Annotated in this window: 109 protein-coding genes, 4 tRNA genes and 2 pseudogenes (1 of these 115 cut by a window edge); 90 read left to right on the top strand and 25 right to left on the bottom strand. The window is 62.5% G+C overall.

Going from position 1 to position 113,644, the window contains the following annotated elements; genetic code table 11:
* On the top strand, positions 1 to 328 hold the 3' portion of the coding sequence (locus AC1Q6C_RS17090) for a polyprenyl synthetase family protein (RefSeq protein ID WP_037129929.1). Its footprint begins 722 nt before the window's first position; only the last 328 of its 1,050 coding nucleotides appear in the window; its start codon lies beyond the left edge, outside the window; it ends in the stop codon at positions 326 to 328.
* A gap of 153 nt (positions 329 to 481) precedes the next feature.
* Positions 482 to 1,345 (top strand): zinc metalloprotease HtpX, encoded by an 864-nt coding sequence (htpX, locus tag AC1Q6C_RS17085; RefSeq protein ID WP_230359892.1) that lies wholly within the window; start codon positions 482 to 484, stop codon positions 1,343 to 1,345.
* A gap of 71 nt (positions 1,346 to 1,416) precedes the next feature.
* Here htpX and AC1Q6C_RS17080 read toward each other — a convergent pair whose 3' ends face one another.
* On the bottom strand, positions 1,417 to 1,908 hold the full coding sequence (locus AC1Q6C_RS17080) for a YajQ family cyclic di-GMP-binding protein (protein WP_003941854.1): 492 nt from the start codon (positions 1,906 to 1,908) through the stop codon (positions 1,417 to 1,419).
* 224 nt (positions 1,909 to 2,132) lie between these two features.
* On the opposite strand from AC1Q6C_RS17080, the gene AC1Q6C_RS17075 reads away from it, so the two are divergent.
* From AC1Q6C_RS17075 to AC1Q6C_RS16945, 27 genes are all read left to right on the top strand, one after another.
* Positions 2,133 to 2,215, top strand: a tRNA-Tyr gene (locus AC1Q6C_RS17075).
* A 341-nt stretch (positions 2,216 to 2,556) separates the two neighbouring features.
* Positions 2,557 to 2,629, top strand: a tRNA-Thr gene (locus AC1Q6C_RS17070).
* A 45-nt stretch (positions 2,630 to 2,674) separates the two neighbouring features.
* A tRNA-Met gene (locus AC1Q6C_RS17065) sits at positions 2,675 to 2,747 on the top strand.
* 61 nt (positions 2,748 to 2,808) lie between these two features.
* Positions 2,809 to 2,976: a 50S ribosomal protein L33 gene (gene rpmG, locus AC1Q6C_RS17060; protein WP_003941903.1), complete on the top strand. Its 168-nt coding sequence runs from the start codon at positions 2,809 to 2,811 to the stop codon at positions 2,974 to 2,976.
* Between the two features lie 86 nt (positions 2,977 to 3,062).
* Positions 3,063 to 3,617: a (3R)-hydroxyacyl-ACP dehydratase subunit HadA gene (gene hadA / locus AC1Q6C_RS17055; RefSeq protein WP_019744315.1), complete on the top strand. Its 555-nt coding sequence runs from the start codon at positions 3,063 to 3,065 to the stop codon at positions 3,615 to 3,617.
* Positions 3,604 to 4,029: a (3R)-hydroxyacyl-ACP dehydratase subunit HadB gene (gene hadB, locus AC1Q6C_RS17050; RefSeq protein WP_047268906.1), complete on the top strand. Its 426-nt coding sequence runs from the start codon at positions 3,604 to 3,606 to the stop codon at positions 4,027 to 4,029. Before hadA ends, hadB begins: the two co-directional genes overlap by 14 nt.
* A 173-nt stretch (positions 4,030 to 4,202) precedes the next feature.
* Positions 4,203 to 4,275 (top strand) — tRNA-Trp (locus AC1Q6C_RS17045).
* A 31-nt stretch (positions 4,276 to 4,306) separates the two neighbouring features.
* Positions 4,307 to 4,810: a preprotein translocase subunit SecE gene (gene secE, locus AC1Q6C_RS17040; RefSeq protein ID WP_064113968.1), complete on the top strand. Its 504-nt coding sequence runs from the start codon at positions 4,307 to 4,309 to the stop codon at positions 4,808 to 4,810.
* An 84-nt stretch (positions 4,811 to 4,894) separates the two neighbouring features.
* Positions 4,895 to 5,731, top strand: a complete 837-nt coding sequence (nusG, locus tag AC1Q6C_RS17035) for a transcription termination/antitermination protein NusG (RefSeq protein WP_003942049.1) — start codon at positions 4,895 to 4,897, stop codon at positions 5,729 to 5,731.
* Positions 5,732 to 5,797: 66 nt separating this feature from the next.
* Positions 5,798 to 6,232 carry a 50S ribosomal protein L11 gene (gene rplK / locus AC1Q6C_RS17030; RefSeq protein WP_003941896.1) on the top strand — a complete coding sequence of 145 codons (435 nt, stop codon included), beginning with the start codon at positions 5,798 to 5,800 and terminating at the stop codon, positions 6,230 to 6,232.
* A gap of 109 nt (positions 6,233 to 6,341) precedes the next feature.
* Complete coding sequence (gene rplA / locus AC1Q6C_RS17025) at positions 6,342 to 7,061, top strand: 50S ribosomal protein L1 (protein WP_003941982.1); 720 nt, start codon at positions 6,342 to 6,344, stop codon at positions 7,059 to 7,061.
* A gap of 134 nt (positions 7,062 to 7,195) precedes the next feature.
* Complete coding sequence (locus tag AC1Q6C_RS17020; RefSeq protein ID WP_230359640.1) at positions 7,196 to 7,888, top strand: hypothetical protein; 693 nt, start codon at positions 7,196 to 7,198, stop codon at positions 7,886 to 7,888.
* Positions 7,889 to 8,307: 419 nt separating this feature from the next.
* Entirely contained in the window at positions 8,308 to 8,892 is a 585-nt protein-coding gene (gene rplJ / locus AC1Q6C_RS17015; protein ID WP_003942074.1) for a 50S ribosomal protein L10, read from the top strand.
* Between the two features lie 78 nt (positions 8,893 to 8,970).
* Positions 8,971 to 9,357 carry a 50S ribosomal protein L7/L12 gene (gene rplL, locus AC1Q6C_RS17010; protein ID WP_003941857.1) on the top strand — a complete coding sequence of 129 codons (387 nt, stop codon included), beginning with the start codon at positions 8,971 to 8,973 and terminating at the stop codon, positions 9,355 to 9,357.
* 259 nt (positions 9,358 to 9,616) lie between these two features.
* Entirely contained in the window at positions 9,617 to 10,738 is a 1,122-nt protein-coding gene (locus AC1Q6C_RS17005) for an ABC transporter ATP-binding protein (RefSeq protein ID WP_007728450.1), read from the top strand.
* A 9-nt stretch (positions 10,739 to 10,747) separates the two neighbouring features.
* Positions 10,748 to 11,542 (top strand): MlaE family ABC transporter permease, encoded by a 795-nt coding sequence (locus AC1Q6C_RS17000; RefSeq protein WP_003942038.1) that lies wholly within the window; start codon positions 10,748 to 10,750, stop codon positions 11,540 to 11,542.
* A gap of 5 nt (positions 11,543 to 11,547) precedes the next feature.
* Positions 11,548 to 12,408, top strand: coding sequence for an MlaE family ABC transporter permease (locus AC1Q6C_RS16995; RefSeq protein WP_003941894.1), 861 nt, complete (start codon positions 11,548 to 11,550; stop codon positions 12,406 to 12,408).
* A complete protein-coding gene (locus tag AC1Q6C_RS16990; protein ID WP_003942007.1) occupies positions 12,405 to 13,766 on the top strand; it encodes an MCE family protein in 1,362 nt (453 codons plus the stop codon). Before AC1Q6C_RS16995 ends, AC1Q6C_RS16990 begins: the two co-directional genes overlap by 4 nt.
* Positions 13,763 to 14,842: an MCE family protein gene (locus tag AC1Q6C_RS16985; RefSeq protein ID WP_003941932.1), complete on the top strand. Its 1,080-nt coding sequence runs from the start codon at positions 13,763 to 13,765 to the stop codon at positions 14,840 to 14,842. Before AC1Q6C_RS16990 ends, AC1Q6C_RS16985 begins: the two co-directional genes overlap by 4 nt.
* A complete protein-coding gene (locus tag AC1Q6C_RS16980; RefSeq protein WP_230359642.1) occupies positions 14,839 to 15,834 on the top strand; it encodes an MCE family protein in 996 nt (331 codons plus the stop codon). The genes AC1Q6C_RS16985 and AC1Q6C_RS16980 overlap by 4 nt, the downstream gene beginning before the upstream one ends.
* Positions 15,834 to 17,087, top strand: coding sequence for an MCE family protein (locus AC1Q6C_RS16975; protein WP_230359643.1), 1,254 nt, complete (start codon positions 15,834 to 15,836; stop codon positions 17,085 to 17,087). The genes AC1Q6C_RS16980 and AC1Q6C_RS16975 overlap by 1 nt, the downstream gene beginning before the upstream one ends.
* Positions 17,084 to 18,361 (top strand): MCE family protein, encoded by a 1,278-nt coding sequence (locus AC1Q6C_RS16970; protein ID WP_003941859.1) that lies wholly within the window; start codon positions 17,084 to 17,086, stop codon positions 18,359 to 18,361. The genes AC1Q6C_RS16975 and AC1Q6C_RS16970 overlap by 4 nt, the downstream gene beginning before the upstream one ends.
* On the top strand, positions 18,358 to 19,605 hold the full coding sequence (locus AC1Q6C_RS16965; protein ID WP_007728444.1) for an MCE family protein: 1,248 nt from the start codon (positions 18,358 to 18,360) through the stop codon (positions 19,603 to 19,605). The genes AC1Q6C_RS16970 and AC1Q6C_RS16965 overlap by 4 nt, the downstream gene beginning before the upstream one ends.
* A 99-nt stretch (positions 19,606 to 19,704) precedes the next feature.
* A complete protein-coding gene (locus AC1Q6C_RS16960) occupies positions 19,705 to 20,433 on the top strand; it encodes a hypothetical protein (RefSeq protein ID WP_007728440.1) in 729 nt (242 codons plus the stop codon).
* A gap of 45 nt (positions 20,434 to 20,478) precedes the next feature.
* The gene (locus tag AC1Q6C_RS16955; protein ID WP_065352141.1) at positions 20,479 to 21,342 is read left to right on the top strand and encodes an energy transducer TonB; all 864 of its coding nucleotides are present in this window, start codon (positions 20,479 to 20,481) and stop codon (positions 21,340 to 21,342) included.
* A gap of 483 nt (positions 21,343 to 21,825) precedes the next feature.
* Positions 21,826 to 25,332, top strand: coding sequence for a DNA-directed RNA polymerase subunit beta (rpoB, locus tag AC1Q6C_RS16950; RefSeq protein WP_003942068.1), 3,507 nt, complete (start codon positions 21,826 to 21,828; stop codon positions 25,330 to 25,332).
* 117 nt (positions 25,333 to 25,449) lie between these two features.
* Positions 25,450 to 29,406 carry a DNA-directed RNA polymerase subunit beta' gene (locus tag AC1Q6C_RS16945; RefSeq protein WP_003941914.1) on the top strand — a complete coding sequence of 1,319 codons (3,957 nt, stop codon included), beginning with the start codon at positions 25,450 to 25,452 and terminating at the stop codon, positions 29,404 to 29,406.
* Positions 29,407 to 29,477: 71 nt separating this feature from the next.
* On the opposite strand, the gene AC1Q6C_RS16940 is transcribed toward AC1Q6C_RS16945, so the two are convergent.
* Positions 29,478 to 29,864: a glyoxalase superfamily protein gene (locus AC1Q6C_RS16940; protein WP_003942070.1), complete on the bottom strand. Its 387-nt coding sequence runs from the start codon at positions 29,862 to 29,864 to the stop codon at positions 29,478 to 29,480.
* A gap of 88 nt (positions 29,865 to 29,952) precedes the next feature.
* On the opposite strand from AC1Q6C_RS16940, the pseudogene AC1Q6C_RS16935 reads away from it, so the two are divergent.
* Positions 29,953 to 30,959 (top strand): annotated as a pseudogene (locus AC1Q6C_RS16935) (MsnO8 family LLM class oxidoreductase).
* 13 nt (positions 30,960 to 30,972) lie between these two features.
* Here AC1Q6C_RS16935 and AC1Q6C_RS16930 read toward each other — a convergent pair.
* Positions 30,973 to 31,470, bottom strand: a complete 498-nt coding sequence (locus tag AC1Q6C_RS16930) for a SixA phosphatase family protein (RefSeq protein WP_007728426.1) — start codon at positions 31,468 to 31,470, stop codon at positions 30,973 to 30,975.
* A 73-nt stretch (positions 31,471 to 31,543) separates the two neighbouring features.
* On the opposite strand from AC1Q6C_RS16930, the gene AC1Q6C_RS16925 reads away from it, so the two are divergent.
* Positions 31,544 to 31,744: a hypothetical protein gene (locus tag AC1Q6C_RS16925; RefSeq protein WP_003941897.1), complete on the top strand. Its 201-nt coding sequence runs from the start codon at positions 31,544 to 31,546 to the stop codon at positions 31,742 to 31,744.
* On the opposite strand, the gene AC1Q6C_RS16920 is transcribed toward AC1Q6C_RS16925, so the two are convergent.
* Positions 31,741 to 32,499: an acyl-[acyl-carrier-protein] thioesterase gene (locus AC1Q6C_RS16920; protein WP_007728423.1), complete on the bottom strand. Its 759-nt coding sequence runs from the start codon at positions 32,497 to 32,499 to the stop codon at positions 31,741 to 31,743. The genes AC1Q6C_RS16925 and AC1Q6C_RS16920 overlap by 4 nt on opposite strands.
* Before the next feature lie 44 nt (positions 32,500 to 32,543).
* On the bottom strand, positions 32,544 to 33,533 hold the full coding sequence (locus AC1Q6C_RS16915) for an NAD(P)-dependent alcohol dehydrogenase (protein WP_007728421.1): 990 nt from the start codon (positions 33,531 to 33,533) through the stop codon (positions 32,544 to 32,546).
* Positions 33,534 to 33,598: 65 nt separating this feature from the next.
* Here AC1Q6C_RS16915 and AC1Q6C_RS16910 point away from each other — a divergent pair, with 65 nt between their 5' ends.
* The 7 genes from AC1Q6C_RS16910 to AC1Q6C_RS16880 all read left to right on the top strand — a co-directional run bounded on the left by AC1Q6C_RS16910 (position 33,599) and on the right by AC1Q6C_RS16880 (position 40,098).
* Complete coding sequence (locus AC1Q6C_RS16910) at positions 33,599 to 34,255, top strand: TetR/AcrR family transcriptional regulator (protein WP_003941871.1); 657 nt, start codon at positions 33,599 to 33,601, stop codon at positions 34,253 to 34,255.
* A gap of 79 nt (positions 34,256 to 34,334) precedes the next feature.
* Positions 34,335 to 35,300 carry an NADPH:quinone oxidoreductase family protein gene (locus AC1Q6C_RS16905; protein WP_003941986.1) on the top strand — a complete coding sequence of 322 codons (966 nt, stop codon included), beginning with the start codon at positions 34,335 to 34,337 and terminating at the stop codon, positions 35,298 to 35,300.
* Between the two features lie 89 nt (positions 35,301 to 35,389).
* Entirely contained in the window at positions 35,390 to 35,860 is a 471-nt protein-coding gene (locus AC1Q6C_RS16900; protein ID WP_003941890.1) for a MarR family winged helix-turn-helix transcriptional regulator, read from the top strand.
* A complete protein-coding gene (locus AC1Q6C_RS16895; RefSeq protein ID WP_003942006.1) occupies positions 35,857 to 37,389 on the top strand; it encodes a DHA2 family efflux MFS transporter permease subunit in 1,533 nt (510 codons plus the stop codon). The genes AC1Q6C_RS16900 and AC1Q6C_RS16895 overlap by 4 nt, the downstream gene beginning before the upstream one ends.
* A 147-nt stretch (positions 37,390 to 37,536) precedes the next feature.
* The gene (locus tag AC1Q6C_RS16890; protein WP_230359646.1) at positions 37,537 to 38,631 is read left to right on the top strand and encodes an LLM class flavin-dependent oxidoreductase; all 1,095 of its coding nucleotides are present in this window, start codon (positions 37,537 to 37,539) and stop codon (positions 38,629 to 38,631) included.
* On the top strand, positions 38,618 to 39,091 hold the full coding sequence (locus AC1Q6C_RS16885) for a MarR family winged helix-turn-helix transcriptional regulator (protein ID WP_328512031.1): 474 nt from the start codon (positions 38,618 to 38,620) through the stop codon (positions 39,089 to 39,091). The genes AC1Q6C_RS16890 and AC1Q6C_RS16885 overlap by 14 nt, the downstream gene beginning before the upstream one ends.
* Before the next feature lie 20 nt (positions 39,092 to 39,111).
* Positions 39,112 to 40,098, top strand: a complete 987-nt coding sequence (locus tag AC1Q6C_RS16880; RefSeq protein ID WP_047268946.1) for a pirin family protein — start codon at positions 39,112 to 39,114, stop codon at positions 40,096 to 40,098.
* A 40-nt stretch (positions 40,099 to 40,138) separates the two neighbouring features.
* Here the strand turns inward: AC1Q6C_RS16880 and AC1Q6C_RS16875 are convergent, their stop codons facing one another.
* Genes AC1Q6C_RS16875 through AC1Q6C_RS16865 form a run of 3 tightly spaced genes read right to left on the bottom strand, consistent with a single transcriptional unit; the run spans position 40,139 to position 42,368 of the window.
* Entirely contained in the window at positions 40,139 to 40,666 is a 528-nt protein-coding gene (locus AC1Q6C_RS16875) for a gamma carbonic anhydrase family protein (RefSeq protein ID WP_003941993.1), read from the bottom strand.
* 44 nt (positions 40,667 to 40,710) lie between these two features.
* Entirely contained in the window at positions 40,711 to 41,571 is an 861-nt protein-coding gene (locus tag AC1Q6C_RS16870; protein ID WP_058227497.1) for an EamA family transporter, read from the bottom strand.
* Complete coding sequence (locus AC1Q6C_RS16865) at positions 41,568 to 42,368, bottom strand: crotonase/enoyl-CoA hydratase family protein (protein WP_003942035.1); 801 nt, start codon at positions 42,366 to 42,368, stop codon at positions 41,568 to 41,570. The genes AC1Q6C_RS16870 and AC1Q6C_RS16865 overlap by 4 nt, the downstream gene beginning before the upstream one ends.
* A 109-nt stretch (positions 42,369 to 42,477) precedes the next feature.
* Here AC1Q6C_RS16865 and AC1Q6C_RS16860 point away from each other — a divergent pair, with 109 nt between their 5' ends.
* The 14 genes from AC1Q6C_RS16860 (at position 42,478) to tuf (ending at position 58,429) form a co-directional block, all read left to right on the top strand.
* Positions 42,478 to 43,299: a TIGR03084 family metal-binding protein gene (locus AC1Q6C_RS16860; protein WP_230359648.1), complete on the top strand. Its 822-nt coding sequence runs from the start codon at positions 42,478 to 42,480 to the stop codon at positions 43,297 to 43,299.
* Entirely contained in the window at positions 43,296 to 45,017 is a 1,722-nt protein-coding gene (locus AC1Q6C_RS16855) for an acyclic terpene utilization AtuA family protein (protein ID WP_230359649.1), read from the top strand. Before AC1Q6C_RS16860 ends, AC1Q6C_RS16855 begins: the two co-directional genes overlap by 4 nt.
* Entirely contained in the window at positions 45,014 to 46,162 is a 1,149-nt protein-coding gene (locus AC1Q6C_RS16850; protein WP_007728404.1) for an acyl-CoA dehydrogenase family protein, read from the top strand. The genes AC1Q6C_RS16855 and AC1Q6C_RS16850 overlap by 4 nt, the downstream gene beginning before the upstream one ends.
* On the top strand, positions 46,159 to 47,757 hold the full coding sequence (locus AC1Q6C_RS16845; protein WP_042921023.1) for an acyl-CoA carboxylase subunit beta: 1,599 nt from the start codon (positions 46,159 to 46,161) through the stop codon (positions 47,755 to 47,757). Before AC1Q6C_RS16850 ends, AC1Q6C_RS16845 begins: the two co-directional genes overlap by 4 nt.
* Before the next feature lie 8 nt (positions 47,758 to 47,765).
* A complete protein-coding gene (locus AC1Q6C_RS16840) occupies positions 47,766 to 49,751 on the top strand; it encodes an acetyl/propionyl/methylcrotonyl-CoA carboxylase subunit alpha (RefSeq protein WP_125050499.1) in 1,986 nt (661 codons plus the stop codon).
* On the top strand, positions 49,751 to 50,911 hold the full coding sequence (locus AC1Q6C_RS16835; RefSeq protein ID WP_003942033.1) for an acyl-CoA dehydrogenase family protein: 1,161 nt from the start codon (positions 49,751 to 49,753) through the stop codon (positions 50,909 to 50,911). Before AC1Q6C_RS16840 ends, AC1Q6C_RS16835 begins: the two co-directional genes overlap by 1 nt.
* 13 nt (positions 50,912 to 50,924) lie before the next feature.
* Positions 50,925 to 51,710 (top strand): enoyl-CoA hydratase family protein, encoded by a 786-nt coding sequence (locus AC1Q6C_RS16830; protein WP_230359650.1) that lies wholly within the window; start codon positions 50,925 to 50,927, stop codon positions 51,708 to 51,710.
* A gap of 60 nt (positions 51,711 to 51,770) precedes the next feature.
* The gene (locus AC1Q6C_RS16825) at positions 51,771 to 52,382 is read left to right on the top strand and encodes a TetR/AcrR family transcriptional regulator (protein ID WP_003942008.1); all 612 of its coding nucleotides are present in this window, start codon (positions 51,771 to 51,773) and stop codon (positions 52,380 to 52,382) included.
* Positions 52,383 to 52,465: 83 nt separating this feature from the next.
* Positions 52,466 to 53,014, top strand: a complete 549-nt coding sequence (locus tag AC1Q6C_RS16820) for a DUF3558 domain-containing protein (RefSeq protein ID WP_003941874.1) — start codon at positions 52,466 to 52,468, stop codon at positions 53,012 to 53,014.
* Positions 53,011 to 53,556 (top strand): DUF3558 domain-containing protein, encoded by a 546-nt coding sequence (locus tag AC1Q6C_RS16815; RefSeq protein WP_042453122.1) that lies wholly within the window; start codon positions 53,011 to 53,013, stop codon positions 53,554 to 53,556. Before AC1Q6C_RS16820 ends, AC1Q6C_RS16815 begins: the two co-directional genes overlap by 4 nt.
* Before the next feature lie 409 nt (positions 53,557 to 53,965).
* On the top strand, positions 53,966 to 54,340 hold the full coding sequence (gene rpsL, locus AC1Q6C_RS16810) for a 30S ribosomal protein S12 (protein WP_003941908.1): 375 nt from the start codon (positions 53,966 to 53,968) through the stop codon (positions 54,338 to 54,340).
* Positions 54,340 to 54,810: a 30S ribosomal protein S7 gene (gene rpsG, locus AC1Q6C_RS16805; protein ID WP_003941856.1), complete on the top strand. Its 471-nt coding sequence runs from the start codon at positions 54,340 to 54,342 to the stop codon at positions 54,808 to 54,810. The genes rpsL and rpsG overlap by 1 nt, the downstream gene beginning before the upstream one ends.
* A gap of 200 nt (positions 54,811 to 55,010) precedes the next feature.
* Positions 55,011 to 57,113, top strand: a complete 2,103-nt coding sequence (fusA, locus tag AC1Q6C_RS16800; protein WP_007728394.1) for an elongation factor G — start codon at positions 55,011 to 55,013, stop codon at positions 57,111 to 57,113.
* A gap of 125 nt (positions 57,114 to 57,238) precedes the next feature.
* Positions 57,239 to 58,429, top strand: a complete 1,191-nt coding sequence (gene tuf, locus AC1Q6C_RS16795) for an elongation factor Tu (protein ID WP_003941926.1) — start codon at positions 57,239 to 57,241, stop codon at positions 58,427 to 58,429.
* Between the two features lie 136 nt (positions 58,430 to 58,565).
* Here tuf and AC1Q6C_RS16790 read toward each other — a convergent pair whose 3' ends face one another.
* The 5 genes from AC1Q6C_RS16790 to AC1Q6C_RS16770 are packed head-to-tail and all read right to left on the bottom strand — an operon-like array spanning position 58,566 to position 61,109.
* Positions 58,566 to 59,129 carry a hypothetical protein gene (locus AC1Q6C_RS16790; protein ID WP_042921019.1) on the bottom strand — a complete coding sequence of 188 codons (564 nt, stop codon included), beginning with the start codon at positions 59,127 to 59,129 and terminating at the stop codon, positions 58,566 to 58,568.
* On the bottom strand, positions 59,126 to 60,100 hold the full coding sequence (locus AC1Q6C_RS16785) for an Asp23/Gls24 family envelope stress response protein (RefSeq protein WP_007728390.1): 975 nt from the start codon (positions 60,098 to 60,100) through the stop codon (positions 59,126 to 59,128). The genes AC1Q6C_RS16790 and AC1Q6C_RS16785 overlap by 4 nt, the downstream gene beginning before the upstream one ends.
* Entirely contained in the window at positions 60,087 to 60,266 is a 180-nt protein-coding gene (locus AC1Q6C_RS16780; RefSeq protein ID WP_003942043.1) for a hypothetical protein, read from the bottom strand. Before AC1Q6C_RS16780 ends, AC1Q6C_RS16785 begins: the two co-directional genes overlap by 14 nt.
* Position 60,267: 1 nt before the next feature.
* Positions 60,268 to 60,645 (bottom strand): hypothetical protein, encoded by a 378-nt coding sequence (locus tag AC1Q6C_RS16775; RefSeq protein WP_003941945.1) that lies wholly within the window; start codon positions 60,643 to 60,645, stop codon positions 60,268 to 60,270.
* Entirely contained in the window at positions 60,642 to 61,109 is a 468-nt protein-coding gene (locus AC1Q6C_RS16770; protein WP_003941912.1) for an Asp23/Gls24 family envelope stress response protein, read from the bottom strand. Before AC1Q6C_RS16770 ends, AC1Q6C_RS16775 begins: the two co-directional genes overlap by 4 nt.
* A gap of 184 nt (positions 61,110 to 61,293) precedes the next feature.
* On the opposite strand from AC1Q6C_RS16770, the gene AC1Q6C_RS16765 reads away from it, so the two are divergent.
* Together AC1Q6C_RS16765 and AC1Q6C_RS16760 are read left to right on the top strand one after the other, a co-directional pair.
* Positions 61,294 to 62,472: an NAD(P)/FAD-dependent oxidoreductase gene (locus tag AC1Q6C_RS16765; protein WP_080726736.1), complete on the top strand. Its 1,179-nt coding sequence runs from the start codon at positions 61,294 to 61,296 to the stop codon at positions 62,470 to 62,472.
* A 42-nt stretch (positions 62,473 to 62,514) separates the two neighbouring features.
* Positions 62,515 to 63,279 (top strand): glutamate racemase, encoded by a 765-nt coding sequence (locus tag AC1Q6C_RS16760; protein WP_042921015.1) that lies wholly within the window; start codon positions 62,515 to 62,517, stop codon positions 63,277 to 63,279.
* Positions 63,280 to 63,350: 71 nt separating this feature from the next.
* Here AC1Q6C_RS16760 and AC1Q6C_RS16755 read toward each other — a convergent pair whose 3' ends face one another.
* On the bottom strand, positions 63,351 to 63,719 hold the full coding sequence (locus AC1Q6C_RS16755) for an SPW repeat domain-containing protein (protein ID WP_116057009.1): 369 nt from the start codon (positions 63,717 to 63,719) through the stop codon (positions 63,351 to 63,353).
* A gap of 361 nt (positions 63,720 to 64,080) precedes the next feature.
* Here AC1Q6C_RS16755 and AC1Q6C_RS16750 point away from each other — a divergent pair, with 361 nt between their 5' ends.
* Both AC1Q6C_RS16750 and AC1Q6C_RS16745 read left to right on the top strand, forming a co-directional pair.
* Positions 64,081 to 64,818 (top strand): DNA alkylation repair protein, encoded by a 738-nt coding sequence (locus AC1Q6C_RS16750; RefSeq protein ID WP_230359651.1) that lies wholly within the window; start codon positions 64,081 to 64,083, stop codon positions 64,816 to 64,818.
* Positions 64,819 to 64,856: 38 nt separating this feature from the next.
* Positions 64,857 to 66,173, top strand: coding sequence for a glycosyltransferase 87 family protein (locus tag AC1Q6C_RS16745; RefSeq protein ID WP_230359652.1), 1,317 nt, complete (start codon positions 64,857 to 64,859; stop codon positions 66,171 to 66,173).
* Here the strand turns inward: AC1Q6C_RS16745 and AC1Q6C_RS16740 are convergent.
* The gene (locus AC1Q6C_RS16740; RefSeq protein ID WP_003941851.1) at positions 66,145 to 67,200 is read right to left on the bottom strand and encodes a ferredoxin--NADP reductase; all 1,056 of its coding nucleotides are present in this window, start codon (positions 67,198 to 67,200) and stop codon (positions 66,145 to 66,147) included. The genes AC1Q6C_RS16745 and AC1Q6C_RS16740 overlap by 29 nt on opposite strands.
* Before the next feature lie 361 nt (positions 67,201 to 67,561).
* Here AC1Q6C_RS16740 and mdo point away from each other — a divergent pair, with 361 nt between their 5' ends.
* The 4 genes from mdo (at position 67,562) to AC1Q6C_RS16720 (ending at position 71,929) form a co-directional block, all read left to right on the top strand.
* Complete coding sequence (gene mdo, locus AC1Q6C_RS16735) at positions 67,562 to 68,836, top strand: NDMA-dependent methanol dehydrogenase (protein ID WP_003942095.1); 1,275 nt, start codon at positions 67,562 to 67,564, stop codon at positions 68,834 to 68,836.
* Between the two features lie 86 nt (positions 68,837 to 68,922).
* Positions 68,923 to 70,005 (top strand): MadB family AAA-type ATPase, encoded by a 1,083-nt coding sequence (locus AC1Q6C_RS16730; protein ID WP_063314739.1) that lies wholly within the window; start codon positions 68,923 to 68,925, stop codon positions 70,003 to 70,005.
* Positions 70,002 to 71,525 (top strand): MadC family VWA domain-containing protein, encoded by a 1,524-nt coding sequence (gene madC / locus AC1Q6C_RS16725; protein ID WP_054187806.1) that lies wholly within the window; start codon positions 70,002 to 70,004, stop codon positions 71,523 to 71,525. Before AC1Q6C_RS16730 ends, madC begins: the two co-directional genes overlap by 4 nt.
* A gap of 56 nt (positions 71,526 to 71,581) precedes the next feature.
* The gene (locus tag AC1Q6C_RS16720; RefSeq protein WP_054187805.1) at positions 71,582 to 71,929 is read left to right on the top strand and encodes a hypothetical protein; all 348 of its coding nucleotides are present in this window, start codon (positions 71,582 to 71,584) and stop codon (positions 71,927 to 71,929) included.
* Here the strand turns inward: AC1Q6C_RS16720 and AC1Q6C_RS16715 are convergent.
* Positions 71,918 to 72,337: an RNHCP domain-containing protein gene (locus AC1Q6C_RS16715; RefSeq protein ID WP_054187804.1), complete on the bottom strand. Its 420-nt coding sequence runs from the start codon at positions 72,335 to 72,337 to the stop codon at positions 71,918 to 71,920. The genes AC1Q6C_RS16720 and AC1Q6C_RS16715 overlap by 12 nt on opposite strands.
* A gap of 11 nt (positions 72,338 to 72,348) precedes the next feature.
* Positions 72,349 to 72,711: an RNHCP domain-containing protein gene (locus AC1Q6C_RS16710; RefSeq protein ID WP_003941922.1), complete on the bottom strand. Its 363-nt coding sequence runs from the start codon at positions 72,709 to 72,711 to the stop codon at positions 72,349 to 72,351.
* Between the two features lie 435 nt (positions 72,712 to 73,146).
* Here AC1Q6C_RS16710 and AC1Q6C_RS16705 point away from each other — a divergent pair, with 435 nt between their 5' ends.
* From AC1Q6C_RS16705 to AC1Q6C_RS16695, 3 genes are read left to right on the top strand one after another with little or no spacing between them, the layout of a single operon-like run.
* Positions 73,147 to 74,352: an iron-containing alcohol dehydrogenase gene (locus tag AC1Q6C_RS16705; RefSeq protein WP_003942060.1), complete on the top strand. Its 1,206-nt coding sequence runs from the start codon at positions 73,147 to 73,149 to the stop codon at positions 74,350 to 74,352.
* A gap of 43 nt (positions 74,353 to 74,395) precedes the next feature.
* Entirely contained in the window at positions 74,396 to 75,769 is a 1,374-nt protein-coding gene (locus tag AC1Q6C_RS16700; protein WP_003941844.1) for a MadS family sensor histidine kinase, read from the top strand.
* On the top strand, positions 75,766 to 76,449 hold the full coding sequence (locus tag AC1Q6C_RS16695; protein ID WP_003942005.1) for a MadR family response regulator transcription factor: 684 nt from the start codon (positions 75,766 to 75,768) through the stop codon (positions 76,447 to 76,449). The genes AC1Q6C_RS16700 and AC1Q6C_RS16695 overlap by 4 nt, the downstream gene beginning before the upstream one ends.
* Here AC1Q6C_RS16695 and AC1Q6C_RS16690 read toward each other — a convergent pair.
* Both AC1Q6C_RS16690 and AC1Q6C_RS16685 read right to left on the bottom strand, forming a co-directional pair.
* Positions 76,446 to 76,985 (bottom strand): RNA polymerase subunit sigma, encoded by a 540-nt coding sequence (locus AC1Q6C_RS16690; RefSeq protein WP_230359653.1) that lies wholly within the window; start codon positions 76,983 to 76,985, stop codon positions 76,446 to 76,448. The genes AC1Q6C_RS16695 and AC1Q6C_RS16690 overlap by 4 nt on opposite strands.
* 83 nt (positions 76,986 to 77,068) lie before the next feature.
* Positions 77,069 to 77,563, bottom strand: a complete 495-nt coding sequence (locus tag AC1Q6C_RS16685; protein WP_230359654.1) for a GbsR/MarR family transcriptional regulator — start codon at positions 77,561 to 77,563, stop codon at positions 77,069 to 77,071.
* A gap of 68 nt (positions 77,564 to 77,631) precedes the next feature.
* Here AC1Q6C_RS16685 and AC1Q6C_RS16680 point away from each other — a divergent pair, with 68 nt between their 5' ends.
* Positions 77,632 to 78,567: an ABC transporter ATP-binding protein gene (locus tag AC1Q6C_RS16680; RefSeq protein WP_003942009.1), complete on the top strand. Its 936-nt coding sequence runs from the start codon at positions 77,632 to 77,634 to the stop codon at positions 78,565 to 78,567.
* On the top strand, positions 78,564 to 80,234 hold the full coding sequence (locus AC1Q6C_RS16675) for an ABC transporter permease (protein WP_230359655.1): 1,671 nt from the start codon (positions 78,564 to 78,566) through the stop codon (positions 80,232 to 80,234). Before AC1Q6C_RS16680 ends, AC1Q6C_RS16675 begins: the two co-directional genes overlap by 4 nt.
* A 12-nt stretch (positions 80,235 to 80,246) precedes the next feature.
* Here the strand turns inward: AC1Q6C_RS16675 and AC1Q6C_RS16670 are convergent, their stop codons facing one another.
* Together AC1Q6C_RS16670 and AC1Q6C_RS16665 are read right to left on the bottom strand one after the other, a co-directional pair.
* Positions 80,247 to 81,035 (bottom strand): thioesterase family protein, encoded by a 789-nt coding sequence (locus AC1Q6C_RS16670; protein WP_042920993.1) that lies wholly within the window; start codon positions 81,033 to 81,035, stop codon positions 80,247 to 80,249.
* Between the two features lie 233 nt (positions 81,036 to 81,268).
* Positions 81,269 to 81,745 carry a MaoC/PaaZ C-terminal domain-containing protein gene (locus AC1Q6C_RS16665; protein ID WP_007728315.1) on the bottom strand — a complete coding sequence of 159 codons (477 nt, stop codon included), beginning with the start codon at positions 81,743 to 81,745 and terminating at the stop codon, positions 81,269 to 81,271.
* Between the two features lie 110 nt (positions 81,746 to 81,855).
* Between AC1Q6C_RS16665 and AC1Q6C_RS16660 the strand changes: the two genes are divergently transcribed.
* On the top strand, positions 81,856 to 82,281 hold the full coding sequence (locus tag AC1Q6C_RS16660; protein ID WP_042920992.1) for a DUF6314 family protein: 426 nt from the start codon (positions 81,856 to 81,858) through the stop codon (positions 82,279 to 82,281).
* A gap of 16 nt (positions 82,282 to 82,297) precedes the next feature.
* On the opposite strand, the gene AC1Q6C_RS16655 is transcribed toward AC1Q6C_RS16660, so the two are convergent.
* Positions 82,298 to 82,510, bottom strand: coding sequence for a TOBE domain-containing protein (locus AC1Q6C_RS16655; protein WP_003942061.1), 213 nt, complete (start codon positions 82,508 to 82,510; stop codon positions 82,298 to 82,300).
* Positions 82,511 to 82,651: 141 nt separating this feature from the next.
* On the opposite strand from AC1Q6C_RS16655, the gene AC1Q6C_RS16650 reads away from it, so the two are divergent.
* Positions 82,652 to 82,855, top strand: a complete 204-nt coding sequence (locus AC1Q6C_RS16650) for a DUF4287 domain-containing protein (RefSeq protein WP_007728313.1) — start codon at positions 82,652 to 82,654, stop codon at positions 82,853 to 82,855.
* A gap of 6 nt (positions 82,856 to 82,861) precedes the next feature.
* Here AC1Q6C_RS16650 and mftM read toward each other — a convergent pair whose 3' ends face one another.
* Entirely contained in the window at positions 82,862 to 83,695 is an 834-nt protein-coding gene (mftM, locus tag AC1Q6C_RS16645; RefSeq protein ID WP_125050506.1) for a mycofactocin oligosaccharide methyltransferase MftM, read from the bottom strand.
* A 29-nt stretch (positions 83,696 to 83,724) separates the two neighbouring features.
* On the bottom strand, positions 83,725 to 84,324 hold the full coding sequence (mftR, locus tag AC1Q6C_RS16640; RefSeq protein ID WP_007728311.1) for a mycofactocin system transcriptional regulator MftR: 600 nt from the start codon (positions 84,322 to 84,324) through the stop codon (positions 83,725 to 83,727).
* Between the two features lie 150 nt (positions 84,325 to 84,474).
* Here mftR and mftA point away from each other — a divergent pair, with 150 nt between their 5' ends.
* The 17 genes and pseudogenes from mftA (at position 84,475) to eutC (ending at position 104,082) form a co-directional block, all read left to right on the top strand.
* A complete protein-coding gene (mftA, locus tag AC1Q6C_RS16635; RefSeq protein WP_063836238.1) occupies positions 84,475 to 84,570 on the top strand; it encodes a mycofactocin precursor MftA in 96 nt (31 codons plus the stop codon).
* The gene (gene mftB / locus AC1Q6C_RS16630) at positions 84,555 to 84,842 is read left to right on the top strand and encodes a mycofactocin biosynthesis chaperone MftB (RefSeq protein WP_007728309.1); all 288 of its coding nucleotides are present in this window, start codon (positions 84,555 to 84,557) and stop codon (positions 84,840 to 84,842) included. Before mftA ends, mftB begins: the two co-directional genes overlap by 16 nt.
* A gap of 76 nt (positions 84,843 to 84,918) precedes the next feature.
* Positions 84,919 to 86,136 (top strand): mycofactocin radical SAM maturase, encoded by a 1,218-nt coding sequence (gene mftC / locus AC1Q6C_RS16625; protein ID WP_003942089.1) that lies wholly within the window; start codon positions 84,919 to 84,921, stop codon positions 86,134 to 86,136.
* Between the two features lie 55 nt (positions 86,137 to 86,191).
* Entirely contained in the window at positions 86,192 to 87,370 is a 1,179-nt protein-coding gene (gene mftD / locus AC1Q6C_RS16620; RefSeq protein ID WP_003942047.1) for a pre-mycofactocin synthase MftD, read from the top strand.
* A 26-nt stretch (positions 87,371 to 87,396) separates the two neighbouring features.
* Entirely contained in the window at positions 87,397 to 89,328 is a 1,932-nt protein-coding gene (locus AC1Q6C_RS16615) for a mycofactocin system FadH/OYE family oxidoreductase 1 (RefSeq protein ID WP_054187799.1), read from the top strand.
* Positions 89,325 to 90,152, top strand: coding sequence for a mycofactocin-coupled SDR family oxidoreductase (locus AC1Q6C_RS16610; RefSeq protein ID WP_003941966.1), 828 nt, complete (start codon positions 89,325 to 89,327; stop codon positions 90,150 to 90,152). Before AC1Q6C_RS16615 ends, AC1Q6C_RS16610 begins: the two co-directional genes overlap by 4 nt.
* On the top strand, positions 90,152 to 92,101 hold the full coding sequence (locus AC1Q6C_RS16605) for a mycofactocin system FadH/OYE family oxidoreductase 2 (protein ID WP_215515753.1): 1,950 nt from the start codon (positions 90,152 to 90,154) through the stop codon (positions 92,099 to 92,101). The genes AC1Q6C_RS16610 and AC1Q6C_RS16605 overlap by 1 nt, the downstream gene beginning before the upstream one ends.
* 52 nt (positions 92,102 to 92,153) lie before the next feature.
* Positions 92,154 to 92,630: pseudogene (locus AC1Q6C_RS16600) on the top strand (HNH endonuclease signature motif containing protein); the annotation flags it as partial.
* 219 nt (positions 92,631 to 92,849) lie between these two features.
* Positions 92,850 to 93,542: a mycofactocin biosynthesis peptidyl-dipeptidase MftE gene (mftE, locus tag AC1Q6C_RS16595; protein ID WP_042922382.1), complete on the top strand. Its 693-nt coding sequence runs from the start codon at positions 92,850 to 92,852 to the stop codon at positions 93,540 to 93,542.
* 97 nt (positions 93,543 to 93,639) lie between these two features.
* Entirely contained in the window at positions 93,640 to 95,037 is a 1,398-nt protein-coding gene (mftF, locus tag AC1Q6C_RS16590; protein WP_007730153.1) for a mycofactocin biosynthesis glycosyltransferase MftF, read from the top strand.
* Entirely contained in the window at positions 95,034 to 96,515 is a 1,482-nt protein-coding gene (gene mftG, locus AC1Q6C_RS16585; protein ID WP_050656077.1) for a mycofactocin dehydrogenase MftG, read from the top strand. Before mftF ends, mftG begins: the two co-directional genes overlap by 4 nt.
* 105 nt (positions 96,516 to 96,620) lie before the next feature.
* The gene (locus AC1Q6C_RS16580) at positions 96,621 to 97,934 is read left to right on the top strand and encodes a sigma-54-dependent transcriptional regulator family protein (protein WP_007730155.1); all 1,314 of its coding nucleotides are present in this window, start codon (positions 96,621 to 96,623) and stop codon (positions 97,932 to 97,934) included.
* 143 nt (positions 97,935 to 98,077) lie between these two features.
* Positions 98,078 to 99,601, top strand: coding sequence for an aldehyde dehydrogenase (adh, locus tag AC1Q6C_RS16575; RefSeq protein WP_007730158.1), 1,524 nt, complete (start codon positions 98,078 to 98,080; stop codon positions 99,599 to 99,601).
* Positions 99,602 to 99,692: 91 nt separating this feature from the next.
* The gene (locus tag AC1Q6C_RS16570; RefSeq protein WP_003942021.1) at positions 99,693 to 100,253 is read left to right on the top strand and encodes a DUF779 domain-containing protein; all 561 of its coding nucleotides are present in this window, start codon (positions 99,693 to 99,695) and stop codon (positions 100,251 to 100,253) included.
* A 165-nt stretch (positions 100,254 to 100,418) separates the two neighbouring features.
* Positions 100,419 to 101,891 (top strand): ethanolamine permease, encoded by a 1,473-nt coding sequence (gene eat / locus AC1Q6C_RS16565; RefSeq protein WP_003941913.1) that lies wholly within the window; start codon positions 100,419 to 100,421, stop codon positions 101,889 to 101,891.
* Positions 101,888 to 103,312, top strand: a complete 1,425-nt coding sequence (locus AC1Q6C_RS16560) for an ethanolamine ammonia-lyase subunit EutB (protein WP_019744243.1) — start codon at positions 101,888 to 101,890, stop codon at positions 103,310 to 103,312. The genes eat and AC1Q6C_RS16560 overlap by 4 nt, the downstream gene beginning before the upstream one ends.
* Positions 103,309 to 104,082, top strand: a complete 774-nt coding sequence (gene eutC / locus AC1Q6C_RS16555; RefSeq protein WP_054827682.1) for an ethanolamine ammonia-lyase subunit EutC — start codon at positions 103,309 to 103,311, stop codon at positions 104,080 to 104,082. The genes AC1Q6C_RS16560 and eutC overlap by 4 nt, the downstream gene beginning before the upstream one ends.
* Positions 104,083 to 104,107: 25 nt before the next feature.
* On the opposite strand, the gene AC1Q6C_RS16550 is transcribed toward eutC, so the two are convergent.
* A complete protein-coding gene (locus tag AC1Q6C_RS16550) occupies positions 104,108 to 104,983 on the bottom strand; it encodes a glycosyltransferase family 2 protein (protein ID WP_029536725.1) in 876 nt (291 codons plus the stop codon).
* A 184-nt stretch (positions 104,984 to 105,167) separates the two neighbouring features.
* On the opposite strand from AC1Q6C_RS16550, the gene AC1Q6C_RS16545 reads away from it, so the two are divergent.
* The 6 genes from AC1Q6C_RS16545 to AC1Q6C_RS16520 all read left to right on the top strand — a co-directional run bounded on the left by AC1Q6C_RS16545 (position 105,168) and on the right by AC1Q6C_RS16520 (position 113,598).
* Positions 105,168 to 105,707, top strand: coding sequence for a hypothetical protein (locus AC1Q6C_RS16545; RefSeq protein WP_075832704.1), 540 nt, complete (start codon positions 105,168 to 105,170; stop codon positions 105,705 to 105,707).
* A 331-nt stretch (positions 105,708 to 106,038) separates the two neighbouring features.
* Positions 106,039 to 107,316 (top strand): MFS transporter, encoded by a 1,278-nt coding sequence (locus AC1Q6C_RS16540; protein ID WP_230359894.1) that lies wholly within the window; start codon positions 106,039 to 106,041, stop codon positions 107,314 to 107,316.
* A gap of 207 nt (positions 107,317 to 107,523) precedes the next feature.
* Positions 107,524 to 109,161 (top strand): AMP-binding protein, encoded by a 1,638-nt coding sequence (locus tag AC1Q6C_RS16535; RefSeq protein ID WP_230359658.1) that lies wholly within the window; start codon positions 107,524 to 107,526, stop codon positions 109,159 to 109,161.
* A gap of 4 nt (positions 109,162 to 109,165) precedes the next feature.
* Entirely contained in the window at positions 109,166 to 110,833 is a 1,668-nt protein-coding gene (locus AC1Q6C_RS16530) for a sigma-54-dependent Fis family transcriptional regulator (protein ID WP_058038111.1), read from the top strand.
* Between the two features lie 108 nt (positions 110,834 to 110,941).
* Positions 110,942 to 112,438: an aldehyde dehydrogenase family protein gene (locus tag AC1Q6C_RS16525; RefSeq protein ID WP_230359659.1), complete on the top strand. Its 1,497-nt coding sequence runs from the start codon at positions 110,942 to 110,944 to the stop codon at positions 112,436 to 112,438.
* Positions 112,439 to 112,485: 47 nt separating this feature from the next.
* A complete protein-coding gene (locus tag AC1Q6C_RS16520; RefSeq protein WP_003942086.1) occupies positions 112,486 to 113,598 on the top strand; it encodes an NDMA-dependent alcohol dehydrogenase in 1,113 nt (370 codons plus the stop codon).
* Positions 113,599 to 113,644 lie beyond the last annotated feature (46 nt).

Genomic DNA, 113,644 nt, shown 5'->3' with positions numbered 1-113,644 from the left:
CATCTCGTCCGTCTCGGCGCAGTCCGGCAAGACGCCCGGCACCGACCTGCGCGAGGGAGTCCACACCCTGCCCGTCCTGTACGCCTTCCGCGAAGAAGGGGCCGACGCAGATCGCCTGCGGGAGCTTCTCGCGGGCCCGGTTACCGAAGATGCCCTGGTGGAAGAGGCCCTCGAACTGCTCGAGCGTTCGCCGGGCATGGTCAAGGCGAAGGCAAAGCTCGGCGAGTATGCCGTCGCGGCGAAAGCTCAGTTGGCTGAGCTCCCGCAGGGACCGGCCAACGAAGCGCTCGTGCGTCTCGTCGATTACACGATCGAACGAGTCGGCTGACACCTCGGCGAATCGGGGCTACCGGGTGGAAACCCCGACAGTCACTGGGTGGGAACCCTGATGACCCTGTCCTTCGTTGACTGAACAGAACCGGTGCATACACCGGGGAGTTCGGGTGAGCCTTCGGCTCCAGCGAGGCAAGAGGTGAGCGGTTTGCACGGCTACGCGAACGGTGCGAAGACATTCGGCTTGTTGGTGGCGATGTCGGCGCTGATCGTCTTCATCGGCTCGCTGTTTAACAGCCCGTTCCTTCTGTGGGGATCCGTTCTGTTTGCCGTCGGCATGAATGCCTACGTGTACTTCAACAGCGACAAGCTGGCGCTTCGATCGATGCGCGCCCAGCCCATCACCGAGGTCGAGGCACCGGCGATCTACCGGATCGTGCGCGAACTCGCCACGACGGCGCACCAACCGATGCCCAGGCTGTACGTCAGCCCCACGAACGCCCCGAACGCGTTTGCCACCGGTCGTAGCCCTCGGCATGCCGCGGTATGCGTGACCAGCGGCATCATGCAGATCCTGAACGAACGCGAACTGCGTGCCGTGCTCGGGCACGAACTCTCCCACGTTTACAACCGGGACATTTTGATCTCGTCCGTGGCCGGCGCGATGGCCAGCGTCATCTCTGGCCTGGCCAACTTCGCGATGTACGCGAGCATCTTCGGCGGCCGAGGGAACGGGCAGGGAAGCAATCCGATCGCGCTGCTGCTCGTCTCCCTGCTGGGACCGATCGCGGCAACCGTGGTCAAGCTGGCCGTTTCGCGCTCTCGCGAGTACCAGGCGGATCAGTCGGGAGCCGAGCTCACCGGTGACCCGCTGGCGTTGGCGTCGGCGCTGCGCAAGCTCGAGTCGGGCGTCGCAGCCGCGCCGTTGCCGCCTGAGCCCAAGCTCGCGGCGCAGTCCCACCTGATGATCGCCAACCCCTTCAGAGCGGGCGACAAGGTCAGCAAGCTGTTCTCGACGCATCCGCCCATGGCGGACCGGATCGAGCGTTTGGAGAAGATGGCGGGGATGTAGGGGCCTTCGGCCCCTGTGAGCCTTTCTGGTCGTCGGAACTACCAAAAAGGCGCACAGGGGCGCAGCCCCTACTACCGGTAGTTCACGAACTGCAGGGCGATCCCGAAGTCCTCACCCTTGAGCAGGGAGATGACGCCCTGGAGGTCGTCGCGCTTCTTGCTGCTCACACGAAGTTCCTCACCCTGGATCTGCGCCTTGACGCCCTTGGGGCCCTCGTCGCGAATCTTCTTGGTGATCTTCTTCGCGTTCTCGCTGCTGATGCCCTGGACCAAGGTTCCGGACAGCTTGTAGATCTTTCCGGACTGCGCCGGCTCGCCGGCATCGAATGCCTTCAGCGAGATGTCACGACGGATCAACTTCTCCTTGAACACGTCGAGGGCGGCCAGCAGTCGCTCCTCGGTGTCGGCGTTCAACGTGATCGTCTCTTCACCAGACCACTCGATCGACGCTCCCGTGTTTCGGAAGTCGAAACGCGTGGTCAACTCCTTGGCAGCCTGATGCAGGGCGTTGTCCACCTCTTGACGGTCAACCTTGCTCACCACGTCGAAGGACGAATCAGCCACTTCACACTCCCGCTTTCCGGTAGTTCACGAACATCGAGTTCCGCCCACCTTCCATACCGGTGGACACCTCGACGTTATCGGGTCGGCACCGCCCGTTACCACCCGGTTTGCAAAATGGGGGTGTGTTCGTTGTATTCTTCTCACCGCACCGAGGAAGCCGTTTTCGGCCGCCGCACGTCGCGATATACTTGCGAATGCGCCGGATCGAAGCCTGGTGCAAGCACGGCAGATTGCCCGAGCGGCCAATGGGAGCGGACTGTAAATCCGTCGGCTTATGCCTACGTAGGTTCGAATCCTACATCTGCCACACCAAGTCAGCCCCGATTCTCTTCGCGAGAGTCGGGGCTGACTTTTTTTGTGCGTGTACCGAGGTCGAGCGCGCGTTGGCGACGCAGGCGCCGGCTTCGGCTCAGGGGTGTCGGGGGTGTCGGGGGCTCAGGGGCCTCGGGATGGGCACCGGGGGATGGTTTCAGGGGGAGTGCAGGGTCGAGACTGGTTCCCGCAAAGCCCTCGCCAGCGGCCCCGATCGGTGCAACAATGGGCTCCGGCACCATTTTTGCCCCGATGACCAGCGGATTTGGTGCTGGCGCTCGTTCGTGTGTAATCTTTCGGAGGCTTCAAGAGAGCGGCAACGCGCTCCTGAGCCACGCCCCCTTAGCTCAGTCGGTAGAGCGTTTCCATGGTAAGGAAAAGGTCAACGGTTCGATTCCGTTAGGGGGCTCGCTGGATTGTGGTGCCGTGCTTTCCGCGCGACACTCGACACCGAGGCGGTGTAGCTCAGTTGGTAGAGCAAACGACTCATAATCGTTGCGTCGCCGGTTCAAGTCCGGTCACCGCTACACAATATGCATGATCCACCCTGATTGCTCGTAATCAGATACACCCGAAAGAAGGCATCCCGTGGCCTCCTCGACCGACGTTCGGCCCAAGATCACCTTGGCCTGCGAGGTATGCAAGCACCGCAACTACATCACCAAGAAGAATCGGCGCAACGACCCCGATCGCCTGGAGCTCAAGAAGTTCTGCCCCAACTGCGGAACCCACCAGTCGCATCGCGAGTCGAAGTAGTAAGTCCTTAACAGGACGACGATTTTCGCGGAAGACCCTCTCTGGGCCTGCGTCTTCGGGTCCTAGCTAGAAGAGAGTCTCACCGCGTGACAGATTTGCAAGAGAACCAGGCAGCGGCCGAGGTCCCTACGGACCCGGCCGCTCATGCCGTCCAGATGGTCGGTCACCACTATCGTGTCGAAGACTTCTACGAGGTCGGACGCGAGAAGGTGCGCGAGTTCGCTCGCGCCGTCCAGGACGCCCATCCCGCGCACTACGACGAGTCGGCAGCCAAGGGCCTCGGATACGACGGCCTGATCGCTCCCATCACGTTCGTCGCCATCGTGGGTGCCATTGCTCAGCGACGTCTGTTCGAAGAGATCGTCACAGGCTACGACTTGAGTCAGATTCTTCAGACCGATCAGCGCTTGGTGCTGCACAAGCCCATGCAGGTCGGTGACCGACTCTTCTGCGACGTCTTCCTGGATTCGTTCAGGCAGGCCGCAGGTAGCGACATCATCGTGACCAAGAACATCATCACCGATCAGAACGACGAAGCCGTCGTCACCACGTGGACGACGCTTGTTGCTCGAACGGGTGGGGAAGTGGACGAGAACATCGCCCACGCAGTCAAGGACGTGATGATGCATGTCGCTTCGTAAATTTTCCGACGTGAGTGTCGGCGAACTTCTCCCCGAGAAGTCTGTCACTCTGACGCGTGGAAACCTCGCCAACTACGCGGGTGTTTCGGGAGATCCCAATCCGATTCACTTCAGTGACGAGGTCGCACGACTTGCCGGCTTGCCGGACGTCGTCGCGCACGGCATGCTCTCCATGGGCATCGGTGCCGGCTACGTCACCGAATGGCTGGGAGATCCGGGCGCAGTGACCGAGTACAACGTACGGTTCACGAGCCCGGTGATCGTGGCAGCCGACAAGGCTGCCGAGATCGAGTTCACCGCCAAGGTGAAGTCGGTCGACGAAGAAAGCAAGACCGCAGTACTGGCAATTGTGGCCAAGTCCGAAGGTAAGAAGATCTTCGGTCGTGCCACTGCCACGGTCCGTCTAGCCTGATCGCAGGGCGGATTGTGTTTGTTCCGGGGCTTTGAAGTACACTGAGATTTCTGGGATTCCTCAGCGCTGCGCGCTGCCCTGAATGTTGCAAGACATTCACCTCGGGTAGCGCGTATGTTGTGTGATCGCAGAACGGTTGATTCAGGCAGGGTCTACCTGTCGAGGTCAACCAAAGGGGCGTAGCTCAACTGGCAGAGCAGCGGTCTCCAAAACCGCAGGTTGCAGGTTCAAGTCCTGTCGCCCCTGCCCCCGGATGCCAGCGACTGAGAGGAACGACGTGAGCGAGGAGCGCGCCAAGCGCGACGCCGACACTTCGGATGCGGAGACTTCACTGTCTGCCGATTCGACCGGTGTCGACGACACTGCAGCTGACGCGACTACGCGTTCCGATCTTTCGTTGGACAAGGACGGTGCCGAAAAGGCTCCCTCCGCATCCAGTGGGGTTTCCAACAAGCCGACCGGCAAGCGCGCTGCACGCGGCGCCTCGGTCAGCGCGTCCACCGTGAAGACTCCGGCCCGGACGGCATCCCGGACATCTTCGGCCAAGCCGACTGCAACGAACCCCGGCAAGAAGCCCAAGGCGAAGAAGGACAACATCTTCAAGCGCCTGCGCAAATTCTTCCGCGAGGTCATCGCAGAACTCCGTAAGGTCATCTGGCCGAACCGCAAGCAGATGATCACCTACACCAGCGTCGTGCTGACGTTCGTGGTCTTCATGGTCGCTTTCATCAGCGGCGTCGATATCGCTGTGATCAAGGGTGTCACCTGGCTGTTCGGCTGATCGCCGTAGCAGTCGGGCGTCTTTGCCTGCGAGCGCGACAAGACCCGACCCGGGTCCGAGTAACGAGAGGAAGCGAGTGCCCCAGTGAGCACCCCCGAGAACGACACGAATGAGGCTTTGGCCGAAGAGCGTGTTTCTGCCGAGGCGGCAGCCGAAGTAGACGTCGTGGTTGCCGAAGGCACCGATGCAGACGTTGCCGAAGGCACTGATGCAGACGCTGCAGCGACCGAGGACGTCATCTCCGACGATGCCGAGAACTCCGACGAGGCCGCTCCCGCCGCCGAGCTCGAGGTCGAGGATCCCGTTGCCGAACTCAAGGCTGCGCTGCGCCGCGCCCCGGGTGACTGGTACGTCATCCACTCGTACGCCGGTTACGAGAACAAGGTCAAGACCAACCTCGAGACTCGCGTTCAGAACCTCGATGTCGGCGACTACATCTTCCAGGTGGAAGTTCCCACCGAAGAGGTCACCGAGATCAAGAACGGCCAGCGCAAGCAGGTCAACCGCAAGGTTCTGCCCGGATACATCCTCGTTCGCATGGAGCTCAACGACGAGTCGTGGGGCGCCGTGCGCAACACGCCTGGTGTCACCGGTTTTGTCGGTGCCACGTCGCGTCCCTCGCCGCTGACCCTCAACGAGGTCGTCAAGTTCCTGCTCCCGCAGCAGGAGCAGAAGAAGCAGCAGGCTGCAGCGGCCGCCGTCGCAGCAGGCGAGGCACCGTCCGAGTCCTTCGGCAAGCCCCTCATCGAGGTCGACTTCGAGGTCGGCGAGTCGGTCACCGTCATGGACGGCCCGTTCGCAACCCTTCCGGCCAGCATCAGCGAGGTCAACGGCGAGCAGCAGAAGCTCAAGGTTCTCGTGTCGATCTTCGGTCGTGAAACCCCGGTTGAGCTCAACTTCAACCAGGTCGCGAAGATCTGACCACCCCAAAACTTGCAATTTGTTCGACGCAAGACACACACCCAAGCTAGAAACTAGGAACTAGAGATGCCCCCAAAGAAGAAGAAGCTCGCCGGGCTCATCAAGCTGCAGATCCAGGCAGGTCAGGCTAACCCTGCACCTCCCGTGGGTCCCGCGCTCGGTCAGCACGGCGTGAACATCATGGAGTTCTGCAAGGCCTACAACGCGGCGACTGAGTCCCAGCGCGGCAACGTTGTGCCGGTCGAGATCTCGGTCTACGAAGACCGGACCTTCGATTTCAAGCTGAAGACCCCTCCCGCCGCCAAGCTGCTCCTCAAGGCAGCCGGCGTCGCCAAGGGCTCCGGCGAACCGCACAAGACCAAGGTTGCCTCGGTGACCATGGATCAGGTGCGCGAAATCGCGAAGACCAAGGCTGAAGACCTCAATGCCAATGACATCGAGCAGGCCGCGAAGATCATCGCCGGCACCGCTCGTTCCATGGGCATCACGGTCCAGGGCTGATAGTCCGCTCCACAGCATTACGTGGGAGGGCCGGCCAGGCCCCGACCACAACTGAACCATTCACCACTGCACAGGTAATTCGCTGCAGTGACAAGTAAGGACAGAACAAATGGCAAAGCGCAGCAAGGCGTACCTCGCCGCCGCTGAGAAGATCGACGCAGACAAGCTCTACAGCCCGCTTCAGGCTGCAAAGCTCGCCAAGGAGACGTCGTCCACCAAGATGGATGCAACCGTTGAGGTTGCAGTTCGTCTGGGCGTCGACCCCCGTAAGGCTGACCAGATGGTCCGCGGAACGGTCAACCTGCCCCACGGCACCGGTAAGACCGCTCGCGTCATCGTGTTCGCTGTTGGCGAGAAGGCAGCAGAAGCCGAGGCTGCAGGCGCTGACGTAGTCGGTGCAGAAGACCTGATCGAGCGCATCCAGGGTGGATGGGTCGATTTCGACGCCGCAATCGCGACTCCTGATCAGATGGCCAAGGTCGGCCGCATCGCCCGTGTCCTCGGACCCCGTGGCCTGATGCCGAACCCGAAGACGGGCACCGTCACGGCGGATGTCACCAAGGCTGTCAACGACATCAAGGGCGGAAAGATCAACTTCCGCGTCGACAAGCAGGCCAACCTGCACTTCGTCATCGGCAAGGCATCGTTCGACGATGAGAAGCTGGTGGAGAACTACGGCGCAGCCCTGGACGAGATCCTGCGTGCGAAGCCCTCGTCGGCCAAGGGTCGCTACGTGAAGAAGATCACGGTCTCGACCACCACCGGTCCGGGCATCCCGGTGGATCCGAACCGTACTCGCAACCTCCTCGAGGATGCTGCAGACGCGTAAGCAGTCCGCATACGAACAAGAAGGCCGGCAGGGATCACTCCCTGCCGGCCTTCTTGTCGTTTCGGGAGAGGGTGATCCCTGCCGGTGGTATCGGTCCATCGGTGGTATCGATCTAACGGTGGCATCATCGGGGTATGCACGAAGCGTTCCAGTTCCTCGGAAACTTTTGGTGGCTGATCTTCGTTTTCGGCGGCACCATCGGTGGGGCGCTGAAAGGTGTCGCGGTTGCCAACGAAAGGCGGATCGAGCGCCGGCAAGAGCGCTTCCGGCTCAAGCAGGAGACCAAGGTCGCCATCGCGCAGGCCAACGCACAACATCACGCCGACGAAGAAACACAGCGCCGAGAGCTGACCAAGGCAATCGAGCAGCACGATGCGGTCGACGCCCGATGGTTCTCGTACGAGCTCGATCCGGTCACACTGCTCGACACTCCGATGATGACGGACATGCGTGAGCCTTTGACGGCCGATTTTCATCGAGCCAAATATCGTGCCGATCTGCTTCGCCCAGGCAATCCGGAGACGATGATCGGCAACCAGCAGGCACAAACCGAGTACCGCGAGGCGGTGCACGCTTACTCGATCGCCTTCGAAATCGCGGAAGCTGAGGCGAAGCGCCGCCGACGGAGCGGATTCACCCTCGACGAACAAGAACGCCTGGTACGGGCGCAACGTCTGCTGCGACTGGCCATGGACGAGGGCGCGACGCCACAGGAACGTCAGAGTGCGTATCGGAAGGCCCACAAGGAACTCGATGGACTGCTGGTGTTGCCGGACCGAGCTCGGGCAGCAATCGAACACAAGATCGCCAGGGCTATCGGCGCTTGAAGAAACCGGGTGCGTGACGAACCCGATTTGGTTATGCAGCGAGCAGTCAGGTAGTCTTCGACGCGGAGTTCAGTGCTGGATATGAACTTCACCCCAAAATCATGTTCTACCCAAGACCGTTGGTGATTGCACTCAGTGATGGGTGTGGTTGAAAGTCCGGGAGTGCCCGGCGGCCCACGTAGGTGAACGAGGTAGGGGGATAGCTTGATGTAGTGGTTCTACAGTTTGCCTGGTTATGCACTGCCTCGCTTTGCATCGTTACGCTGATTCGTAAGCCTCTTCTTCATGTTTCCTCTGTACGCCCCGTGCGCTTGCGCCGGGGCGTTTTGCATGTCGCGGACTGTGTCTTCTCGGGTTCACCCCGATGAGGTGCAGCGGTTCCTGAGTGGGACAACGACTGTCACGAGAGGAGGCGAAGTATGGCAAAGCCTGAGAAGGTTTCCGCAGTTGCGGAAATCACCGAGCAGTTCAAGGGTTCGACCGCCGCTGTGGTCACGGAATACCGTGGCCTTTCGGTTGGCAACATCACGACACTGCGACGCGCTCTCGGAGAAGGTGCCACCTACTCCGTCGCCAAGAACACCCTGGTCAAGCGTGCCGCCGCAGAGGCTGGCATCGAGGGCCTTGATGACCTGTTCGTTGGTCCGACCGCCATTGCATTCATCAAGGGCGAACCGGTCGACGCTGCGAAGGCTCTGAAGAACTTCGCTAAGGACAACAAGGCGCTCATCATCAAGGGCGGCTACATGGACGGCGCTGCGCTGTCCGTGGAAGAGGTCAACAAGATCGCGGATCTCGAATCCCGCGAAATCCTGTTGGCAAAGCTTGCCGGCGCGATGAAGGGCAACTTGGCAAAGGCCGCAGGCCTGTTCAATGCTCCCGCTTCGCAGATGGCCCGTCTGGCCGCTGCCCTGCAGGAGAAGAAGGCTGCAGAAGGCGGAGCCGCAGAGGCCCCCGCAGAGGCTGCCACCGAGGCTCCGGCCGAGGCCGAAGCCGAAAGCTGATCCGCACCCGCGCATCACTGCTATAACCCCGCCCGGTCGCGGATCAGCGACATGGGACTTACAGGAAGGACCGCCACAATGGCGAAGCTCAGCACCGAAGAGTTGTTGGACCAGTTCAAGGAGCTCACCCTCCTCGAGCTCTCGGAGTTCGTTAAGGCATTCGAGGAGACCTTCGAGGTCACCGCTGCTGCTCCCGTCGCCGTCGCCGCTGCAGGCGCACCGGCTGCCGGCGCAGAAGCTGCTGAAGAGCAGGACGAGTTCGACGTCGTCCTCGAGTCGGCTGGCGACAAGAAGATCCAGGTCATCAAGGTCGTCCGTGAGGTCGTTTCCGGCCTCGGCCTGAAGGAAGCCAAGGACCTCGTCGAGAGCGCTCCGAAGGCCATCCTCGAGAAGGTTGCCAAGGACGCCGCAGAGGCTGCCAAGGAAAAGCTCGAAGCTGCCGGCGCAAAGATCGTCATCAAGTAAGACGGTTTTCCCGCTGCTCTTCGCGAGTAGTAACGAAGAGGGCCACTCCCCACGGGGAGTGGCCCTCTTTTTTTGAACTTTTTTCGCGGGTGATATGCCGGAATTCATGCAGGTGGGAGGGGTGTCCGAACTAGGCTGTGATCTGAATTATGCTTCTTCCCTACTCGTTAGTAGTATTCGCAGTCACGGGTACCACTCCCATGCGATAGAGTGACCCAACCCACACGGGTGCATGCATGCAACGGACGTCGCGGAGGTAATGGTGGGAGTCGAGGTAGCGGTACAAGGACTGACAAAGTCTTTCGGGTCGCAGAGGATTTGGCAGGACGTGTCGTTGACACTTCCCGCGGGTGAGGTCAGCGCACTGCTCGGGCCTTCGGGTACCGGTAAGTCGGTGTTCCTGAAGTCCCTGATCGGACTGCTCCGCCCTGAACAAGGCTCCATCGTCATCGACGGCACGGACATCCTGCAGTGCTCCTCCAAGGAGCTCTACGAGATCCGCAAGCTGTTCGGCGTTCTCTTCCAGGACGGCGCACTGTTCGGCTCGATGAACTTGTACGACAACATCGCCTTCCCGCTTCGTGAGCACACCAAGAAGTCGGAATCCGATATCCGCAAGATCGTGATGGAGAAGTTGGACCTCACGGGTCTGGTCGGCGCCGAGGACAAGCTTCCCGGTGAGATCTCCGGCGGTATGCGCAAGCGTGCCGGTCTGGCGCGTGCACTCGTTCTCGATCCCGAGATCATCCTCGTCGACGAGCCCGACTCCGGTCTGGATCCGGTGCGTACGACGTACATCAGCCAAACGCTGATCGACATCAACGCCCAGTCGGACGCGACGATTCTGATCGTCTCGCACAACATCAACCTCGCACGCACGGTGCCGGACAACATCGGCATGCTCTTCCGTCGTCAGTTGGTGATGTTCGGTCCTCGCGAGGTGCTGCTCACCTCGGACGAGCCCGTCGTCAAGCAGTTCCTCAACGGAACGATGATCGGTCCGATCGGTATGTCGGAGGAGAAGGACGAGGCTCAGATGGCGCACGAGCAGGCGCTCGTCGACGCCGGTCACCACGCCGGTGGTGTCGACGACGTCGAGGGCATCGTGCCGCAGATGAAGGCCACCCCCGGAAACCCGGAGCGTCAGGCTGTTCGTCGTCGCCAGGAGCGCGTCCGTCAGATCATGCACACCCTCCCAGCTAACGCACAGGCGGCGATTCAGGACAGCCTCGACGAGGTTGACGGAACTGGGCAGTACGATCCCCAGTACGCCGAAGCGAGCGGCTATCAGGGGGAGTGGAACGACAACTCGCAAGACACGCAGGTCATTCCTGCATACGAGGGCGATCCCTACGGAAACACGACACACGGGCAAGGGTAGGCATATCGGATGGGGGTTACCCGCAACTCGGTTCTGAGTCCGGTCAACGGAGCATTAACTCAGGCCGGAAACATCGTCGAACTGTTTGTCGACGTCGTCAGGAATACGTTCCGGCGTCCATTTCAGTTCCGTGAGTTCATCGAGCAGGCCTGGTTCATCGCCAGCGTGACAATTTTGCCGACGGCATTGGTAGCCATCCCTTTCGGCGCCGTCGTCTCACTGCAGACCGGTTCGCTGATCAAGCAGTTGGGTGCAGAATCGTTCACCGGCGCTGCCAGCGTCCTGGCGGTGATCCAGCAGGGTAGCCCCCTGGTGACAGCGTTGCTGGTCGCCGGTGCGGCCGGATCGGCCGTGACGGCCGATCTCGGTTCTCGAACCATCCGTGAAGAGATCGACGCGATGGAAGTCCTCGGAATCAATCCGATTCAGCGCCTGGTGGTTCCGCGTGTACTCGCGATGGTGCTGATCGCTGTTCTGCTCAACGGACTGGTGTCCGTCGTCGGTATCGCGGGTGGTTACTTCTTCAACGTGATCCTGCAGGGCGGTAACCCCGGTGCCTACATCTCGTCGTTCTCAGCTTTTGCGCAGCTACCGGACATTTGGAGCGGTGAGATCAAAGCCGCGGTGTTCGGTGTCATCGCTGGTGTGATCTCCGCGTACAAGGGACTCCACCCGTCCGGTGGCCCGAAGGGCGTCGGTGAGGCGGTGAACCAGGCCGTCGTCATCACGTTCCTGCTGTTGTTCTTCGCCAATCTGATTCTGACGATGGTGTACCTCCAGATCGTGCCGGCGAAGGGATCTTGACCTAAATGACCATCGCACGAGGCCGCGGCGATCAGTTCCTGCTGAAGAGTCGCAAAGTAGCCAGAATTCCAGTGAACGCGTTGGACCGCGCGGGCGAGCAGATGTCGTTCTACGCGCGCGCCATCGCGTGGACCCCTCGCACGCTGCATCGGTACCGGAAGGAGACGCTTCGACTACTCGCCGAAGTGACCTTCGGTAGCGGTGCGCTCGCGGTGATCGGCGGAACCATCGGCGTCATCGCGATGATGTCCGGATTCACGGGTGTCGTCGTCGGCCTCCAGGGCTTCGCCGCTCTGGAGCAGTTGGGTAGCTCGGTCCTGACCGGCTTCCTCTCCGCATACGTCAACACCCGTGAGATCGCTCCGATCGTTGCGGCTCTTGCGCTCTCGGCCACGGTTGGTTGTGGCTTCACCGCCCAACTCGGTGCCATGCGAATCTCCGAAGAGATCGACGCGCTCGAGGTCATGGCAGTTCCGTCGGTGCCGTTCCTGGTCACGACGCGCATGATCGCCGGCTTCGTCGCCGTCATCCCGCTGTACATCGTGGGTCTGCTTGCGGCGTACCTCGCCTCGAGAGTGATCAGCACGGTCTTCAACGGGCAATCAACGGGTTCCTACGACCACTACTTCAACCTGTTCCTGCCACCGCAGGACGTGCTGTATTCGTTTGCGAAAGTCCTGGTATTCGCCTTCGTGCTGATCCTGATCCACTGCTACTACGGGTTCCACGCCTCAGGTGGTCCCGCAGGTGTCGGCGTGGCCGTCGGCCGCGCTGTTCGCGCCGCAATCGTGACGATCGCCGTTCTCGACTTCTTCCTCAGCCTCGCAATCTGGGGCACCACGACGACAGTGAGGGTGGCCGGATGATCGAGGCTCCGTCAGTCCTGCGCCGCCGTGTGCTCGGACTCGTGTTCTTCGTGGTGTTGGCATTGTTCCTGGCCTTCACCATCGGAACCTTCAACAAGACGTTCAAGGACGTCGTGAAGATCGACCTCGTGACCGACACAGTCGGAAATGCGTTGCCACCCAACGCGGACGTCAAGGTCCGTGGGCTGCTGGTCGGCGAGGTGCGATCCGCGTCGACGAAAGACGGCCAGGTCACCTCGGTCCTCGCGATCGAGCCGGACAAGGCTGATCTCATTCCGTCCAACGTCACGGCGCGTCTGCTCCCGAAGACGCTTTTCGGTGAGCGCTACGTCTCCCTGATCATTCCGGAGGGAACCACCGCGACCCCGATTTCCGCGGGAACGGTGATCCACCAGGACAAGAGCGGCAATGCTGTCGAGGTCGGCGACGTTCTGGACGGACTGCTCCCACTTCTGCAGGCGATTCCGCCGCAGGATCTGGCGAACACTCTCGGTTCTCTCGCGCAGGGTCTGACGGGACGCGGCGCCGAGCTCGGTCTGACGGTCGATCGTCTCGAGGAGATCTTCCGCGGCGTCAATACCGAACTGCCCGCGGTGCAAGAGGATCTGCGCAAGTTCGCGGACTTCTCCCAGACGTACTCGGACGCTGCGCCCGATCTGATCAACGCTCTCGACAATCTGCGGACCACGGGTAACACGGTGGTGCAGAAGCAGGACCAGTTGCGGACACTGCTGGCGTCGCTCACCGTGACATCGTCTGACACCGCAGCCTTCCTCGAAGCGAACTCGTCCTCGATCATCACGCTCGCTGCGGATTCGAAGGAAGCTCTCCAGCTTCTGGCCCAGTACTCTCCGACCTTCGGGTGCACGTTCAAGGGCTTCTCGGACACCGCTCCGGAAGCTGCCAAGATCCTGTCCACCGACGCGCCCAATCCTGGTGTGCGTGCGAGTATTCAGATCGTGAACCCCAAGGGTCGCTACCTGCCCAACCAAGACGAGCCACGGCTCGTCGACAACCGCGGCCCGGTTTGCTACGACAACGTCACCGAGCCCGGTCGTCCGTTCCCGCAGTACCCCGGCGGTTCGTACGGTGACGGTTCCTACCAGGTTCCTTCCCGCAATCCAGGTCCCGCCACCATGGAATTCCTGCCTGCACCCGAGGGCTCCGGACCTCAGTTGTTCTCGACCAACAACAGCGGTCCGGCTCAGCAGGCCGGCTACGCGGGCTCGAAACTCGAAGAGGATACGTTGAAGGTGATCTACGGACAGGCCAACGGTGTTGCGCCGGACGATGTTCCGGCGTGGACCACGATGGTCAGCGCTCCGGCATTCGCAGGTGCGGAGGTGAGCGTCCAATGAGAGGACTCGCAGCTCCGCTGACAAAGCTCATCATCTTCGTTGTGGTGACGGTCCTGGCGACAGGACTGCTGGCAGCCAGTATCGCCAACCTCGGCGGCGGTGGCGGCACCAAGTTCAACGCCGTCTTCTCCGACGTCACTTCGTTGAACGAGGGCGACGAGGTTCGCATTGCCGGTGTTCGTGTCGGCCAGGTCGAGAAGATTGCCATCGTCAACGACAACCAGGCCGAGGTCCAGTTCTCGGTATCCGACCGTGATTGGTTGCCGGCCAGTTCCATCGCCACCATCCGGTTCCGCAACCTGGTGGGGCAGCGGTACATCTCGCTCTCGCAAGGTGAAGGCAGCCAAGGCAAGAAGATCACCGGCGGCGATACCCTGCCGCTGTCTCAGACGCGCCCGGCAGTCAACCTCACGACACTCTTCAACGGCTTCAAGCCGCTGTTCACCACCCTGAGCGCGGACGACGTCAACAAGCTGTCGTACCAGATCATCCAGGTGTTCCAAGGCGAATCGGGCACCATCAGTGAGCTCGTGCGCAACACCGCGAGCCTGACCAACACCGTCGCGGACAAGGACGCGGTCATCGGCGCGGTGATCAAGAACCTCAACGACGTTCTCGACACCGTCAACGCGAACGACAAGAACCTCGATTCACTGATCGTCAACACCCAGCAACTCGTCACCGGGTTGGCCAACGAGCGTGGGGTGGTCGGTTCGGCCGTCACCTCACTCGCCGGCCTGACCGACGCGACGGCAGACCTGCTCGAGCCGACGCGGCCGTCGATTCAGGGCTCGATCACGGCGCTCAACACACTGGCGACCACACTCAATCGTCGGAGTGACGACGTCAACGCGGTGCTCGAGACCTTGCCGGTCAAGCTCGAGAAGCTCGCACGCGTAGCGAGCTACGGTTCCTGGTTCCAGTTCTATCTGTGCGGAATCGACATCGTTGCCGGTCCAGGACAGTCTGCGTCGCTGAATCTGCCCACCGGCCTGCCGACGGTCAATCAGCCGATTTACACCAACGCGGCCACGCGATGCACTCAAGACGGTATGAGGGAGTTGCAAGGTCGATGAGTAAACGTCGCAGTCCGGCAATGGCCGGAGCCATCGGTATCTTCGTGGTGCTGCTGGCCACTTTGTCCGCGTTCTTCCTCGATTCGCTTCCGTTCGTGGGAGCAGGCTCGTCCTACTCCGCCGAGTTCTCCGAAGCCGCGGGTCTCAAGCCTGGTAACGAGGTTCGTATCGCCGGCGTGAAGGTCGGCAAGGTCACTTCCGTCGATCTCGACGGTGACCGTGTTCTCGTCGACTTCAAGGTCAGTGACGCGTGGGTGGGAGATCAAACCTCTGCGTCCATTCAGATCAAGACCATTCTGGGACAGAAGTACCTCGCACTAGATCCGCGCGGAACCGACAACCTCGATCCCAAGGATCGGATTCCGCTAGAGCGCACCACCTCTCCGTACGACGTCGTTCAGGCCTTCTCGGCCGCGGCGGACACCGTCGGCGACATCGACACCGACCAGTTGGCGAAGAGCATGGAGACGTTGTCCCAGGCATTCTCCGAGACACCTGGCGATGTCCGCGCTTCGCTCGACGGTGTCAGTCGGCTGTCGCAGACGATCGCGAGCCGCGATCAGGACTTGCAGAAGCTCTTCGCCGCCACCGGGAAGACGTCGCAGATTCTTGCTGACCGCAACAAGGAATTCACCCAGCTGATCCGAGACGGTGGACTACTGGTGCAGGAGCTCAACAATCGCCAGCAAGCGATTTCGCAGCTGCTCACCGGAACTCAGCGCGTCTCTCAGCAGCTCACCGGTATCGTTCGTGACAACGAGGCGGCAATCGGGCCGGCGCTGACGCAGCTCAACGGCGTCATCGACATCTTGAAGGCCAACAACGAGAACTTGGACAAGGCACTGAAGCTCTACGAACCCTTCATTCGCTTGTACGCCAACGTGGTCGGCAACGGCCGTTGGTTCGACCAGGTCGTCGTGAACCTCCTTCCGCCGGGTCTGCCGGACATTCCGGGCTACCGTGACCCCGTTCGTACGTTGGGAGGCAACTGATGGCTGATACTGCCGAAGCCGGAAGCGGCTCCAAGAAGCGCTCGTTCGCGATCATCGCCGCTGTTCTGATCGGGTTACTCGTAATCGGTGGTGCGCTGTGGTGGGTGTTCACTCGCGCCGGTACCACCAAGATCACCGCCTACTTCGACAAGTCGGTGGGTATCTATGACGGTTCCGACGTTCGTGTTCTCGGTGTCAAGGTCGGCACCGTCGAATCCGTCGAACCCCAGGGAGATCAGGTCAAGGTCGAGCTGCGTGTCGATCGTGGGATCGACATTCCCGCGGGTGCCAGTGCCGCTCAGATCACGCCGTCGGTGGTTGCCGACCGCTACATCCAGCTGACACCGGTCTTCACCGGCGGCGACAAGATGGCCAGCGGTGCAGTAATTCCGATCGAGAAGACGGCGACGCCTGTCGAGGTCGACCAGTTGTACTCCAGCATCGACGAACTCGCGTCGGCTCTCGGTCCTGAAGGTGCCAACAAGAACGGAGCACTGTCCGATTTCGTCGAGACAGGTGCGGCCAACCTCGAGGGCAACGGTGAAGCGTTGGGAGACAGCATCACCAACCTCTCGGATGCCGCACGGACGCTCAACGATTCGCGTGACAACATCTCGCTCACCATCAAGAACCTGGATACTTTTGTGGGCGCTCTCGCGGCCAACGATCAGCAGGTGCGCCAGTTCAACACGCAGTTGTCGGACCTGACCGGATTCTTGGCAGGTGAGCGCGACGATCTCGGTGCCGCTCTGAACCAGCTCTCGATTGCGCTCGGCGACGTCGCGAAGTTCGTGGCCGACAACCGCGATCAACTGGTCCAGACAACCGAAGGTCTCGTCGAACCGACACAGACACTGGCGAACAACAAGGAAGCCCTGGCCAACACGCTCACCATGCTTCCGTTGGCGATCTCCAACCTGGTCAACTCGTACGACGCCGAATCAGGTGTGCTGGCTTCACGTCTGGCGTTCCCTGATCTTCAGAACCCGGCCGGAGTTCTCTGCAAGTTGATGGACCTCGGCAAGCTGTTGCCCGGTGATCCGCGGTTCGAGGCATTGGGAAGGCAGATGCAACCGGCTATCGACCAGTGCGCAAACGTCGCAGCGATGACCGACGCAGCCAATCAGGCTGCAGGCCTGAACCTTCCCTTCGGCATCCTTGCCGGTTCCGAACGACAGATGCAGGTAGTTCCGGGCACTGTGCCCGGCGTCGTGTCACCGCGACTGACCAGTGGAAACGGGGAGGGCGAGTGAAGCGTTCATTGATAGTCGGCGCCGGATTGTGCGCCGTCCTGATCTCGGCAACCGCCTGCTCGTCCGAGGGGATCTACGCTGTCCCGCTTCCCGGCGGTCCTGATGTGGGTTCCGATCCGATGCACTTGACCATTCAGTTCGACGACGTGCTCGACTTGGTTCCGCAGTCCGCTGTGAAGGTCGACGGCGTTCCCGTCGGTCGCGTCGACGACGTGTCGGTCGGACCGGACGGATGGACCGCGGACGTGGGCATCATCCTCGACTCGTCGGTTGATCTGCCCGCCAACGCAATTGCCGCGGTCGAGCAGACCAACCTGCTCGGCGAGAAGTTCATCCAGCTGTCGGCCCCGCCGTCCGGACCGGACTCTGCGAAGCTGGCCGACGGTGACCTCATTCCGCTGGATCGCACTCGCCACGCCACGGAGATCGAGCAGGTTCTCGGCGCATTGTCGCTGCTGCTCAACGGCGGCGGTGTGGGCCAGTTGCAGCCCATCGTCGAAGAACTCGGTGCCGCGTTCGACGGTCGCGAAGGCAAGACGAGAAGTCTTCTGGAGCAGGCGAACACACTCATCGGTGGACTCAACGAGCAGCGTGACGACATCACACGCGCGCTCGACGGCCTGGATGTGCTCTCGACTCGCGTCAACGATCAGAACGAGAAGATCGGGAAGATTCTCGAGGAACTCCCCGTTGCGACACAGGTTCTCAACGAGCAGCGTCCGCAGCTGACGCAGATGCTCGCTCAGGTGGATCGACTCGGAACAGTGGGAACCGACGTCCTCACACAGTCCAAGGACGATCTGATCGCTGATCTTCAGGCTCTGCGTCCGACGCTGCAGGCGCTCGCAGACTCCGGTGACGACTTCGTGGGGGCACTTCCGTTCCTTCCGACGTTCCCGTTCCCGGACGGTGTCGAGAAGATTGCACAGGGTGGTTCGGTCAACCTCTTTCTGAGTGTCGACCTGCAGATCGGCAATACACTCTCGGGTCTCGGTGTCGGGCAGGGAGAACCGGAATACCGCCAGCCCAAGTTCGGCAATCCCAAGCCGGTGGTTGACCCCTCCAACCCGTACTACAACGGCAACGGGCCGCGACCGGGGTGGCCGACAGTGTCACTGCTGCCGATCGCTCCGATCCTGCCGCAGGTTCCCGTTGTCGCCGGCCTTCCCGCCACAACAGCGGGTGACCCGGCAACGCCGGCGCCCGCGGCGAACCCACTCAACCCCATCCAGGGAATGCTGGAACAGTTCGGAATCGGCGGTGATGGACAGTGAGATCAGCTCTGGTCAGATGGCAGCTCGTCGGCTTTGTCGTGGTCGCGCTCCTGGGTCTCATCTACGTCGGCGCCAAGTACGTGCGCCTGGACAACCTCATGGGGTTCGGTCAGTACACGGTCAAGACCGAATTGGCCACGTCCGGTGGAATTTTCACCAACGCCGAGGTGACATATCGCGGCGTGCCGGTCGGGCGAGTGGGCGACATGTCGTTGACCGAGGACGGAATTCAGGTCGACCTGAAGATCGACAACAGTGCTCCGGAGATTCCCGCGTCGGCCCGTGCCGTCGTGGCCAACCGCTCCGCCATCGGTGAGCAGTATGTCGACCTTCAGCCCGATACCGATCAGGGACCGTTCCTCGAGGACGGCTCGGTGATCGCGGTGGGGGACACCACAACTCCGATCCCGATCGAGGATGTGCTGACCAGTGCCAACGGCTTGGTCAAGTCCGTGCCCGTCGACGCGCTCCACACCGTCGCCGTCGAACTCGGTGCAGCGTTCAACGGCAAGGGCGAGGACATTCAGGTCCTGGCCGATTCGCTGTCCGGCCTCTCGCAGTCCGGGCTCGACACTCTGCCTCAGACGCTCGCGCTGATTCGGAACAGTGAGACGGTATTGACGACGCAGTCGGATCAGTCCTCCGCGATCAAGCAGTTCAGTACCGATCTCGATGCTGTCACGGCGCAGTTGCGGACCAGCGATCCGGACATCCGTCGCTTGATCGACAACGGCATCCCGGCCAGCGATCAGATCGGTGCCCTCATCAACGAGGCGGGCCCGAGCCTGACGACTGACCTGACCAATCTTGCCGCGACCACCGAGACGCTTGCGCCGCGAACGATCGCGCTGCAGCCGTTCCTGATCTTCCTTCCCGGCCTGGCCGCTGCCGCACCGACGGTTGCTCCCGGCGACGGAACGGTCCATCAGGGCTTGGTGCTGGAGACCAACAATCCGCTCTCGTGCACGGTGGGTTACGAAGGCACCATGGCGATCCTGGACGAGATGAAGCGTCAGAATCCCAATTTCGACGACACCCAGCAGGACTTCCCGCTCAACACCGCCGCGTCGTGTGAGACGCCGCTGGGCAGCGAGACGGGCGTCCGCAGTGCCAACCGCGTGGTGTACGCCGATCCCGACACGATCCAGCCTTGGGACTTCAAGCCGAAGGTCGATCCGGACAAGTTGAACCTCAACCCGATCGCGACGCAGTTGGCGCCGTTGCTCGGAGTGACACCGAAGTAGACCGATCCGAATGTGGTCGAGTTTGTGCAGTTCAGGCTACTGAGTTGTGGCAGTTGACGATTCGCGGCCAGAGGCTGGGCAAAACAGGTAAGTAGGGTAGTGAGTGTGATTCAGAGAAACAGTTCCCCGCAGTCCGGCGGGCCCGAGCAAGTCGAATCGGGAGCGCCGACAACCGGTAGACCGAAGGGGCTGACAGCGTCTCTGATTGCGGTCGGTGTCTTGCTTCTGGCGGCAGTGGTTGCGCTCGGTGTGTTCGGCGTCCCGTACGTTCGGGCGCTCACCACCGACCGCACCACCGCCGAGATGCGTGACGACGCGCTTATCGGTGCGCAGCAAGTCGCGATCAACCTCAACAACGCGGATTCGGCCAATCTCGACCAGTCGATCGAGAACATGCGTTCTTCGGTGACCGGTGACGAGATGACGACGTATCTGCAGACCGTTCAGGATTCCATCACCGACGAGTTGCGTAACTCGGGCTCGAAGGCTGACACCGAAGTCGTTCAGTCCGCGCTGACCGAGCTCAATACCGATGACCGGACCGCCACGGCACTGGTCGTCGTTCGAGTCACCACGACCCAGGGCAACCAGTTCGTCAAGAATCAGCTCGGCATGCGGCTGGGCATGGTCGAGGTCGACGGGGTCTGGAAGGCTCAGTCGGCTGATCCGATCGGCTCTCGGCTCGATCTCGGCTCCGGCACCCTGCCGGCCACCGACGGCTCCACGCCTGCTCCTGACGCAACGCCCGCACCCGGTTCGGGGACCGAGGCACCTGCCTCCGGTGCTCCCGCACCGACAACCGAGGGTGGTGATTCCGGTGGCCAGTAGTTCGTCGAACCTGCACACCGACATCCCTCGAAGGAGAAGCGCGTAATGCCACCCAAACGTCGTACCGGCGGACCGTCCTCCCCGCAGAACCGTCGGCCGAAGATCGCGGGAAGCGCTCGCTCGCTCAACGTCCCCGCGGGGACGTCCGATTCGGATCCGGTCGAGCCCACGATCGAACAGCCGGAAGAAGAAACACAGGAGGCTGTGAAGCCGGAGGTTGCGAAGCCGGAGGTTGCGAAGCCGACGCTCACGAAGGCAGAGTCCGGAGAAATCGAGCCGCCGAAGACGGAAACCGACGCTCCGGAATCCACACCGGGCCCCGATCTGACCAAACCGGCGAAAACCGTCGCAGACGAGCCCAAGGCCCCTGCTACCCCGGAGACGGGCGCGGGGGAGTCGGCGACAACACCTACACAATCCAAGGCCGGTTGGCGCCTGGTCGCGATCCTGGGGGCCGCAGCGGTCATCGTCGCGATCCTCGCCGGCATCGCCTTCTTCAAAGTCGGCGCGAAGACGGACGACATCGCCTGGGTGGACGAAGGCGCCACGGCTGAGGTTCTTCGTGTGACGCCGTCGGCGTTGGCTGCAGTCTTCACGTTTTCTCCCGACACCTTCGACGCCGATTTCGACAAGGGTGTCCAGGGCCTGAACCAGTCGATGCGCGATCAGCTGACGCAGTACAAGGACACGCAGAAGGCCGGCGTCGAACAAACCCAGACGGCAACGACCGCTGATGTCCCGCTGATCGGGATTACACGGCTCGAGAAGGACCGGGCGCAGTTGCTCGCCCAACTGAACGTCAGCTCGACGCAGAACGGCGTGGCGGCAGACTCTCGCTCCGGAATGGTCATCGTGAGTCTGGAGAAGCAGGACGGAAACTGGCTGATCTCGGAGATCCGCGACCAGTAGCTCGGAGATCCGCGACCAGTAGCTCGGAGATTCGCGACCAGTAGCACCTGCGCACCAGCGCGAAGATCTGGATCGACGCACGATGTCGGTCCAGATTTTTCGTATGTGACGCCGTTGCTGGCTACACTCCCGGTGGCAGTGTTCGAATGCGCGTCACGAATGTTCGAATGCTGCGACACGCGCTCTCGCCCTTGACGGAGCGGTCCGCAAGGTCCACTCTGATCGGTGAACATGCACGGACGAGTGATCGGCAGTCTCACGTCAGTATCTGAATTCGACCCTCAGTTACACCCGACTCGACATTTCCAGAGTAAGGGTGTACTTTTGGACGTTGCGCTGGCTGCCTCCTGTCCACCCCTCGTCTCAACCGCTGCGAAGTCAAGTACTTCTTGCTTTCTGCGACGGGTTTCGTTCGGGTTGTAACCAGCGAAATTCGAAGCAGATACAGCGGCGGTCGCAACAGCACGGAGCGGCCCGCGTGAGGTGCTGGAAGGACGCATCTTGGCAGTCTCTAGCCAGACCAAGGCAGTTTCCGGAATCCCCGGAGCCCCGAAGAGGGTTTCGTTCGCGAAAGTTCGCGAACCCCTCGAAGTTCCCGGGCTTCTTGACGTACAGACAGATTCGTTCGAGTGGCTGATCGGCGCGCAGAGTTGGCGTGAACGAGCAGCGGCACTCGGCGACAATGCAGTGTCCGGTGGTCTCGAGGACATCCTCGCGGAGCTTTCTCCGATCGAGGATTTCAACGGCACTATGTCGCTGTCCTTCTCCGACCCTCGATTCGACGAGGTCAAGGCCTCGACGGACGAGTGCAAAGACAAGGACATGACCTACGCGGCGCCGTTGTTCGTCACCGCGGAGTTCATCAACAACAACACTGGTGAGATCAAGAGCCAGACGGTCTTCATGGGAGATTTCCCGATGATGACCGACAAGGGCACCTTCATCATCAACGGCACCGAGCGTGTGGTCGTCTCGCAGCTCGTGCGTTCCCCCGGTGTGTACTTCGACATGAGCGTCGACAAGAGCACCGAGAAGGATCTGCACAGCGTCAAGGTGATCCCGGGTCGCGGCGCATGGCTCGAGTTCGACGTCGACAAGCGCGACACCGTTGGTGTCCGTATCGACCGCAAGCGTCGTCAGCCTGTCACCGTCCTGCTCAAGGCACTCGGCTGGACCACCGAGCAGATCACGGAGCGCTTCGGCTTCTCCGAGATCCTCATGGCCACGCTGGAGAAGGACAACACCGCCGGCACCGATGAGGCGTTGCTCGACATCTACCGCAAGCTGCGTCCGGGCGAGCCCCCCACCAAGGAGAGCGCGCAGACCCTGCTGGAGAACCTGTTCTTCAAGGACAAGCGCTACGACCTCGCTCGCGTGGGTCGTTACAAGATCAACAAGAAGCTCGGCCTGAACGCGGGTCAGCCGATCGTTGCATCCACGCTCACCGAAGAAGACATCGTCGCCACCGTCGAGTACCTCGTGCGTCTGCACGCAGGTGACACCTCGATGACGGCTCCGGGCGGCGTCGAGGTTCCCGTCGAGGTCGACGACATCGACCACTTCGGCAACCGTCGTCTGCGTACGGTCGGCGAGCTCATCCAGAACCAGATCCGCGTGGGCCTGTCCCGCATGGAGCGTGTGGTTCGTGAGCGCATGACCACGCAGGACGTCGAGGCAATCACGCCTCAGACGCTGATCAACATCCGTCCCGTCGTCGCTGCGATCAGGGAGTTCTTCGGAACCTCCCAGCTGTCGCAGTTCATGGACCAGAACAACCCGCTGTCGGGGCTGACGCACAAGCGTCGTCTGTCCGCCCTCGGCCCGGGTGGTCTGTCCCGTGAGCGCGCCGGCCTCGAGGTTCGCGACGTTCACCCGTCGCACTACGGCCGCATGTGCCCGATCGAGACCCCGGAAGGCCCGAACATCGGCCTGATCGGTTCGCTGTCGGTCTACGCCCGCGTCAACCCGTTCGGTTTCATCGAGACCCCGTACCGTCGCGTCGTCGACGGACAGGTGACCGACGAGGTCGACTACCTGACCGCTGACGAAGAAGACCGCCACGTGGTCGCGCAGGCCAACTCGGCCATCGACCGCGAGGGTCGCTTCACCGACTCGAAGATTCTCGTCCGCCGTAAGGGTGGCGAGGTCGAGTTCGTCGCGTCCTCCGACATCGACTACATGGACGTTTCGCCGCGTCAGATGGTGTCCGTCGCAACCGCGATGATTCCGTTCCTCGAGCACGACGATGCAAACCGTGCCCTGATGGGCGCGAACATGCAGCGTCAGGCTGTCCCGCTGGTTCGCAGCGAGGCACCTCTCGTCGGTACCGGCATGGAGCTGCGTGCAGCTGTGGATGCCGGCGACGTCATCATCACCGAGAAGACCGGTGTCGTGGAGGAGATCTCCGCGGACTACGTCACGGTGATGGCTGACGACGGAAGCCGCAAGACGTACCGGATGCGCAAGTTCGCGCGTTCCAACCAGGGCACGTGCGCCAACCAGCGTCCGATCGTGGACGAGGGACAGCGTGTCGAGGCCGGCCAGGTTCTGGCCGACGGCCCTTGCACCGAGAACGGTGAGATGGCGCTGGGCAAGAACTTGCTCGTCGCGATCATGCCGTGGGAAGGCCACAACTACGAGGACGCGATCATTCTGTCGCAGCGTCTCGTGGAAGAGGACGTCCTGACCTCGATTCACATCGAGGAGCACGAGATCGATGCCCGCGACACCAAGCTCGGTGCCGAGGAAATCACTCGCGACATCCCGAACGTCTCCGACGAGGTCCTCGCCGACCTCGACGAGCGCGGCATCATCCGTATCGGTGCCGAGGTTCGTGACGGCGACGTGCTGGTCGGAAAGGTCACGCCGAAGGGCGAGACCGAGCTGACCCCCGAAGAGCGCCTCCTTCGCGCCATCTTCGGTGAGAAGGCTCGCGAGGTTCGTGACACGTCCCTCAAGGTTCCTCACGGTGAGACCGGCAAGGTCATCGGAATCCGCGTGTTCTCACGTGACGAAGACGACGATCTGCCTCCCGGTGTCAACGAGCTGGTCCGCGTCTACGTGGCACAGAAGCGCAAGATCCAGGACGGCGACAAGCTCGCCGGCCGCCACGGTAACAAGGGCGTCATCGGCAAGATCCTGCCGCAGGAAGACATGCCGTTCCTCTCGGACGGCACGCCTGTCGACATCATCTTGAACACGCACGGCGTCCCGCGTCGTATGAACATCGGTCAGGTCTTGGAGACCCACCTCGGGTGGATCGGCAAGACCGGCTGGAACGTTCAGATCGCGTCCGACGGCTCTCGTCCCGACTGGGCTGCGACCCTGCCGGAAGAGATGCTGTCCGCTCCGGCCGACTCGAACATCGCCACCCCGGTGTTCGACGGTGCGAAGGAAGACGAGCTCACCGGTCTCCTCGGCGCGACGCTGCCGAACCGTGACGGCGAGCAGATGGTCGGACCCGACGGAAAGGCCACCTTGTTCGACGGCCGCTCCGGCGAGCCGTTCCCGTACCCGGTCTCGGTCGGTTACATGTACATCATCAAGCTGCACCACTTGGTCGACGACAAGATCCACGCTCGTTCGACCGGTCCGTACTCGATGATCACGCAGCAGCCTCTCGGTGGTAAGGCCCAGTTCGGTGGCCAGCGCTTCGGTGAGATGGAGTGCTGGGCGATGCAGGCCTACGGCGCGGCTTACACGCTGCAGGAACTGCTGACCATCAAGTCTGACGACGTGGTCGGTCGAGTCAAGGTGTACGAAGCCATCGTAAAGGGCGAGAACATCCCCGAACCCGGCATCCCCGAGTCGTTCAAGGTGCTCCTCAAGGAGCTCCAGTCGCTCTGCCTCAACGTGGAGGTGCTGTCCTCGGACGGCGCGGCCATCACGATGGCGGACGGCGACGACGAGGACTTGGAGCGGGCCGCAGCGAACCTGGGCATCAACCTGTCCAGGAACGAAGCTGCGACGGTCGACGACCTCGCGAACTAGGTTTCGGTCCCCGGGTTGCTCTTGAGAGAGCGGCCCGGGGGCGTAGTTCACATTTGAATTGGCAGTCAGGTTGCCGGGTGACCGGCAACCGTAACCCCAACGGGGAAAGGAAGTTACGTGCTCGACGTCAACTTCTTCGATGAACTCCGCATTGGCTTGGCCAGTGCAGAGGACATCCGCAATTGGTCCTACGGCGAGGTCAAGAAGCCGGAGACCATCAACTACCGCACGCTCAAGCCCGAGAAGGACGGCCTCTTCTGCGAGAAGATCTTCGGCCCCACTCGGGACTGGGAGTGCTACTGCGGTAAGTACAAGCGTGTCCGCTTCAAGGGCATCATCTGTGAGCGCTGTGGCGTCGAGGTCACTCGCGCCAAGGTTCGTCGTGAGCGCATGGGTCACATCGAACTGGCCGCACCGGTCACGCACATCTGGTACTTCAAGGGTGTTCCGAGCCGTCTCGGTTACCTGCTCGACCTGGCTCCGAAGGATCTCGAAAAGATCATCTACTTCGCTGCCTACGTCATCGTCGGTGTCGACGAGGAGCTCCGTCACAACGAGCTGTCCACCCTCGAAGCCGAGATGCAGGTCGAAAAGAAGACCGTCGCAGATCAGCGCGACGCCGATCTCGAGGCACGTGCGCAGAAGCTCGAAGCCGACATCGCCGAGCTCGAGGCAGAGGGCGCGAAGTCCGATGTCCGCCGCAAGGTCAAGGACGGCGGCGAGCGCGAAATGCGTCAGCTCCGTGACCGCGCGCAGCGTGAGCTGGATCGTCTCGACGAGATCTGGACCACCTTCACCAAGCTGAGCGTCAAGCAGCTCATCATCGACGAGCTCCTGTACCGCGAGCTGGTCGACCGTTACGGCGAGTACTTCACGGGTGCGATGGGCGCAGAGTCCATCCAGATCCTGATGCAGAACTTCGACCTCGACGCCGAGGCAGAGTCTCTCCGCGAGACCATCCGCAGCGGCAAGGGCCAGAAGAAGCTGCGTGCACTCAAGCGCCTCAAGGTGGTTGCGGCATTCCAGACCAACGGCAACTCGCCGATGGGCATGGTCCTCAACGCTGTTCCGGTGATCCCGCCGGAGCTTCGCCCGATGGTTCAGCTCGACGGTGGACGTTTCGCGACGTCCGACCTCAACGACCTGTACCGCCGCGTCATCAACCGCAACAACCGCCTCAAGCGACTGATCGACCTCGGTGCTCCCGAGATCATCGTCAACAACGAGAAGCGGATGCTGCAGGAGTCGGTCGACGCCCTGTTCGACAACGGTCGTCGTGGACGCCCGGTCACCGGACCGGGTAACCGCCCGCTGAAGTCCCTGAGCGATCTGCTCAAGGGCAAGCAGGGTCGCTTCCGTCAGAACCTGCTCGGTAAGCGCGTCGACTACTCGGGTCGTTCCGTCATCGTCGTCGGTCCTCAGCTCAAGCTGCACCAGTGTGGTCTGCCCAAGCTGATGGCTCTCGAGCTGTTCAAGCCGTTCGTGATGAAGCGTCTGGTCGATCTGAACCACGCGCAGAACATCAAGTCGGCAAAGCGCATGGTCGAGCGCAAGCGCGTCCAGGTGTGGGACGTCCTCGAAGAGGTCATCGCCGAGCACCCCGTGCTGCTCAACCGTGCACCTACGCTGCACCGTCTGGGTATCCAGGCATTCGAGCCGCAGCTCGTCGAGGGCAAGGCCATTCAGCTCCACCCGCTGGTGTGTGAGGCCTTCAACGCCGACTTCGACGGTGACCAGATGGCTGTTCACCTCCCGCTGTCGGCAGAGGCTCAGGCCGAGGCACGCATCTTGATGCTGTCCTCGAACAACATCCTCTCGCCTGCTTCGGGTCGCCCGCTCGCCATGCCGCGTCTGGACATGGTCACGGGTCTGTTCCACCTGACCCGTCTCGACGAGGGTGTCACCGGTGAGCTCGTTGCTCCGACCAACGACGAGGCAGAGCAGGGCGTGTACTCCTCGCCCGCCGAGGCTCAGATGGCAGTCGACCGCGGCGCGCTCTCGGTTCAGGCTCAGATCAAGGTGCGTCTGACGCAGCAGCGTCCGCCGCGCGACCTCGAGAACGAACTGTTCCCCGAGGGCTGGAACTACGGTGACGGCTGGACCGCCACCACGACACTCGGCCGTGTGCTCTTCAACGAGCTGCTTCCGGCGGACTACCCGTTCGTCAACGAGCAGATGCCGAAGAAGCGCCAGGCGACGATCATCAACGATCTCGCCGAGCGGTACCCGATGATCGTGGTTGCTCAGACCGTCGACAAGCTCAAGGACGTCGGGTTCTACTGGGCCACCCGTTCGGGTGTCACGGTCTCGATCTCCGACGTGCTCGTGCCGCCGGAGAAGCCTGCCATCATCGAGGACTTCGAGGCTCAGGCCGACAAGATCGAGAAGCAGTACCAGCGTGGTGCTCTGGACAAGAAGGAGCGCAACAGCGCTCTGGTCACCATTTGGCAGGAAGCGACCGACAAGGTCGGCAAGGCCATGGAGGCTCACTTCCCCGACAGCAACCCGATCCCGATGATCGTGAAGTCCGGCGCAGCCGGCAACATGACTCAGGTTCGCTCGCTCGCCGGTATGAAGGGCCTGGTGACAAACCCGAAGGGTGAGTTCATCCCGCGTCCGATCAAGTCTTCCTTCAAGGAAGGCCTGACCGTTCTCGAGTACTTCATCAACACGCACGGTGCTCGTAAGGGTCTGGCCGATACCGCACTCCGCACCGCCGACTCGGGTTACCTGACCCGTCGTCTGGTGGACGTTTCGCAGGACGTCATCGTCCGCGAGGTCGACTGTGGAACAGAGCGCGGCATCGTCACCACGATCGCCGAGAAGCAGGCCGACGGCACGATGATCCGCGATGCTCACGTGGAGACCAGCACGTACGCCCGTACCTTGGCGGCCGATGCAGTCGACGCGAACGGCACCGTCATCGTCGAGCGTGGCCACGATCTCGGTGACCCCGCGATCGATGCTCTGCTCGAAGCCGGCATCACGACGGTCAAGGTCCGCTCGGTCCTGACCTGCACCACCGGCACCGGCGTTTGCGCCACTTGCTACGGCCGCTCGATGGCCACCGGCAAGCTGGTCGACATCGGTGAGGCTGTCGGTATCGTCGCCGCACAGTCGATCGGTGAGCCCGGTACTCAGCTGACCATGCGTACCTTCCACCAGGGTGGTGTCGCAGGAGATGACATCACCGGCGGTCTGCCGCGTGTCCAGGAGCTGTTCGAGGCACGTGTGCCCAAGGGCAAGGCTCCTATCGCGGACGTCACCGGTCGGGTACAGCTCGAAGACGGCGATCGTTTCTACAAGATCACCATCGTTCCGGACGACGGCGGCGAAGAGGTTGTCTACGACAAGCTCAGCAAGCGTCAGCGTCTGCGTGTCTTCAAGCACGCCGACGGTCGCGAAAGCCTCTTGGCTGACGGTGACCACGTCGAGGTCGGACAGCAGCTCATGGAAGGTGCTGCCGATCCCCACGAGGTCCTGCGAGTCATGGGTCCGCGTCAGGTTCAGATCCACTTGGTCAACGAGGTCCAGGAGGTGTACCGGAGCCAGGGTGTGTCGATCCACGACAAGCACATCGAGGTCATCGTGCGCCAGATGCTTCGTCGCGTGACGATCATCGATTCGGGTGCCACCGAGTTCCTGCCCGGTTCGCTCACCGAGCGCGCCGAGTTCGAGTCGGCAAACCGCCGCGTTGTCGCCGAGGGTGGCGAGCCCGCAGCCGGCCGTCCGGTGCTCATGGGTATCACGAAGGCGTCGCTCGCGACGGATTCGTGGCTGTCCGCGGCATCGTTCCAGGAGACCACTCGTGTCTTGACCGACGCGGCTATCAACTGCCGCTCGGACAAGCTGATCGGTCTGAAGGAAAATGTCATCATCGGCAAGCTGATCCCTGCCGGTACCGGTATCAACCGTTACCGCAACATCCAGGTTCAGCCCACCGAAGAGGCACGCGCCGCTGCTTACGCAGTGCCGTCGTACGACGACCAGTACTACAGCCCGGACGGCTTCGGCCAGAACACCGGTGCTGCAGTTCCGCTGGACGACTACGGCTTCAGCAACGACTACCGCTAAGCGTTAGTTCGTAGAAATCCCCCCACTTCGAAAGAGGTGGGGGGATTTTTCATGTCAGGAGTGGGACGTTTTCAGGAGTTGCTGCCGCTGAGGTCCGGGATGACGATCTCCTGGACGGCCCACTTGTTCCCGTCGGGGTCGGCGAAGTAGATGAACCGCCCCCAGGCCTGGTCGTCGATCGGGCTGATGTCGATGCCGCGGCTCTTGAACTCGCGCTCGGCCTCTTCGATGTCCTTGACCACTACCTGCATGCCGACGACCGAGCCGGGCTCGGCGTCGGTGATTCCCTTGCCGATGCAGATCGAGCAGGCCGAACCGGGAGGGGTCAGCTGGACGAATCGCAGGTCTTCGCTGACCGTGTGATCGTGGTCGGCATTGAATCCGAGGCGGACGTAGAAGTCCTTGGCGCGGTCGATGTCGGTGACGGGAATGGCGACCAGTTCGAGCTTGATGTCCATGACGTGCCCTTCATGTGATGGTGAATTCCGGCGACAGGTCCAGTGTTGCGGGTATTGCGGTCAGAAACGGTCCTCGTTCGGCGTCCGGATGAAACTTTCCGAATTCCTTGTTGCTCCGAGGGTGCTTCTCTCACTGCTCGACCGATCCCGAACCAGGAGCGGATACCCCGACTCCGCAGCTCTGACGCATTCCGTCGAACGTGCCGCGCACGCCGACGCTCTCGGCTACCACCGGTTCTGGGTCGCCGAGCATCACGCGGTGCCCGGGATCGGGAGCGGGTCGCCGGCAGTACTGCTTGCCGCGATCGGCGCGCATACGCGCGATATCAGACTCGGCAGCGGTGGAGTCATGCTGCCGAATCACCAACCGCTGATCGTCGCCGAGCAGTTCCTGATGCTGGAGGCTCTCTACCCGGGGCGAATCGATCTCGGCCTCGGCCGATCGCTGGGATTCACGGAGCCCGTACGTCAGGCACTACGACGCAGCAAGGACGCTCCGGACACGTTTGTGTCGGACCTGGACGAGGTGAGGCGTTACCTGGACGGATCCGCCGCAGTGACGGCACGGCCGGCGTCGCAGACTGGGGTGCCGATCTTCGTGCTGGCGACGCGCACAGGTCTGAAAGTGGCAGCGCAGCTGGGGCTTCCGGTGGTCGTGGGTGGGCCGATACTCGGAATCGGTAGCACCGACCGGGTGGAGGCGTTGGACGAGTACCGCCGAGCTTTCCGGGCCACCGACGCTCATCCCGAACCCTATGTGGTGGTTTCTCTCGAAGTGGCGGTTGCCGATTCCACCGACGCGGCGCGTGAGTTGCTGATCCCGGAGGCATACGCGCTCGCAGAATCGTCACGGACGGGGGAGTTTCCGCGCTCGCGTCGCTCGACAAGATCAGGCTTGCCCCGCGCAGTGATCGAAACGCCAGGCGGATCGAGTCGTTCATGGCGTCGGCGCTGCACGGGACGCCCGTCGAGGTGAAACAGCAACTTCACGATCTCGCCGAACGGACCGGTGCCGACGAAGTGTTGGCGTCGACATCGACGTACGACCGTGACGCGCTTGCACTTTCGGACCGCCTGCTACGTGAGGTGCTTTAGCGGTGTCGTTGATCTAACGGGGCACGTGAAACTCGAGCAGAGTGGCGACGGAGTCGTCGAGTTCGGTCCACGGCACCGGTACGGAGAGGACGGCGATCGCCGAAGTGGGGAACTTGTCGCGGATACGTTGGGCCGCTTCGGAGTTTTCGTTCGATGCGAGATCGAGTGCAGTCCAAGGAATTCCGGGTTCGTGTCCGACGATCAGGAGCGTCTTGACGTGGTCGGACGTGGTTCGCGCAGCTGCAATGACGTCTGCGGGTGAGCCGCCGTAGATGGACTTCTCGAACCCGGCGGGAGCTTCGATTCCCGTCGAGGCAAGGGTTTCGACGGTCCGCCGGGAGGTGGAGCACAGAACGGCGTCGACGGGCGGGACGTTTTCGCGGATCCATTCGCCGCCGATGCGGGCCTCGCGTAGGCCCCGTTCGGCGAGCGGACGCTCGTGATCACGGATGCCCTCGGGGTAGCTGGACTTGCCGTGTCGCATGAGGACGAGGGTGCGGTGGTCGGCCATGCGTTCACGGTATCCGCTTTGTGCCCGTCAGTCCGGTTACTCTGGATGGTCAGGACCTTGAAGGAGGTTTTCGATGGCCGGTAAGAAGCTCGATCGAACTAATGCCCGAACTGCACTCGAGGTGGTACGCGAAAGCCCCACCATCGCTTTCATCACCGTTGCCCCGGCAGTGGTCGTGTTCGGCGTGGTGTGGTGGCTCTTCGGTTTCTGGGCCGCGATTCTTCTTGCGTTGGTGTTCGGTGTCGCGGCTGTCGCGACCCAGAAACTGCGTTAGAGGGCGCTCACCTGCGCAACTGCGCGGAGCGCTTCGCCGACCAGGAACCAGACCGTGACGGTCTTGTCGTCGACGCGGCTGCGCAGGACGACGTCGTCGCTGGAGACGATGGGGGAGAGGTACTCGATCAGTGCTCGATGCGGAACTGTCCGTAGTTCGGTGCGAGCGCTGAGGACCTCTTCGACTGCCTGCCAGTAGACGGCGTTGTTGACGTGGTCGAACGGGTCGATATCCGTGGCGCGCAGAGCGAACGGCGTGTCCAGAACACCGGCGTCGTCCGCCTCCGGTGCGTTCTCGGCGAGTACCCGCTTCCACTTCAGGCGATGCTCGTCGGTGGATTCCTCCAGTGGCCGCATGAAGTCGTCACTCATCCGCGTGGGCATGCCCGACTCGGCGCTGATGTTGATCCAGAAGCCTTCGGTTTCCATCAGCGCGCCGTTGCTGCCGTCGAAGCGCACACGCATGTTCGCCCATCTCGTGGAGAAGCCGGAGCACCAGCGAGTCATCGTCAACTCTTCCGGCCAGATCGCCGGGCGTACGACGTCGACGACCGTACGACGCACTATCCAGAGCGGATGGGTGTCGATGGCTCCCGCGGCCTCGATGTTGTCGTTGCCGATGTCCTGCAGGTAGCGGGCGACGGCGTCGAGCCTGACCTGCTTGGCGACGTCGATGTCGCCGGTGCGGACCGGGCGGGACTTGACGAAGATCGGTCCTCGGTCCGGCTGTTGCGCGAGCGTGAGATCTGGGTTCACGTGAGATTCCTGTTCGCTGGAGTGAGCCGATTCTGTCAGGCTTTTCAGCGAGTGGCGATTATCTGCTTTCCGCAGCCGGAGCCGTCGACCATTCGTGCCACGGCGACGGCGGTGTCGGCAAGGGGATGAACGGAGTCGATCACCGGGGTGATGTCACCTGCGTCGATCATCTGCGTCAGGACCTCCAGATCGTCGGCGTTCTCCGAAGCGATGAAGGTGCCCATTTTCTGAGATATGAACGGAGACAAGCACTGTGCGCGTATTTGGCGATCGGTTCCGCCGAGCCACCGTCCGCCGTTCTCGCCGCCGACGATCACCAGCGTTCCGGTGCGTGTGAGCGCCCGTCGAAGATCTCGCAGTCGGCGGTTGCCGCCGGTGTCGATGATGACGTCGTACCGATGCGATCCGTCGGTGGCGTCGTCGACGCGGTAGTCGAGAACCTCGTCGGCACCGATGGAGCGGACGGTATCGGTTTTCGAGGTGCTGCACACGCCGGTGACGTGAGCGCCCATGGCTTTTGCCACCTGCACCGCGTAAATCCCGACGCCACCGGATGCGCCGAGTACGAGGACGGATTGGCCCGCCTGCACGCGGCCGTGGTCGCGCACGGCTTGCAACGCTGTGAGGGCGGAGACCGGCACCGCTGCTGCTTGTGCGAACGACAACCGGGCAGGTTTTGCGGCAATCTTCGTCTCGAGTGCGCGTGCGTACTCCGCGAACGAACCGACCGCGATCCCGTATACCTCCTGGCCGACTGCCACGCGGGTCACCGAACTGCCGACGGCCTCGACTCGGCCGGATACGTCCAGTCCGCGTACCCGGTTCCTAGGTCTGCGCAGCCCGAAACCCGCGAGGCGCAACGGATATGGCAGTCCGGCCATGAGATGCCATGCCCCGCGGTCGACGGACGCGGCCTCGACGCGTATCAGCACTTCGTTGTCGGCGACAGTGGGGCGCGGAATGTGGTCGACGTAGAGAACGTCGGCCTCGCCGTAGCGATCCTGTACGACGGCGGTCATCAGTTCCTTCGGCATGCGAGTCTCCGTTCGTCGAATACTTACAGCGTAAGTATTGCACTTACGGTGTAAGTTCTGTCAACGTGGAGAAGCGCGCAAGATTGACCCGAGACGACGTCGTACACGCTGCTGTCGCGCTTGCCGATTCCGTCGGAATCGATTCGATGACCATGCGGAAGCTGGGCACCGAACTGGGCGTCGAAGCGATGTCTCTGTACAACCATGTTTCGGACAAAGGGGATCTGCTCGACGGAATGGTCGATGCGGTCTTCGCGGAGATCGATCTGCCGACGCCGGGACGCCCGTGGCGCACGGAACTTCACGTGCGAGCGGTATCGACAAGGGAAGTGTTGGGGAGGCACCCGTGGGCAACTCCGTTGATGGAGTCCCGAACGACGCCTGGTCCCGCGACCCTGCGCCACCACGATGCCGTCATCGGAACGCTACGCGCCGCCGACTTTCCCGTCGCCCTTGCTGCGCATGCCTTTTCGATCATGGATGCGTACATCTACGGCTTCGTGCTGCAAGAAGTGAGCTTGCCGTTCGAAACAGCGCAGGAAACGACGGAACTGGCGAAGGCGATCATGGGCTCGTTCGAGAGCGGTCAGTATCCGCACCTGGCCGAGTTGACCACCGAGCACGTCCTTGCTCCGGGATACAGCTACGCCGCCGAATTCGCTTTCGGTCTCGATCTGATTCTCGACGGACTCGAACGTCTGCACATCGGGAGCGAACGATGATCTGACGTGAGTACCGGGTTAAAGTCGAGAAAACCGGGTTACCGGTCCAGACTTCAGATGTCCCGAAGAGGAGCTTTCTGTGCGCGCCATGGTGGTTACGGAACTGTCCGGTCCCGAAGGAATTGTCGCGCAGGAGGTTCCCGAGCCCGCAGCCGAAGGTCTTGTTCTCATCGATGTGAAGGCAAGTGGCGTCTGCTTTCCGGACCTGCTCATCACCTACGGCAAGTATCAGATCCGCCCGGAACCGCCGTTCATTCCCGGCGCGGAGATCTCGGGCGTCGTGGTCTCCGCGCCGGAAGGGTCGGGTTTCGCTCCGGGCGATCGTGTTCTCGCGGCCGCGTATCTGGGTGGGTATGCAGAGCGGATTGCCGTCAACCCGGCGCAGGTACTCCGAATTCCGGACGGACTCGCCTTCGACGAGGCGGCCTCGCTGATCATCAACTATCAGACGATGGAGTTCGCGCTCGCTCGTCGCGCGAAGATCGTCGCGGGGGAGACTGTCGTCGTGCTCGGCGCTGCAGGCGGAGTCGGAACGGCAACCATCCAGCTGGCCAAGGCGCACGGTGCCCGGGTGATCGCCGTGGTACGACGCGAGGGCGTCGATGACTTCTTGCGTGAGCTCGGTGCCGACGAGGTGGTCGCGCTGGCTCCGGGATGGGGAGAGCGGATTCGGGAACTGACCGACGGCGTCGGCGCTCAGATCGTGGTGGATCCGGTGGGCGGCGATGCGTTCGACGACGCGGTCCGGGTTCTGGCACCCGAAGGACGACTCGTGGTGATCGGATTCGCCGGCGGCGGTATTCCCGAGGTAAAGGTGAACCGGGTGCTGTTTCGCAATATCAGCATTGTCGGCGCGGCATGGGGTGAGTTCACGCGTACCAATCCCGAAGCGGTAGCCGAGGTGCATGCATCGCTGGTAGAACACGTCCGGAACGGCTTGCGTCCGCTGGTCAAGGCACGGTATCCGCTTGCCGACGCAGCAGTTGCCCTGGCTGATCTCGAAAGCGGCAAAGTTCTCGGAAAGGCCATCTTGCTGCAGGAATGATTCTTCGCAACGTGATGGTGGTCACCAAATAATAAGTTGCAACATGTTTTCATTTGGGCAATAGTTGCAACCGCACTACCATTTGCCAGGTGATCGCTTCCGATTCTGATGACCTGTATGGAGCACTCGACGAGTTGTTCACTCGCCTGATGAGCGCCGGTGATTCGGAGTCGATCGATGCGTTGATCGAACTGGATCTCTCGTTCTCTCAGGTGCGTGTGCTGTTCGTACTTGCACAACGTGATGCGGCGATCCCGATCAACGAGGTTGCCGACGAGCTTCGGCTCTCGGTGGCAGCTACGGGGCGGAACATCGATCAGCTCGTGAACATGGGTCTGGTCGATCGACGTGAAGACGAGCGGGACCGACGCGTCAAGCGGGTTTCCTTGTCGGAGGCCGGTCGTAAGGTGACGACCAACCACATCGAGTGCAAGCGCGGCCAGCTTCGCGAATTCGCGTCGCGTGTTCCTGAGCCAGAGCGGATTCGTTTGTTCGAGGCTCTCAAGCCCATTCTCGCGGGTGACTATCTGCGAGCACTTAACCAGGAGACTTCGCGATGACATCGCCGAACGCGCCGGCACCGGCGTCCGACAAACTTGACGGGGCGGTCCTCAAGATCGCTTCCGTGGTGGTGCTCGGCGCCATCATGTCGATTCTCGACGTAACCGTGGTGAGCGTCGCGCTCACCACTTTTGCCGAGGACTTCGAAACTTCGTACGCCACCGTCGCGTGGACGATGACGGCCTACACGCTCGCCTTGGCGACGGTCATTCCGGTTACCGGTTGGGCTGCCGACCGTTTCGGCACCAAGCGCCTGTACATGACGGCCCTGGTGCTGTTCGTACTCGGTTCAGTCGCTTGTGCGATGGCGTGGGACATCACCTCGCTCATCGGCTTCCGCGTGCTCCAGGGTCTCGGCGGCGGCATGTTGATGCCGCTCGGTATGACGATCATGACCCGGGCCGCCGGTCCGGACCGTGTCGGTCGTGTCATGGCAGTTCTCGGTATCCCGATGCTGCTCGGTCCTATCGGCGGCCCGATTCTCGGTGGTTGGCTGATCGAGGCCGCGAGCTGGCACTGGATCTTCCTGATCAACTTGCCGATCGGCATCATCGCTCTGGCTGCTGCGTTCATCATTCTGCCGTCCGACAAGGCGAAGCCTTCGGAGTCCTTCGACTTCCTCGGCATGATCCTGCTGTCGCCCGGCCTGGCGCTGTTCCTGTTCGGTGTGTCGTCCATCCCTGAGGTGGGAACCGTCGCGTCCGCTCGGGTTCTGGTGTCGGCCGGTATCGGTCTGGCACTGATCATCGCCTTCGTGTTCCACGCGCTCAACAAGGATCACCCGCTGATCGACCTGCACCTGTTCAAGAACCGTCAGTTGACCACCGCCGTCATCACGACGTCGCTGTTCATCGTCGCGTTCATGGGCGCCGGGTTGCTGTTCCCGAGCTACTTCATTCAGGTCGGCGGTCACACCACGCTCGCTGCCGGATTGTTGATGGCTCCGCAGGGTCTCGGCGCTATGGTCACCATGCCCATCGCTGGTCGACTGGTCGACAAGATCGGCCCGGGCAAGATCGTCCTGACCGGTTTGCCGTTGATTCTGATCGGCTTGGGTGTGTTCACACAGGTTGCCTCGGATTCCCCGACGTGGCTGCTGATGGGTGCCTTGTTCGTCATGGGCCTCGGTATGGGTTGCACCATGATGCCGCTGATGACCGCAGCTATCGTGACGCTCTCCAACGAGCAGATTGCTCGCGGCTCCACCCTGATGAACATCGTTCAGCAGACCGCAGGTTCGATCGGTACCGCCGTGATGTCGGTGGTCTTGACCAACCAGCTTCTCGATCGTGGCCTCGACACGACGATGGTCGGTGCGGCCTCGCACATTCCGACCGAACCGGGAAGTCCGCAGGAGTCTGCTGCGAATTCGATTCTCAGTGCGGCGTCGGATGCCTTCGGTAACACCTTCCTCGTTGCCACTGTGCTGATCGTCCTGACCCTCATCCCGGCGTTCTTCCTGCCGCGGAGCAAGACCACCAGGCCGGTGGCCGAGGGCGAGACGGCAACGCCGATCGTTATGCACTGACCGCTTTTCGGTAGATCGTTCGTCCAGGTGAGGGCGGCACACATCTTGTGTGCCGCCCTCACCTTTTTGCCGTGGAATACAGCTGGATGGTTGAATGTTTGATCAGTTACATGCAAACGCATGGATCTAGTTCGCGGAGGAGCAACCATGCAGTTCGGAATCTTCACGGTCGGTGACGTCACCACTGATCCCACGACGGGGGCGACCCCGACAGAGCACGAGCGCATCAAGGCCATGACGACCATCGCCAAGCACGCCGAGGAAGTCGGTCTCGACGTCTTCGCGACCGGCGAGCATCACAACAAGCCGTTCGTGCCGTCATCTCCGACCACGATGCTCGGATACATCGCGGCCCAGACCGAGAAGATCACGCTCTCCACGTCCACGACGCTGATCACCACCAATGACCCGGTGAAGATCGCCGAGGATTACGCGATGCTTCAACACCTCGCCGAGGGGCGCGTCGATCTGATGATGGGTCGCGGAAACACCGCGCCTGTGTACCCGTGGTTCGGCAAGGACATTCGCGCCGGTATCCCGTTGGCGCTCGAGAACTATCAACTTCTTCGCCGGCTCTGGGACGAGGAGGTCGTGAACTGGCAAGGGGAGTACCGCACTCCACTCCAGGGATTCACGTCCACACCGCGCCCGCTGGACGGCGTCGCGCCGTTCGTGTGGCACGGCTCGATCCGCAGCCCCGAGATCGCGGAGATCGCGGCGTATCACGGCGACGGATTCTTCGCGAACAACATCTTCTGGCCGAAAGAGCACTACATCGAGCTGATCAATCTTTACCGCCGGCGTTACGAGCATTACGGCCACGGGTCCGCGGATCAGGCGATCGTCGGTCTCGGTGGTCAGGTCTTCATGCGCAAGAACAGTCAGGACGCGGTCAAGGAATTCCGTCCGTATTTCGACAATGCTCCGGTGTACGGCCACGGGCCCTCACTCGAAGAGTTCACCGAGCAGACGCCGCTGACCGTCGGTTCCCCTGAACAGGTCATCGAGAAGACGTTGGCGTTTGCCGATTTCTTCGGTGACTACCAGCGCCAGCTGTTCCTGATGGATCACGCCGGACTGCCGCTGAAGACGGTGCTCGAGCAGCTCGATCTGCTCGGTGAGGAAGTTGTTCCGGTTCTGCGCCGTGAGTTCGCGGCCAGGCGGCCAGCACATGTGCCGGACAACCCGCCCACTCACGCGTCGATGAAGGCAACTCGTGAGGCAAGCAGTGCCACTGCCTGACGAGCAACCGCCTGAGGTTCCGGTCAGCACCACCGAACTCGCCACCGACGCCTGGGAAGCCTTGTTTCGCGCCCAGGTGTCGGTGCTGCGGCGGCTCTCTGCCGACGACGTCTGGGATCAGGTGTCGATGCGCGAGTACGACGTGCTGTTCACGCTGAGTCTTGCGCCGAGTAGTTCCCTTCGCCTGCATGACCTGAATCGGGAGATATTGCTGAGCCAGCCTTCGCTCAGTCGCCTGGTGGAACGGTTGGAGGGCGAAGGTCTGGTAACGAGAAGTGTTGATCCACAGGATCGCCGCGGGACGATCGTGCAACTCACCGAAACGGGTGCAGCGCTGCAGAAATCAGTGGGTCGCCGTCATGCCGCGAGCATCCGCCGCCACGTCGGACCGGCCCTGGACGCGGATGAACTTCGACTGTTGGCCGAATTGTGCACGCGTCTGCGTCTCGCGCAGTCATGACTGGAGGCAGGATGGACGATATGAGTAACCTCGAAGCGCAGCCCGTCGAGCAGGAATGCGAAGGCCATCCGGCGGAGAGCGAGATTCAGATCCTCACCCCGCGCGACGTACCGCTCGGTGGCCCGCGGGCCATGCGAGTGCGACGCACCCTCCCGCAACGCGAGCGTTCGCTGATCGGGGGATGGTGTTTTGCAGATCATTACGGTCCGGATGACGTCGGCTCAGGACCGGGCATGCATGTGCCGCCGCATCCGCATACCGGTTTGCAGACGGTGAGTTGGCTGTTCACCGGAGAGATCGAGCACCGTGACAGCATCGGTTCCCATGCGATGGTGCGGCCGGGTGAACTGAATCTGATGACGGCCGGGAGTGGGATCGCGCACTCCGAGGTGTCGACGCCGAATACGAAGGTTCTGCACGGGATGCAGTTGTGGGTGGCGCTGCCGGATGCGGCGCGCGATACCGCACCCGCGTTCGTTCACTATCGACCGGAGCCGGTGACCACCGATGGTGTCACGCTCAGTGTGTTCCTCGGTTCGCTCGCCGGTGAAACGTCTCCGGTGTCTACCTTCACCGAATTACTCGGTGCCGAGGTGATTCTCGATCCTGGGGCCGAGATCGCCCTCGATGTCGATCGTTCACATGAGCACGGCGTGATCGTCGATCAAGGATCGGTTGTTCTGCGTGGTACCACTGTCGGCTGGGCCGAGTTGGGTTATCAAGCACCGGGTTTCGGAAAACTGACTTTGCGCAATCCGGGATCCGAACCGGCTCGACTGCTACTTCTCGGCGGGAAACCGTTGGGCGAGCAGGTCATCATGTGGTGGAACTTCATGGGCCGTACACACGCAGAGATCGTCGAGTATCGACGCAAGTGGCAGGCCGAGCTTGCCTCCGGATTCGACGGCAGCGTCCCGGACCGGCGTTTCGGCGTCGTGCCGGGATACGACGGTCCGGCGCTCCCGGCACCCGAGTTGCCGAACAGTACGTTGCGGCCCCGAGCCTAGTCGTTGCTCTTGCTGCTACCGGCCGCGAGCGTCGTTTCGATCAGGCTTGTTCGATGTCCTGGTGAGCCTTCGCGAGCATGATGTAGCCGGCGCCGTTGGCGGTGATACCGGCCTTTTCGCCTTCGGAGAGTTCACGTTTGACCTTGGCGGGCACGCCGGCGACCAGTGATCCAGGCGGGATTTGCATCCCCTGAGACACGACGGCGCCGGCTGCAATCAGTGACCCCGAGCCGATGTGTGCGCCGTTGAGCACCACGGCACCCATGCCGACGAGAACGTCGTCTTCGACGGTGCACCCGTGCAGCACTGCGTTGTGGCCGACCGAGATTCGTTCGCCCAGCACTGCGGGGAACGTCGGGTCGGCGTGCACGGTGCAGTTGTCCTGAATGTTGGTGTCAGCGCCGATGGAGATCGATTCTGCGTCGCCGCGGATAACCGCGCCGTACCAGATGCTGGCTCCCGCAGCGATGGTCACCGCGCCGACAACGGTGGCGTTGGGTGCGATGAACGCACTTTCGTCGATCTGCGGGGTGTTACCGAGAACGGTGGCGATGATCGGGTTGGTCATGGTTCTCCTGTGCGTTGGAATGACGTGCTCTGACGGTACCTGGACTACTTCGCTGTGGGTTTTCGATTCATGACGACTGTGCCGACGCCCGCGGTCACCACCAGTGCGATGGCCACGAGTGTGAATGCGTCGAGCGTTTGCCCGATCACGAGGACTCCGGCCAGTGCGGCCGCTGCGGGTTCGAGGGCGATGAGCACGGCAAAGACTTTCTTGGCGAGAGAGCGCAGCGCCCACATTTCCAAGCTGTACGGGATGACGGACGAGAGGACGGCGACGGCTGCGCCTGCGGCGAGCATCGTCGGATCCAGTAGTTCACTTCCTCCCGAGACGACGCCGAAGGGCAGCGTCAATACGGCCGCGACGATGCTTGCGCCTGCCAACCCGTCGGCGCTCGGGAGCGTCGCGGCCAGGTGGGAACCGGCCACGATGTATCCGGCCCACGCAGTAGCGGCGATCAACGCGAACATCACCCCGATCGGGTCCAAACCGGATTCGCCGTGATCGCTTAACCCGAGCAGCAACACTCCGCCGAAGGCGAGCAGCACCCATGCTCCGTCGGCCCACCGACGAGACAGAATTGCGGCCAGGGTGAGCGGTCCGAGGAACTCGATGGTGACGGCCGTTCCGATGGGCACCGTGTCGAGGGCGAGGTAGAAGGCGCCGTTCATCACGGCGAGGGCGATGCCCAGCGCGAAGATGCCTTTGCGCTGCCGGTTCGACCATCTGCTCCATCGCGGGCGGACGATGACGCCGAGGATGATCGCGGCGATCGTCAGCCGCAGCGTCGTGGCTCCGGCCGGCCCGATCTGCGAGAACAGTGTCGTCGCGAATGCCGCTCCGAACTGGAGCGACAGTATCGAGGTGAGGACTGCTCCGACCGGCAGTAGCTGACTGCCGGCCTTCATTCTCCGGTGAACTCGGGACTTCGACGCTCGAGCATCGCGGCGACGGCTTCGTGGTGATCTCGGGTGTGGTGGGCGATCGACTGCATGGCGGCCGAGAGTTCGAGCAAGCTCTCGAGGCTCTGGTGCTGGCCCTCGCGGAGGAGCTTTTTGGTCATGCGGAGTACCTGCGGGGGATTGGCGGCTACTCGAGCTGCCAAAGCGTGCGCTGCGGAAAGCAATTCCTCGGGTTCGGTCACCTGCGAGACCAGACCCCAGTCGAGTGCTCTCGCAGCATCGATCGGTTCACCGGTGAACGCCATCTCGGCCGCGCGGGCGTTGCCGATCGCGCGGGGGAGCAGCCACGCTCCGCCGTCGCCGGGGATGAGTCCTACCTTGACGAAACTCTCGGCGAAGACCGCGGCGGTCGAGGCGATACGGAGGTCGCACATGAGTGAGAGGTCGCAGCCCGCTCCGATGGCCGGGCCGTTGACCGCCGCGATGGTCGGCACCTCACACGTGTACAGCGCGAGCGGGATGCGTTGGATGCCGTGCCGGTAGCCCTGGCGGATCTCGCCGGGTGCGCCACCGAACATGCCCTCCTTGTCTCGCATGTGCTTGACGTTGCCGCCGGAGGAGAAGGCCGATCCGGCCCCCGTCAGAATGACCGTGCGCACACTCTGATCTCGGTTGACCGCGGTGACTGCGTCTTCGAGGGCCTCGATCATGTCGATCTCGGAGATCGCATTGCGGGTGTCCGGGCGATTGAGGGTCCACGTGACCACATCGCCGGTTCGCGAGATCAGTACGGCGTCGCTCATGGGTGCTCCTGGTTGTCGATGGCAGTTGAGCTCAGTCTCTCACCACAGGATTTCGCAATAACAATCATTCGTGCTTGATTTTTATGGATGTGAGTGTGATGCTGGTCGCATGGCCGAACTTCAGACGTTCATCGATGACTTGCGGGCCGAAGGCGAGAGCCTCGACGCCCTGGTTGCGGATCTGCCCGAGGAGAAGTGGGCGACAATGACGCCTGCGGAAGGGTGGACCATCGCACATCAGATCGGGCACCTGCACTGGACGGACAGTGCAGCGATCCTGGCGATCACCGACCCGGACGGGTTCGCGGAGCAGTTGAAGGCGGCGTTCGTGAACCCGGCAGGGTTTGTCGACGACGGTGCTGCCGAACAGGCGGCCCGCCAGCCGGCCGAGTTGCTCGCCGATTGGCGAGCGGGGCGCACCGCTCTCGTCGAGGCGCTCACCGCCGCCCCGGCCGGAACCAAGTTCCCCTGGTACGGCCCGCCCATGGGCGGTGTCTCCATGGCTACCGCGCGACTGATGGAGACGTGGGCGCACGGGCAGGACGTTGCCGACGCACTCGGCGTCGAACGCGCTCCGACGGCGCGCATCAAGAACATCGCTCACCTGGGTGTGCGGACGCGAAACTTCGCGTACTCGGTCAACGAGAAAACGCCGCCCGCCGACGATTTCCGGGTTGAGTTGACCGCGCCGGACGGGTCGCTCTGGACCTGGGGGCCGGAAGATGCACCGCAGAAGGTCACCGGGCCGGCGTTGGACTTCTGCCTGCTGGTTACCCAGCGCGCCAATCGCGCCGATCTCGATCTGGTCGCCGTGGGTGCCGACGCGGACGAGTGGCTCGGGTTCGCGCAGGCCTTTGCCGGACCCAGCGGTGAGGGACGAGCCGCCGTCGGATCCAGCGGTGAGGGACGAGCATCGAAGGTGTGCAAATGAGTTCGGTACGGATCGGTAACTGCTCCGGGTTCTACGGCGACCGCGTCTCGGCGATGCGCGAGATGCTCGAGGGCGGCGAACTCGACTACCTGACCGGCGACTACCTGGCCGAACTGACGATGTTGATCCTCGGGCGGGATCGGATGAAGGACCCGTCGCTCGGCTACGCGAAGACGTTCCTGCGGCAGGTGGAGGACACGCTCGGCCTTGCGCTCGACAAGGGGGTGAAGATCGTCGCGAATGCAGGCGGTCTCAATCCCGCCGGACTGGCCGACGCGTTGCGCGAGGTCAACACCAAGCTGGGGTTGAACGCAAAGATCGCCCACGTCGAGGGCGACGATTTGATCTCTCGGGCAGACGAACTCGGACTCGGCTCCCCACTGACGGCCAACGCGTACCTCGGCGCCTGGGGCATCGTCGAAGCATTGTCGGCCGACGCCGATGTCGTGGTCACCGGACGGGTCACCGATGCGTCGGTGATCGCCGGTCCGGCCGCTCACCATTTCGGTTGGAAGCGAGATGATTTCGATCAGCTTGCCGGTGCTGTCGCGGCGGGCCACGTCATCGAGTGCGGAACCCAGGCCACCGGCGGCAACTACGCGTTCTTCACAGAGATTCCCAATCTGGGCCGGCCTGGCTTCCCGATCGCCGAGATCAACGCGGACGGATCTTCGGTCATCACCAAGCACGCCGGAACGGACGGCGAGGTGAGCGTCGGCACGGTGACGGCGCAGCTGCTGTACGAGATCACCGGTGGACGCTATGCAGGCCCGGACGTGACGACCCGCATCGACAACGCAGTGCTCACCCAGGAAGGCCCGGATCGGGTGCTGATCAGCGGCGTCACGGGCGAGGCTCCGCCGCCGCAGTACAAGGTCTCGCTGAACACGCTGGCCGGGTTCCGCAACGAGGCCACTTTCATTCTCACCGGTCTCGACATCGAGGCCAAGGCCGATCTGGCGAAGACTCAGCTCGAATCCTGGCTGACGAAGAAGCCCGCCGAACTGGTCTGGACTCTCGCTCGCACGGATCATCCGGATTCCGACACCGAGGAAACCGCGAGTGCGTTGCTGCGCTGCGTGGTTCGCGATTCCGACCCCAAGGTGATCGGTCGTCCTTTCTCCGCGGTTGCGGTGGAAATGGCACTTGCCAGCTACCCCGGCTTCTCGCTGACGGCTCCGCCGAGCAACGGCCAACCGTACGGAGTGTTCACCCCCGGCTACGTCGACGCGGGATCGGTGCCGCACGTGGCCGTACTGCCGGACGGCACGCGCGTGGACATCGCTCCGTCCACGTTGACGCAGGACCTCGAACCCGTCGACGAACCGGAGCGTCCGGAGCCGTTGCCGCCACAGACGTCGCTGTCGGTACCACTCGGCACGATCGCCGGTGCCCGTAGTGGCGACAAGGGCGGAAATGCCAACGTCGGCGTCTGGGTTCGCACGGACGATCAGTGGAAGTGGTTGGCGCACACACTGACCGTCGAGATGCTCAAGGAACTGCTACCGGAAGCAGCAGACCTGAACGTCACTCGCTACCAGCTTCCGCACCTTCGTGCCGTCAACTTCGTGATCGAGGGAATCCTCGGTCAGGGTGTCGCCTCGCAGGCGCGGTTCGATCCGCAGGCCAAGGGAATTGGTGAATGGCTGCGTTCGCGCCACATCGACATCCCGATTTCGCTACTCCCCGTAACTGACGAGAAAGAGGATTCACGGTGACCGTGTGGACCACACCGGAAAGGCTTGCGCTTCGCGAGACCGTACGCGGATTCGTGAACCAGGAGATTCTGCCGCATCTGACGCAGTGGGAGCGAGACGGCGAGATTCCGCGCGAATTGCACCGCAAGGCAGGCGCTCTCGGACTCCTCGGGGCCAGCGCACCCGAATCGGCCGGTGGTGAGGGCGGCGACGCCGTCGACTCCATCGTGATCTGTGAGGAGATGCATCAGGCAGGTGCGTCGGGCGGGCTGTTCGCATCGCTCTTCACCTGCGGCATCGCGGTGCCGCACCTGATCGCGGCCGGCGACGAGGCGCAGATCGAGAAGTGGGTCAAGCCGACCCTGCGCGGCGACAAGATCGGCTCGCTCGCCATCACCGAGCCCGGCGGAGGCAGCGACGTCGGGCACCTGACAACTACAGCCAAGCGCGACGGCGATCATTACGTCGTGAACGGCGCCAAGACGTTCATCACCTCCGGCGTTCGAGCGGACTTCGTCGTTACAGCGGTGCGCACCGGTGGTCCCGGCGCGGGTGGTGTCTCACTGCTCGTGATCGAGAAGGGCACACCGGGATTCACCGTCTCGCGCAAACTCGAGAAGATGGGCTGGCGCGCATCCGATACCGCGGAACTCTCCTTTGTCGACGCCCGGGTTCCGGTGGAGAATCTGGTCGGTGCAGAGAACAGCGGCTTCGCGCAGATCGCCCAGGCATTTGTCTCCGAGCGGGTAGCGCTCGCCGCGCAGGCGTATGCCAGTGCAGAACGTTGCCTGGAGCTGACGCTCGAATGGTGCCGCGCCCGTGAGACTTTCGGTCGCCCCCTGATCAGTCGGCAGGCCGTCCAGAACACCGTCACCGAGATGGCCCGCAAGATCGACGTCGCCAAGGTGTACACGCACTCGGTGATCGAGCGGTACATGGCCGGTGACGGCGATCTGATCGCCGAGGTGTGCTTTGCGAAGAACACGGCAGTCGAGACGGGCGAATGGGTTGCGAACCAAGCTGTTCAGCTGTTCGGCGGCCTCGGATACATGCAGGAAAGCGAAGTGGAGAGGCAGTACCGGGACATGCGAATTCTGGGAATCGGTGGCGGAACCACCGAAATCCTCACCGGCCTCGCGGCCAAGCGATTGGGGTATCAGTCATGAGTGTCATCCGGTCAACACTGGACACCAATTCCGAGGTGTACAAGACCGCAACTTCGACCATGAACACCAAGCTCGCCGAGATCGAGGTCGAGCACGCCAAGGCGTTGGCGGGTGGCGGCGAGAAGTACACCGAGCGGCACCACAAGCGGGGAAAGCTCCTGGCACGCGAGCGGATCGAACTCCTGCTCGATCAGGATTCACCGTTCCTCGAACTGTGTCCCCTCGCTGCGTGGGGGAGTGACTTCCCGGTCGGCGCCAGCACTGTGGTCGGTATCGGCGTCGTCGAAGGTGTCGAATGCCTGATCGTCGCCAACGATCCCACCGTGCGCGGCGGCACCAGCAACCCGTGGACGCTGCGTAAGGGTTTCCGCGCCAACGACATCGCCATGCAGAACCGACTCCCGGTGATCTCCCTCGTAGAGTCCGGCGGCGCAGACTTGCCGACGCAGAAAGAGGTGTTCATCCCGGGCGGGCGTATGTTCCGTGACCTCACTCAGCTGTCCGCAGCCGGAATCCCCACCATTGCACTGGTCTTCGGTAACTCGACGGCCGGCGGTGCGTACATCCCGGGCATGTCCGACCACGTCGTGATGATCAAGGAACGCTCCAAGGTGTTCCTCGCAGGCCCGCCGCTGGTCAAGATGGCCACCGGTGAGGAATCCGACGACGAGGCACTCGGCGGCGCCGAAATGCACGCTCGCAAGTCCGGGTTGGCCGACTACTTCGCCGCCGACGAGCAGGACGCGATCCGCATCGGGCGCTCGATCGTCAAGCGGCTCAACTGGACCAAGAAGGGGCCGGCGCCGCGCGCGGAGATCATCGAACCGCTCGAGGATCCGGAAGAGTTGCTCGGCATCGTTCCGGCCGACCTTAAGATCCCGTTCGATCCGCGTGAGGTCATCGCCCGTATCGTCGACGGTTCCGACTTCGACGAGTTCAAGCCGCTCTACGGTTCCTCCCTCGTGACCGGGTGGGCCGAGCTCAACGGCTACCCGATCGGCATCCTGGCGAACGCACGTGGAGTGCTCTTCAGTGAGGAATCACAGAAGGCCACGCAGTTCATCCAGCTCGCCAATCGTTCCAACACGCCGTTGCTGTTCCTGCACAACACCACCGGGTACATGGTGGGTAAGGAATACGAGGAGGGCGGCATGATCAAGCACGGATCGATGATGATCAATGCGGTTGCCAACTCCAAGGTTCCGCACATCTCGATCCTGCTCGGAGCGTCCTACGGCGCCGGTCACTACGGTATGTGCGGACGCGCGTTCGATCCGCGGTTCCTCTTTGCGTGGCCCAGTTCCAAGTCCGCCGTCATGGGCGGTGCGCAGCTCGCCGGCGTCATCTCCATCGTGGGACGCGCTGCTGCCGAGGCGCGCGGCCAGGTATTCGACGAGCAGGCCGATGCCGGCATGCGCGCGATGATCGAGAACCAGATCGAGGCCGAGTCACTCCCGATGTTCCTGTCGGGTCGTCTGTACGACGACGGCGTCATCGATCCCCGAGACACCCGCACCGTGGTGGGAATGTGCCTGTCGGCCATCGCCACCGCCCCGATCGAAGGCACCGACAACTTCGGCGTCTTCCGTATGTGAGGCACGCCGTGACAATCACTTCAGTACTGGTCGCCAATCGTGGCGAAATCGCCCGCCGTGTCTTTGCAACCTGCCGCAAGAACGGAATCGGCACGGTCGCGGTATTTTCCGACGCAGATGCCGACAGCCCGCACGTCGCCGAAGCCGATGCTTCGGTTCGCCTGCCGGGTAACACGCCCGCCGAGACCTACTTGCGGGGTGAGCTCGTCATCGCCGCCGCCAAGGCTTCGGGCGCCGACGCGATTCACCCCGGATACGGATTCCTCTCCGAGAACGCGGAGTTCGCGCGCAGCGTCATCGACGCGGGACTGACGTGGATCGGCCCGCCCGTCGAATCCATCGAGCTCATGGGGTCGAAGGTCGAGTCCAAGAAGATCATGGACGCCGCCGGAGTGCCGGTGCTCTCCGAACTCGATCCCGCCGCGGTGACCGAGGCTCATCTGCCGGTGCTGATCAAGGCGTCGGCGGGCGGCGGCGGACGCGGAATGCGTGTCGTTCGTGAATTGTCGGCGCTGGACGGCGAACTGGAAGCGGCGCGGCGTGAGGCGCAGTCCGCTTTCGGCGACCCGACAGTCTTCTGTGAGCGGTACCTCGAGACCGGTCGGCACATCGAGGTTCAGGTCATGGCCGACCGCCACGGTGCGGTGTGGGCGGTGGGGGAGCGCGAGTGCTCGATCCAGCGTCGGCATCAGAAGGTGGTCGAAGAGGCACCGTCGCCGCTCGTGCAACGCATCCCCGCCATGCGCGACAAGCTGTTCGACGCCTCGCGGCTCGCCGCCAACGCCATCGGTTACGAAGGCGCAGGAACCGTTGAATTCCTGGCTGACGAAAAAGGCGACTTCTTCTTCCTGGAAATGAACACGCGTTTGCAGGTGGAGCATCCGGTCACCGAGTGCACCACTGGACTCGATCTGGTGGAACTCCAATTGCAGGTCGCTTCAGGTGAAGCACTTCCGGACGAACAGCCGGAGATCCGGGGGCATTCGATCGAAGTGCGCCTGTACGCCGAGGACCCCGCCAAGAACTGGCAGCCGCAGAGCGGAACCGTCCACCACATCGAGTTGCCCGGTGACCCGCAAGAATTCAGTGTTCTGCGTGAGCAGGGCGTTCGCCTCGACTCCGGCGTCGTCGACGGCAGTGTTGTCGGCGTCCACTACGACCCGATGTTGGCCAAGGTCATCTCGTACGCGCCGACGCGGACCGCAGCTGCCCGGCTGCTCGCATCGACGCTGGCGCGCACCAGGATTCACGGCCTGCGCACCAACCGCGACCTGCTCGTCAACGTCCTGGCCCACCCCGCCTTCATTGCCGGAGACACCGACACTGCCTTCTTCGAGACTCACGACCTCGAGAAGCTGTCTACGCCCTTGGCCGATACCGCCGCCGAAAGACTCTCGGCGCTGGCGGCGGCACTTGCCGATGCCGCGCACAACCGGGCGTCGGCCCGCGTCATCGGCCGCTTGCCCAGCGGGTGGCGCAACCTCCCGTCGCAGCCGCAGAGCAAGAGCTATTCCACTGCGTCGGGCGAGTACGACGTCCGCTACTCCCTGAGCCGAAGCGGCGTGCTGAGTGCAGAAGGCTTCGACGACGTGCGCCTGGTATCGGCAACTGCGACCCGGGTAGTGCTCGAGCAGAGCGGAGTACAGCGCTCGTTCGACGTTGCGGCCTACGGGAGTGAGATTTTTGTCGACTCCTCGCTCGGACCCGTCGCGTTGACGGCAGCACCGCGCTTCGTGGATCCGTCGGCAGAAGTCGCCGCCGGTTCGTTGCTCGCTCCGATGCCGGGATCGGTCATCCGCCTCGGTGCCGCACTCGGTGACACCGTCACCGCCGGCCAGCCGATTCTGTGGCTGGAGGCCATGAAGATGGAACACACCGTCACCGCGCCGACTGCCGGTGTCCTGGTGGAACTTCCGGTCGCCGTCGGCCAGCAGGTCGAGGTCGGATCGGTACTCGCACGTGTGGAAGAACCCGCTACAGAAGAGGAAGCATGATGAGTTTCATCGAAACCGAAGAGCAGAAGGAACTGCGGGCATCCGTTTCCAAACTGGGTGAGCGCTTCAACTACGTCGACTACGTGCTGCCCAAGGCGCGAAAGGGGGAGCCGCTCACCGAATTGTGGAACGAGGCGGGCAAACTCGGATTCCTGGGCGTCAACCTGCCGGAGGAATACGGCGGCGGCGGTGCAGGCATCTACGAACTCGCGCTGGTGCAGGAGGAATTGGCGGCGCAGGGTGCCGGTCTGCTCCTGGTTGTCGTATCCCCGGCCATCTGCGGCACCATCATCGGCAAGTACGGCACGGCGGAGCAGAAGCAGCAGTGGCTACCCAGCCTCGCCGACGGCTCCAAGATCATGGCGTTCGGAATCACCGAGGCCGACGCTGGTTCCAACTCTCATCAGATCACCACGACGGCACGCAGGGATGGCGACGACTGGATCCTGAGCGGCAACAAGATCTACATCTCGGGTGTCGATCAGGCTGACGCGGTCCTCGTCGTTGCGCGGACCGAGGACTCCAAGACGGGCAAGCTCAAGCCTGCTCTGTTCATCGTCCCCACGGATTCTCCCGGATTCGTGAAGACGCAGATGGAGATGGACATCATCGAGCCGGACCACCAGTTCATCCTCTTCCTCGACGACGTCCGTCTGCCGGCCGACGCTCTGGTCGGCGAAGCCGATGCCGCCTTGATGCAGTTGTTCGCCGGCCTCAACCCCGAGCGCATCCTGGGTGCGTCGATGGCCATCGGCATGGGCCGTTACGCCCTGAACGCCGCAGTGAAGTTCGCCAACGAGCGCACGGTGTGGAAGACGCCGATCGGTGCGCACCAAGGTATTTCGCATCCACTCGCGCAGGTGAAGATCGAACTCGAGCTCGCCAAGCTGATGATGCAGAAGGCCGCGGTGCTCTACGACAGCGGTGACGATTTCGGTGCTGCCGAAGCCGCGAACATGGCAAAGTACGCCGCCGCCGAAGCCAGCATCAAGGCGCTCGATCAGGCGATCCAGACGCATGGCGGCGCAGGACTGACGAAGGAATACGGACTGGCCGCCATGCTCGGTGCGGCTCGTATCGCCCGCGTCGCGCCGGTGAGCCGCGAGATGATCCTCAACTTCGTCTCACAGCATTCCCTCGGTCTGCCACGGTCCTACTAGGAAGAGGCGACTCATGACGGATCAGGACAAGCCATACGTACGGTACGAAGTATCGGGCGGTGCTGCCACGATCACTCTCGACTCACCCCACAACCGCAACGCGATTTCGACGCGGTTGGTCACGGAGTTGCAGGCTGGGTTGACGTCGGCTGCCGCCGATCCGGCAGTTCGAGCGGTGGTACTCACCCACACCGGTGGAACATTCTGTGCGGGAGCCGATCTCAGTGAGGCCTCCGGTTCGTCCGCATCACCGGAGGACGCCGTCAAGGAGCGAGGACGGGGGATGCTGACACTCTTGCGCAGCATTCTCGAGCTTCCCAAGCCGGTGATCGGGCGGATCGACGGTCACGTCCGGGCCGGAGGCATGGGTCTTGTCGGGGCGTGCGACATCGTCGTCGCCGGACCGGCGAGCACCTTCGCGGTGACGGAATCACGGTTGGGTTTGGCAGCGTCCATCATTTCGCTCACGGTCCTACCGAGGCTCGACCAGCGATCTGCGAGCCGCTATCTGCTCACCGGCGAGAAGTTCGGCCAGCACGAGGCCGAATCCATCGGACTCGTCACCGCCGCGTCGCAGGACACGGGGGAGTCGATCACCGAACTGCTCGGCACCTTGCGTCAATGTTCACCGCAGGGACTTGCCGAATCGAAGTGGATCACGACGGGTTCGGTCCTGGCCGGATTCGACCGGGACGGCGAGGAGATGATCGCGCAGTCGGCTCGGCTGTTTTCCTCCGACGAGGCTCGTGAGGGCATGATGTCTTTCTTGCAGAAGCGTCCAGCGGCCTGGGCGCAGTAGAAACTGCGCAGCTGGGACACAGAAGCGCTGGAACACAGAAGTAGAAGGGATGGCGGCGCGATGACTCGAGAGCCCAAGCAGGACCGAAGTCGAGTCACGCGCTCCCACCTGCTCGAAGTGACTGTGGAGTGTCTCGCCGAACTCGGGTGGAGCGCAACGACGATGAGCGTCGTCGCGCAGCGTGCCGGGGTGTCCAGAGGCGCCATGCAGCATCACTTCCCGACCCGCGAGGACCTCATCACCGCGGCGCTCGAGGTGATGTTCGACGCCCGGATGGATCAGGCACGAAAGGAATCGACCGACCTTCCGGTGGGTGCCGGACGAACCGAGGCGATCATTTCGCGGTTGGTGGAGTACTACACCGGGACTCTGTTCAAAGCAGCACTGCAGGTGTGGACGGCCGCTGCCTCCGACCCCGACCTGCGTGCCCGCGTACTGCCCCTCGAGGAACGATTCGGGCGCATCGCGCACCGCATGGCCGTCGAGAGTCTGGGTGTCGACGACTCCGACCCGGTGACGCACCGCTTGGTACAGGCGACCCTGGACCTGGCCCGCGGACTGGGGCTGGCTGATGTCTTGACAGACGACTCGCGCCGACGCACCGAGGTGGTCAAACAGTGGGCGGCGCAATTGGATTCCACACTTGTTCGGGTACCGGTGGCAACTCCCTGAATCGGTAGCGGCGGGGCCGGCGCCGGTGCTCTCGACGCGCACGTGGCGTGTGTCGGGGGCCACCGAGAAGTACAGTCGGCTCCATGGCCGCACGCACTCTCACTTCGATCGGGACTTCGGTATTGGTCTCGGCTGCCGTGCTCTCGGCCGTGGTCGGCTGCAGCTCCGGCGACGGGTCCGTCGATCAGCCGGGCGACGGTGCGGGTTCGCAGGCACTCGCACCTACGGATCCGGGCCCGATGTTCGCCGAATGCGGCTCGGTGACCGACGAGGAAGTTGTCAACGCCTTCAATCTCGGCGCTTTTGCGACGACGACGCGCAACGGCGTCGGTTGCCAGTGGGAAGTCGCCGGTTCGAACGGTCCGAGCGTCAGTTTCTCCTGGTACCGCGGTAGCCCGATCGGCCGCGAACGGGCCGGGTCCGACCTGCTCGGACGTCCTGCCGACGACATCACGATCGGTGGACACCAGGGCTTCATCGCGTCCACGGCAGGTTCGTTGTGCGAGTTGGGTATCGCGTTCGGCGGAGACTTCGTGCACTGGTCGATCACCTACGGTTTGCTGCCACCGACCGCGGATCCATGCACGGTGGCGCGGGATCTGATGGAAAAAACAGTTTCGAGGGCACAGTGAAGTTCGAGGGCGCCGTGAAGCGCGTAAGGATCGGGCTCGCCCTGGCTGGGTCGCTGGTTCTACTCACGGGGTGCGGCTCCGTGGTCACCGGGACTCCCCGTGCGGAGGGCAGCTACGGCGGTAGTGACAGCCAGGAATTCGCGAACGTCCTCCAAGAATGCGAAGCCGTCACCGACGAGCAGATCGCCGGTGCCGTGGGTGCCGACGCCGTCGGGCGTGGGTTCTTCGGCGCTATCTGCCGTTGGGACGGCATCGGAGCCGCGGGTCCGATCAAGATCACCTTCAACTGGTTCGAGACGGGCACCCTCGATCACGAGCGCGCTGCATTCGAGCACCTGGGATACGTGGTGGCGAAAATCGACATCAACGGCAGTGGCGGGTACCAGGTTCGCCAGCCGGCCGATCCGCAGAGCTGCGGGGTGAGCGCGAGCGCACCGGCCGGGGGAGTGTTCGGTTGGTGGGTCACCGAGCCGCAAGGCGGCGCGGATCCGTGCGAGGCTGCGGCAAAGCTCGGCGCGTTGACGTTGAACCGCAGCATCTGATCGCGACCGGTCCGGCTGCGTGGTCTGAGTGTGCAGCCAGAGTGTCTGGTCAGAGCGTGAGGTCACTATCACCGTGGCCTCGCTTTGACCTCGTGGCGCGCCGACAGGTATCGTTATGGGTCGTGTCCGGCATGCCCGGGCCGATCTGTGTGCCTAGCTAGGTATTGCCGTGCGCGCGTTCGAGCAGAAACTGCTGATGAACGAGCATCCGGCTGCCTGTGTGGGGGTATGCGACACGCCCGACCTCGGGGGCAGTGCGCGGCATGAAAGTGCTGAGTACAGACTCTGAGGTGGGTGAGGAGCAGCAGCTCTCTTGCTCCAACTGCTAGATCCCTAATTTCAGAACAGCCACGTTTTCGAACGGCCCGAGTTCGCTCGAGCAGTCTGTTCGTCACAAGAAAGCCGGTAAATGCCAACCATCAACCAGCTGGTCCGCAAGGGTCGCCGCGACAAGACCGCCAAGGTCAAGACGGCAGCCCTCAAGGGCAGCCCGCAGCGTCGTGGCGTGTGCACTCGCGTGTACACCACCACCCCCAAGAAGCCGAACTCCGCGCTCCGTAAGGTCGCACGTGTTCGCCTCACGACTTCGGTCGAGGTCACCGCGTACATCCCCGGTGAAGGTCACAACCTTCAGGAGCACTCCATGGTGCTCGTCCGTGGCGGTCGTGTGAAGGACCTCCCGGGTGTCCGTTACAAGATCATCCGCGGCTCCCTCGACACCCAGGGTGTCAAGGGTCGCAAGCAGGCACGCAGCCGCTACGGCGCCAAGAAGGAGAAGAGCTAATGCCACGTAAGGGCCCCGCTCCGAAGCGCCCGCTCATCAACGACCCGGTTTACGGTTCCCCGTTGGTGACGCAGCTCGTCAACAAGATCCTGCTGGACGGCAAGAAGTCCACCGCAGAGCGAATCGTGTACCAGGCTCTCGAGCAGGCACGCGAGAAGACCGGCACCGATCCGGTCGTCACCCTCAAGCGCGCCCTGGACAACGTCAAGCCTGCACTCGAGGTTCGTAGCCGCCGCGTCGGTGGCGCTACCTACCAGGTGCCGGTCGAGGTTCGCCCCGGTCGTTCCACCACGCTGGCACTGCGCTGGCTGGTCACCTTCTCGCGTGCACGTCGTGAGAAGACCATGGTCGAGCGTCTCGCCAACGAGCTCCTCGATGCCAGCAATGGCCTCGGTGCAGCTGTGAAGCGTCGCGAAGACACTCACAAGATGGCCGAAGCCAACAAGGCATTCGCCCACTACCGCTGGTGATGTAAAGCGTCGGAGCAACTGCCATCGGGTGGGGCTCCGACGCTTGTCGCCGTTGGCGGCCTGATCATCGCGACCGATTCCGGACGCAGGTGGCCAGGTTCGCCTCGGCAGAGACATAATTGAAAGACCATGGCCCTGACGGTGGAACACACCGATAAGGCCGACACCCGAAAACCAAGCAACGAGCGGGGAAGAAACCTGTGGCACAGGAAGTGCTGACTGACCTGAACAAGGTCCGCAACATCGGCATCATGGCGCACATCGATGCCGGCAAGACCACCACCACCGAGCGCATCCTGTTCTACACCGGTGTCAATTACAAGATCGGTGAGACGCACGACGGTGCGTCGACGACGGACTGGATGGAGCAGGAGAAGGAACGCGGCATCACGATCACGTCTGCCGCCGTGACTTGCTTCTGGAACAACAACCAGATCAACATCATCGACACCCCCGGCCACGTCGACTTCACGGTCGAGGTGGAGCGGTCGCTGCGCGTGCTCGACGGCGCAGTTGCTGTCTTCGACGGTAAAGAGGGTGTCGAGCCGCAGTCCGAGCAGGTTTGGCGTCAGGCTGCCAAGTACGACGTTCCGCGCATCTGCTTCGTCAACAAGATGGACAAGATGGGCGCGGACTTCTACTTCACAGTCCAGACCATCATCGACCGCTTGGGCGCGAAGCCGCTCGTTCTCCAGCTGCCCATCGGCGCTGAGGACGACTTCGACGGCGTCGTCGACCTGGTCGAGATGAAGGCCATCACCTGGCGCGGCGTGGTCCCGACGGGAACCGCTCCGACCATCGAGGAGATCCCCGCGGATCTCGTCGAGAAGGCTGCCGAGTACCGCGAGAAGCTGCTCGAGACGGTTGCAGAGTCCGACGAAGCTCTCATGGAGAAGTACTTCGGCGGCGAAGAGCTCACCATCGAGGAGATCAAGGGCGCCATCCGCAAGATGACGGTCGCCTCCGAGCTGTACCCGGTTCTCTGTGGCTCCGCGTTCAAGAACAAGGGCGTTCAGCCCATGCTCGACGCTGTCATCGACTACCTTCCGAACCCGCTGGACATCGGCGAGGTCATCGGCCACAAGCTCGGTGACGAAGAAGTAGAGATCACTCGCAAGCCGAGCAAGGACGAGCCGTTCTCGGCTCTCGCCTTCAAGATCGCTGCTCACCCGTTCTTCGGCAAGCTGACCTTCGTCCGCGTGTACTCGGGTCGTATCGATCCGGGTGCTCAGGTGCTCAACGCAACCAAGGGCAAGAAGGAGCGCATCGGAAAGCTCTTCCAGATGCACGCCAACAAGGAGAACCCGGTAGACGAGGCCGTAGCCGGCCACATCTACGCAATGATCGGCCTCAAGGACACCACCACCGGTGACACCTTGTGCGATCAGGCGAGCCCCATCGTCCTCGAGTCGATGTCGTTCCCCGCGCCGGTCATCCAGGTCTCCATCGAGCCCAAGACCAAGTCCGACCAGGAAAAGCTGGGCGTCGCGATCCAGAAGCTCGCCGAAGAGGACCCGACCTTCTCGGTCGAGCTCGACGAAGAGACCGGTCAGACCGTCATCGGCGGTATGGGCGAGCTCCACCTCGACATCCTCGTCGACCGCATGCGTCGCGAGTTCAAGGTCGAGGCGAACGTCGGTAAGCCGCAGGTTGCGTACCGCGAGACCATCACCAAGAAGGTCGAGAAGCACGACTACACCCACAAGAAGCAGACGGGTGGCTCGGGCCAGTTCGCAAAGGTCATCATCGCTCTGGAGCCTTTCGTGGGCGAAGACGGTGCTACCTACGAGTTCGAGAACAAGGTCTCCGGCGGACGTATCCCGCGCGAGTACATCCCCTCCGTGGATGCCGGTGCGCAGGACGCGATGCAGTACGGTGTTCTCGCCGGCTACCCGCTCGTGAACCTGAAGCTGTCGCTGCTCGATGGTGCTTACCACGACGTCGACTCCTCGGAAATGGCGTTCAAGGTTGCCGGTTCGCAGGCACTGAAGGAAGCCGCCCGCAAGGCCGGCCCCGTCATTCTCGAGCCGCTCATGGCTGTCGAGGTCACAACGCCCGAGGAGTACATGGGCGACGTGATCGGCGACCTCAACTCCCGCCGTGGCCAGATCCAGGCCATGGAGGAACGCAGTGGTGCCCGTGTCGTGAAGGCGCTGGTTCCGCTCTCGGAGATGTTCGGTTACATCGGTGACCTGCGGTCGAAGACCCAGGGCCGAGCGAACTTCTCCATGGTGTTCGATTCCTACGCAGAGGTTCCCGCGAACGTCTCGAAGGAAATCATCGCCAAGGCGACGGGCGAGTAAGCACAGCGAGCTCCCCAGCCCGCGCCGGCAAGTAACCTCGGTTTCTTCCGGCACGAAGCACGACCTAGTAACAACCAACCGCACTGCTGCATACGGCAAGCAACAACAGTCCAGGAGGACACAAAGTGGCGAAGGCGAAGTTCGAGCGGACGAAGCCGCACGTGAACATCGGCACCATTGGTCACGTCGACCACGGCAAGACCACGACGACGGCGGCCATCACCAAGGTTCTCGCGGATGCATTCCCCGACCTGAACGAGGCTTCGGCCTTCGATCAGATCGACAAGGCTCCCGAGGAAAAGGCTCGTGGCATCACGATCAACATCTCGCATGTTGAGTACCAGACGGAAAAGCGCCACTACGCGCACGTCGATGCACCGGGTCACGCCGACTACATCAAGAACATGATCACCGGCGCAGCTCAGATGGACGGCGCTATTCTCGTCGTCGCAGCTACCGACGGCCCGATGCCCCAGACGCGCGAGCATGTCCTGCTCGCTCGCCAGGTTGGCGTTCCTTACATCCTCGTCGCCCTGAACAAGGCCGACATGGTTGACGACGACGAGATCCTCGAGCTCGTCGAGATGGAGGTCCGCGAACTGCTGGCCGCTCAGGAATTCGACGAGGAAGCCCCCGTCATTCCGATCTCGGCACTCAAGGCACTCGAGGGTGACCCGAAGTGGACGCAGTCCATTCTCGACCTGATGGCTGCTGTCGACGAGTCCATCCCGGACCCGATTCGTGAGACCGAGAAGCCCTTCCTCATGCCCGTCGAGGACGTCTTCACGATCACCGGCCGTGGCACCGTTGTCACCGGTCGTATCGAGCGTGGCGTTGTCAACGTCAACGAAGAGGTCGAGATCGTCGGCATCAAGGAAACCTCGACCAAGACCACGGTCACGGGTATCGAGATGTTCCGCAAGCTGCTCGACTCGGGCCAGGCCGGCGACAACGTCGGACTGCTCGTTCGTGGCATCAAGCGCGAAGATGTCGAGCGTGGACAGGTTGTCGTCAAGCCGGGCACCACGACTCCCCACACGGAGTTCGAGGGCCAGGCATACATCCTGTCGAAGGACGAGGGCGGCCGCCACACCCCGTTCTTCAACAACTACCGCCCGCAGTTCTACTTCCGTACCACGGACGTTACGGGCGTCGTGACGCTGCCTGAGGGCACCGAGATGGTCATGCCCGGTGACAACACCGAGATGTCCGTCAAGCTGATCCAGCCTGTCGCCATGGACGAGGGCCTGCGCTTCGCAATTCGCGAAGGCGGCCGTACGGTCGGCGCCGGCAAGGTTGCCAAGATCATCAAGTGAGACTCTTGTCTCGCTAGCTGATTCACAGCACTGAAAAGGCGCTCATTCCCTTCGGGGAGTGAGCGCCTTTTCTGTGTCTGTGATCGAGTGGCCTGTGATCGAGTGTTCGGTGATCGGGTGCCTGCGTGCTTCTTACTTACTTGTTGGCTTCCACCCTGTCGAGGTGCAGCAGAACCTGTACTGCGACGGTTGAGCCGTCGAGGCTGCGCCTGGTTGCGCCGGCGATGCGTTCGGCCGAAGCGGTGAATCCGGCGACGTCGATCGACGGATCTGCAGTGACGACAATCGACAGCGTCGGCAGTCCGCGATCGACCGTCGCTTTGCTCTTGGTGCTCCGCACGCCGGTCAGCTGAGCGAGTTCGGCCGCTACGCCGTCTGCGACGGGTCCGAGATCCACGCTGACGTCGGTACCGGATTCGTTGTGCCGCAATGTGACTGCGCTTGTGCGGCGCCGGCGAAGGTTCAGGTACAACAGCCCGAAACCGGCGAAGACACAGAGGACGAAGGTGCCCGACAGTACCCAGTGCCACCACGGCTCCTCCGGAAGGCCGAAGAGGACCTCCCGATCGAGGCGTGACACCCAGGTTCGAATCAGCGACGCGCCCGCGTCCCACGCGATGGCGTATGCGCCCGCTGCAAGCAACGCGATTCCGACGATGAGGACGATGATCCGATCGACCACGGAGATCCAACGGTTCACGAGGCGTCCTTTCGTCGTACTACAGTTTCTCGCACGACAACCGAAAGTTGCAGTGGCCGCTGCAGTATCGCGAGATGAGGCCGAACCGCCGCGTCGACGGCTGCGGCAAGTTCAGCTCGATCGCCACCGGTCGATTCGATGTGGACCTTGACGTGTTTACGGTCGACGCTGGTGTGAGCCGAGCCGACGCCGGGAACGACCGCTGCGTGGCTACTGCACAGACGTGCAATGTCAGTCGGCCGCATCCACACCGTCGATGCGCTCGGGTTCCCGAGTGGGACATGGGTTTTCGCACGGCGTTTGATCGCCGACATTATCAGGACAACACCCGCGACAACGGCAGCGATTGCCACCGGAAGTAGCCACGGTTGCCAGTGCAGACGAGACGTCCACTCCACGGAGTTTCGGATCCAGGGTGCCGATTCGAAAGTTCCACGGTTGATGAACCATTCGCGCGAGACGACGAAGGCGAGTGCGAGTAGACCACACGCGATGACGACGGCCGAAACCGCGGCCGCCGGGTTCGCAGAGGGGACCCGCGGCGGAATCGGATCCGAGAGTGCCTGCTGTGCCGGGCCCTCCGCGATCTCGACGCCGGAAACACAGGAGTCGTCAGAACCCTCGGTTGCCGCGATCATCACGTTCATGTCGTGGAGTGGAAGCCCGGTCAGCGATTCGACGCTGCGTCCGACTTCCGTTCGCACCCGGCCGGTCAACTCGGTGACCGAACACGGCCAGGACACGGCGAGGAAGAGATTGATGGCGACGGCGTCGCTACCCATCGAGATGTCGGCTCGCGGAAGGTCGCGTCCTGTCAGGCGAGTCAAGCCACCGGACTGGCGGACCACCCCCGGGACGTTCACCGCTGCGGCCGTGGCGATCTTGGCCATCGCACGGTCCTTGATGACCAAGGAGCCGCGTAGGCCAGGATCGTCCGCTGCGCTGGGATCGGACGGCTCAGCCACGGCCACGGCTTCGGAGGATCGCGCCGAGGTCGAGATGTCCGTCGCGGTGTGCTCCGATCGCCATACCGGCGGCGCCGAGCAGGACTGCGAAGACGAAACCGCTGAACCCACCCATGATTCCGGCGAGTGCGAGGAGCAGACCGACCAGCAGTCCGACGGTGGTGCTGTTCATGTCAGTTCCCTTCTCGAATGTTCGGTGCAATGTCTGTGACGGTGGCAGGCTCGGTGACTGCATTTTCGGAATCAACGGGTAGATATCCCGCTGTCGACAGGTCGCCGACGGTCACGTTCACCGGTACGTCGACCAATCTCGCCACCACCGCTCGTACGCGTTCGGCGACGCTGCGAACGTCTGCCGGATAGTGAACGGAAATGTGTACAGCACAGGAGTTTTCGTCGACGACGACGCCGGTGATGCGGCGTCCGGGGAGGTAGGTTCCCACTTCGCCGAACTGTCCTCCGTGCAGATCTGCCACTTCCGGGATGGCAAGAACCGCGTCGGCGACTACCTCGGCCGCGTCGATCTCGCGGCCGGCGTCGGCGGTACTCACTGAACCCTCGGCTTGGCTTCCGGATCGGTACTGCCGCCGCTCTCTGCATCCTCGAAGAGCATGACGTCGAAGACGGTGATGTTGACCTCGGTGACCTCGAGACCCGTCATGCTTTCCACTGCGGCAATGACGTTGCGGCGGATACCTACCGCCAGTTCGTGGAGTGCGACGCCGTACTCGGCGACAATGCCGATGTCGATGGCGGCTTGTTTCTCGCCTACCTCCACCGCCACGCCCTGGGCATGGTTGACGCGGGCGCCCGGTATGCGGTCGCGAAGTGCCCCCACCGCACGCGCTGTGCCCCCGCCGACGTCGTACACGCCGTTGATCTCGCGGGTCGCGATACCGGCGATCTTGGCGACCACGGCGTCGGCGATGATCGTCTTACCCTGGGTGCTGACTAGTTCCGCGCCACCGTCGGCGCCGAATCGGACGCTGTTCTTTTCACTGGAATCGCTGGTCATGGGGGCTCCCTGCTCATGTGTCAGTGCGTGCGTCTGAAGTACCTCCAACTGTAGTGACTGGTAGGTGACCATGCGGGATGCACCACACCTACTCCGGCATTTGGTATGGCAGAGTCGGAGGTAAATAGTGACGGCGTTCATAGTGAGCGCTGCAAGTGACGTGGGTCGGACAGGGTGGTACGTGGTGGCACGGATAGTGATCGTGGGTGCGGGTTTGTCGGGACTGCGGACCGTCGAGGAACTGCGACGAGCTGGTTTCGAAGGTGAATTGACGCTCGCGGGTGGGGAAACGCATCTGCCCTACGACAGGCCTCCGTTGTCGAAGGAAGTGATCCGCGGCGACAAGGACGAGACGACCTTGCGTCCGGCCGAGTTCTACGTCGAGAACAAGGTCGATCTCAAGCTCGGTTCGCCGGCAACCTCGGTGGACACGGTCGCCAAGTCGGTGGCGTTCGCCGACGGATCCACCCTGGACTACCACGAGTTGGTCATCGCGACCGGACTGACTCCGCGTCGCATCGCCGGCCTTCCGGAGTTGTCCGGAGTGCACGTTCTGCGCTCCATCGAGGAAGCGTTGGCCCTCCGCGCCGACCTTGCTCCCGGTAAGCGTGCGCTGATCGTCGGGGCCGGCTTCATCGGCTGCGAACTGGCCGCGAGCATGAAGTCTCACGGCGTCGACGTCGTGTTGCTCGAACCACAGCCGACGCCGCTGGCGTCGGTGCTCGGCCCCACCGTCGGCGCCCTCGTCGAACGTCTGCATCGGAACGAGGGCATCGACGTCCGAGTTGGTACGGGCTTGACCTCGCTGTCCGGCGACGGAGCGGTTGCCGCTGCGACCTTGAGCGACGGTTCGGAAATCCCGGTCGACGTGGTCGCGATCGGAGTCGGTTCGGTGCCGGTCACGGGATGGCTCGACGGTTCGGGGATCGAACTCGACAACGGAGTGCTCTGCGACGGCGTCGGCCGCACCAGCACCGAACACGTCTGGGCGGTCGGCGACGTCGCGTCCTGGCAGATCGGAGATCGACGCAAGCGTGTCGAACACTGGACCAATGCTGGGGACCAGGCCAAGATCCTGGCGGGAGCGATCACCGGAACGGGTGATCCGGACGCGCCGGCGCAGGTTCCGTACTTCTGGAGCGATCAGTACGACGTCAAGATCCAGGCATTGGGGACCGTCGCACCCACGGACACCGTTCACATCGTGAAGGACGACGGCCGAAAGTTCGTCGCCTACTACGAGCGCGACGGTGTGCTGGCAGCTGTCGTCGGCGGCGGTAGCGCGGGAGCTGTGATGAAGATGCGCGCGAAGATCGCAGCCGGCACGCCCATCTCGGACGTGTTGGAGTCCACACCGGCCTGAACGGATGAGGCAGGACCGGTTCCGAGACGATAGATTTGTGCGGTGATCGTTGCACTCATCGACTCGGGACTGGGCCTGCTCCCTACCTCTGCGTGGCTCAGACGCCTGCGCCCGGATCTCGATCTTGTGCTGTCCCTCGATCCGGACGGCGCCCCCTGGGGGCCCAAGCCCGAGGAGTGGGTCGTCGACCGGGTACTCGGTGCGGTGCGCCGGAGCCTCGATCGTGGGGCTCAGGTCATCGTTCTTCCATGCAATACCGCGAGCGTCACCGCTCTCCCACACGTCCGTGAACTGGTCGGACCGGGTGTGCCGGTCATCGGAACGGTGCCCGCGATCAAGCCCGCGGCCGCCGCGTGCGATTCAGTGGCGATCTGGGCTACCGCCGCGACGACTGCCAGCCGGTACCAAGCCGATCTGATCGAACAGTTCGGCAACGGCGCCAAAGTCGTCGGGGTGCCGTGCCACGGCCTGGCCGATTCGATAGACCTCGGTGATCGTGCAGCCGCACTTGCAGCCATCGAATCCGCAGTGGCCCGGACGCCGGACGACGTCAACGGCGTTGTCCTCGGCTGCACGCACTACCCACTGCTCGCGGACGAAATCGCAGCGCGGCTACCCGCCGGTGTCACACTCTTCGACAGTGCCGAAGCCGTTGCACGACAGACCCTGCGGCGGATCGACGGGCTCGGTGACGCGGGTGAAGGATCGGGAACCGTCGAGGTTTTCGTGAGTGGACGTCCGGGCGCGCTACCGCCCAGCGCCGAAGCCTTCGACGCCGGGCGGTTGTTGGGCGCGATCAAAGCCTGATCCAACCTGTATTCAGCCATTCATCAACGGGCAGCTACTCCGCTCTGTCAATGGGCGGCTACGCCGCTCCGTCAATGGGCGGCTACGCCGCCGTGACCCCCGTGATGCATCCGCGCACTCATCACCGGCATCGCACTCACCGCGACCACAACGGTCAGGACCCCGACCACCCAGGCCGTCCACGACGCACCGCGTAGAGAGTCGAAGCTCATGACCCAGGGTGAAATGAACATCAAGACGCCGAAAACGCCCATCGCGTAATCCGCCATGGCCATGTCCGGACGTGCCATGTGCGCCAGACCCGACAGTGCAACCAGGACACCCAGGACGACGAGTGACCACATTGCCCGATCGGTGGTGTCGAGCCACATCGGCGAGAGAGCCGCAAAGACGCCGAGAACCACCGCGACGGCATCTTGCATTCGATTCCACGACTTCATGACGAGACCTCCAAAGACGAGAGTGTGTCCACCTGTAGTACACGCCCGCGGCAGATCGAGATCAACTCTCCGCCAATTGCATTCGCGTTGCAGTTAGAGGCGATGTGGCGGCTCGAATATCAAGATTTGTGACTATTCGTCCGGATTGCCACGAGCCCGCGCGGAGCGCTGGCCGCGATATGTCCCGAGAGTGCCATGAGGGTGAGAGTGGTGAATGCGATAGCGGCGGTGATCATGGGTGGTCCTTTCACTGACTGTCCTCGAGTGTCGTCTGCCGACCTGTGGCCGAGCAGGGCACACGGTGTGAGGACGCTGAGAGAATCGAAGAGTCCGCACAGACGACCCGTGAGAAGGTTCTGGGGTGACGCAATCGAGTGCCCAGGACGTGATCGAACAGTTGGCCGACCTCGCGGATCCCGCGGATGCCGTCCAGCTACAGAAGTTCTTCAAGACAGCGCCGGGGGAGTACGGCGAGGGTGACGTCTTCATCGGCGTGCGAGTACCGAAGACGCGTTCGGTGGTGAAGAAGCATGTCGGTCTCGAGTTGCCTCAGGTACGCCTCCTTCTCGACAGCGACGTCCACGAGCATCGCTTGGCCGGTCTGTTGATCCTTGTTGCTCGATTCGAAAAGGTCAGTCGCCCAAAATTTTTCGACGACGAGAGTCGCTCCCGCATCGCCGACTTCTATCTCAGCGCTGTCGAGGACGGGCGGGTGAACAATTGGGATCTCGTGGATTCGTCCGCCGGACAGATCCTCGGCGGCTGGCTGTACGACCGAGATCGCCGGCTGATCTTCGAGCTTTCCGATTCGGGTGACCTGTGGCGACGACGGGTGGCGCTGCTGACGACGTACGGATTCATCACTCGCGGCGACGGGTCGACCACGCTCGAGCTTGCCGCGCAGGTGCTGGGTGATCGACGAGACTTGACCCAGAAAGCGATGGGCTGGATGCTCCGCGAGGTGGGCAAGCGGGTGGACCGGGATTTGTTGACCGGTTTCCTCGGGAAGAATGCAGCAGACATGGGACGCACGGCACTGAGCTACGCGTGCGAACACCTGACCGCAGACGAGCGAGCGCACTTCCGGGCGGCCCGCTAGCGAAGTACCGCTCGGTAGGTTGTGGGACGATTCTCAGTATGCCCGCCACCCGTGTCGAGGCGTCTCGAATTGTGACGATCGGTTCACTGATCGCTGCCGGCGTCGCAGCTCTGTGTTATCTCGTGTACTCCGTTCGAGCCGTCGAACCCGTTGATTTTCTCGTCTACCGCTACGCTGCCCAGGCGTTCGCAGCGGGATCGAACATCTACGAGGGCAATCTGTCCGGCCCGTTGATCGTCGACGAGGGCATGCCGTTCACCTACACCCCATTCGCGGTGATCTTCCTCTGGCCGACTGTCCTCTTCGACTGGTGGACTGCCTATCTGCTGTGGTCGGGATTGTGCATCGCGGCGTTGGTGTGGACGGTTGCGAGGTTCACTCCCGCTCGCGTCCCCAGGCGGCCGCTCGTCATGGCGGCATTGGTCCTGGCCGTGTCGGTGACTCCCATCGTCAGTGCGCACATCTCATTCGGCCAGGTGAACTTGGTGCTGATGGTGCTCGTACTGCTCGACGTGACTCGCCGAGAGGATTCGAGATTCGGCCGGTGGTTTCCGCGAGGACTGCTGATCGGCGTCGCGGCCGCGATCAAGCTGACTCCGGCTCTCTTCATCGTCTACTTCGTCGTCACGAAGCAGTGGCGACTCGCGATCTGGAGTTCGATCGGATTTGCCGCGGCGACCGCCGTCGCAGCAGTGGTGGACCCGGCCGTCAGCTGGACCTTCTGGTCGGACGTCGTCTGGAACCTCAGCGACCGGGTGGATTTGAGCGGGCAGGCGATCGCGAGTGCCGGCAACAGTTCGCTGCAGGGCGGACTTGCCGCGCTGGGCCCATGGACAGCGTCTCTGGCGATGCCGTCGACCGTGCTGTGCGCGGGGGTAGCGCTATGGATCGCCCGAGATGTCTATCGCGTCGGGCGAGCGGTCGATGCGGCGTTGGTGATCGGATTGAGCGCGCCGATTCTTTCGCCGATCAGCTGGATTCACCACTGGGTGTATCTCGTGCCTGCTGCCGTCACGGTTCTCTTTCGGCTTCGATCGCCGCTGCAGTTCGGTGCGGCCGCTCTGGGGTTGGCCATCGTCTACTGCGGGCCGAGTATGGGACAGCAGTTCATCGAGACGTCACCGCTCCTGCTGCCGTTCGGGTTGCTCCTTCGTGAGGGTTTCCTGATCGTGACCCTCGCACTGATTCTTGCGCTGTGGAGGTTGCCCACAACGGCGCCTGCGTGGGTTTCGCGGCGGGACTCGGAAGATGACTCGGGAGACTCCGAACATGACGAAGCCCCCGATTCCGCAGGGAATCAGGGGCCGTCATGCATCGAAGCAGGGTTCAGAACTCGATCTTCAGGTGATCGGTGATCGGCTTCGCCTGGCAACCGAGGATGTAGCCGTTCGCCACGTCCTCGGCGTCGAGGATTTCGGAGTTGTCCATCTGAACTTCGCCTTCGGTGACGGTGCAGGCACACGACCCGCACTCGCCTTCCTGGCAGGAGTACGGCACGTCGAGGCCCTTGGCGAGCATGATGTCGACGAGCGTCTGCTTGCGCGGCCAGACGAGGGTGTGGGTTTCACCGTCCAGTTCGACCTCGACGGTTGCGGCGTCGGCTGCTTCCTCGTCGGAGACCTCGGCTACCTCGACGTCACGGAACGGGTCGCCCGCGAGTGAATTGAAGACCTCGGCGTGAACCTGCGTGCGGGGCATGCCGGCCTCTGCCAGTGCCTTGTGGACGGCGTCCATGAAGGGTCCTGGACCGCACATGAAGGCCTCGTACGCGACAAATGGCTTGGCCAGTGTCGCCAACTGTGAGACGGCGGGGAGTCCCTGCACGGTTTCGATCCAGTGGACAACGGTGAGGCGGCCGGGGTGTTGCGCTGCCAATTCGCGAAGTTCGGCGCCGAAGATGACGGACTTCTCGTCGCGATTCGCGTAGATCAGCACGACGTTGCCGCTGCCCTGCGTGAGGGCGGACTTGAGGATCGAGATCACCGGAGTGATACCGCTGCCTGCACCGAAGAGCAGGAAGTCGTGATCGAGCGACTTGGGCGTGAAGACACCTGACGGCGGCAGCACTTCGATGGTGTCGCCGACCTGGAGTTTGTCGCACAACCAGTTGGAGCCGTAGCCGTCGACGGTTCGCTTGACGGTCACCTTGGGGGCGTCGTCGGTGAAGGGTGAACTGGCCAGCGAGTAGCAGCGTGCGACCGAGCCGGTCTGATCACTCGGGATGCGCAGGGTCAGGAATTGACCTGGCTTGTAGTCGAACTTGTCCTTCAGTTCTGCGGGAATCTCGAACACCAGCGACCGGGCGTCGGAAGTCTCTTCGATGACTCCGGACACGGTGAGTACCGCCGATCGCGAGCTGTGCGGTACCTCGACTGTCGTCATCGCGAAGCTAGTCCTCTCGTGAAGCTGGGTAAAGCGCAGGTCAGTGAAGTGCAACATCTAGAACGTGTTCTAGTTCAATGTTAGCAGTGATGAAAAGCTACTGGGGATCGTAGTCGCCGAGCAACACGTTCCCGATCAGCGGGAACCACGGCGGTCTGATCCAGCCGTCCTGGCAGTCCGGGGTGGCGTCGACCTGCCCGAACGGGCGGTTCGTGAGCGGCGTCCGGGCGGTTGAGCTGCCGAAGTCTGTGCACGGGCTGTTTGTCGGTACACAGTGGGAACCAGGTGAGACGCCGGTCACAAAGATTCGGCTCGAATCCCTCCCGCAGTCACATTCGTGCACATCCCTGAGGAGATACCGATGGCTATCGAGCTCAACCAGATCTGGGACTTTCCCATCAAGGAGTTCCACCCCTTCCCTCGCGCCCTGATGGGTGTGGGCGCTCACGACATCATCGGGGTGGAGGCCAAGAACCTCGGCTTCAAGCGCACCCTTCTGATGACGACCGGTCTGCGCGGTTCGGGCATCATCGAGGAACTCGTCGGCAAGATCGAGTACCAGGGTGTCGAGGTCGTGCTCTACGACAAGGTCGAGTCGAATCCCAAGGACTACAACGTCATGGAGGCCGCGGCTCTCTACCAGAAGGAGAAGTGCGACTCGATCATCTCGATCGGCGGTGGTTCGAGCCACGACGCCGCCAAGGGCGCTCGCGTCGTGATCGCACACGACGGTCGCAACATCAACGAGTTCGAGGGCTTCGCCAAGTCCACCAACAAGGAGAACCCGCCCCATATCGCCGTATCCACCACGGCCGGAACGGGTTCCGAGACGTCGTGGGCGTACGTCATCACCGACACGTCGGACATGAACAACCCGCACAAGTGGGTGGGCTTCGACGAGGCGACCATCGTCACCCTGGCGATTGACGATCCGCTGCTCTACTACACCTGCCCTCAGCATTTCACCGCGTACTGCGGCTTCGACGTACTCGCGCACGGCAGTGAGCCTTTCGTGTCTCGTCTCGATTTCGCGCCTTCGCTCGGTAACGCGATCTACTCGGTCGAGTTGGTCGCGAAGAACCTGCGCGAGGCCGTCTTCGAGCCTCGCAACCTCAAGGCCCGCGAGGGAATGATGAACGCGCAGTACATTGCCGGGCAGGCCTTCAACTCCGGTGGCCTCGGCATCGTTCACTCGATCTCGCACGCGGTCAGTGCCTTCTTCGACAGCCACCACGGTCTGAACAACGCCATCGCGTTGCCGCGTGTGTGGGAGTACAACCTGCCTTCGCGCTACGAGCGCTACGCCCAGTTGGCCGGCGCACTCGGTGTCGACACTCGCAACCTCACCACGGTTCAGGCCGCAGATGCTGCCGTCGAGGCTGCCATCCGTCTGGCCAAGGACGTCGGTATCCCCGACAACTTCGGTCAAGTTCGCACCGACTCGTACGCGAAGAACCAGATGAACACCAAGAAGTACGAGGGCCGTGGTGATGTCATCAAGGGTGACGAGAAGACTGTGCGCGCCATCTCCGAGCACATTCAGGACGACTGGTGCACCCCGGGCAATCCCCGTGAGGTGACCGTGGAGTCGATGATCCCGGTTGTCGATCACGCGATCAACAAGTCGTACTTCTAGCAGGGCCTTCGGCCCCGTGCGCCTTTTTGGTAGCCCGCACTACCAAAAAGGCGCACATGGGCTGTGCCCCTATCGAAAGGTATTCCATGTCCGGTCGCAGTTTCTCCAGCGGAATCGAAGTGAAAGATGCTCTGCGAGAGCAGGACTACATTGCCGATGACGAGTTCGCGGTAGTCGTTCATCTGGCGACGGCGTTGGGGCGTCCGCTCCTGCTCGAAGGTCCGGCCGGTGTCGGCAAGACGGAACTGGCGAAGTCTCTGGCTGCGATCGGGGGCCGCAAACTGGTGCGATTGCAGTGCTACGAAGGGCTGGACGACAATCGCGCCCTGTACGAATGGGACTACGCGAAGCAACTCCTGCACGTGCAGATGCTCCGCGACCGGATCAGCGATCAGGTTTCCGAATTCGACAGCGTCGCCGAAGCGTCCAAGTTTCTGGCCGATCAGGATTTCGGTTTGTACTCCGAGAACTTCCTGTCCGTACGACCGCTGCTCGAAGCAATCCTCTCACCCGATCCGGTAGTGCTTCTGGTCGACGAGGTAGACCGCACCGAGGAATCGATGGAAGCACTGCTCCTCGAAATTCTCGCCGAACAGCAGATCACCATTCCCGAGGTCGGTACGTTCGTTGCCCGCTCGCAGCCCTGGGTCATCCTGACGTCCAACGACACCCGCGAGCTCTCACCCGCACTCAAGCGTCGTTGTCTGCATTACCATCTCGGCTATCCGACATCGGAGCGTGAACGCGAGATCGTCACGGCCCGAGCGCCGGAGGTGGATTCGGCTACGGCCACCGAGGTTGTCGAATTGGCTCGCATCTTGCGTGATCTCCCGCTGCGCAAGAGCCCGTCCATCTCGGAGGTCATCGACGCGGCCAGAGCGGCAACAGTGCTCGCGGCCGGCGGATTCGACACCGCTTCCGACGCCAAGGTGCGCGACATCCTGCTCACGGCGTTGCTCAAGTACTCGTCCGATGTGACGCTGGCCAAGGAACGATTCGACGGAAAGCGTCTCGAATCACCGTCGCGTGACGGCGGCGAGCCGATCGAGCGGTCCACGGTGGCAAGCAAACCCGCCAACACGACGACGGCCGTGTTCCGGGGCACGGGTGGACGTGACCCTCATCAACAGGGAATCCGCGGCGGCAGCGGAATCCGTTCGACGCGATGACGACGCTCGGTGGCCTTGCCGTGTGGCAACCGTCGTTTGTTCTCGACGTGGTGTCCGCGAGTTTCGGCCGATTGCTGAGGGCGGCCGGAGTTTCCGCGTCACCGGCCGAGGTCATCGAGGTTCGGCGTGTTCTCGCGATGGTCGGCGCTTCGGATCGTGAGACGTTGCGAGCATGTCTTCGGGCAGTGTGCGCCAAGTACTCTCACGAGCAGGCCGGTTTCGATCGGGCGTTCGACGCCCTGTTCCGGCCGGCCGCAGGCAAAGCGCACGGCGAGCGGATGGGTTCGCGCGCCGAGGTGGCGGACGGTCTACCTACCGCGCTGGGGATCGACGAGGATCAAGAAGTTGGTCGGTACGCCGAGTACAACGAGCGTGCGGCCGAGGTCGGCGACTACTTCGACACTCCGGAAGCGGAGAAGGGCTTCAACCCGCACAAGGACGACGACGATGTGTCGATGACGTCGAGCGATGCCGAACTGTCGGTCGATACCGGTTCGGAGACCGGTCGACGCGGAGTCAGTTACACGGTCGACGTGGACCGTGCAGCATCGGCGGTGGTCGGTGACCTGAGCACCAGTGTTGCTGCAGCAGTGGTCGGCTCGCTGTCCTGGGACGATCCGACGTCGATCCTCGCCTGGTTGGATGCCTACGACCCGAGCAAAGCGTATGCAGAGGTCTCCGACGACGGGCCGTTGACGCAAGCACAATTGAACCGGCTCGTCGAGGCGGTCGAAGCGTTCGTGCAAGCACTCTCGGCAGCTGCACTCGCCGAAACCGCTCCCGATGCGCCCGACAGTGAATCTGCCGCGGGCGCAACGCACAACGACATCGAACTCGCGTGCCACGAAGTGCTTCGGCGGATGAGAGGACCGTCCAGACCTCGGCCCCGTGAGCGCTCTCGTGGGCATCTCGACATGCGGCGCACGGTGCGTTCGAGCCTGCGCACCGACGGGATACCCTTCCATCTCGTCGTGAAAGCTCCTCGCCCCGATCGTGTTCGACTACTTCTCATCGCCGACGTGTCGCTGTCCGTGCGCCCTATCACCGCGTTCACTCTGCGCTTGGCTCAGGCAATGCATCGCCGAGCAGATCGTTGTGAAGTCCTCGCCTTCGTCGATCGTCCGGTCGACGTGACCGACACCCTTCTCGCCAGTAGTGGTGACGGCGCACTGGCCGCGGTACTCGCGCACCCGGGTCTGGATCTGGAAGCCAGCAGCGATTACGGGCGGGTGCTCACAGAATTGTTGGACGAGCACGGAAACACCTTGAACTCACGGACGTCTGTCATCATCGTGGGCGACGGTCGGTGCAACGGGTTGCCCCCGCAGGCGGACAAGCTCGAGGAACTCCGCCGAAAGGTCCACCGTCTGGCATGGATCACGCCTGAACCACAGCGTTACTGGAACCAGGCGTCGTGCGCGATGCCGGAGTATTCGGAGATCTGCGACGAGGTTGTTGTTGCCCGAGATGCCGCGCAACTGATGGCAAAGGCCGCCGAGCTGGGGCACGCACTTCGCTGATGTCAGTGCACTTCACCGATGTCACTGCGCGATCTGTCGTGAACTAGTTTGATCTCATGTCCGAAATCAGGGGATCGATCTGGCGACCGATCGCGGCGCTGACAGTGCTCGGCGCCGTGTGTGGGGTTGTGGCGCTCGGCGTGTTTCAGTGGTGGTGGAAGTCGTTGGCGTCACCGCACATTCTCACCGGAGGATCCTATCGGGAGCCGTTTTCCGAACCGACATACACCGGACCCATATTCATGGACCTCTTTCCGGCAGAACCTGCCCCGTGGTTGTACTCGGGACTGGTCCTCGGACCGACTGTGGTCGGCTTGCTCGCCGGGATCGTGTTCGTGGTCTTCGTCCGGTGTAATCGTGCGCAGAACCGCGCGAGTACACCGGACGAATCATCAGAGCGCTAGCAACGCGCGCGAGCGCAGGCGGGGGTCTGCCAACGGACGTAGCGCCAAGCGCAGCAGGACCAAGACGTTGTCGTCGCCGGCAATCCTGTTGACTTTCAACGTATTGCACTCGACACACTGGTGAACGAGCATCCATTCACCGTCTTGACGGACCGACAGGCACAGCGCCGCCATGGCACCTCGGCACTGTTGTGCTCGGTCGCCCGGAACGCGACCGTCCACGTGGCGGCTGGCCAGACAGTTCGGGCAGTGGTTCCGATGAGCGGTACCCGGCGCCGCAGTGGAGATGTCCAAACGGCATGTGAGACAACGGAAGCTCGATCCTTGTTCTCCGCCGATTCCGTGCAGTACGTGCTTGGCCCGTTGCGGTGCCCGCCGCGCGCGGGTGCTGGGATTCCTACGTGGCATCTGATTCCCCCTCACAAGTCGCCGAAGGCTTCGAGCGGGAAGGGCGGTTGCGCGAGCGGTCGCACTGCCATTCTCATCAACAACAACTGGTTGTCGTCTCGGCTGACGGGGTTGGAGGTGAGCTCGAGGCACTGTGCGCAGCGGTGGATGATCATCCAATCGCCACTGCGCAGTACTGCGATCGAAATGGGAGCCATCCGCATTCCGCAGTCCGACGGTCCACCTTCCACCTGGTCGAACAGGTGTCGGGAATGCAGGCAACTGGGGCAGTGGTTTCGGCGATCACCATCGGGGCCGTACGTCATGACTGTGAGTCCGCACTGAATGCACGAGAAGGTGTCGGTTTTCGAGATGGAATTGTGTGATTGAGGCACTGGAGAACTCCTAGCTGAGTGAACAAAGCAGTAGGAGCAGGCCGAGGGGGCCTCGCGGCTGTCAGTCCGACGTTTCGAGGATCAGCATGTGACCCTCGAGGTTGCCGGCAGTGCAGGGGCGAGAGGCGCGCTCGGCGCGGGCTGGGTCATAAACACCTTCTGAATCGGTTCTACGGGCCACTCTGGCCGCAACCGAAAGTACAGCGGGACCTTCCCGCCGCGCCATTCATTTTCCCGAGACGCCTTACCTGCCCGAACGGGTAGGTAAGCGCCTCTCCTTCGGTGGGTGTGCCCCGACTGCTGTCCGCGTAGGCTCGGGGCCAGCGATTGTAAGGTGGATCACACCAGTTTGTGCACGTGGGAGTTGATGCGCTGAGAGCGACGGATACGAAATCCCGACCGGAGATCTCAGAGCAGCGAGAGGAGAGTGGGGTCGTGTCCGTGGCATACCCGGATGCTGTGAACCACGGTGTTCATCGCCGCGGCACTGCTGCTCGACTGGTCAAATTTCACGCCCCCGAGATCGTCTTCGGTATCGGTTCCCTGGTCGAGGCAGCACACGCGACTCTGAGGTTCGGCGGGTTCCGGCCATTCCTGGTCACCGATCCCGGTCTGATCGACGCGGGGTGGGTCAGCGAACTCGAAGACCATCTCACGGAGCAGGGATTGACGGCGACGGTGTGGTCAGGGCTGACGCCCAATCCCAAGGACTTCGAGATCGCGGCCGGTTTCGAGGTGTACCAGGAAGGCGAGTGTGACGTCATCATCGCGCTCGGCGGCGGTTCGGTCATCGACGCGGCTAAGGGTGTAGCCGTCCTCGCTGCCAACGGTGGCAACATACTCGACTACGAGGGGGTAGATCAGGCGACCAAACCGATCCCGCCTTTGGTGATGGTTCCCACCACGTCCGGCACGGGCGCGGACGTGTCGCAGTTCTGCATCGTCACGGACACGACCCGCGGCACCAAGATCACCATCATCGGCCGGGCGCTGGTTCCCGATGTGACGGTCATCGATCCGCGGTTGCTCACGACGATGCCCGAGTGGCTCAATGCGGCAACAGGATTGGACGCACTGACGCACGGAATCGAAGCCTTCGTCTCACTGGCGCACAATCCGTTGACCGATCATCACGCGCTCCGCGCTGTCGGCCTCGTGACCGAGAATCTGGTGCACACGATCCAGGACCCGATGGAGATGGAAGCTCGATCGGTGATGGCGCAGGCGAGCCTCGAGGCCGGGTTGGCGTTCACCAACGCGATACTCGGAGCCGCGCACGCCATGAGCCATCAGGTGGGCGGCATGCTCGACCTTCCGCACGGCGTCATCAACGGAATTCTCTTGCCCCACGTCATCCGGTTCAATTCCACCACGGACGCCGCCCCCTTTGTCGCCATCGCTGCGGCACTGAGTCTTCCCGAGCAACGCGGCACCCCGGAGGAAGCAGCGCTGGCGGTGGCCGACCGGGTCGAGCGTCTCGCCCGGGAGGTCGGTGTGCCGAAGGGGCTGGGGGAGTTGGGTGTTCGCGAGGAAGACCTGAGTAGGCTCGCCAGCTTCGCGTTGCTCGACGCCTGCATGTCCACCAATCCCAGGGAAGCGACGCAGGAACAGATGGTGGCGTTGTTCCGAGGTGCCTTGTGAAGATGGACGCTGTGAAGAGGGACGCTGTGAATTGGTGCAGGCGATGACCGCGGACCTGTCCCGGCTCACCGGATTACGATCGGGTAAGAGTTCGTTCTACCCGCAGTATCGCGGTGCGGCCGAGCGCCTCGAACGCGTCGTGCATGCCTTGGAGTTGATCTCGCGGGCTTTGGTGCGCACCGTCGAGGGGCCGGAAACCCTCGTCTGCGCGGTCGCGGAAGCTGCCCGTGCGCATCTGAGTGCCAACTGGATTGTCTTCGCCTTGGCTGACGGAACTTTGCCCGACGCCGGACCACGGCGACTGGTTCTCGGCCCGGACGCCACCCCTTTTCTGGTCGACAATGTGGAGGGACCGCCACTTCCGGAGGATGTCGTCGAATGCCTCGACGACATCCGGTACGGAAGAATCGAATCCAACTCGGTGATCGACGCGCACTACGCGTTTGTGCCGATCGTGCTCGGTGGCGGCGTGGTAGGTGCCTTTGCAGCCTGGACGCCGGCCAACCGAACCCTCGACACGACGGACGGAGCCGTGCTCAGCATTCTGGCCAGCCAGACTGCTGTGGCTCTGCAGAATTCGGCGCTCTATCAGCGCGGACAACTACTGCTCGAGCGTGCCGAAGATGCGTATGCGGAGGCCAATCGTACTGCAGCCGACCTTGCGGTGCGCAACAGCGAATTGGAGTCCACTCAGCGTCAACTCGGAGTGGCGCACCGGCACCAAGTGGTCGACGACGAACGTCACCGGATCGCCCGCGAACTGCACGACAGTGTGACACAGGCGGTGTTGTCGGCCGGCATGCAGATCGAGGTCTGCCGGAGCGACATCCCGGAGGCTGAACGCAGTGAAAGACTGGACTTGGCAAAGGATTTGACCAGGAGGGCGGTCGAGCAGCTTCGTTCGGCGATCTACGCGCTCAATCATTCGTCGGACGCGGACCGGACGTCGTTGCCCGAGATGCTCGAGCAACTCGGCGTGGTTCACATGCCGGACGAGTTGGCGGTGAGCGTTCGCGTCGGCGGTACCCCGACCGAACTTCCGGGCGATGCCGAACACGCTCTTCTCCGGATCGCGGGGGAAGCTCTCTTCAATGCAGCGGTCCATGCTCACGCGAATCGGGCGGTGCTACGTCTGACCTATCGGGCGGACTCCGTGTTGCTGTCGGTCTCCGACGACGGTGACGGCGACCCTGCGCGAATGCGTCTGATCCTCAAACTCGCAGCCACCAACGACGTCGACGGCCGCCATCGCGGTCTCGCGAACATGCAGGCGCGAACACTCGAGTTGGGTGGTGCGCTCGAAGTACGGCGCGCGCGGATCGGTGGGATTCAGATTCTCGTGCGACTACCACTGCCGTTCGACTCGGGCATGGAAAACCTTTGCTCCACAACTGAAATCGAGAGCGAGGAATCATGACCACTGCGCGTCCCGTCATCACCCGCGGAGCATCGCCGGTTCAGGGATTGGTTCGAATCGTCCTGGTCGACGACCATGCAATTCTGCGGCAAGGGCTCCGCTCGGTTCTCGAGCGCGAAAGCGATCTCGAGATCGTGGGGGAGGCTTCGTCCCTCGCCGAGGCACTCGCCGTGGTCGACAAGGTCGGCCCGGACATCGTCCTGATGGATCTCAAACTCTCCGCCAGTTCCGACTACGAGGGACTGACCCTGTGTGGCCAGCTGTCCTCGGCGCATCCCGGCCTCGGACTGTTGGTTCTCACCACGTTTCTCGACGATCAACTGGTGGTGCGAGCGGTGCACGCGGGTGCTCGCGGCTATGTCGTCAAAGACGTCGACACCACCGAATTGGTGCGTGCGATCAGGGCGGTCTCGCGGGGTGAGAGTGCGTTCGATTCGCGCAGCGCGTCAGCTGTCGTGCGATCGCTCAACGGGCAGTCGTCGTCGAAAGAACGATTGACCGATCGCGAACTCGAAGTGCTCAGACTCCTCGCAAACGGCTTGTCCAACATCAAAATCGGTGAGAGATTGTTCATCTCACCGACCACCGTCAAGTTTCACGTCAGCAACATCATGCGCAAACTCGAGGTGAGCCGTCGAGCAGAGGCCGTCTACGCCGCGAGTAAGCAAGGTCTGATCTAGCTCTGCTCGGAGACCGTCCAGGCGCGCAGCGCTTGATGCTGTACGAGGAGCACGCTCGAACGAGTTGTGCGCAGAGTCGACGCGGTCATCTCGGCAGTCAGACCCACTGCGATTCGTAGTACCAGAACCTCACGTTGGTCGTCGGTCAGGCGACGCGGGCGTTTGAATTGTCCGTCGATGTTGCGTGACTGGGGAATTGACGCAATTCGTCGAGAGGCCAACTCGTACGCGAAGGTCTCGATGCGTGTGTCGGCCGAGATCGTGTCGGACATTCGTGTGACGACGTCCAGGGTGCATTGGTGGGCGAGATCGTCGGCGAATGTCGCGACGGGCGTCCCGAGGAGTCTGGCGCGATAGTAGAGAACGACGCGAGGGTGCAACCGGGCCAGTAGTTTCGACAGTGCATGGTGATCACCGGCGAATGCCTCGGCGGCGGTGCGATTCAGGGAAATCGATCGTTCACAGGTTTCGGGTGAAGCGGTACGCGCGAAGGGTGGAGTCGGTGAAGTGTTCGCGCCCCTGATCGACAGCTTCATCAGCAACTCCTCGATTACACCGCACCTGACCATGCTGGAACGAGAATTGAGGTACCCCGCCGAAATTGCGGGTAAACCTGAAGTTACCTGCCAGGTGTCCGGTCTTTTCGCCGGGAGCGCCAGTCCGCGAGCATTCGCGGCATTTCCGCGGCCATGAAGTCGAAGAAGTCGCGCAGATCGGCCATACGATCGCCGGCGGTTGTTCCTTCACCGAGGATTCGTATGCCCTCGTCCGCAACTGCCGAGACCTGGTAGAGCGAGGACTGTTTCGTGACAAACGCGTCGGCCCACATGTCGACGCTGACGCAGTAGTGCTGACGCCGCGATCCGGGGACGGCCACACGCTCGATCAATCCGACTTGCTGGAGGTATCTGACGGCTCCGGAAATGGCGGCGGGGCTCACTCCCAACCGAGATCCGAGATCTCCTGGCGTGGACGAGGGTGTCTCGCTGGTCATCAACGCGGCCCAGACGCGGGCGGGCATCGGCGGAAAACCCATGTCGCTCAGTACGAGTGAGAGTCGCTCGACATAGTGTCGGCTCTCGTCCGGTGCAACGGTGTGGCTGGTGTCGGTCATCGGAACCCTTCGATCTTTCCGTCTTTTCTATCTTCACACATTTGTGAAATCGGCGTACGGTCAAATTCATGGGTGCGGCAATTTCAGTGAAAAGCCTCGTCAAGACCTTCGGTACCACCCGCGCGCTGGACGGCCTCGACCTCGACGTCTCGACGGGTGAAGTGCACGGATTCCTGGGGCCGAACGGTTCCGGAAAGTCCACCACTATTCGGGTGCTCCTCGGCCTGCTCCGCTCGGACTCCGGAGACGCAACCGTTCTCGGCGGCGATCCGTGGCGAGACGCTGTTACTTTGCATCGACGTCTCGCCTATGTGCCTGGCGACGTGAATCTGTGGCCCAACCTCACCGGCGGTGAGGCTATCGATCTGTTGGCGGGCCTGCGCGGTGGCTTGGACCGAAAACGCCGCAGCGAGTTGCTCGATCGCTTCGAATTGGACCCGACCAAGAAGGCGCGTACGTACTCGAAAGGTAACCGGCAGAAGGTTGCACTCGTGGCCGCGTTCTCGTCCGACGTCGACCTTTACGTCCTCGACGAACCCACATCGGGGCTCGACCCGTTGATGGAGGCGGTATTCCAGGACTGCGTCGAGGAGGTGGCTCACGCCGGAAAGACGGTACTGCTGTCGAGCCATATCCTCGCCGAGGTCGAAGCGCTGTGCGATCGTGTGAGCATCATCCGCGACGGGCGGACGGTGGAAGAGGGAACACTGTCCGAACTCAGGCATCTCACGCGCACGTCCGTCGCGGCGGAGACGCAGCGTCCGATCGGTGGACTCGACGGACTCGGCGGTGTCCACGACGCGGTGATCGACGGTAACCACGTCACCTGCGAAGTCGACAGCGCGCAACTCGGACCACTCATGACGTACTTGGTCGGATTCGGAATCGTGGCGCTCACTTCCACTCCGCCGACTCTCGAAGAACTTTTCTTGCGGCATTACGGTGACGAACGGGCCAGGGAGACTTCGGTACACCTGCGAGCCGAGACCGGAGTACGGCCGTGACCGTTGTTGTCGAGGCCGCTCCACCGGTACCGGCCTCGGCAAGTCAATTCACCGGCACACGCCGACTGGTTCGGCTGGCTTTGCGGCGGGACCGAATTCAGCTCTCCGTGTGGGTTATCTCCATCGTCTTGTTCATGCTGCTGGTTGTCGCCAGTGTGACCGGGCTGTACTCGACACCCGAGGAATTACGAAACATCGCAGTCAGTTCCGCGGTATCGCCGGTCGCGCTGGCGACCAACGGGATCGTGTCCGGTGATTCGCAGGGCGCGATAGTCGCCAGTCAGTCGGTGCTCGTGTTCGCGTTGGTGGCCGCATTGATGAGCACCCTTGCGGTGGTTCGCCATACGCGACAGAACGAGGAGACCGGCCGAGCCGAGATGATCGGTGCAGCGGTGGTAGGTCGACGAGCGCTCCTGACCTCCGCATTGATCGTAACGGTCGGTGCGAACGTCGTTCTTGCACTGGGAATTGCACTGGGATCGATCGCCGTCGGTTTGCCTGTCGTCGGTTCGTTCGCGTTGGGCGCCTCGATAGGTGGGACCGGAATCGCGTTTGCCGGAGTGGCAGCCGTGACGGCGCAGATCACCGACGGTGCTCGTACGGCCAACGGCCTGGCGGGTGCCGCGATCGGCGTTGCGTTCATGCTGCGCGCGATCGGCGACGTGAACAGTACGGTCGTCGACGACGGAACTCGCGTGGTCAGTGGCTGGTTGTCGTGGCTCTCGCCGATCGGATGGGCACAACAGATCAGACCTTTCGACGACGACGCCTGGTGGATCCTGTTGTTGCTGATCGGATTCGCGGCTGTGCACGTGGTGGTGGCTTTTGTTCTCATCGGCCATCGCGATCAGGGAGCGGGACTCGTTCAGCCCCGACCCGGCCCGCCAGTCGCGGCATCGTGGCTACCGTCGGCTTGGGGCCTGGCGTGGCGCATGCAGCGAATGACGATGTTCTGGTGGATCTTTGCCGTTGTCATACTCGGGTTCGCGTACGGCGCTGTGGGCAACGAGATCGACGCGATGGTGGGATCGTCGCAGCAGACCGCGGAGATGTTCGAGAAACTTGGCGGCGGCGGATCGGATCTGGTGGATTCCTACTTGGCCACTGCTCTGGGGCTCACGTCGATAGTCATCGCGGCGTATTCGGTCCAGAGTCTTCTCCGGATGCGGGGCGAGGAAACTTCGGGACGGCTCGAACCGTTGCTGGCAACGTCTTTGTCGCGGTGGAGGTGGATGCTTTCCCACCTGGGTGTGGTTGTGGGCGGCGTGATCCTCGCGCACGTCTTGATGGGTGCCTTCACCGGATTTGCCTTCGGGCTCGTCACGGACGACATCGGCGGCAACACACTTCGCATGACTGGCGCCGCGTTGGCCTATCTGCCTGCGGTGCTCGTAGTCGTGGGGTTGGTGTCGTTGGCTTTCGGACTGTTTCCGACGTACGCGTCGGCGCTCTCCTGGGTAATCTTGGCGGCATGCATCGTGCTCGGGCAACTCGGCACGTTGCTGAAGCTTCCGCAGGTAGTGCTGGATCTGTCGCCCTACACTCACGTGCCGGGTGCCCCTGCCGAGCCGGTGACAGTTCTGCCACTGCTGGCAATGATCGTTGTGGCAGTGGTGCTTTCGACAGCATCGCTTGTTGCGTTCCGTCGTCGCGACCTCCAGGTGTAGGAGAGCTGAAACTCAACTCAGAATTCGACGAAGCTGGCGAGCCCGAGCAGCAAGTCGTCCGGTCGAGTCGAATAGTTCGGATTCGTCAACACAGAGAGTGTCCGTCGCCCAGGCAGTCCCGTGGCGTAGGCGATACCACGGTGACAGCGTTCGGGGATCTGCCGTGAGGTGCTCCGGGGTGAAATGCGCGGTGAACTCGATGGTCGGTATGGCCACGGGCATCGTCAGTGTCGCGAACAGTCCGGGCGGAAGCGCGTCGAGAAGGACCGCGGCGCGCTCTTGGGCCGTGAAATCGAGGTCTGTGAGCAGGCGGATCCAGACGTCGAATTCAGGGGAGTCGCCACCGGCGAACGGCCTCGCGGAATTGATCGGCCGGATGTCGAGGTGCTGGGCGAACGGCACAAAATCCACCGGGATCTCCAGCGGCGGCAGGGTTGACGGGTCGGCCGGAGCCGGTTCGGCGACAGGGGCGGACATTGTTGTAGCTCCTATGTCGCGGGCCAACCGAACGAGAGCGGATCCCGAACCGGTCAGCGTGACGTGGCAACTGACGGTCCGCCCGCCCCGCATCTCGCCGACAGTCAACTCGGCCGGCCCAGGAGGAACGGGGCGGTCCAGATGCGCCGTGACTGCCAGCGGTTCGGCTCCGGACGCGTCGGCCGCCACCCGCAGCATCCGTGCAATTGCGAGTCCGCCCTGGATGCCGTCGAAACTCCGCCAACTGGAGTCGAACTCGGTGTGATGACGCGCTGCGTCGGTCGACGGCGCGGCCGCCACTGATGCCTGACTAGTAATTGCCATAGTCAGCACCCTAGATGCTGACTATGGCTATGGCAAGCTAGGGTCTATTCGGGAGTGCTGGACGACCCACCGAAGAGCATGTAGATGAGGATCTGAAGAATGCCGAGAGGATTGATCTCGCCGAGGCTGCTCATGTGTGAGGAACTCCTGATTGCAGGGATGGGTATTGTTGCGTCGCAACGTCACTGAAAGTACGGCAATTCGAACAGTGTGGTGCGAAATTTACCGATAATTCACTGTCCGCGAGTCGAGCGGCAGTGCAGGTAGGCGTCAGTGACCACGTCGAGAACGCGATTGCCGTGTGCATCGACCAATTTCGCTGTGATGGTCACCAATCCTCGCGCGCGATTGTCGAACACGACGTTGTCGACGGTGACCTTTCCGCTCAGGGTGTCACCGGGGCGAAGCGGACGGAGGAAGCTCACGTCGCGCATGGTTTTCCCGGCGATCACGTTCCACTGGTCGTAGAGACTGGCGACCACCAACTTCTGGCAGATCGACAGGGTGTGCAGCCCGCTGGCGATCAACCCGCCGAAGACGCCGGACTCGGCGGCTTCCTTGTCGACGTGAAACCACTGGGGATCCCACTGAGTTGCGAACTCGACGATTTCCTCTTCGGTCACCGAATACGAACCCAATGGGATCACTTGGCCGATCTCGAGATCCTCGGCGAACACTGCGCGTTTGTGAAGGGCGGCCGAATCGTTCATGGTTGTGAAAATCTCCTGCGTGTTCCGGGTGTACTCGGAACATACTCTCGCAGTGTGTTCGAGTCGGTCTCCGGTGTCGTCGGGCAATGCAGGGTCACTAGAATCGCCACATGGTCGACGACGCGAAAATCGAGCCGAGGGCGCTGGTAGGAAAGTGGCACTTCGAGCGGGACATCGTCGACCGCCTTTCTGGTTCCACCAAGCATGTATTCGGCGAGACCACTATCTCCGACGCCGGTGACGGTCGGATGCGCTGGTACGAGAGCGGCACGCTGCGTGACGGCGACCTGGAATTACCCGTGTTCCGAACTCTGTTCGTTGCCGAGCGCGGCCTCGAGTGGGCCGTGACATTCGAAGACGGCAGAGAGTTCCACGACTGGGCGCCGGGGGAGGAAGTCGAGCACCTGTGCGGTGCGGATACCTACCGCGGGCGAATCGACGTCACTGCCGGAGATCGATCGACCTGGACTGTCGTCTGGACCGTGACGGGGCCGAGCAAGGACTACACGATGACCACGCATCTCACCCGGCCCTGATCACATCGCTCGCCAGTTACTCGACGCCGATCGTCACCTCGGTGGACTTCACGAATACCGTTGCGGCTTGGCCTGGTTCAAGATCGAGATCCAGTGCGGCATCGCGGGTGATCGACGAGGTCACAATCTGATTCCCGCCGTCCAACTTCACCTTGACCGTCGCCATGACGGTGCCGAGGTTGACCTCGGTTATGGTGCCGGTGAGTTGATTTCGTGTGGACAGTCGCATCGCTGAACTCCTGTGCTCTCGGGTGGGTGTTCTTCGACCATAATGCGATGGTCGCGTATCTACCCAGCGATTCCGCAGGTGCGGACATGCGGGCGCCGCCGGTGCGCGAATATTGTCGGGCGGTGGAGGTAGATTCCGGTCATGACTGAACCCGTGAAAGGCCCGGCGTCGTATTTTCCGTCGATCGAGAAGAAGTACGGTCGGCCGATCGGTGAATGGCAAGAGCTGATCAGAAGCTCAGACCTCACGAAGCACATGGAATTGGTCAACTGGTTGAAGTCGGAGCACGGTATGGGTCATGGGCACGCGAATGCGCTTGTCGCCCATACGCTGAAAGAAGGGTAGTTCTTTTCAGGCGGCCGATGCGTCCAGCACCAACCAGCCGCCGTGATGCTCGAATACCTCGAACGGCACACGGCTCTGCCGGCCGACCGCACGCAGTGACTCGAGATCGAAAGTGCGGATGTGGCCGTGGCACGCGGTGGCTTCGTCTTCGAAGGGGACGGCAAGGACGACCCGTTGACGCGCGATCCGGAGTGCTTGCGCGATCACGGCCTCGCCGACTGCGTTGTCGACGTGTTCGAGGAGATGAATCGCGGTGACGGTGTCGGCGCTGTTGTCCGGTGCCGGTACTTCACCCGCGTCGCAGATCACCGTGTCGATCGTGATGCCGAGTTCGGGGGCAACCGCGTCGAGCAGGATCATCGTTCCGGGCAGGATGTCCGTGGCGGTCACGTCCATTCCGGCGCGCGCGAGCCGCAGGGGCAGGAAACCGAAGCAGGAACCCAGATCGAGCACGGAACCGCGGACCAGCTCTTCGGCTTTGTCGTGAATCGGCGCGAAATCTGCAGTGCCGTCCAGTAGTTCGGCAAGTGAGTTCCGGTAGTAGGTGGTCCAGGATTCGAGAGCGCCGTCCACGGTGGAGCGAACCAGGCCGACCATCGTCAACTCGAATTCGTCCTGACCGAACTCCGCGTCCTGGATCGACGAGGTGACTCCGGCGACGAGTCGCTCACTCAGGTCGGCGGGAGTGAGGGAGTGCCTGACGTGGAGGCGACCGCCTCGGCGATCGAGCGAGATCGGACCGGACTCGACGCGTTCGACGGTGACATGTCCGAACGACCACAAGCCCGGCGTCGACGGCGCCAGGGAATCCAGGACGGGTTCGTTCGTGATGGTGGACATGATCGCCTTTCTCAGGTGGTGATGCTTTCTCAGGTGCTGATACCGGTCCGCAGGGACTGCGTACCTGTTTTCAAGAGTTCCGGTAGCTCGAGTGAATCGTCGGTGAGCCACTGCTCGTACGCCGACATCGCGACCCCGAGCAGAAGATAGCCGACCGTGCGTGGGCCGTGATCGGTCGGCTCGAGATTCATTCGGCGTGCGACGTAGTCGGCGACCACCTGCCGCCAACCTTCGTACATCACCACAGAGTATGCCTGAAGCGTCGGAACTTCGAGGATCAATTCCATCCGTTTGCGATGTACCGCAGTCTCTTCCGGTGGGAAGGTGTTGAACGTCAACAATGCGGATTCGAGTGCGTCGACCAACGGAATATCAGCGGGCAGTGAATCCAGGTGCTCGCGCATCTCGTCGAGATGTCCGTCGAAGTCTCCCCAGGGGACGGCGTTCTTGGACGGGAAGTAGCGAAAGAAGGTCCGACGCGCGATGCCGGCGGCGTCGGCTATCTGGTCGACGCTCACCTCGTTGAAGCCGACTGTCGAGAACAGTTCGATCCCGATCGTGCTGATTCCCTCCTTCGTTGTGGAGGGGCGACGACCTATCCGAGCGGACGGTTTCTTGCGGCTACGCATACTTTTTTCGCTCCATGTGTGTCATTCTGCACTCGATGCCATTACAGTGGTGAACCGAGTCACAGTGAAGTCCCACTAGTGACCACCAACTCCCAGGTTGGAAGTCTGATCTACAGACTTCCAGACGGAGTGCGACCGCAGGAGGAATCCATGTCAGATCGTGACAACAAGGCGCTCGAGAACGACCTCGTCGAGGAGTCCCTCGTGGAGGAAGTTTCCATCGACGGCATGTGCGGCGTGTACTGACCGTGTCTGCTTTGGATCTCGATGCGGGGTGGAAACTCCACCCGCAGGTAGCGCTTCGCCCCGAACCTTTCGGGGCGTTGCTCTACCACTTCGGAACACGCAAGCTGTCGTTCCTGAAGAACACGACCATCGTTGCGGTGGTCAAGGCGTTGCCAGACCATCCTGATGTCCGGTCCGCACTACGTGCGCAAGGCATCGAAGATGACGCGGCTCCCCAATATGCCCGCGCGCTGAGCACTCTCGCCGACTCGCACATGATCGTGCCTGTCTGAGCCAGACGCTCGCCCCCACGTGCGGAACAGCCCTTCCGCACGTTCGCCCGCTTCATTTCTTCGCGAGGACACAGCCATGACCTCAGTTCTTGAACAGCCCTCCCCGCCCGCCAAGGTGGGTCGCCTCGTCGATCAGTTCGAACTCGGACTCGACGCCCCCATCTGCCTGACGTGGGAACTCACCTACGCCTGCAACCTGTCCTGCGTGCACTGCCTTTCGTCGTCGGGTCGTCGTGACCCCAACGAGCTGAGCACCGAACAGTGCAAGTCCATCATCGACGAGCTGCAGCGTATGCAGGTTTTTTACGTCAACATCGGTGGCGGCGAGCCGACGGTACGCTCCGACTTCTGGGAGCTCGTCGACTACGCGACCGACCACCAGGTTGGTGTGAAGTTCTCCACCAACGGCGTGAAGATCGACAAGAAGGTCGCGGCGCGCCTCGCAGCCAGTGACTACGTCGACGTGCAGATTTCCATCGACGGTGCCACCGCTGAGGTCAATGACGCTGTGCGCGGGCCTGGTTCGTTCGCGATGGCCGAGCGCGCTCTCGCGAACCTGAAGGAAGCCGGCTTCAAGGACGCCAAGATTTCGGTGGTCGTCACGCGGCACAACGTCAGTCAGCTCGACGAGTTCAAGGCTCTCGCGGACAAGTACGACGCGACCCTGCGCATCACTCGACTGCGTCCTTCGGGCCGCGGCGCCGACGTGTGGGACGACCTGCACCCGCGTCCGGAGCAGCAGCGTGAGCTCTACAACTGGCTGGTCGCCAATGGCGAAGGCGTCCTGACGGGCGACTCGTTCTTCCACCTCTCCGCCTTCGGCGATGCACTGCCCGGTCTCAATCTCTGTGGCGCGGGCCGCGTCGTGTGCCTGATCGACCCGGTCGGTGACGTGTACGCATGCCCCTTCGCGATTCACGAGCAGTTCCTCGCCGGAAACATCGTGAAAGACGGTGGATTCCAGGAAGTCTGGCAGCACTCGGACCTGTTCGAGGAGCTGCGCTCGCCCCAAACCGGTGGCGCCTGCAGCAAGTGCAACCACTACGACTCCTGCCGCGGCGGCTGCATGGCGGCCAAGTTCTTCACCGGACTGCCGATGGACGGACCTGACCCCGAGTGCGTCATCGGTAACGGTGAAATGGCACTGGCGTCGGCGGGCGAGGTCCCGAAGTCCAGTGTCGACCACTCCCGTTCCGGTCAACGTAAGACCCCACGCGCATCGGTGCCACTGACACTGATGATGCGTCCGCCCGCCAAGATTTGTGACGAAAACCCGCTTGCGGGAATGCAGTAACTACTGCGCGATACCGACAGTGCGGCGAAAGCTGCACCCCAGAGAGGTCAGTTCAATGGCTAAGAATGCTTTCTTCGAGACGGTGGCAGAAGCACAGCGCCGTGCGAAGAAGAGGTTGCCCAAGTCCGTGTACGCGGCGTTGGTGGCGGGATCCGAGAAAGGGCTGACGGTCGACGACAACGTCGCGGCATTCAGCGAATTGGGTTTCGCTCCCCACGCTGCCGGGCTGTCGGACAAGCGCGAGATGTCCACCACCATTATGGGCCAGGACATTTCGTTGCCCGTCATGATTTCACCGACCGGTGTGCAGGCAGTGCACCCCGACGGTGAAGTAGCGGTAGCCCGTGCGGCTGCAGCACGGGGAACAGCCATCGGACTGAGTTCTTTTGCCAGCAAGTCCATCGAAGAAGTTGCCGCGGCCAACCCGCAGGTCTTCTTCCAGATGTATTGGGTCGGCAGCCGCGACGTGCTCCTGCAGCGTATGGAGCGCGCTCGCGCTGCCGGTGCCAAGGGCCTGATCATCACCACCGACTGGTCCTTCTCGTACGGTCGCGACTGGGGCAGCCCGTCCATCCCCGAAAAGATGGACCTCAAGGCGATGTTCCAGTTCGCACCCGAGGGAATCATGCGCCCGAAGTGGTTGCTCGAGTTCGCCAAGACCGGCAAGATCCCGGACCTGACCACCCCCAACCTCGCGGCTCCCGGCCAGCCTGCACCGACGTTCTTCGGCGCATACGGCGAGTGGATGCAGACTCCGCTTCCGACGTGGGAAGACATCGCCTGGCTTCGTGAGCAGTGGGGTGGACCGTTCATGCTCAAGGGCATCATGCGCATCGACGACGCCAAGCGAGCTGTCGACGCCGGTGTCTCCGCTATCTCGGTCTCCAACCACGGTGGTAACAACCTCGACGGCACCCCGGCGCCGATCCGTGTGCTCCCGGGTATTGCCGAGGCCGTGGGCGATCAGGTGGAAGTTGTTCTCGACGGCGGCATTCGACGCGGCGGCGACGTCGTCAAGGCGCTCGCACTCGGAGCCAAGGCCGTCATGCTCGGGCGCGCCTACCTGTGGGGCCTCTCGGCCAACGGCCAGGCCGGTGTCGAGAACGTGCTCGACCTCATGCGGATGGGCATCGACTCGGGGCTGATGGGCCTCGGCCACTCGTCCATCACCGAACTGAGCCCGGCGGACCTGGTGATTCCGGAAGGCTTCACACGCACATTGGGTGCCAGCTGAGATTACGGCTCCGATAGAGCTGTGAGTTGACACTCGACGAACACACGACCCTGGCCGGACGCCTCGTCCGGTCCAGGGTTGTTTTCGGTCCGCACGAGACCAATCTTGCTGTGGGACGCTCGCTTTCCGATCGGCACCGTGCGTACTACCAGCGCCGCGCCGAGGGCGGAACCGGGATCGTCGTCACCGAAGTGGCCTCGGTATCGGAGAACGACTGGCCGTACGAGCGGGCGCCGTTGGCGTCGCAATGTGGCCCGGGGTGGCAGTCGATCGCGGCTGCATGTGCTCCGTACGGAACGCTGGTTCTGGCCGGGCTCGGTCATACCGGCATGCAGGGATCGAGCGCATACTCCCAGTCGGTGCTGTGGGGACCGTCAAGAGTGGCCGACCCGGCGACGCGTGAGTTGCCGATGGCAATGGGGCAGCCGGAAATCGACCAGCTGATAGTCGGCTTCCGTGAGGCGTCGGCGCTGGCCGTCGCTTCGGGAATGGACGGAGTGGAACTCGATGCCGGTCCTCGAAGCATTCTGCGACAATTCCTTTCGGGTCTGACCAACACTCGGCAAGACCGATACGGTAGCGATCGCGTTGCTCTTGTTCGCGAGGTCATCTCGGCAGTGCGCGAGGAAGTCGGGTCGGATCACGTTGTCTCCCTGCGGTTGTCCTGTGACGAGGAAGCTCCATGGGCGGGCCTGACGCCCGATCTTGCCATCGGTATCGCGCGTGAAGTGTCTCCGTTCCTCGATCTCCTTGTCGTCGTTCGTGGCGGACTCTATTCGTCTGACCGGTACCGCCCCGATTTTCACTGCCCGCCGAACTTCAACCTCGATCTGTGCCGTGAGGTCAAGGCCGCTCTGTCGATTCCTGTTGTCGTGCAGGGGAGCGTCGTGGACATCGCCGACGCTCACGCGGCGCTGGAAGTAGGTGAGTTCGTCGAGATGACCCGGGCCCAGATCGCAGACCCGGACCTGGTTGTGAAAGCCGCGCGCGGCGATCGTCCCCGGCCGTGTGTGCTCTGCAATCAGACGTGCCTCGTGCCTGATCCTCGCAATCCTGTCGTGACGTGCGTCGGGAATCCGAGCGCGGGTTTCGAGACGGTGGACCCCGATGAGCGAGAGCAGATTTCGACACCGGGAGCCGTGCTGGTCGTGGGGGGTGGCCCCGCTGGGATGGAAGCCGCACGGATCTCGGCGGTGGCGGGGCACTCGGTCACACTCGTCGAGAGTTCATCGCAGTTCGGCGGCATGATCCGAACTTTTGCGCGAGGTGACGGCCGTAGCCGGTTCGCACTCCTCGCGCAGTGGTTGGAGGACGAATGCCGTCGTAGCGGCGTGACGATGCGGACCGGGGCGGCGCTCGACGCCCAAGACCTGGGTGACGCACGCAGCCGGGGCGAGTTTGTTGTCGTTGCCACCGGTAGTGCTGCGAGGCCGCCGACGTATCCGGTCGACGATTCGGTTCGGTGGTTGGATGCGTCGGAAGCCTTCGAGAAGTTGAGCACCGTGGGGCCGGGTCCGGTCGCGCTGATCGATCCCCTCGGTGGACCGATCGCGGTGGCGCTCGCAGAAGCACTCGCGGCCCATGGCATCTCCGTCTCGATTGTGACTCCCGACAGCATCGTCGGTTCGAGGCTCGGCGCGAGTGGGGATCTGGTCGGCGCCAACACGCGCATCCAGCAGGCCGGGATCACCAGGGTGCTCGCGTCACGTGTCACCGAAATCGCTCGAGGGGCCGTCTGCGTCGAACACGTCCATACCGGCGAGCGGTCACAGCTCGAGTGCGAAGTGGTGATCGACTGCTCGCCTCGTCTGCCGAACGAAACGCTGAAGGAAGAGGCCGACATTCAGGTGGGCGACTCGGTTGCCCCGAGAACTGTTCTCGAATCCATCCGCGAAGGGCGCTTTGCAGGGTTTACTACTAGAACGAGTTTCAATTCTGCAGAGAGGGCTATCTCATGACACAGGGTTCAGTTCGTTCGCTCGAAGGTCGCGTTGCTTTCATCACCGGCGCAGCGCGCGGTCAAGGACGTGCGCACGCGGTCAAGATGGCGCGCGAGGGAGCAGCGATCATCGCGGTCGACGTATGCGCGTCGGTGGCGTCGGACAATTCCTACGACGCAGCAACTTCCGAGGACTTTGCCGAGACGATACGTCTGGTGGAAGCGGAGGGCGGGAAGATCCTCGCCCGTGAGGTCGATGTCCGTGACGGCGCAGCGCTCACCGCGGTGGTCAAGGACGGCGTCGAACAGTTCGGACGTCTCGACATCGTGGTCGCCAACGCCGGGGTCTGCAACTGGAATCGATTCTGGGAAATGTCGGACGAGCAGTGGGAAACCCTGATCGACATCAACCTGACCGGAGTCTGGAAAACCCTCAAGGCCTCGGTGCCGGCGATCATCGAGGGTGGGCGCGGTGGATCGATCATCGTGGTCAGTTCGGTGGCCGGACTCAAGGCGCTGCCCGGACAGGCGCACTACGCGAGCGCCAAGTTCGGTCTCGTCGGTCTGACGCAGGCCGCGGCAAAGGAACTGGGGGAGTACAAGATCAGGGTCAACTCGATCCACCCTTACGGAGTAAATACGCCGATGGGGGTCGACCAGGGCGCGCTCGAGGTATTTGCAAAGTTTCCGCAGTACCTTCCCAACTTCACTCCGATCCTCTCGGACATCGCTTTCGCCGAACCTGACGAGATCGCCGATACCGTCCTGTGGCTCGCCGGTGACGGTTCCCGCACCGTCACGGCAAGTCATATCGCTCTCGATCAAGGAAACTCCAAGGTCTGATGACGCCGTACCCGCGCCTCTTCGCGCCACTGCGCCTGGGCAACCTGACACTCCGCAATCGGGTCGTGTTCTCCGCACACCTGACCAATTACGCGGAGAACGGGTTGCCGACGGAGCAGCACTCGAGCTACTACGAGGCGCGGGCACGCGGCGGTGCGGGTCTGATCATCACCGAGGAGCACTCGACGCATCCTTCGGATCGACCGTACGAGAAGATGATTGCGGGCTATCGGCCGGAAGCGATCGAGGGATACCGGCGGATCACCGACGCCGTTCATGCGCATGGTTCGTCGATTCTCGCGCAGATCAACCACAATGGGGGTCAGGGCGCTGGAACCTATTCGCGATCGCCGCTGTTGGCGCCGAGCGCCGTTGCGGATCCGTTGTTCCGCGAGGTGCCCAAGGCTGTCGACGACGCGGACATCGCCGAGATTCTCGCAGGGTTCGCCCTTGTTGCGCGCAACTGCGTTGCCGGTGGCTTCGACGGGGTGGAATTGCAGGCGTCGCAGTCGTCCATCGTGCGCGCGTTTCTCGCACCCTCGACCAACCTGCGCACCGATCGCTACGGCGGGGGCGTGGCGAATCGTGCGCGTTTCCTTCTCGAAGTGCTCGGGGTACTGCGTAAGGCCATCGGCCCGGATCGTGTGCTCGGTGTGCGCCTGAGTGGATACGAAGGAACGCGGGGTGGCATCGAACTGTCCGACGCAGTAGCCACCGCTCAACTCATCGAAGCTGACGGTCACGTCGACTACATCAACACCACCGTCGGAATGGCCACGGAAACACTGCATCTGGTGGAAGCATCGATGGCTGTACCCACCGGCTACGCCAACTTCGTCCCGTCTGCTATCAGGGAGGTCGTCGATCTTCCAGTCGTCGGAGTCGGCCGTTTCAAGACGCCGGAGCATGCCGAAGCCGCACTCGAGGACGGTGTATGCGATCTGGTGGGAGTAGTTCGCGGGCAGATCGCCGATCCGGATTTTGTGAACAAGGCGCGTGCTGGTCAATCGGTACAGGTGCGAACCTGCCTGTCCTGCAACCAGGAATGCGTCGGGCGGATGGGTCTGGGACGTTGGTTGGGGTGCACCGAAAATCCGCGCGCCGGTCGGGAATCGGTACCGCTGCCGATGCCGCGGCGACGGGGCCGCACGGTGGTGGTGGTCGGTGGTGGCCCGGCCGGCCTGCAAGCTGCGGCTACAGCGGCCCAGCGAGGTCATGCGGTGACGCTGTTCGAGCGTGAACGAAGACTTGGGGGACAGATTCTTACCGCCTCGGTGGTACCGGCTCGCCGTGAGCTCGCCGACCTCGTCCGGAATCTCGAATCTGAGTGTCGCCGAAGCGGTGTGACGATCGAGTTGGATGCTGGAGCCGATCTCGCGATCGTGGAGGAGCGCGCGCCCGAGGTGGTCGTGATTGCAACCGGAGCGCGGCCTGTGCGACCGGCGTGGGCGGGTGGATCAGAGCGTGTGGTGGGTGTTCGAGACGTTCTCGACGGCAAGATTCTGCCGAGTGGAACGGTGCTCGTCTACGACGAACTGGGATTCCATCAAGGTACGTCGGTGGCTGAGTTCCTCGCTGATCGAGGCTGTGCCGTCACGATCGCGACCAACGGCATGGTGGTCGCGCAGGACCTGAGCATCACCCTGGATTTCGAGGGGTGGAACCGCCGGGCGTTCGAGAAGTCGATCGGTCAACGGACAGATCTGATGGTGACTTCGGTGAGTGCTGGGGCCACGCCGCTCGTGAGCTTGGTTCACCTTCCGACGGGTGTGACCGAGGAAGTTGCAGTCGACTGGGTGGTCTTCGCGACACAGCAGGAACCTGTCGACGAGTTGTGGAACACCTTGCAGGGAAGCTGTTTCGAGAAATTTCGCATCGGTGACGCCTTGTCTCCGAGGCGTTCGCACGCGGCCGTCATCGAGGGGCATCGGGCCGCGTTGGCGATATAAGTCGTCCGTTTTGTCTCTGGTTCTCGAAAGTATGTTCGATTAAACTTTCGGCATGGACAGTCGGGGAGCGTGGCAGCTGGATGGCGAGGACCTCAAGAGTGAGGTTCTCGATCTGGTGCGCGCCCGGCACGAGTTGCAGTCGCGGTTGGTGTTGTTGATCGTGGAGATGTTTTCCCGTGAGGTTCTTGGCGGGAAGGGTTTTCGGGCGATCGCGCTGTGGTTGCATGGTTCGACGAATTTGGAGATCGGTGAGTGCAGTCTGCTGGTCGGGTTGGCGCGGTTGTTGATGCTCGAACCTGTTGTCGCGGATGCGTTTCATCGTGGTGACGTGGATGCGTTGAAGGCGCGGCAGGTGGCGTCGTTTTGTCAGCATCCGCCGAAGAACATGACGCCGGCGGATGTGGACAAGGCTCGCGGGATTCTGTTGGGGTTGGCGTCGCAGAACATTGCGGATTGTGATGCGGTGCGGGCGGCGATCCGGCGGATCGAGAAGCAGTACGGCAAACGCGAGGACGGCGTTCCGGTGGGTGCACCACACCGAGTGGCGGGTGGAGATCGGCCCGGATCGGAAAACGGTGTTCTATCCACCGATGTCGATCGATCCGTATCAACAGCCGATCGGCGGGAACAGCCCACCGACAGCGGCGTGAACCGCGACAACTGACGAATACGCCGGGGCACAACAATGCCCCGGTGTATCCGCATGCAGTGTTGCGGTGGGAGGGGCCCGCACCAATACGATCGGGGGATGAGTTCTCCGCGTGACCTTGCTGCCATCCCGAGTCCTGCGCTCGAGGGCACTGCGCTCACCGTCGTGGTCCCGGTCGGTTCTTTCGAACAACACGGACCGCACCTGCCTCTCGATACCGACACTCGGATCGCGAGAGCAGTTGCACAGGCTCTGCCCGACGTCGTCGTGGCCCCGGCCATCGAATACGGGGCGAGCGGCGAACACGAAGGGTTTGCCGGCACGATTTCGATCGGTGCCGAGGCCATGGAAACCGTCGTCGTCGAATACGGAAGGTCGGCGTTCCGATGGACGAAGCGGGTGCTGTTCGTCAACGGCCACGGCGGAAATGGTCCCGCATTGGCCAAAGCGGTGGCACTTCTGCGGTATGAGGGGCGTGATGCTGCTTGGGTGCCGTGCGCTGTTGCGGGTGCCGACGCGCATGCCGGACACACTGAAACGAGCCTATTGCTGCACCTTTCGCCCGATTTGGTGCACATGAGCCTTGCTGAGACAGGAAATTTGTCTCCTATCGCGGACCTGATGCCAGGAATGCGTTCGGGCGGTATGGTCGCTGTGTCGCAAAACGGCGTTCTCGGCAATCCAGTCGGGGCTACCGCCGAAGACGGCGCATACATCTTCGGTGAATTGGTAGGACGCGTGACGGATGGACTGGCCCGGTGGGAGCCTGGTCCAGATGGGAGGCTTCGGTGACGACCACGACCGAGTGGGGGCGGACGGTCCACCTGCGACGGCTTTCGAGGCTGCGACGAGTTGCAGCACGACGGGCTACGTCCCTTACGATCATCTGATGCGACCAGCAAGACTCCCCGACGGCTTCGGCATTCGGTTGGACCCCAAGGTGCGCACGTACTCGGGTGGCCGGGTACTCATCGGCGGATCTCCGACGCGGATGCTCAAGCTGGCGCCGACGGCTGCGGCGATGATCGGTGACGGCTTCCTCGAGGTGGTCGATCAGCAGAGCGCTGCGGTTGCGCGACACCTTCTCGATTCAGGTGTCGCGAATCCTCGTCCGATGTCGACGCCGTCCGCTGCCGATGTCACGGTCGTGATTCCGGTCAAGGACAACCAGGCCGGCGTCGAACGCCTATTGCCCGTCCTCAAGGATCTGACCGTCATCGTTGTCGACGACGGTTCGGAAGTGCCGGTGGAGCCCCGTCGCGCCTGCCCGGGCACCGGCACCATCACAGTGGTCCGGCACGAGAGTGCCCGCGGTCCCTCGGCAGCGAGAAACTCGGGATTGCGTTCGGCCCAAACACGTTTCGTAGCTTTTCTGGACTCCGACGTCATACCGCGTGCCGGTTGGCTCGAGTTGATGTTGGGCCACTTCAGCGATCCGGGGGTTGCCCTTGTTGCACCCCGCATCGTCGCCCTCGATCCGTACGGGACGGCGCTGGCGCGGTACGAGAACATGCGATCGTCTCTCGACCTCGGACGCAAGGAAGCTGCGGTGAAGTCGGGCAGTCCGGTCGCCTATGTCCCCAGCGCCGCCGTGATCGTCCGGCGCGACGTGGCACTCGAATGCAACGGTTTCGACGAGAGTCTCGAAGTAGCCGAGGACGTCGATTTCTGCTGGCGACTGCAGGCTGCGGGTTGGCGACTGAGGTACGAACCTGTTGCGCATGTCGCCCACGATCATCGAGTTCAGTTCGACAAGTGGTTCGCCAGGAGAGCGTTCTACGGCACGGGTGCGGCGCCGTTGGCTGCAAGACACGAGGGTTCGGTTCCGCCGATGGCGATGTCGTTCTCGACGCTCTTCGCGTGCATCGCCGCCGCAACACTGACCCGTTCCGGTCTTGCCGGCGCACTCGGCGCTTTGCTGTTTACCGTTTACCGGCTGCGAAAGATGTTCACCGGCCTGAGTCAACCCACCCGGATCGCGGCGATCCTCACCGCGCAGGGAGTTGTCGGCGGATTCTGGCAACTCGCCTCGGCAATGTGTCGTCACTACTGGCCCGTGACGCTCCTGGCGGTGATCGCCTCCAGGCGAATTCGGCGGCTGGCCGTCGCTGCAGCAGTCACCGAAGGTTTGGTGGACTGGTATCGCCACCGTGAGCCAGGCGGGCTGGGACCGGTTCGGTACGTCTTCTTCAAACGAGCCGACGACATCGCGTATGGAGCCGGACTCTGGCGTGGCGCATTCGACGCCCGCGACTGGGCGGCGCTGAAACCTCGAATCACCAAGTGACAGAAGCCGACTACGCAGATTTCCTGGTTGTCGGTGGTGGCACGTGTGGTTGCGTGGTCGCAGCCAGGCTCAGTGAAGATCCATCCGCCACGGTGATGCTCCTCGAATCGGGAAGCGGATATCGATCGGCGCTCGAACTCCCGGACGTCCTGGGTGATCCGTACCGACTGCCGGTCGGACCTGCGAGCGAATACACGTGGACCTATCCGGTCGAACTGACGCCGCGTCGGGCGTCCACAATTGCGCGGGGGCGGACACTCGGTGGATCCGGAGCCGTCAACGGTGCGTACTTCACCCGCGCGACCCGTGCTGATTTCGAGAATTGGCCGAGTTCATGGCGATACGACGACGTCTTGCCGTACTTCAAGAAGTCCGAAACGGATCGTGATTTCGAGAGCGAGTTCCACGGGACCGCCGGACCGATCCCGGTCGAGCGTCGAGCGTGGGACCAACTGCATCCACTGAGCGGCGAGTTTCATGCGGCAGCGCTCGGAGCAGGCTTTCCCGACGACGTCGACAAGAATGCGCCGGACTCGTTCGGGGTGGGCCGAGTGCCACTGAACGTGTCGGATCATCGTCGGATCAGTACGGCGATCGGGTATCTGATGCCGGCGTTGCACCGGCCGAATCTGCGGGTGGAATCCGGAGTGAACGTCATTCGTATCGCGTTCTCGGGTACCCGTGCGATCGGCGTCGACGTTCTCGGCGACGGCAATGTCCGACGCATTCGTGCCGACCATGTGGTCGTGTGTTCGGGTGCGGTGGCGACACCGCACATTCTCCTCAATTCCGGTGTTGGTCCAGCGGAACAACTTGTAGGGCAGGGAGTTTCCGTCGTTCTCGATCGACCGGGCGTCGGACAGAACTTCGTCGACCACCCGGAAGTGCTGCTGCCGTACCATTTTTCGAAGCCCCGCACGATTCGATCGCAGACTCCGGTGCTGGAGACGGCCCTCAACCTCGCTGAGATCGAAATCCGTCCGTACACCGCATCTTTCACCGAACTGGTTCCCGGTGTGCCTCGCATGGACCACGGCGTCGGAGTGGTCCTCATGGCGCCGCACAGCCGGGGAAGCATCGAACTGGCATCGCGGGATCCCGCTGGGGCGCCGCGTATTCGGTACAACTACGTCGCGTCGGCGCACGATCGAGCTGCCATTCGGGAAGGGATGCGGATCGCCGAGAATCTTCTCGAGTCGATCGCCGAGACGGGGTTGATCGATCGCCCCGTTGTGGAGTACACCGATGAGTGGGTCGAATCCCGCCTGGGAACGTCGCTGCATATGTCCGGTAGTTGCGTGATGGGTGCCGAGGCGGACCCGTTCGCAGTCGTCGACGGTCGGTGCCGTGTGATCGGCGCGCAAGGACTCAGTATTGTTGACACGTCAATCCTGCCGACGATCCCGACCCGCGGCCCGCATGCGACCGCGGTGATGGTCGCGGAACGAGCAAGCGCCATTCTGCTCGGCGACGAGTGACCGCGAGGGGCAGCAGGCTGGGTCGGCAGTCATACCGAATGGTCGTTCTCGCCTATGGGCTGTGATCGGCGTTACAGTGGTCCACGGAGCGGAGGAACGCAAAATATGGCACGTGAACAGGCTGTGCCCGGCAACCCGTGGGTGGCGGTCAGGCCAGGCGATGACGTCGCGTTACTCGCGCGGCGACTTTCGTCTGCCCATCAGTCGTTCATCGATGCCCGCGGCGTGCCCGGCCAGGGGCTGACCGACGACTCCCATGTCCGCTCGGTCGTACTCGAGTCCTGGATGCGTAGCCGCAACAAGGGGGTAAATCCCGATGTGGTCGGCAACCCTGAGATGCTCGAAGGGTTGGAGCTCGAAAAATATCGCTCCGCGCATCCCATGTCACTGATCCGTCCGGTGATTCGGAAACTCCTGGTGGAAGATGCTGCCGAGACCGGACTGCTGATCGCGATCAGTGACGCACACGGTCGATTGCTCTGGGTGGAGGGTGACAACTCGGCCAAGGACAAGGCGTTGTCCATGAACTTCGTCGAAGGCGCCGATTGGAGCGAAGATCGTGTCGGCACCAATGCGCCGGGAACGGCGCTTGCTCTCGATCACTCCGTACAGATTTTCGGATCCGAGCATTTCAACCGAACCGTGCACGACTGGAGTTGTTCGGCCGCACCCGTCCACGATCCCACCACTGGGCAAATCCTTGGTGCCATCGACATCACCGGTGGTCCCAGGGTTGCGGTTCCCGAAGTGCTGTCACTGATCCGTGCAACTGTCGCGGCCGCTGAATCGGAATTGCGATTCCATCTCTTGAACTCGCCCATCCCACTCAGTGCCACGGCTCCGCGCCTCGAAACATTCGGTGCCGGCCGGCCGACGCTGGTTCGCGGCGGTGACCGCATCCCGATTTCGCAGCGTCACGCCGAGATTCTCCTTCTGCTTTCCGAACACCCGGAGGGTCTCAGCTCCGACCACCTTGCGGTCCTGCTCGACGAGGGCGAACTCGACGCAGTGACTATTCGCGCGGAAATGTCGCGGCTTCGTAAGGTTTTCGGTGCCGACCGGCTGGCTTCGCGCCCCTATCGGATCATCACGGAGTTCACGACAGATGTCGGCGATGTGCGGGCAGCGTTGGATCGAGGCGACGCAGCGACGGCGATGAAACTGTATTCGGGCCCGGTGCTGGCAGGCTCTGCCTCCCCGGGAATCGAAGAGGTGCGGGAAGAACTACGCACCAGGGTCCAGGCAGCTCTGCTGCGTGGAGGTGACGCCAACCTTCTGGCCCGGTGGACCACGTCGGTACATGGCCGCGAAGACTCCGTCGTGTGGGAGGCCTACCTGTCCACGTTGGATCCTCAATCGCCGCTGTATTCGCAGGTCCAGGCAAGAATTGATCTCCTCGACCGCCAGTTGGGCATCTGAGAATCATCTGCGTTTCTCGCACGCAACGTACTTGCAACGTTGCAACTCCTAGTGTTGTGAATCACACCCCACCGGGGGGTGGGATTGCAGTCACCGATTTGGTGGGTGCGCCCAGGAAGATCACGTTTACATAGGAGCTTGCAATGACCGTGTACGCCCGCCCAGGTACCGCCGACGCGATCATGTCCTTCCAGTCTCGATACGACAACTGGATCGGCAACGAATGGGTTGCTCCGGTCAAGGGTCAGTACTTCGAGAACCCGACACCGGTGACCGGACAGAATTTCTGTGATGTGGCTCGTTCCACCGCAGAAGACATCGAACTCGCTCTCGACGCAGCGCACGCAGCAGCTCCGGCCTGGGGCAAGACCTCGGTCGCCGAGCGCGCGATCATCTTGAACAAGATCGCTGATCGTATGGAGGAGAACCTCGAATCCATCGCACTCGCCGAGTCGTGGGACAACGGCAAGCCGATCCGCGAGACCCTCAACGCCGACATTCCGCTCGCCATCGATCACTTCCGATACTTCGCGGGAGCTATTCGCGCACAGGAAGGTTCGCTCTCGGAGATCAACTCCGACACCGTGGCGTACCACTTTCACGAGCCGCTCGGCGTAGTCGGCCAGATCATTCCGTGGAACTTCCCGATCCTCATGGCCGTGTGGAAGCTTGCCCCCGCCCTCGCTGCCGGTAATGCCATCGTGCTCAAGCCTGCCGAGCAGACGCCAGTCTCGATCCTGCACCTCATCGGCATCATCGGTGACCTGCTGCCTGCCGGTGTTCTCAACATCGTCAACGGCTTCGGTGTCGAGGCCGGAAAGCCGCTCGCGTCCAGCCCGCGTATCAAGAAGATCGCGTTCACCGGTGAGACCACCACCGGTCGCCTGATCATGCAGTACGCGTCGCAGAACCTCATCCCCGTCACCCTCGAACTCGGTGGCAAGAGCCCCAACATCTTCTTCTCCGACGTTCTCGCCTCAAACGACGACTACCAGGACAAGGCACTCGAGGGCTTCACGATGTTCGCCCTCAACCAGGGCGAGGTCTGCACCTGCCCGTCACGTTCGCTGATCCAGGAAGACATCTTCGACGAGTTCCTCGCGATGGCAGCCATCCGCACCAAGGCTGTGCGCCAAGGGGATCCGCTCGACACCGACACCATGATCGGTGCCCAGGCCAGCAACGATCAGCTCGAGAAGATCCTCTCGTACATCGAGATCGGCAAGGCCGAAGGCGCCAAGGTCATCACCGGTGGTGAGCGAGCCGAACTCGGCGGAGACCTGTCCGGCGGCTACTACGTCCAGCCGACGGTGTTCACCGGCAACAACAAGATGCGCATCTTCCAGGAAGAGATCTTCGGACCCGTCGTCTCGGTCACCTCGTTCAAGGACTACGACGAGGCCATCGAAATCGCCAACGACACGCTCTACGGTTTGGGCGCCGGTGTCTGGTCCCGCGACGGCGGAGTTGCTTACCGCGCAGGCCGCGACATCCAAGCCGGTCGCGTCTGGACCAACACGTACCACCAGTACCCGGCACACGCCGCTTTCGGTGGATACAAGCAGTCCGGCATCGGCCGCGAGAACCACCTGATGATGCTCTCGCACTACCAGCAGACCAAGAACCTCCTGGTCAGCTACGCCCAGAAGGCTCAGGGCTTCTTCTGATCTACCCACCGGCACCCGTGAGCCCCTCGCTGCGGGTGCCGGTGAGCAAGACTGCAACACGCGAAACCTGCACAAACACACGGAGGTTGGAATGAGCGCCACGGACACACCCGATACCGGCGCCGTTCCACCCCGGTTGGTGACCACCGCTGGGGCGGCTGACCTCCTGCGCCGCCTCAGCGGGACTCACGGCGAACTGATGATGCATCAATCCGGCGGATGCTGCGACGGCTCGGCCCCGATGTGTTATCCCTCAGGCGAATTCATCGTCGGGGACCGTGACGTACTACTCGGAATCGTCGATCTCCGACTTGCTGTCGGAGAGACTCCCGAAGACCTTCCCACCGGAACCGACGCTGTACAGGTCTGGATTTCCGGATCACAGTTCGAAGCCTGGAAGCACACCCAGTTGGTACTGGACGTCGTGCCCGGCCGCGGCAGTGGATTCAGCCTGGAGTCTCCTGAAGGATTCAGATTCCTCAGTCGAGCAAGGGCATTCACACCGGACGAAAACGAAGCACTCGGCGCGTCGAGCATTCTCGTGGGCGCTGATTGGGAAGCGGGCGTGCGTCCTTTGCCCCCGACGGTTCCCCAGGTGGTCGCCGAGGCCGTCGACGCCTGCCCGGTGCCGGGCGCGGCCGCCCGATCCTGAGAACGGCAGCCTGAAGAAGATCTGAACAGACTCGGGACCGCTCACATGACAGCCAGTTAACAGCACGGTCATCTCCAGGCGACCTTCTCCGTACATCGCCCACATACCGTTCATTTCACGCGACGCATCCACCGTGCGTCGTCTCATTCTTGACCGATTCAGAGGATGGACATGTCTCTTTCCGACCACGCAACCGGCAAAAACGCCGGTGCCGCGGGTGCACACCACGACGGCGCAGACTTCCATGCGGAAGACAATTCGTATCTGGAGAAACGAACACTCCGAAAGGGAACAGCAGGGTGGGTGCTGCTTGCGGGGTTGGGTGTCAGCTATGTGATTTCCGGTGACTATGCCGGCTGGAACAACGGTCTGGCCGAAGGTGGTTTCGGTGGCCTTCTCATCGCGGCGGTTGTCATCGCGGGTATGTACCTGGCGATGGTGCTCGGTATGGCCGAGATGTCTTCGGCACTTCCTGCCGCTGGTGGTGGATACACGTTTGCCAGACGGGCCATGGGGCCCTGGGGCGGATTTGCCACCGGCACAGCAATTCTCATCGAGTACTCGATAGCACCCGCAGCGATCGCGACCTTCATCGGTGCGTACGTCGAGTCCCTGAACCTGTTCGGGATCACCGACGGCTGGTGGGTGTACCTCGCGGTGTACGCGATCTTCATCGGCATTCACCTCACCGGCGCCGGTGAGGCACTCAAGGCGATGTTCATCATCACCGCCATTGCACTCGTCGGCCTGGTCGTGTTCGCGGTTTCGGCTGTCGGCCTTTTCGATTCGTCCAACCTCACCGATATCGCCGTCGACACCAGCGCAGTCGGATCGTCGTCGTTCCTGCCATTCGGTCTGCTCGGAATCTGGGCCGCCGTGCCCTTCGCGATCTGGTTCTTCCTTGCGGTCGAAGGTGTACCGCTGGCCGCCGAGGAAGCACGTGAGCCGGAGAAGAACGTCCCCCGCGGCATCATCATCAGCATGTTGATCCTGATCGTCACAGGCGCAACGGTTCTCTTCCTCGCCACCGGTGCGCTCGGCGCAGACGCCCTGTCCACCTCCGGAAATCCGCTCGTCGAGGCTCTGGGGGACAGCGGAGCGGCAAAGGCCGTCAACTACATCGGACTTGCCGGTCTGGTCGCGAGCTTCTTCTCGATCATGTACGCCTACTCACGCCAGACGTTTGCGCTCTCCCGCGCCGGCTACCTGCCGAAGAACCTGTCGGTGACCAACAAGCGCAAGGCCCCCACTCTCGCTCTCGTCGTACCCGGAATCATCGGCTTCGCGCTCTCACTCACCGGTGAAGGTGCAATGTTGCTCAACATGGCGGTGTTCGGCGCGGCAGTGAGCTACGTCCTGATGATGGTGAGTCACATCGTTCTTCGTAAGCGTGAGCCGAACATGCCGCGCCCGTACCGCACGCCCGGCGGTATCGCCACCACCTCGTTTGCACTCGTGATCGCGGCAGTGTCGGTGGTCGCCACCTTCCTGGTCGATCCCGTTGCGGCACTGCTGACGTTGGTCGCCTTCGGTGTTCTCATGGCGTACTTCGGTCTCTACAGTCGTCACCACCTTGTTGCCAACTCGCCGGACGAGGAGTTTGCTGTACTTGCACAGGCGGAAGAAGAATTGGGATGAGTCGCGGGATGGCCAAGTATCACCAGCAGGTATCCGGAACCAACTACTCGTTCGACGGTCTCGTCGATCTGATGGCAAAAGCGACACCACTGCGGTCGGGTGACGAACTAGCCGGTTGCGCGGCAAGCTCCGACGCCGAACGTGCTGCTGCTCAATGGGTTCTGGCTGATCTTCCGTTGACGGTGTTCCTCGAAGATCTGTTGGTTCCGTACGAGGACGACGAGGTAACCAGGCTCATCATCGACAGCCACGATCGCCTGGCCTTTGCGCCGGTGGCCCACCTGACTGTTGGCGGACTACGAGACTGGTTGCTCGAGACCGCGTCGGCGCCGGAAGCTTCCGCACGGTTGTCCGCCGTAAGTCCCGGGCTCACCCCCGAGATGGTTGCGGCGGTCAGCAAGATCATGCGCAATCAGGACCTGATCGCCGTCGCGAAGGCCATCACCGTGACCGCGGGGTTCCGTACGACCATCGGACTGCCCGGCCGGCTGAGCACCCGACTCCAGCCAAACCACCCGACAGACGATCCACGCGGCATCGCGGCGGCCACATTGGACGGTCTCCTGATGGGATGTGGCGACGCCGTCATCGGTATCAACCCCGCGACGGACTCACCCCAGGCCACCTCGGATCTTCTCCACCTGCTCGACGACATCCGTCAGCGATTCGAGATCCCGACTCAGTCGTGCGTGCTCTCGCACGTGACCACCACGATCGGACTGATCGAATCGGGGGTGCCGGTCGATCTTGTCTTCCAATCGATTGCCGGTACCGAAGGCGCCAATTCCGGTTTCGGAGTGAACATTCCGCTCCTGCGTGAGGGCAACGAGGCCGGGCGCTCCTTGAACCGCGGAACGGTCGGCAACAACGTCATGTACCTGGAGACGGGGCAGGGGTCCGCCCTCAGCTCAGGTGCCCACTACGGCACCGGCGGAGCCCCGGTCGATCAGCAGACACTCGAGACCAGGGCATACGCAGTGGCACGTGATCTCGAACCACTGCTGGTCAACACCGTGGTCGGCTTCATCGGTCCCGAGTATCTCTACGACGGCAAGCAGATCATTCGCGCGGGCTTGGAGGATCACTTCTGCGGAAAACTCCTCGGGCTGCCGATGGGAGTGGACGTCTGCTACACCAACCACGCCGAAGCCGATCAAGACGACATGGACAACCTGCTCACCTTGCTGGGCGTCGCCGGCGCGGCGTTCGTGATCGCGGTGCCCGGCGCCGACGACGTGATGCTCGGCTATCAAAGTCTGGCGTTCCACGACGCGCTGTATGTGCGTAAGGTTCTCGGTTTGCAGCCCGCCCCGGAGTTCGAGACCTGGCTCCACAACTTGGGGATGACCGACGCAAACGGTCGGGTTCTTCCGATCGATGCCGAAATGTCGCCGTTGCGGGCTTTGACGGTGAACTCATGACCGAAGATCAGGCACCGATCCTCGATTTCTGGGGTCCACTGCGCAAGACCACACAATCGCGTATCGGGCTGGGGCGTGCCGGAGATTCGTTGCCCACCAAGCGGGTTCTCGAATTCAAGGCAGCTCACGCCGCAGCCCGCGACGCGGTCCACGAGCCACTCGACTCCGAGACGCTTGCCAGTCGGGTCGAAGGGGTGGGCATCGGGGCGCCGGTGGTGGTCGCGAGCAGCGTCTCCACCCGCAGTGAGTATCTCCGGAGACCCGACCTGGGGCGCCAACCGGCTGACCTGGGTGCGATCGCGAGTTCCGACAAGGAAATCGGGTTCATCCTCGCCGACGGACTCTCGCCGCGAGCACTGATGGACCACGGCGAGCAATTACTGTCTGCGTTGGTCACGGTGTTGGGGGAGCGGTACTCGATCGCGCCGCCCGTGATCGCCACGAATGCCCGTGTGGCACTGGGTGATCACATCGCTGCCGCGATGGGAGTGCAGACGGCGATCGTCCTGATCGGCGAACGTCCAGGGCTCTCCGTTGCGGACAGTGTCGGGATCTATCTGACTCACCTTCCCCGCGTCGGTCGTACCGACGCGGATCGAAACTGCATTTCCAATGTCCACCCACCCGAGGGACTCGGATACGAGCAGGCTGCTCGTGTCGTCCTGGGATTGGTGACGGGAGCGCGCCAGTTGGGCCGCTCCGGCGTCGACCTCAAGGACACCTCTCGCGCCGACGCCGTTGCGTCGGGAGAAGTGCTGACGCTCGATTAATTGACGGAATTGGCAGATTTCTGCGTCAGAGATACAGCACGCGATACTTGAGGCTGCCCTGGAGCTTGCCGACGAGATTGCCGGCGTGAACGAACCACCTTCCACGCGGAATTGGAGAGAACCTGCTCGGAACAAGCGGATTGAAAAGCAGAAGCGCGAGTAAAGTAGTTCCAAGGGTTCTCATTGGGGTACGGCGGTGACCGAATTCTCGAAAATGTGAGTATAGCTGGGCTGACGCCATCCCGTATGCGCGCGTCTGATTCCACGTTTCGCGATAAGTGCTGCGCAGGCGATACGCGACGACTGCCTCGGGTGCGTGAGCCAACTTCATTCCTGCCAATTGGAGGCGCCAGCTGAGATCGATGTCTTCACCGGAGTTCACGTAGCGAAGATCGAAACCGTCGACCTGGTCGAAGGCAGATCGCCAAATACCGAATGTGCATGTTATTCCGTAGGGAAGAAAATCATCGCTGCCGAACTGTGTGTTCGTAAACGTGCGCCATGAAGCTACCTCGGCGGAGTTGATCGACATTGTTTCTACAACTCCACCAACTGCATGCGCGTTCGCCGCAGCATGTGTAAGGGCTGTGAGCCAAGACGGGTGAACACGATCGTCTGCGTCGCAGAATGCGATGAAGTCGCCACGTGCGGCCGAAACACCTACGTTGCGTGCGTACCCACCGCCTCGGGCGGAGGACGCATCGATTAGTCGTAGAGTCAGTGACTGAGAAAGCACATGGTTTGCGATGTGCGTACCAAGGCCATCACTGGACCCGTTATCGGCAACAAGGACCTCGAATGCGCCTTCATAGTCCTGCTCGGAGAGGGCAGTGAGTTGTTCGTCGATGTGATCCATCGCATTGAACGCGGGGATCACCACCGAGACTAGTCGGGGAATCACCTGGGTAAAGATATCGTAAGAAAGGGAACTTTGCCCTGTTTCCGAATATTGGTAAACGGCAACGGATCATTCAGCCGCTGGATTGTGATCTTATTCTTTCAGGCCCCTTGTCGGGCTGCGGAAACCCACGGGTGTCCGCTGTGATGCTGGAGCCGCAGAGGCGGCACGTGAGTAGGAGAAATCGATGGCCTTCGCTGGCAATGTGGACGAGTTGGCACTGCTCCAAGCAGTACGTCTCAAGGAGCGGGTCGGAGCGGTCGTCCTGGCCGAGCACCTGGGCGTCAGCTCGGCTTCCGGTCAAGCTGCGTACGACGCACTTGTCGCGCAGGGCAAAGCGGTCGAAGCGGAAAACGCCATCAGCCTGACCGAGAAAGGTTTGGCAGAACTCGAAGATCAGTTGGACGCCGAGCGCGTCTCGATCGACGAGGACTCCATCGGTGAGGTGTACGAGGCGTTCCTTCCCTTGGACGAAGAGTTCGCCGCGCTCATCGACGACGCAGATGCGGATTCCCTTGCAGAGTTGGATCGCCGGGCTGCAAACCTGTTCGACGATCTGTCGGCATTCGTTCCGCGGTTGTCTCGTTACCAGGATCTCTTCTCGGATGCTCTCGCGAAAGTGAAAGCGGGGGAGTCCAAGTGGATTTCCGAACCGATCATCGACTCCTACGCCACGGTGTGGGGCGAGATCCGTCAGGAACTGTTCGGGGCTGCCGGTAAGGCTTGATCCGTAGCGTTGCACCGTGACGCCGTTTCTCGAGGGCCGTCCGATTCGTGAGAACGAATCGGACGGCCTGCGGCATGTCGAGGGTCGTGAAACTCGTTACCATTGCATACAAGTCGTGACCTAGATCACTCGTACCCCCTTTCGGGGGTAGTGCGGGGGTGAGCCACATCACTACCTTTCCTCCTATCGACGGTGATGCCCACAGGGCGACACCACGGGACCACGGAGGAATCGAGTGACCACAGTCTCTCCCACAGGCGGCACCAGTGCCGCCGGCGCCGGGGGTGCGAGTGCCGCAGGTGCGACGCAGCCCCCGCAGAACACCACCAGTGTGCGGCGCGTCGCAATCGCGAGTTGTATCGGCACGACTATCGAGTTCTACGACTTCTTCATCTACGGAACCGCTGCGGCACTTGTCTTTCCGACGGTGTTCTTCCCCGCGCTCGGTGCCACTGCGGGAACTGTCGCATCGTTTGCGACTTTCGCAGTCGCATTCATTGCCCGGCCCGTCGGCGCAATGTTGTTCGGACACTTCGGTGATCGCATCGGTCGCAAGAAGACGCTGATCTCGACGCTCCTGCTCATGGGTATCTCGACGCTCCTGATCGGCTTGCTGCCGGGTGCTGCAACCATCGGTGTCGCGGCCCCGATCATCTTGGTGCTCTTGCGATTCGGCCAAGGTTTCGCGGTCGGTGGTGAGTGGGCAGGCGCAACCTTGCTCACGGCGGAATACGCTCCACCGGGCAAACGTGGTCTGTATGCGATGTTCCCGCAGCTCGGCCCTGCAATCGCCTTCGTTCTCTCGAGCAGTACCTTCCTCATCACCGGCGCTGTTCTCGGCGACACCAACCAGGCTTTCCTCGACTACGGCTGGCGTATCCCGTTCCTGTTCTCCATCGTGTTGGTCGGCATCGGCCTCTACATGCGACTCGCTATCGAGGAGACTCCCGTCTTCAAGGCGGAGCAGGCAGAGCGCGTCGCTGAGCAGAAGAACGAAGCACCACGCACCCTCCCGTTCCTGGATGCTTGGCGGTTCCAGACCAAGGAGATCCTGCTCTCGGCAGGCGCCCTGGCTTGCCTGTTCGCGTTTTTCTACATGGGCACGGCTTTCCTGACGAGCTACGGAACAAAGACCCTCGGCTTCTCCCGTCCGTTCGTCCTGTCGGTCGGTATCGCTTCCGCGGTTGTCTTCGGTGCGGCGATCGTCGTTTCCGCTCTGTACTCGGACCGCATCGGGCGCCGCAAGGTCATCATGATCTCGTGTGGTCTGGCCGTCGTCTGGGCGCTGGTGCTGTTCCCGCTCCTCGACACGGGATCGCCGATCGCGTTCATCATCGGAATGTTCGGCACGCTCATGATCTTCGGAATCGCCTACGGCCCCTGCGGTGCGCTGCTTCCGGAAATGTTCCAGACCCGCTACCGCTACACCGGTGCCGGCCTCGGCTACAACCTCGCCGGAGTGCTCGGCGGCGCAGTGCCGCCGCTGATCGCCGCACCGCTGGCCTCGGCCTACGGGAGTATGGCCATCGGAATCATGTTGGCAATCCTCGGTGTGGTGAGTCTGGTCTGCACCTGGGCGCTCGTCGAGACCAAGGACCACGCGCTGTAACCACTGTGCGCCTTTATTAACCGCCGGCGGTTAATAAAGGCGCACAGCAGGCGGGTGGGGTGTCCGGACTCTGAACAGTTACGGCCACCCCGCACCGGGAAGTATGTCGTGCATCACACCGAATCGAGTAAATTCGTAGATGAGAGGGTCCGCTGCGGCGGCCCCTCTCATAGGTGCCTGAACAGGTAACCGGAGAGGACAGAACACATGAGTACGCCGCTGCCCAGCTATACGTCCGGAGTATGGGACGGTCCGATGCTGGGCGACACCATCGGAGACAACCTCGATCGCACGGTTGCCGCACACGGCGACCGCGATGCGTTGATCGACCACGCCAGCGGTCGACGATGGACGTACCGGGAGTTCGCCGAGCAGGTGAACGGGCTCGCTGCCGGACTACTTTCCCGTGGTGTGGGGAAGGGCGATCGGGTAGGAATCTGGGCTCCCAACTGTCCGGAATGGACGTTCACGCAATACGCGACGGCAAAGGTCGGCGCGATCCTGGTCAACATCAATCCGGCGTACCGCTCGCACGAGTTGCAGTACGTGCTCGAGCAGGCCGGGATCTCGACGCTGGTGTCTGCGGCCAGCTTCAAGACCTCGGACTACGCGTCGATGATCGAGACGGTGCGGCCGCAGTGCCCGGATCTGACGTCGGTGCTCCTGCTCGGTTCACCCGAGTGGGACGCGGTGCTTGCAGACGGCTTGGCGGCGCAGGCAAGCGATCCGGCTCCGCTCGCCGCAGCCCAGGCCGCGTTGTCGGCCGACGACGCGATCAACATCCAATACACCTCGGGTACTACCGGTTTCCCGAAGGGCGCGACGCTCAGTCACCACAACATCCTCAACAACGGCTATTTCGTCGGCGAGTTGTGCCACTACAGCGAGGTCGATCGGGTGTGCATCCCGGTGCCGTTCTACCACTGTTTCGGCATGGTGATGGGCAACCTTGCGTGCACCAGTCACGGTGCTGCCATGGTCATTCCGGGTCCGGCTTTCGATCCGCGTGCTTCGCTCGAAGCCGTTCAGGCTGAAAAGTGCACGGCCCTCTACGGCGTTCCGACGATGTTCATCGCGGAGTTGGCGTTGCCTGACTTCGACAGCTTCGATCTGTCGTCCCTTCGCACCGGCATCATGGCGGGCTCGCCCTGCCCGGTCGAGGTGATGAAGCAGGTCATCGATCGCATGGGCATGTCGGAGGTGTCCATCTGCTACGGCATGACGGAGACCTCGCCGGTGTCGTTGCAGACCCGCTCGGACGATTCGATCGAGCAGCGCACCGAAACGGTCGGCCGGGTAGGGCCGCATCTCGAGATCAAGATCGTCGATCCGGCAACCGGATTGACGGTGCCCCGCGGCGAACCTGGTGAACTGTGCACGCGTGGTTACTCGGTTATGCTCGGATACTGGGAGAACCCGGAGAAGACCGCCGAGGCGATCGACGCTGCCCGGTGGATGCACACCGGAGACATCGGAGTCATGGACGAGGCCGGATACGTCGCCATCACGGGACGCATCAAGGACATGGTCATCCGCGGTGGCGAGAACGTCTATCCGCGTGAGATCGAGGAGTTTCTCTACACCCACCCCGACATTCTCGATGCGCAGGTCATCGGCGTACCCGACGCAAAGTACGGCGAGGAATTGATGGTGTGGGTCCAGATGCGCGAAGGTGCAGACGATCTCGACGCCGATTCGGTCCGCGCGTTCTGCACCGGCAAGCTCGCGCACTACAAGATTCCGCGGTACGTCCATGTCGTCGACGAGTTCCCGATGACAGTCACGGGCAAGGTCCGCAAGATCGCGATGCGAGAACAGGCGATCGAATTGATCGGTCAGGCCTGAGAGTATGTCCGCGAACCCAGGGGAGCGTGAGCCGGTACGCCCCGAGATCGCGCTCTCCTGGAAGCGTTCTCGACTCAGTGGCCTCGACCCGTCGTCGGCCATCGCCGTGGACACCGAGGAGCAGGACGGTGAGTCTCGTCTGCTCCGGGCCGCCGCACCCGTGCTCGACGAAGTTTCGCAACAGATCGCGGGCACCGGTTTCTGCGTGCTGCTTGCTGATCGCGAATGCCGCGTGGTCGCTTCGGTGTACTCCGACAGTCGCGTCGAGCGAACGATCGAGCGGTTGGGTGTCGTCAACGGTTCACGCTTCGGTGAAGAGCACGCCGGCACCAACGCGCTCGGTACGCCCCTCGAGGTCGGACGAAGCGTGGTGATCCACGGTGACGAGCATTTCCTCGACAGCCTCAAGGGTTTGAGCTGCTACGGACAGCCGATCCTGCATCCCGTCACACGTCGTGTCGAAGGCATTCTCGACATGACCGGCGTTGTCTCGCAGGCCAACCCACTGTTCGCGCCCTTCCTTGCGCGTGCTGCAGCGGACATCGAGAAACGGCTGCTCGAAGGCTCGAAAGCATCGGAGCAGCGGCTAGTCGACGCATTCCAGCGAGTTTCACATCAGCGCCACATTGCCGTCGCGGCCATCGGCGACGACATCCTGCTGAGCAACCGAACCGCTTTGGATCTGCTCGACACCGCAGACCATGTATCGCTCCGTTCCTTGATTGCCGACCTGAATCCGGACCAATCACGATTGGTGACAGTCGAATTGGCGTCCGGCGCGCTGGCGCGAGTTCAAGCCGACCGGATTTCCGGGGCTGACGGTGGTGCGCTCTTCCTGGTCGAACCACTCCAACGGGAACGGGCACCGATCCGCAGAACGCACGAGCGGGCACCGTCTCCCGGCGAACGACTGCGGCGCGACCTGATGCGGGCGCGGGCAACCTCTGCCGCCGTGGCGATCTCGGGTGAAGCGGGATCCGGCCGAACCTCGGCAGCATCGGACGTAGTCGGCAGTGTCGATGCGAGTTGGCTCGATGCCACGCGAATCGCGTTCGACGGCCGTGAGCAGTGGGTCACCGATCTCGTGCGAGCATCCCGTAAGCGTTCGGGCGTGGTCGTGATCGAACAGGTACAACTCCTTCCTGACTCGGTGTTGCCGCTGGTCGCAGACCTGATCGACGCCAGCGCCGAGGGGCCGAAAATCGTACTGACCAGCGGAGCGGCAGTTGATCTTCCGCCGACCATCGCCGCGCTGCTCTCACGATGCGCCTCCAGGGTTGTCATCACCCCACTGCGCGAGCGACAGGCTGAGATCGCCGAGTTGGCACAAGTAATGTTGGAGGGGATCTCGCCAGAACTGAGGTTGACCGCCAGCGCTGCCGAAGCACTCGCGGCGGCCAACTGGCCGGGCAACCTGGCCGAATTGCGCGTCGTGTTGAATCGCGCCTCGGATGAACGCTCGAGCAATCGCATCGACGTCGCTGATCTGCCCGAGGACTATCGCACCACGACCAAGGTGTCGCGGTTGGCAGGGCGGGAGAAAGCCGAGCGCCAGGCGATCATCGGAGCGTTGAAAGACTGCGGCGGCAACAAGGTTCACGCGTCGGCGCAACTCGGAATCAGCCGAAGCACTCTCTATACACGGATGCGGGCGCTCGACATTACTGTGTAGTTTGCTGTCCGACTTCAGTTGTACAAAGTTCGGACAGTTAGCACCCCTGGAAGCGCGGAAGTATGGCGTGCATCACATTCGCACCTCACTACTTCAGGGGAGTTTCCGATGACGGCAGTAGCCGAACACACCATCAGTTCCGCGGTACAGGGTTTCCTGAACGGACCGAAGAAGCTCTACATCGGCGGCGAATTCGTCGACGCCGCTTCGGGTCAGACCTTCGCGACGTACAACCCGGCTGACGGACAGAAGCTCGCAGACGTGGCACACGGTCAGGCCGAAGACATCGACCGCGCGGTACGTGCCGCTCGAACGGCTTTCGAGGACGGCCCCTGGTCACGTATGAAGGCAAACGAGCGCGAGCGGATGATCTGGCGCGTCGGCGACATTCTCAGTGCTCGTGCCGAGGAATTCGGTCAGCTCGAAGCTCTCGACAACGGCAAGTCCGTTGCCATCGCCACCGCCGTCGACGTGGCTTGGGCCGCAGACGTTTTCCGCTACTACGCGGGTTGGGCCACCAAGATCGAAGGCAGCACCGTCAACGTGTCGATGCCCTTCTCTCCGGGCGAGTTCCACGCCTACACCCTGCGTGAGGCGATCGGCGTCTGTGGACTGATCGTGCCGTGGAACTTCCCGCTGCTGATGTCGTCGTGGAAGCTCGCCCCCGCGCTCGCCGCCGGTAACACGGTGATCCTCAAGCCCGCTGAGCAGACCCCGCTCACCGCACTGCTTCTCGCGGAGGTCTTCGAAGAAGCAGGCTTCCCGCCCGGCGTCGTCAACATCGTTCCCGGCTTCGGCGATGCAGGTGCTGCTCTGTCCGGCCACGACGACGTGGACAAGGTTGCGTTCACCGGTTCCACCGAGGTGGGTAAGAAGATCGTCGACGCCGCCAAGGGCAATCTGAAGAAGGTTACGCTCGAGCTCGGTGGCAAGAGCCCCAATATCGTGTTCGCCGACGCCGATTTCGATTCCGCGGTGGAGGGTTCGCTCAACGCGTGGCTGTTCAACCACGGACAGTGCTGCGTTGCGGGTACTCGTCTGTACGTCGAGGACACCATCTTCGAGAAGTTCACCGAGGCCGTCGCGCACGCAGCGAGCCAGGTCAAGATCGGACCCGGCCTCGATCCCACCACCCAGCTCGGACCGCTGGTCTCGCAGGAGCAGTTCGACAAGGTGACCGGCTACCTGCGTGAGGGAATCGCCGACGGCGCACGTGCACTGACGGGCGGCAACCGCTGGGGCGCTCAGGGCTACTTCGTCGAGCCGACCGTCTTCGTTGACGTCAAGCCCGAATTCTCCATCGTTCAGGAGGAGATCTTCGGACCCGTCGTGGCGGCGCTGCCGTTCAATGCGGACGACGGACCGATCACTGCCGCAAACGATTCCATCTACGGCTTGGCCGCCGGCATCTGGACCCGGGACATTTCCAAGGCTCACCGCACGGCGAAGCGCTTGAAGGCCGGTTCGGTGTGGATCAACCAGTACAACGGCTTCGACACTGCAATGCCCTTCGGTGGATACAAGCAGTCCGGCTGGGGCCGCGAGCTCGGCGCTTCGGCTATCGATCTCTACACCCAGACCAAGGCCGTCAACATCGCTCTCTGACCGACCCCATCGCTCATTCTCTCGTCCGACAATCAAGGAGATCACCAGTGAAGACCAAAGCTGCTGTACTGCTCGAGCCCGGAAAGCCTTTCGAGATCATGGAACTCGACCTCGACGGCCCGGGTGTGGGTGAGGTACTGATCAAGTACACCGCTGCCGGACTGTGCCATTCGGATCTGCACCTGACCGACGGTGATCTCCCGCCGCGTTACCCAATCGTCGGCGGACACGAAGGCTCGGGCATCATCGAAGAGGTCGGCCCAGGCGTCACGAAGGTCAAGCCGGGCGACCATGTCGTGTGTAGCTTCATCCCCAACTGCGGCACCTGTCGCTACTGCTCGACCGGTCGCCAGAACCTCTGCGACATGGGTGCCACCATCCTCGAAGGCTCGATGCCCGACGGTTCCTTCCGTTTCCACGGCAACGGAATGGATTTCGGCGGAATGTGCATGTTGGGAACGTTCTCCGAGCGCGCCACCATTTCTCAGCACTCGGTAGTCAAGATCGACGACTGGCTTCCCTTGGAGACAGCGGTGGTCGTCGGCTGCGGCGTGCCTTCGGGTTGGGGAACGGCAGTAAATGCCGGTAACCTTCGCGCCGGTGACACCGCTGTGATCTACGGCATCGGTGGTCTCGGCATCAACGCCGTCCAGGGTGCGGTTTCGGCAGGCTGCAAGTACGTCGTTGTGGTCGATCCGGTTGCTCTCAAGCGTGAGACCGCACTGAAGTTCGGTGCAACGCATGCCTTTGCAGACGCCGAGAGCGCCGCTGCCAAGGTCAACGAGCTGACGTGGGGACAGGGTGCCGACGCGGCGCTCATCCTTGTCGGCACCGTCGACGAGGACGTGGTCAGTGCAGCGACGGCAGTGATCGGCAAGGGTGGCACCGTGGTGATCACGGGACTCGCCGACCCCGCCAAGCTGACCGTTCACGTGTCGGGTACCGACCTGACGCTGAATCAGAAGACGATCAAGGGCACGTTGTTCGGGTCCATGAATCCGCAGTACGACATCGTGCGACTGCTGCGTCTCTACGATGCCGGTCAGCTCAAGCTCGACGAACTGATCACCAACACCTACAGCCTCGAAGACGTCAACAAGGGCTACCAGGATCTACGTGACGGCAAGAACATCCGTGGCGTGATCATTCACGACAAGTAACCCCAAGTGCTGTGCGCCTTTATTAACCGCCCGCGGTTAATAAAGG

The organism is Rhodococcus sp. MT28, assembly GCF_058792695.1.
Note: the sequence above shows the minus strand (reverse complement) of the source record. Positions and strands in the feature narration are given on the sequence as shown.

Bases quoted from the DNA above. Each gene is read 5' to 3' on its own strand.
- AC1Q6C_RS16865 (WP_003942035.1), bottom strand. From the start codon at position 42,368: ATGAGCGACGCCGTACTGATCTCGCGAACCGGCGATGTGGTCACGTGG.
- AC1Q6C_RS16580 (WP_007730155.1), top strand. From the start codon at position 96,621: ATGGCACGTGAACAGGCTGTGCCCGGCAACCCGTGGGTGGCGGTCAGG.
- AC1Q6C_RS16995 (WP_003941894.1), top strand. From the start codon at position 11,548: ATGACCATCGCACGAGGCCGCGGCGATCAGTTCCTGCTGAAGAGTCGC.
- rplA (WP_003941982.1), top strand. From the start codon at position 6,342: ATGGCAAAGCGCAGCAAGGCGTACCTCGCCGCCGCTGAGAAGATCGAC.
- AC1Q6C_RS16685 (WP_230359654.1), bottom strand. From the start codon at position 77,563: ATGACCGACACCAGCCACACCGTTGCACCGGACGAGAGCCGACACTAT.
- AC1Q6C_RS16780 (WP_003942043.1), bottom strand. From the start codon at position 60,266: ATGAACAGCACCACCGTCGGACTGCTGGTCGGTCTGCTCCTCGCACTC.
- rpsL (WP_003941908.1), top strand. From the start codon at position 53,966: ATGCCAACCATCAACCAGCTGGTCCGCAAGGGTCGCCGCGACAAGACC.
- AC1Q6C_RS16955 (WP_065352141.1), top strand. From the start codon at position 20,479: ATGCCACCCAAACGTCGTACCGGCGGACCGTCCTCCCCGCAGAACCGT.
- AC1Q6C_RS16770 (WP_003941912.1), bottom strand. From the start codon at position 61,109: ATGACCAGCGATTCCAGTGAAAAGAACAGCGTCCGATTCGGCGCCGAC.
- AC1Q6C_RS16720 (WP_054187805.1), top strand. From the start codon at position 71,582: ATGTCCGAAATCAGGGGATCGATCTGGCGACCGATCGCGGCGCTGACA.
- eutC (WP_054827682.1), top strand. From the start codon at position 103,309: ATGACCGAAGATCAGGCACCGATCCTCGATTTCTGGGGTCCACTGCGC.
- madC (WP_054187806.1), top strand. From the start codon at position 70,002: ATGACGACGCTCGGTGGCCTTGCCGTGTGGCAACCGTCGTTTGTTCTC.
- AC1Q6C_RS16895 (WP_003942006.1), top strand. From the start codon at position 35,857: ATGACATCGCCGAACGCGCCGGCACCGGCGTCCGACAAACTTGACGGG.
- AC1Q6C_RS16880 (WP_047268946.1), top strand. From the start codon at position 39,112: ATGAGTAACCTCGAAGCGCAGCCCGTCGAGCAGGAATGCGAAGGCCAT.
- AC1Q6C_RS16940 (WP_003942070.1), bottom strand. From the start codon at position 29,864: ATGGACATCAAGCTCGAACTGGTCGCCATTCCCGTCACCGACATCGAC.
- mftR (WP_007728311.1), bottom strand. From the start codon at position 84,324: ATGCGTAGCCGCAAGAAACCGTCCGCTCGGATAGGTCGTCGCCCCTCC.
- adh (WP_007730158.1), top strand. From the start codon at position 98,078: ATGACCGTGTACGCCCGCCCAGGTACCGCCGACGCGATCATGTCCTTC.
- AC1Q6C_RS16925 (WP_003941897.1), top strand. From the start codon at position 31,544: ATGGCCGGTAAGAAGCTCGATCGAACTAATGCCCGAACTGCACTCGAG.
- mftA (WP_063836238.1), top strand. From the start codon at position 84,475: ATGTCAGATCGTGACAACAAGGCGCTCGAGAACGACCTCGTCGAGGAG.
- AC1Q6C_RS16695 (WP_003942005.1), top strand. From the start codon at position 75,766: ATGACCACTGCGCGTCCCGTCATCACCCGCGGAGCATCGCCGGTTCAG.
- AC1Q6C_RS16825 (WP_003942008.1), top strand. From the start codon at position 51,771: ATGACTCGAGAGCCCAAGCAGGACCGAAGTCGAGTCACGCGCTCCCAC.
- mftF (WP_007730153.1), top strand. From the start codon at position 93,640: ATGCGACCAGCAAGACTCCCCGACGGCTTCGGCATTCGGTTGGACCCC.
- AC1Q6C_RS16740 (WP_003941851.1), bottom strand. From the start codon at position 67,200: ATGACGACAGTCGAGGTACCGCACAGCTCGCGATCGGCGGTACTCACC.
- AC1Q6C_RS16650 (WP_007728313.1), top strand. From the start codon at position 82,652: ATGACTGAACCCGTGAAAGGCCCGGCGTCGTATTTTCCGTCGATCGAG.
- AC1Q6C_RS16830 (WP_230359650.1), top strand. From the start codon at position 50,925: ATGACGGATCAGGACAAGCCATACGTACGGTACGAAGTATCGGGCGGT.
- mftD (WP_003942047.1), top strand. From the start codon at position 86,192: ATGGCTAAGAATGCTTTCTTCGAGACGGTGGCAGAAGCACAGCGCCGT.
- AC1Q6C_RS16680 (WP_003942009.1), top strand. From the start codon at position 77,632: ATGGGTGCGGCAATTTCAGTGAAAAGCCTCGTCAAGACCTTCGGTACC.
- AC1Q6C_RS16665 (WP_007728315.1), bottom strand. From the start codon at position 81,745: ATGAACGATTCGGCCGCCCTTCACAAACGCGCAGTGTTCGCCGAGGAT.
- AC1Q6C_RS17000 (WP_003942038.1), top strand. From the start codon at position 10,748: ATGGGGGTTACCCGCAACTCGGTTCTGAGTCCGGTCAACGGAGCATTA.
- AC1Q6C_RS16820 (WP_003941874.1), top strand. From the start codon at position 52,466: ATGGCCGCACGCACTCTCACTTCGATCGGGACTTCGGTATTGGTCTCG.
- rplL (WP_003941857.1), top strand. From the start codon at position 8,971: ATGGCGAAGCTCAGCACCGAAGAGTTGTTGGACCAGTTCAAGGAGCTC.
- AC1Q6C_RS16525 (WP_230359659.1), top strand. From the start codon at position 110,942: ATGACGGCAGTAGCCGAACACACCATCAGTTCCGCGGTACAGGGTTTC.
- AC1Q6C_RS16730 (WP_063314739.1), top strand. From the start codon at position 68,923: ATGTCCGGTCGCAGTTTCTCCAGCGGAATCGAAGTGAAAGATGCTCTG.
- mftC (WP_003942089.1), top strand. From the start codon at position 84,919: ATGACCTCAGTTCTTGAACAGCCCTCCCCGCCCGCCAAGGTGGGTCGC.
- AC1Q6C_RS16700 (WP_003941844.1), top strand. From the start codon at position 74,396: ATGACCGCGGACCTGTCCCGGCTCACCGGATTACGATCGGGTAAGAGT.
- AC1Q6C_RS16660 (WP_042920992.1), top strand. From the start codon at position 81,856: ATGGTCGACGACGCGAAAATCGAGCCGAGGGCGCTGGTAGGAAAGTGG.
- AC1Q6C_RS16890 (WP_230359646.1), top strand. From the start codon at position 37,537: ATGCAGTTCGGAATCTTCACGGTCGGTGACGTCACCACTGATCCCACG.
- AC1Q6C_RS16570 (WP_003942021.1), top strand. From the start codon at position 99,693: ATGAGCGCCACGGACACACCCGATACCGGCGCCGTTCCACCCCGGTTG.
- AC1Q6C_RS16875 (WP_003941993.1), bottom strand. From the start codon at position 40,666: ATGACCAACCCGATCATCGCCACCGTTCTCGGTAACACCCCGCAGATC.
- AC1Q6C_RS16545 (WP_075832704.1), top strand. From the start codon at position 105,168: ATGGCCTTCGCTGGCAATGTGGACGAGTTGGCACTGCTCCAAGCAGTA.
- AC1Q6C_RS16990 (WP_003942007.1), top strand. From the start codon at position 12,405: ATGATCGAGGCTCCGTCAGTCCTGCGCCGCCGTGTGCTCGGACTCGTG.
- AC1Q6C_RS16535 (WP_230359658.1), top strand. From the start codon at position 107,524: ATGAGTACGCCGCTGCCCAGCTATACGTCCGGAGTATGGGACGGTCCG.
- rplJ (WP_003942074.1), top strand. From the start codon at position 8,308: ATGGCAAAGCCTGAGAAGGTTTCCGCAGTTGCGGAAATCACCGAGCAG.
- mdo (WP_003942095.1), top strand. From the start codon at position 67,562: ATGGCTATCGAGCTCAACCAGATCTGGGACTTTCCCATCAAGGAGTTC.
- AC1Q6C_RS16560 (WP_019744243.1), top strand. From the start codon at position 101,888: ATGAGTCGCGGGATGGCCAAGTATCACCAGCAGGTATCCGGAACCAAC.
- eat (WP_003941913.1), top strand. From the start codon at position 100,419: ATGGACATGTCTCTTTCCGACCACGCAACCGGCAAAAACGCCGGTGCC.
- AC1Q6C_RS16860 (WP_230359648.1), top strand. From the start codon at position 42,478: ATGGCCGAACTTCAGACGTTCATCGATGACTTGCGGGCCGAAGGCGAG.
- AC1Q6C_RS16930 (WP_007728426.1), bottom strand. From the start codon at position 31,470: ATGGCCGACCACCGCACCCTCGTCCTCATGCGACACGGCAAGTCCAGC.
- AC1Q6C_RS16980 (WP_230359642.1), top strand. From the start codon at position 14,839: ATGAGTAAACGTCGCAGTCCGGCAATGGCCGGAGCCATCGGTATCTTC.
- AC1Q6C_RS16835 (WP_003942033.1), top strand. From the start codon at position 49,751: ATGAGTTTCATCGAAACCGAAGAGCAGAAGGAACTGCGGGCATCCGTT.
- AC1Q6C_RS16855 (WP_230359649.1), top strand. From the start codon at position 43,296: ATGAGTTCGGTACGGATCGGTAACTGCTCCGGGTTCTACGGCGACCGC.
- AC1Q6C_RS17005 (WP_007728450.1), top strand. From the start codon at position 9,617: ATGGTGGGAGTCGAGGTAGCGGTACAAGGACTGACAAAGTCTTTCGGG.
- AC1Q6C_RS17020 (WP_230359640.1), top strand. From the start codon at position 7,196: ATGCACGAAGCGTTCCAGTTCCTCGGAAACTTTTGGTGGCTGATCTTC.
- AC1Q6C_RS16915 (WP_007728421.1), bottom strand. From the start codon at position 33,533: ATGCCGAAGGAACTGATGACCGCCGTCGTACAGGATCGCTACGGCGAG.
- AC1Q6C_RS16870 (WP_058227497.1), bottom strand. From the start codon at position 41,571: ATGAAGGCCGGCAGTCAGCTACTGCCGGTCGGAGCAGTCCTCACCTCG.
- AC1Q6C_RS16610 (WP_003941966.1), top strand. From the start codon at position 89,325: ATGACACAGGGTTCAGTTCGTTCGCTCGAAGGTCGCGTTGCTTTCATC.
- AC1Q6C_RS16845 (WP_042921023.1), top strand. From the start codon at position 46,159: ATGAGTGTCATCCGGTCAACACTGGACACCAATTCCGAGGTGTACAAG.
- AC1Q6C_RS16985 (WP_003941932.1), top strand. From the start codon at position 13,763: ATGAGAGGACTCGCAGCTCCGCTGACAAAGCTCATCATCTTCGTTGTG.
- AC1Q6C_RS16530 (WP_058038111.1), top strand. From the start codon at position 109,166: ATGTCCGCGAACCCAGGGGAGCGTGAGCCGGTACGCCCCGAGATCGCG.
- hadB (WP_047268906.1), top strand. From the start codon at position 3,604: ATGTCGCTTCGTAAATTTTCCGACGTGAGTGTCGGCGAACTTCTCCCC.
- AC1Q6C_RS16745 (WP_230359652.1), top strand. From the start codon at position 64,857: ATGCCCGCCACCCGTGTCGAGGCGTCTCGAATTGTGACGATCGGTTCA.
- AC1Q6C_RS16715 (WP_054187804.1), bottom strand. From the start codon at position 72,337: ATGCCACGTAGGAATCCCAGCACCCGCGCGCGGCGGGCACCGCAACGG.
- rplK (WP_003941896.1), top strand. From the start codon at position 5,798: ATGCCCCCAAAGAAGAAGAAGCTCGCCGGGCTCATCAAGCTGCAGATC.
- AC1Q6C_RS16690 (WP_230359653.1), bottom strand. From the start codon at position 76,985: ATGAAGCTGTCGATCAGGGGCGCGAACACTTCACCGACTCCACCCTTC.
- AC1Q6C_RS16605 (WP_215515753.1), top strand. From the start codon at position 90,152: ATGACGCCGTACCCGCGCCTCTTCGCGCCACTGCGCCTGGGCAACCTG.
- AC1Q6C_RS16655 (WP_003942061.1), bottom strand. From the start codon at position 82,510: ATGCGACTGTCCACACGAAATCAACTCACCGGCACCATAACCGAGGTC.
- AC1Q6C_RS16755 (WP_116057009.1), bottom strand. From the start codon at position 63,719: ATGAAGTCGTGGAATCGAATGCAAGATGCCGTCGCGGTGGTTCTCGGC.
- AC1Q6C_RS16670 (WP_042920993.1), bottom strand. From the start codon at position 81,035: ATGGCAATTACTAGTCAGGCATCAGTGGCGGCCGCGCCGTCGACCGAC.
- AC1Q6C_RS16975 (WP_230359643.1), top strand. From the start codon at position 15,834: ATGGCTGATACTGCCGAAGCCGGAAGCGGCTCCAAGAAGCGCTCGTTC.
- mftM (WP_125050506.1), bottom strand. From the start codon at position 83,695: ATGTCCACCATCACGAACGAACCCGTCCTGGATTCCCTGGCGCCGTCG.
- rpsG (WP_003941856.1), top strand. From the start codon at position 54,340: ATGCCACGTAAGGGCCCCGCTCCGAAGCGCCCGCTCATCAACGACCCG.
- mftE (WP_042922382.1), top strand. From the start codon at position 92,850: ATGAGTTCTCCGCGTGACCTTGCTGCCATCCCGAGTCCTGCGCTCGAG.